The 114,459-nt window shown below is 68.0% G+C and carries 111 protein-coding genes, 1 tRNA gene and 1 pseudogene (1 of these 113 only partly in view); 34 read left to right on the top strand and 79 right to left on the bottom strand.

Annotation, left to right across the window (positions count from 1 at the left end):
* The 9 genes from KF745_13455 to KF745_13415 form a co-directional block, all read right to left on the bottom strand.
* Positions 1-1,152, bottom strand: partial view of a S8 family serine peptidase gene (locus KF745_13455; protein ID MBX3359420.1) — the 5' portion only. 771 nt of this gene lie to the left of the window's left edge; 1,152 of the gene's 1,923 nt are visible here — the first part of the coding sequence; its start codon is at positions 1,150-1,152; its stop codon lies off the left edge, out of view.
* Between the two features lie 90 nt (positions 1,153-1,242).
* Positions 1,243-1,602 carry a hypothetical protein gene (locus KF745_13450; protein ID MBX3359419.1) on the bottom strand — a complete coding sequence of 120 codons (360 nt, stop codon included), beginning with the start codon at positions 1,600-1,602 and terminating at the stop codon, positions 1,243-1,245.
* A 55-nt stretch (positions 1,603-1,657) separates the two neighbouring features.
* The gene (locus tag KF745_13445; protein MBX3359418.1) at positions 1,658-2,230 is read right to left on the bottom strand and encodes an RNA polymerase sigma factor; all 573 of its coding nucleotides are present in this window, start codon (positions 2,228-2,230) and stop codon (positions 1,658-1,660) included.
* Positions 2,231-2,301: 71 nt separating this feature from the next.
* Positions 2,302-2,961 carry a CoA transferase subunit B gene (locus tag KF745_13440; protein MBX3359417.1) on the bottom strand — a complete coding sequence of 220 codons (660 nt, stop codon included), beginning with the start codon at positions 2,959-2,961 and terminating at the stop codon, positions 2,302-2,304.
* 53 nt (positions 2,962-3,014) lie between these two features.
* Positions 3,015-4,796, bottom strand: coding sequence for a hypothetical protein (locus KF745_13435; GenBank protein MBX3359416.1), 1,782 nt, complete (start codon positions 4,794-4,796; stop codon positions 3,015-3,017).
* 150 nt (positions 4,797-4,946) lie between these two features.
* Positions 4,947-5,717 carry a CoA transferase subunit A gene (locus KF745_13430; GenBank protein ID MBX3359415.1) on the bottom strand — a complete coding sequence of 257 codons (771 nt, stop codon included), beginning with the start codon at positions 5,715-5,717 and terminating at the stop codon, positions 4,947-4,949.
* A gap of 84 nt (positions 5,718-5,801) precedes the next feature.
* Entirely contained in the window at positions 5,802-6,242 is a 441-nt protein-coding gene (locus KF745_13425; GenBank protein ID MBX3359414.1) for a hypothetical protein, read from the bottom strand.
* 23 nt (positions 6,243-6,265) lie between these two features.
* Complete coding sequence (gene nrdR / locus KF745_13420) at positions 6,266-6,754, bottom strand: transcriptional regulator NrdR (protein MBX3359413.1); 489 nt, start codon at positions 6,752-6,754, stop codon at positions 6,266-6,268.
* A gap of 118 nt (positions 6,755-6,872) precedes the next feature.
* Positions 6,873-7,922, bottom strand: coding sequence for a trypsin-like peptidase domain-containing protein (locus KF745_13415; GenBank protein MBX3359412.1), 1,050 nt, complete (start codon positions 7,920-7,922; stop codon positions 6,873-6,875).
* 269 nt (positions 7,923-8,191) lie between these two features.
* Between KF745_13415 and thrS the strand changes: the two genes are divergently transcribed.
* Positions 8,192-10,261: a threonine--tRNA ligase gene (gene thrS, locus KF745_13410; GenBank protein ID MBX3359411.1), complete on the top strand. Its 2,070-nt coding sequence runs from the start codon at positions 8,192-8,194 to the stop codon at positions 10,259-10,261.
* Positions 10,262-10,370: 109 nt separating this feature from the next.
* Here the strand turns inward: thrS and KF745_13405 are convergent, their stop codons facing one another.
* The 33 genes from KF745_13405 to rpsJ form a co-directional block, all read right to left on the bottom strand.
* Entirely contained in the window at positions 10,371-11,081 is a 711-nt protein-coding gene (locus KF745_13405) for a hypothetical protein (protein ID MBX3359410.1), read from the bottom strand.
* Between the two features lie 184 nt (positions 11,082-11,265).
* The gene (locus tag KF745_13400) at positions 11,266-11,859 is read right to left on the bottom strand and encodes a hypothetical protein (protein ID MBX3359409.1); all 594 of its coding nucleotides are present in this window, start codon (positions 11,857-11,859) and stop codon (positions 11,266-11,268) included.
* A gap of 94 nt (positions 11,860-11,953) precedes the next feature.
* Complete coding sequence (locus KF745_13395; protein ID MBX3359408.1) at positions 11,954-12,556, bottom strand: hypothetical protein; 603 nt, start codon at positions 12,554-12,556, stop codon at positions 11,954-11,956.
* Between the two features lie 129 nt (positions 12,557-12,685).
* Entirely contained in the window at positions 12,686-13,249 is a 564-nt protein-coding gene (locus tag KF745_13390) for a hypothetical protein (protein ID MBX3359407.1), read from the bottom strand.
* A 51-nt stretch (positions 13,250-13,300) separates the two neighbouring features.
* A complete protein-coding gene (locus tag KF745_13385) occupies positions 13,301-14,422 on the bottom strand; it encodes a phenylalanine--tRNA ligase subunit alpha (GenBank protein MBX3359406.1) in 1,122 nt (373 codons plus the stop codon).
* Positions 14,423-14,541: 119 nt separating this feature from the next.
* Positions 14,542-14,745 (bottom strand): hypothetical protein, encoded by a 204-nt coding sequence (locus tag KF745_13380; protein MBX3359405.1) that lies wholly within the window; start codon positions 14,743-14,745, stop codon positions 14,542-14,544.
* Positions 14,746-14,879: 134 nt separating this feature from the next.
* The gene (gene rplQ, locus KF745_13375; GenBank protein MBX3359404.1) at positions 14,880-15,503 is read right to left on the bottom strand and encodes a 50S ribosomal protein L17; all 624 of its coding nucleotides are present in this window, start codon (positions 15,501-15,503) and stop codon (positions 14,880-14,882) included.
* A 120-nt stretch (positions 15,504-15,623) separates the two neighbouring features.
* On the bottom strand, positions 15,624-16,634 hold the full coding sequence (locus KF745_13370) for a DNA-directed RNA polymerase subunit alpha (protein ID MBX3359403.1): 1,011 nt from the start codon (positions 16,632-16,634) through the stop codon (positions 15,624-15,626).
* 177 nt (positions 16,635-16,811) lie between these two features.
* Positions 16,812-17,189 carry a 30S ribosomal protein S11 gene (gene rpsK / locus KF745_13365; GenBank protein ID MBX3359402.1) on the bottom strand — a complete coding sequence of 126 codons (378 nt, stop codon included), beginning with the start codon at positions 17,187-17,189 and terminating at the stop codon, positions 16,812-16,814.
* A 96-nt stretch (positions 17,190-17,285) separates the two neighbouring features.
* Complete coding sequence (rpsM, locus tag KF745_13360) at positions 17,286-17,666, bottom strand: 30S ribosomal protein S13 (protein ID MBX3359401.1); 381 nt, start codon at positions 17,664-17,666, stop codon at positions 17,286-17,288.
* A 58-nt stretch (positions 17,667-17,724) separates the two neighbouring features.
* Complete coding sequence (rpmJ, locus tag KF745_13355; protein ID MBX3359400.1) at positions 17,725-17,841, bottom strand: 50S ribosomal protein L36; 117 nt, start codon at positions 17,839-17,841, stop codon at positions 17,725-17,727.
* A 127-nt stretch (positions 17,842-17,968) separates the two neighbouring features.
* The gene (infA, locus tag KF745_13350; GenBank protein ID MBX3359399.1) at positions 17,969-18,187 is read right to left on the bottom strand and encodes a translation initiation factor IF-1; all 219 of its coding nucleotides are present in this window, start codon (positions 18,185-18,187) and stop codon (positions 17,969-17,971) included.
* A gap of 49 nt (positions 18,188-18,236) precedes the next feature.
* On the bottom strand, positions 18,237-19,640 hold the full coding sequence (gene secY / locus KF745_13345; protein ID MBX3359398.1) for a preprotein translocase subunit SecY: 1,404 nt from the start codon (positions 19,638-19,640) through the stop codon (positions 18,237-18,239).
* A 67-nt stretch (positions 19,641-19,707) separates the two neighbouring features.
* Entirely contained in the window at positions 19,708-20,295 is a 588-nt protein-coding gene (rplO, locus tag KF745_13340; protein MBX3359397.1) for a 50S ribosomal protein L15, read from the bottom strand.
* 98 nt (positions 20,296-20,393) lie between these two features.
* Positions 20,394-21,128 (bottom strand): 30S ribosomal protein S5, encoded by a 735-nt coding sequence (rpsE, locus tag KF745_13335; protein MBX3359396.1) that lies wholly within the window; start codon positions 21,126-21,128, stop codon positions 20,394-20,396.
* 62 nt (positions 21,129-21,190) lie between these two features.
* Positions 21,191-21,556, bottom strand: a complete 366-nt coding sequence (gene rplR / locus KF745_13330; protein ID MBX3359395.1) for a 50S ribosomal protein L18 — start codon at positions 21,554-21,556, stop codon at positions 21,191-21,193.
* Between the two features lie 53 nt (positions 21,557-21,609).
* Complete coding sequence (gene rplF, locus KF745_13325) at positions 21,610-22,161, bottom strand: 50S ribosomal protein L6 (GenBank protein MBX3359394.1); 552 nt, start codon at positions 22,159-22,161, stop codon at positions 21,610-21,612.
* Positions 22,162-22,225: 64 nt separating this feature from the next.
* On the bottom strand, positions 22,226-22,624 hold the full coding sequence (gene rpsH / locus KF745_13320; protein MBX3359393.1) for a 30S ribosomal protein S8: 399 nt from the start codon (positions 22,622-22,624) through the stop codon (positions 22,226-22,228).
* Positions 22,625-22,679: 55 nt separating this feature from the next.
* A complete protein-coding gene (locus KF745_13315) occupies positions 22,680-22,865 on the bottom strand; it encodes a type Z 30S ribosomal protein S14 (protein MBX3359392.1) in 186 nt (61 codons plus the stop codon).
* A 65-nt stretch (positions 22,866-22,930) separates the two neighbouring features.
* Positions 22,931-23,575: a 50S ribosomal protein L5 gene (gene rplE / locus KF745_13310; GenBank protein ID MBX3359391.1), complete on the bottom strand. Its 645-nt coding sequence runs from the start codon at positions 23,573-23,575 to the stop codon at positions 22,931-22,933.
* Positions 23,576-23,592: 17 nt separating this feature from the next.
* Entirely contained in the window at positions 23,593-23,928 is a 336-nt protein-coding gene (rplX, locus tag KF745_13305) for a 50S ribosomal protein L24 (GenBank protein MBX3359390.1), read from the bottom strand.
* 2 nt (positions 23,929-23,930) lie between these two features.
* Entirely contained in the window at positions 23,931-24,317 is a 387-nt protein-coding gene (gene rplN, locus KF745_13300; GenBank protein MBX3359389.1) for a 50S ribosomal protein L14, read from the bottom strand.
* Positions 24,318-24,360: 43 nt separating this feature from the next.
* Entirely contained in the window at positions 24,361-24,687 is a 327-nt protein-coding gene (gene rpsQ / locus KF745_13295; protein ID MBX3359388.1) for a 30S ribosomal protein S17, read from the bottom strand.
* 27 nt (positions 24,688-24,714) lie between these two features.
* Positions 24,715-24,927, bottom strand: coding sequence for a 50S ribosomal protein L29 (gene rpmC / locus KF745_13290; GenBank protein MBX3359387.1), 213 nt, complete (start codon positions 24,925-24,927; stop codon positions 24,715-24,717).
* A 59-nt stretch (positions 24,928-24,986) separates the two neighbouring features.
* The gene (rplP, locus tag KF745_13285; protein ID MBX3359386.1) at positions 24,987-25,406 is read right to left on the bottom strand and encodes a 50S ribosomal protein L16; all 420 of its coding nucleotides are present in this window, start codon (positions 25,404-25,406) and stop codon (positions 24,987-24,989) included.
* Positions 25,407-25,460: 54 nt separating this feature from the next.
* Positions 25,461-26,165, bottom strand: a complete 705-nt coding sequence (rpsC, locus tag KF745_13280) for a 30S ribosomal protein S3 (protein MBX3359385.1) — start codon at positions 26,163-26,165, stop codon at positions 25,461-25,463.
* Complete coding sequence (rplV, locus tag KF745_13275; GenBank protein MBX3359384.1) at positions 26,165-26,710, bottom strand: 50S ribosomal protein L22; 546 nt, start codon at positions 26,708-26,710, stop codon at positions 26,165-26,167. Before rplV ends, rpsC begins: the two co-directional genes overlap by 1 nt.
* A 61-nt stretch (positions 26,711-26,771) precedes the next feature.
* A complete protein-coding gene (gene rpsS, locus KF745_13270; GenBank protein ID MBX3359383.1) occupies positions 26,772-27,068 on the bottom strand; it encodes a 30S ribosomal protein S19 in 297 nt (98 codons plus the stop codon).
* Positions 27,069-27,125: 57 nt separating this feature from the next.
* Entirely contained in the window at positions 27,126-27,983 is an 858-nt protein-coding gene (gene rplB / locus KF745_13265) for a 50S ribosomal protein L2 (GenBank protein MBX3359382.1), read from the bottom strand.
* 36 nt (positions 27,984-28,019) lie between these two features.
* Positions 28,020-28,298 carry a 50S ribosomal protein L23 gene (gene rplW, locus KF745_13260; protein ID MBX3359381.1) on the bottom strand — a complete coding sequence of 93 codons (279 nt, stop codon included), beginning with the start codon at positions 28,296-28,298 and terminating at the stop codon, positions 28,020-28,022.
* Positions 28,298-29,026 carry a 50S ribosomal protein L4 gene (gene rplD / locus KF745_13255; GenBank protein ID MBX3359380.1) on the bottom strand — a complete coding sequence of 243 codons (729 nt, stop codon included), beginning with the start codon at positions 29,024-29,026 and terminating at the stop codon, positions 28,298-28,300. Before rplD ends, rplW begins: the two co-directional genes overlap by 1 nt.
* Positions 29,027-29,332: 306 nt before the next feature.
* A complete protein-coding gene (gene rplC, locus KF745_13250) occupies positions 29,333-30,025 on the bottom strand; it encodes a 50S ribosomal protein L3 (GenBank protein ID MBX3359379.1) in 693 nt (230 codons plus the stop codon).
* Between the two features lie 172 nt (positions 30,026-30,197).
* Entirely contained in the window at positions 30,198-30,506 is a 309-nt protein-coding gene (gene rpsJ / locus KF745_13245) for a 30S ribosomal protein S10 (protein MBX3359378.1), read from the bottom strand.
* A gap of 471 nt (positions 30,507-30,977) precedes the next feature.
* Here rpsJ and KF745_13240 point away from each other — a divergent pair, with 471 nt between their 5' ends.
* The 3 genes from KF745_13240 to ruvB all read left to right on the top strand — a co-directional run bounded on the left by KF745_13240 (position 30,978) and on the right by ruvB (position 35,519).
* The gene (locus KF745_13240) at positions 30,978-32,513 is read left to right on the top strand and encodes a hypothetical protein (GenBank protein ID MBX3359377.1); all 1,536 of its coding nucleotides are present in this window, start codon (positions 30,978-30,980) and stop codon (positions 32,511-32,513) included.
* Positions 32,514-32,616: 103 nt separating this feature from the next.
* Positions 32,617-34,440 carry a M20/M25/M40 family metallo-hydrolase gene (locus tag KF745_13235; GenBank protein MBX3359376.1) on the top strand — a complete coding sequence of 608 codons (1,824 nt, stop codon included), beginning with the start codon at positions 32,617-32,619 and terminating at the stop codon, positions 34,438-34,440.
* Between the two features lie 41 nt (positions 34,441-34,481).
* Positions 34,482-35,519 (top strand): Holliday junction branch migration DNA helicase RuvB, encoded by a 1,038-nt coding sequence (ruvB, locus tag KF745_13230; protein MBX3359375.1) that lies wholly within the window; start codon positions 34,482-34,484, stop codon positions 35,517-35,519.
* 37 nt (positions 35,520-35,556) lie between these two features.
* Here the strand turns inward: ruvB and KF745_13225 are convergent, their stop codons facing one another.
* From KF745_13225 to KF745_13210, 4 genes are all read right to left on the bottom strand, one after another.
* Positions 35,557-36,309: a hypothetical protein gene (locus tag KF745_13225; protein MBX3359374.1), complete on the bottom strand. Its 753-nt coding sequence runs from the start codon at positions 36,307-36,309 to the stop codon at positions 35,557-35,559.
* A 63-nt stretch (positions 36,310-36,372) separates the two neighbouring features.
* On the bottom strand, positions 36,373-37,281 hold the full coding sequence (locus KF745_13220; protein ID MBX3359373.1) for a phosphatidate cytidylyltransferase: 909 nt from the start codon (positions 37,279-37,281) through the stop codon (positions 36,373-36,375).
* An 18-nt stretch (positions 37,282-37,299) separates the two neighbouring features.
* On the bottom strand, positions 37,300-38,169 hold the full coding sequence (locus KF745_13215) for an isoprenyl transferase (protein ID MBX3359372.1): 870 nt from the start codon (positions 38,167-38,169) through the stop codon (positions 37,300-37,302).
* Positions 38,170-38,259: 90 nt separating this feature from the next.
* Positions 38,260-39,600 (bottom strand): adenylosuccinate synthase, encoded by a 1,341-nt coding sequence (locus tag KF745_13210; GenBank protein MBX3359371.1) that lies wholly within the window; start codon positions 39,598-39,600, stop codon positions 38,260-38,262.
* Positions 39,601-39,750: 150 nt separating this feature from the next.
* Here KF745_13210 and KF745_13205 point away from each other — a divergent pair, with 150 nt between their 5' ends.
* Complete coding sequence (locus tag KF745_13205) at positions 39,751-39,957, top strand: hypothetical protein (GenBank protein MBX3359370.1); 207 nt, start codon at positions 39,751-39,753, stop codon at positions 39,955-39,957.
* Between the two features lie 6 nt (positions 39,958-39,963).
* Here the strand turns inward: KF745_13205 and KF745_13200 are convergent, their stop codons facing one another.
* The 5 genes from KF745_13200 to KF745_13180 are packed head-to-tail and all read right to left on the bottom strand — an operon-like array spanning position 39,964 to position 46,439.
* Positions 39,964-42,327 (bottom strand): DUF255 domain-containing protein, encoded by a 2,364-nt coding sequence (locus KF745_13200; protein MBX3359369.1) that lies wholly within the window; start codon positions 42,325-42,327, stop codon positions 39,964-39,966.
* The gene (locus tag KF745_13195) at positions 42,324-43,403 is read right to left on the bottom strand and encodes a hypothetical protein (GenBank protein ID MBX3359368.1); all 1,080 of its coding nucleotides are present in this window, start codon (positions 43,401-43,403) and stop codon (positions 42,324-42,326) included. Before KF745_13195 ends, KF745_13200 begins: the two co-directional genes overlap by 4 nt.
* 4 nt (positions 43,404-43,407) lie before the next feature.
* Complete coding sequence (gene galE / locus KF745_13190) at positions 43,408-44,448, bottom strand: UDP-glucose 4-epimerase GalE (GenBank protein ID MBX3359367.1); 1,041 nt, start codon at positions 44,446-44,448, stop codon at positions 43,408-43,410.
* A 32-nt stretch (positions 44,449-44,480) separates the two neighbouring features.
* Positions 44,481-45,572, bottom strand: a complete 1,092-nt coding sequence (gene lgt, locus KF745_13185) for a prolipoprotein diacylglyceryl transferase (GenBank protein MBX3359366.1) — start codon at positions 45,570-45,572, stop codon at positions 44,481-44,483.
* A gap of 42 nt (positions 45,573-45,614) precedes the next feature.
* Positions 45,615-46,439, bottom strand: coding sequence for a TatD family hydrolase (locus KF745_13180; protein MBX3359365.1), 825 nt, complete (start codon positions 46,437-46,439; stop codon positions 45,615-45,617).
* 75 nt (positions 46,440-46,514) lie between these two features.
* Between KF745_13180 and KF745_13175 the strand changes: the two genes are divergently transcribed.
* Positions 46,515-47,999 carry a transglutaminase domain-containing protein gene (locus tag KF745_13175; protein MBX3359364.1) on the top strand — a complete coding sequence of 495 codons (1,485 nt, stop codon included), beginning with the start codon at positions 46,515-46,517 and terminating at the stop codon, positions 47,997-47,999.
* Between the two features lie 16 nt (positions 48,000-48,015).
* A complete protein-coding gene (locus KF745_13170) occupies positions 48,016-48,972 on the top strand; it encodes an NAD(P)H-hydrate dehydratase (GenBank protein MBX3359363.1) in 957 nt (318 codons plus the stop codon).
* Positions 48,973-49,000: 28 nt separating this feature from the next.
* Here the strand turns inward: KF745_13170 and KF745_13165 are convergent, their stop codons facing one another.
* The 6 genes from KF745_13165 to rnhA form a co-directional block, all read right to left on the bottom strand.
* Positions 49,001-49,636 carry a prepilin-type N-terminal cleavage/methylation domain-containing protein gene (locus KF745_13165; protein MBX3359362.1) on the bottom strand — a complete coding sequence of 212 codons (636 nt, stop codon included), beginning with the start codon at positions 49,634-49,636 and terminating at the stop codon, positions 49,001-49,003.
* Positions 49,633-52,494: a hypothetical protein gene (locus KF745_13160; protein ID MBX3359361.1), complete on the bottom strand. Its 2,862-nt coding sequence runs from the start codon at positions 52,492-52,494 to the stop codon at positions 49,633-49,635. Before KF745_13160 ends, KF745_13165 begins: the two co-directional genes overlap by 4 nt.
* A 65-nt stretch (positions 52,495-52,559) precedes the next feature.
* Positions 52,560-53,297, bottom strand: coding sequence for a prepilin-type N-terminal cleavage/methylation domain-containing protein (locus KF745_13155; GenBank protein ID MBX3359360.1), 738 nt, complete (start codon positions 53,295-53,297; stop codon positions 52,560-52,562).
* A gap of 68 nt (positions 53,298-53,365) precedes the next feature.
* Entirely contained in the window at positions 53,366-54,592 is a 1,227-nt protein-coding gene (locus tag KF745_13150) for a type II secretion system F family protein (protein MBX3359359.1), read from the bottom strand.
* A gap of 77 nt (positions 54,593-54,669) precedes the next feature.
* Positions 54,670-55,725 (bottom strand): type IV pilus twitching motility protein PilT, encoded by a 1,056-nt coding sequence (locus tag KF745_13145; GenBank protein MBX3359358.1) that lies wholly within the window; start codon positions 55,723-55,725, stop codon positions 54,670-54,672.
* 213 nt (positions 55,726-55,938) lie between these two features.
* On the bottom strand, positions 55,939-56,427 hold the full coding sequence (gene rnhA / locus KF745_13140; protein ID MBX3359357.1) for a ribonuclease HI: 489 nt from the start codon (positions 56,425-56,427) through the stop codon (positions 55,939-55,941).
* Between the two features lie 80 nt (positions 56,428-56,507).
* Between rnhA and KF745_13135 the strand changes: the two genes are divergently transcribed.
* On the top strand, positions 56,508-59,900 hold the full coding sequence (locus KF745_13135; protein MBX3359356.1) for a phosphoribosylformylglycinamidine synthase subunit PurS: 3,393 nt from the start codon (positions 56,508-56,510) through the stop codon (positions 59,898-59,900).
* Positions 59,901-59,915: 15 nt separating this feature from the next.
* On the opposite strand, the gene KF745_13130 is transcribed toward KF745_13135, so the two are convergent.
* From KF745_13130 to KF745_13120, 3 genes are all read right to left on the bottom strand, one after another.
* Positions 59,916-60,284 (bottom strand): hypothetical protein, encoded by a 369-nt coding sequence (locus KF745_13130; protein ID MBX3359355.1) that lies wholly within the window; start codon positions 60,282-60,284, stop codon positions 59,916-59,918.
* A 175-nt stretch (positions 60,285-60,459) separates the two neighbouring features.
* On the bottom strand, positions 60,460-60,822 hold the full coding sequence (locus KF745_13125) for an RNA-binding protein (GenBank protein MBX3359354.1): 363 nt from the start codon (positions 60,820-60,822) through the stop codon (positions 60,460-60,462).
* A gap of 210 nt (positions 60,823-61,032) precedes the next feature.
* Positions 61,033-61,545, bottom strand: a complete 513-nt coding sequence (locus KF745_13120) for a DinB family protein (GenBank protein MBX3359353.1) — start codon at positions 61,543-61,545, stop codon at positions 61,033-61,035.
* A gap of 144 nt (positions 61,546-61,689) precedes the next feature.
* On the opposite strand from KF745_13120, the gene KF745_13115 reads away from it, so the two are divergent.
* Positions 61,690-63,435 (top strand): hypothetical protein, encoded by a 1,746-nt coding sequence (locus KF745_13115; GenBank protein ID MBX3359352.1) that lies wholly within the window; start codon positions 61,690-61,692, stop codon positions 63,433-63,435.
* A gap of 559 nt (positions 63,436-63,994) precedes the next feature.
* Here the strand turns inward: KF745_13115 and KF745_13110 are convergent.
* Complete coding sequence (locus KF745_13110; GenBank protein MBX3359351.1) at positions 63,995-65,257, bottom strand: TCR/Tet family MFS transporter; 1,263 nt, start codon at positions 65,255-65,257, stop codon at positions 63,995-63,997.
* A gap of 132 nt (positions 65,258-65,389) precedes the next feature.
* Between KF745_13110 and hflX the strand changes: the two genes are divergently transcribed.
* The 4 genes from hflX to KF745_13090 all read left to right on the top strand — a co-directional run bounded on the left by hflX (position 65,390) and on the right by KF745_13090 (position 71,175).
* Positions 65,390-66,829 (top strand): GTPase HflX, encoded by a 1,440-nt coding sequence (gene hflX, locus KF745_13105; protein ID MBX3359350.1) that lies wholly within the window; start codon positions 65,390-65,392, stop codon positions 66,827-66,829.
* A 59-nt stretch (positions 66,830-66,888) separates the two neighbouring features.
* Entirely contained in the window at positions 66,889-68,235 is a 1,347-nt protein-coding gene (locus tag KF745_13100) for a beta-propeller fold lactonase family protein (GenBank protein ID MBX3359349.1), read from the top strand.
* A gap of 56 nt (positions 68,236-68,291) precedes the next feature.
* Positions 68,292-68,364 (top strand) — tRNA-Thr (locus KF745_13095).
* An 87-nt stretch (positions 68,365-68,451) separates the two neighbouring features.
* A complete protein-coding gene (locus KF745_13090; GenBank protein ID MBX3359348.1) occupies positions 68,452-71,175 on the top strand; it encodes an insulinase family protein in 2,724 nt (907 codons plus the stop codon).
* A gap of 11 nt (positions 71,176-71,186) precedes the next feature.
* On the opposite strand, the gene pdeM is transcribed toward KF745_13090, so the two are convergent.
* The 5 genes and pseudogenes from pdeM to KF745_13065 all read right to left on the bottom strand — a co-directional run bounded on the left by pdeM (position 71,187) and on the right by KF745_13065 (position 77,588).
* Positions 71,187-71,855 carry a ligase-associated DNA damage response endonuclease PdeM gene (gene pdeM / locus KF745_13085; protein MBX3359347.1) on the bottom strand — a complete coding sequence of 223 codons (669 nt, stop codon included), beginning with the start codon at positions 71,853-71,855 and terminating at the stop codon, positions 71,187-71,189.
* A complete protein-coding gene (locus tag KF745_13080; protein ID MBX3359346.1) occupies positions 71,833-74,511 on the bottom strand; it encodes a ligase-associated DNA damage response DEXH box helicase in 2,679 nt (892 codons plus the stop codon). Before KF745_13080 ends, pdeM begins: the two co-directional genes overlap by 23 nt.
* A 21-nt stretch (positions 74,512-74,532) precedes the next feature.
* Positions 74,533-75,405, bottom strand: a complete 873-nt coding sequence (locus KF745_13075; GenBank protein ID MBX3359345.1) for a phosphatidylcholine/phosphatidylserine synthase — start codon at positions 75,403-75,405, stop codon at positions 74,533-74,535.
* Entirely contained in the window at positions 75,402-76,259 is an 858-nt protein-coding gene (locus KF745_13070) for a phosphatidylserine decarboxylase (protein ID MBX3359344.1), read from the bottom strand. The genes KF745_13075 and KF745_13070 overlap by 4 nt, the downstream gene beginning before the upstream one ends.
* 1,200 nt (positions 76,260-77,459) lie before the next feature.
* Positions 77,460-77,588: pseudogene (locus tag KF745_13065) on the bottom strand (prepilin-type N-terminal cleavage/methylation domain-containing protein).
* A gap of 131 nt (positions 77,589-77,719) precedes the next feature.
* Between KF745_13065 and KF745_13060 the strand changes: the two are divergent.
* Positions 77,720-78,409 carry a metal-dependent transcriptional regulator gene (locus tag KF745_13060; GenBank protein MBX3359343.1) on the top strand — a complete coding sequence of 230 codons (690 nt, stop codon included), beginning with the start codon at positions 77,720-77,722 and terminating at the stop codon, positions 78,407-78,409.
* A gap of 101 nt (positions 78,410-78,510) precedes the next feature.
* Here the strand turns inward: KF745_13060 and KF745_13055 are convergent, their stop codons facing one another.
* Positions 78,511-79,215 carry a hypothetical protein gene (locus KF745_13055; protein MBX3359342.1) on the bottom strand — a complete coding sequence of 235 codons (705 nt, stop codon included), beginning with the start codon at positions 79,213-79,215 and terminating at the stop codon, positions 78,511-78,513.
* A 22-nt stretch (positions 79,216-79,237) separates the two neighbouring features.
* Between KF745_13055 and KF745_13050 the strand changes: the two genes are divergently transcribed.
* Positions 79,238-79,471, top strand: a complete 234-nt coding sequence (locus tag KF745_13050) for a hypothetical protein (GenBank protein ID MBX3359341.1) — start codon at positions 79,238-79,240, stop codon at positions 79,469-79,471.
* Positions 79,472-79,520: 49 nt separating this feature from the next.
* On the opposite strand, the gene prfB is transcribed toward KF745_13050, so the two are convergent.
* Entirely contained in the window at positions 79,521-80,558 is a 1,038-nt protein-coding gene (gene prfB, locus KF745_13045) for a peptide chain release factor 2 (protein MBX3359340.1), read from the bottom strand.
* A gap of 299 nt (positions 80,559-80,857) precedes the next feature.
* Here prfB and KF745_13040 point away from each other — a divergent pair, with 299 nt between their 5' ends.
* Genes KF745_13040 through KF745_13020 form a run of 5 tightly spaced genes read left to right on the top strand, consistent with a single transcriptional unit; the run spans position 80,858 to position 84,585 of the window.
* Positions 80,858-82,159, top strand: coding sequence for a hypothetical protein (locus KF745_13040; GenBank protein MBX3359339.1), 1,302 nt, complete (start codon positions 80,858-80,860; stop codon positions 82,157-82,159).
* A gap of 53 nt (positions 82,160-82,212) precedes the next feature.
* Positions 82,213-82,887, top strand: coding sequence for a sigma-70 family RNA polymerase sigma factor (locus KF745_13035; protein ID MBX3359338.1), 675 nt, complete (start codon positions 82,213-82,215; stop codon positions 82,885-82,887).
* On the top strand, positions 82,884-83,438 hold the full coding sequence (locus KF745_13030; GenBank protein ID MBX3359337.1) for a hypothetical protein: 555 nt from the start codon (positions 82,884-82,886) through the stop codon (positions 83,436-83,438). The genes KF745_13035 and KF745_13030 overlap by 4 nt, the downstream gene beginning before the upstream one ends.
* Positions 83,439-83,473: 35 nt before the next feature.
* Positions 83,474-83,818, top strand: coding sequence for a hypothetical protein (locus KF745_13025; protein MBX3359336.1), 345 nt, complete (start codon positions 83,474-83,476; stop codon positions 83,816-83,818).
* Entirely contained in the window at positions 83,815-84,585 is a 771-nt protein-coding gene (locus KF745_13020) for an SDR family oxidoreductase (GenBank protein ID MBX3359335.1), read from the top strand. Before KF745_13025 ends, KF745_13020 begins: the two co-directional genes overlap by 4 nt.
* Positions 84,586-84,600: 15 nt before the next feature.
* Here KF745_13020 and KF745_13015 read toward each other — a convergent pair whose 3' ends face one another.
* On the bottom strand, positions 84,601-85,668 hold the full coding sequence (locus KF745_13015) for a tetratricopeptide repeat protein (GenBank protein ID MBX3359334.1): 1,068 nt from the start codon (positions 85,666-85,668) through the stop codon (positions 84,601-84,603).
* Positions 85,669-86,031: 363 nt separating this feature from the next.
* On the opposite strand from KF745_13015, the gene KF745_13010 reads away from it, so the two are divergent.
* The 6 genes from KF745_13010 (at position 86,032) to KF745_12985 (ending at position 96,104) form a co-directional block, all read left to right on the top strand.
* Entirely contained in the window at positions 86,032-89,340 is a 3,309-nt protein-coding gene (locus KF745_13010) for a valine--tRNA ligase (protein ID MBX3359333.1), read from the top strand.
* Positions 89,337-90,401, top strand: coding sequence for a DUF1570 domain-containing protein (locus KF745_13005; protein ID MBX3359332.1), 1,065 nt, complete (start codon positions 89,337-89,339; stop codon positions 90,399-90,401). Before KF745_13010 ends, KF745_13005 begins: the two co-directional genes overlap by 4 nt.
* 25 nt (positions 90,402-90,426) lie before the next feature.
* Positions 90,427-91,434 carry an MBL fold metallo-hydrolase gene (locus KF745_13000; protein ID MBX3359331.1) on the top strand — a complete coding sequence of 336 codons (1,008 nt, stop codon included), beginning with the start codon at positions 90,427-90,429 and terminating at the stop codon, positions 91,432-91,434.
* A gap of 89 nt (positions 91,435-91,523) precedes the next feature.
* Positions 91,524-92,240, top strand: a complete 717-nt coding sequence (locus KF745_12995) for a hypothetical protein (protein ID MBX3359330.1) — start codon at positions 91,524-91,526, stop codon at positions 92,238-92,240.
* Positions 92,241-92,353: 113 nt separating this feature from the next.
* Entirely contained in the window at positions 92,354-93,487 is a 1,134-nt protein-coding gene (locus KF745_12990; protein MBX3359329.1) for a hypothetical protein, read from the top strand.
* A gap of 436 nt (positions 93,488-93,923) precedes the next feature.
* The gene (locus tag KF745_12985; protein ID MBX3359328.1) at positions 93,924-96,104 is read left to right on the top strand and encodes a hypothetical protein; all 2,181 of its coding nucleotides are present in this window, start codon (positions 93,924-93,926) and stop codon (positions 96,102-96,104) included.
* A 108-nt stretch (positions 96,105-96,212) separates the two neighbouring features.
* On the opposite strand, the gene queG is transcribed toward KF745_12985, so the two are convergent.
* Together queG and KF745_12975 are read right to left on the bottom strand one after the other, a co-directional pair.
* Positions 96,213-97,286 carry a tRNA epoxyqueuosine(34) reductase QueG gene (queG, locus tag KF745_12980; protein ID MBX3359327.1) on the bottom strand — a complete coding sequence of 358 codons (1,074 nt, stop codon included), beginning with the start codon at positions 97,284-97,286 and terminating at the stop codon, positions 96,213-96,215.
* 21 nt (positions 97,287-97,307) lie between these two features.
* Positions 97,308-98,183, bottom strand: coding sequence for a sugar phosphate isomerase/epimerase (locus KF745_12975; protein ID MBX3359326.1), 876 nt, complete (start codon positions 98,181-98,183; stop codon positions 97,308-97,310).
* Between the two features lie 259 nt (positions 98,184-98,442).
* Here KF745_12975 and KF745_12970 point away from each other — a divergent pair, with 259 nt between their 5' ends.
* Complete coding sequence (locus KF745_12970; protein MBX3359325.1) at positions 98,443-98,670, top strand: hypothetical protein; 228 nt, start codon at positions 98,443-98,445, stop codon at positions 98,668-98,670.
* Positions 98,671-98,677: 7 nt separating this feature from the next.
* Here the strand turns inward: KF745_12970 and KF745_12965 are convergent, their stop codons facing one another.
* The 4 genes from KF745_12965 to rpsO form a co-directional block, all read right to left on the bottom strand.
* The gene (locus KF745_12965) at positions 98,678-99,544 is read right to left on the bottom strand and encodes a hypothetical protein (GenBank protein MBX3359324.1); all 867 of its coding nucleotides are present in this window, start codon (positions 99,542-99,544) and stop codon (positions 98,678-98,680) included.
* A 100-nt stretch (positions 99,545-99,644) separates the two neighbouring features.
* The gene (locus KF745_12960) at positions 99,645-99,932 is read right to left on the bottom strand and encodes a cold shock domain-containing protein (GenBank protein ID MBX3359323.1); all 288 of its coding nucleotides are present in this window, start codon (positions 99,930-99,932) and stop codon (positions 99,645-99,647) included.
* 269 nt (positions 99,933-100,201) lie between these two features.
* The gene (gene pnp / locus KF745_12955) at positions 100,202-102,343 is read right to left on the bottom strand and encodes a polyribonucleotide nucleotidyltransferase (protein MBX3359322.1); all 2,142 of its coding nucleotides are present in this window, start codon (positions 102,341-102,343) and stop codon (positions 100,202-100,204) included.
* Between the two features lie 276 nt (positions 102,344-102,619).
* Positions 102,620-102,889, bottom strand: a complete 270-nt coding sequence (rpsO, locus tag KF745_12950; GenBank protein ID MBX3359321.1) for a 30S ribosomal protein S15 — start codon at positions 102,887-102,889, stop codon at positions 102,620-102,622.
* Between the two features lie 143 nt (positions 102,890-103,032).
* On the opposite strand from rpsO, the gene KF745_12945 reads away from it, so the two are divergent.
* Positions 103,033-104,283 carry a pyridoxal phosphate-dependent aminotransferase gene (locus tag KF745_12945; protein ID MBX3359320.1) on the top strand — a complete coding sequence of 417 codons (1,251 nt, stop codon included), beginning with the start codon at positions 103,033-103,035 and terminating at the stop codon, positions 104,281-104,283.
* A gap of 3 nt (positions 104,284-104,286) precedes the next feature.
* Here the strand turns inward: KF745_12945 and KF745_12940 are convergent, their stop codons facing one another.
* A complete protein-coding gene (locus KF745_12940; protein MBX3359319.1) occupies positions 104,287-105,147 on the bottom strand; it encodes a segregation/condensation protein A in 861 nt (286 codons plus the stop codon).
* Between the two features lie 78 nt (positions 105,148-105,225).
* On the opposite strand from KF745_12940, the gene KF745_12935 reads away from it, so the two are divergent.
* From KF745_12935 to KF745_12920, 4 genes are read left to right on the top strand one after another with little or no spacing between them, the layout of a single operon-like run.
* On the top strand, positions 105,226-106,311 hold the full coding sequence (locus tag KF745_12935) for a KpsF/GutQ family sugar-phosphate isomerase (protein ID MBX3359318.1): 1,086 nt from the start codon (positions 105,226-105,228) through the stop codon (positions 106,309-106,311).
* On the top strand, positions 106,308-106,841 hold the full coding sequence (locus KF745_12930) for an HAD hydrolase family protein (GenBank protein MBX3359317.1): 534 nt from the start codon (positions 106,308-106,310) through the stop codon (positions 106,839-106,841). The genes KF745_12935 and KF745_12930 overlap by 4 nt, the downstream gene beginning before the upstream one ends.
* Positions 106,842-106,884: 43 nt before the next feature.
* Complete coding sequence (locus KF745_12925) at positions 106,885-109,953, top strand: hypothetical protein (GenBank protein ID MBX3359316.1); 3,069 nt, start codon at positions 106,885-106,887, stop codon at positions 109,951-109,953.
* 29 nt (positions 109,954-109,982) lie between these two features.
* The gene (locus KF745_12920; protein ID MBX3359315.1) at positions 109,983-110,993 is read left to right on the top strand and encodes an NAD(P)-dependent alcohol dehydrogenase; all 1,011 of its coding nucleotides are present in this window, start codon (positions 109,983-109,985) and stop codon (positions 110,991-110,993) included.
* Here the strand turns inward: KF745_12920 and KF745_12915 are convergent.
* On the bottom strand, positions 110,990-111,235 hold the full coding sequence (locus KF745_12915) for a ribosomal protein L7/L12 (GenBank protein MBX3359314.1): 246 nt from the start codon (positions 111,233-111,235) through the stop codon (positions 110,990-110,992). The genes KF745_12920 and KF745_12915 overlap by 4 nt on opposite strands.
* Before the next feature lie 87 nt (positions 111,236-111,322).
* Here KF745_12915 and KF745_12910 point away from each other — a divergent pair, with 87 nt between their 5' ends.
* Positions 111,323-111,928 (top strand): hypothetical protein, encoded by a 606-nt coding sequence (locus KF745_12910; protein MBX3359313.1) that lies wholly within the window; start codon positions 111,323-111,325, stop codon positions 111,926-111,928.
* Between the two features lie 120 nt (positions 111,929-112,048).
* The gene (locus KF745_12905; protein ID MBX3359312.1) at positions 112,049-113,362 is read left to right on the top strand and encodes a hypothetical protein; all 1,314 of its coding nucleotides are present in this window, start codon (positions 112,049-112,051) and stop codon (positions 113,360-113,362) included.
* A 12-nt stretch (positions 113,363-113,374) separates the two neighbouring features.
* Here the strand turns inward: KF745_12905 and KF745_12900 are convergent, their stop codons facing one another.
* The gene (locus KF745_12900) at positions 113,375-113,764 is read right to left on the bottom strand and encodes a type II toxin-antitoxin system death-on-curing family toxin (protein ID MBX3359311.1); all 390 of its coding nucleotides are present in this window, start codon (positions 113,762-113,764) and stop codon (positions 113,375-113,377) included.
* Between the two features lie 6 nt (positions 113,765-113,770).
* Positions 113,771-113,998 (bottom strand): AbrB/MazE/SpoVT family DNA-binding domain-containing protein, encoded by a 228-nt coding sequence (locus KF745_12895; protein MBX3359310.1) that lies wholly within the window; start codon positions 113,996-113,998, stop codon positions 113,771-113,773.
* Positions 113,999-114,459: the final 461 nt, after the last annotated feature.

Below are 114,459 nucleotides of genomic sequence, written 5' to 3'. Positions count from 1 at the left end.
GTCCTCGAGGAAGGCGTTAACCTCCTCGGGCTTCAGGGATCGGAGGTACTTCTTGAGCGCCGAAGCCTCCGGGCTGTCAATATTCGCTCGGATGTCGCCGAGTCCCTTGGTATTGGTGGTGACGAGCGACTTCTCCGAGCGCAGCTCGTCGAGCGGACGGAGGAGTTCGACGACCGGCTTGGCATCGAGGTCGTACGCGATGCCGTGGACGTCGTCGACATAGCCGTTGCCGTCGTCGTCCTTACCGTTGACGGTCTCCGCGGAGTTGGTCCAGGTCTGCTTGGGGAACAGGTCGACATCGACTCCCGAGTCCCAAACGGCGACCACCACCGGAGTGGCCTTGTCGGACTCGGCCAGGGCGACATTACGGTCGCCCCAGATGTCGACGACGGCGGTCTTGTGGCTGTCGATGATCTGTGAATAGACGTCGGCCGCCGCGGGGAGCACGGGCAGAATGACGGCGAGGGTCATCCGGGCGCTGACGAGGTTCTTGGCCAGATCGTTGCTGAGTTCACCGCCGGCGTTGGCCACCACCGGATCGAGTTGGCCCTTAATGCTCCCAAGCACCAGTGATTCGGAGATGATCTCGGCGCGGCCCTTGGCAGAGAGGATCTCCTCGCGAACAACGTCCCACGGCAGCGCCCCGAGCCTCTTGTTCAGGGCAGCCCGGAAGTTGCCGTCGAATGCGGCGTGGTTGTCGCCAGAGGCCTTCTCCGCGGCGACAATCGCCGACAGGAGCAGACCGGTCATCAGCTTCTTGGACTCCTTCTGCTCCAGGGCCCGGATCTGGTTGGTGAACGCCAGGGCGTCTTCCGTCCGGTGCTGCAGCATCGCGATCTGCTGGAGCAGTTGGTAGTAGCCCTGGAGCGTGGTCGGGTCCTTGATGTCGTACGCCGCCAGGTCCGACTCCGCATCGGCGCGAACCTTGGCGAGGAACTGATCGAATGCCTCTCCGCCGTTGGCCACGAGGGAGGAGGGCGTCCCTTCGATCTGATAAACGTGGCGAGGAAGATCGTCTGAGGAGGCAACCGGGAGTTTCCCGCCAGCGGGCTGTGAGGGTGGCGTCGATGACGGGGCGTCCTGCGCGATCGCCAGGTTCGACATGGAGATGCTCAGGCCGGCGCACAGGCTCAGGATCAGCGAGCGGGTCATGTGGCTCTACTCCGAAAGAGGTGAAGGAATGGTCTTCGCGAGGGTAGGGCTTCCGCCGGGCCGGCGTGCGCTCTCCTGTTCCGCCTGCGGCTACGCGGAGGCCCCACGATCCGACGCGGCAAGCCGCAACTCGAGTCGCTTGACCTCTCGAAGGATGGTGTTGCGGTTGATGATCATCAGGAACCACATCTTGAGCAGGCTGACGGCGCCGGTGCACAGAAGCACGCCTACCCCCCAGCGAACCACGAGCACCAGGTCGTCCGTGCCGAAGAACCGCACGGCGCAGTAGACACCCAGGACCAGGAAGACCACGGTCCAGAGCATGCTCAAGATGTTGAGCCAGTGCGTTCGTCGGCCGATCACGTCACCGATCATGTCGCGCAGGTCCGGCTCGACCATGGCGTCGGATTCCAGTGCCTTGCGGATGCGTTCGTCGATCGAGGTGGTCATGGGTTGCTCCTTCGTGGTGGGTTGCGGTGGGCGGGTGCGCCGCGGATCAAGGCCCTCACTCATGTGGGTCGGGCCGGGAGCCCGTTGGTTCGAGAATCGTCCGAAGTTCCTCGCGGGCGGTGTGGAGGCGAGACTTGACCGTGCCGGCTGGGATCGCGAGTGCCCGCGAGATCTCGGAAACGTCCAGGCCGCCGGCATAGAAGAGCGAAACGATCTGGCGAAGGTGCGAGGGAAGCCCGGAAACGGCCCGGCGCACAGCGTCGGCATCCTCGTGATCCAGATGTGAATGCTGATCGGCGGCGCCTTTGTCAGCCGGCGCCAGTACGGAGCGCCGGCCGTGTGGCGTACCGGACCGGGTCCGGATCGTGTCGGCGCACTTGTTGGTCAGAATCCGGTAGGCCCAGGCACGGAACCTCGCCGGGTCGTCAAGCCGCGGGAGCGATCGAACGATCGCGAGCCACGATTCCTGGAGGGCGTCGGCCGCGTGGCCGCGGGCCGCCAGCGCATCGGCGCAGCGTCGGAACGCGGACTGGTGGATCGACACGAGCGTGTCGAGGGCAGAACGATCGCCGGCCTGGGCTCGCAGGACGAGCAATTCGACCAGAACCCGTGACGGGTCGGTGTTCACACGGTGCAGGTCGGCCCAGAGGGGATTGGGTTCGCGAAACTGGACCGGAAAACTCGGCCCCAGCCCGGTCGCTACTGGATCACGGCCACGCTCTCGGCCACGAGAAACTCGGCCTCCGTCTTGGCCTTGACCTCCTCGACCGTGACACCGGGGGCGATCTCGATAAGGCGAAAGCGGCTGGCCTTGTCGTCAAAAGTGAAGACCGCCAGATCGGTGATCAGCATGTGAACGCAGCGTTGGCCGGTCAGCGGGAGCGAGCACTCCTTGACGAACTTCATGCCGCCGTCCTTCGCGTTGTGCTCCATCGCTACGACCACCCGCTTGACGCCGGCAACCAGGTCCATCGCGCCCCCCATTCCCTTGACCATCTTGCCTGGGATCATCCAGTTGGCGATGTCGCCGCCCTGTGAGACCTGCATGGCGCCCAGGATGCACATGTCGACCCCGCCGCCGCGGATCATCGCGAAGGAGTCGCTGGATGAGAAGTAGGACGCTCCCTTCCGAGCGGTGATGGTCTGCTTGCCCGCGTTGATCAAGTCGGGATCGACCTCCGCATCGGTCGGAAACGGACCGATGCCGAGGAGGCCGTTCTCGGATTGCAGCCAAACGTCCATCCCCTGCGGGATGTGATTCGCGACGAGTGTCGGCATCCCGATGCCGAGGTTGACGACGAAGCCGTCGCGGAGTTCCTTGCTGGCACGGACGGTAATCTGATCTCGGGTCAGGGGCATGACGGAAGGATACCGCGGGCGCCGGGGCGACGCCCGCGGGTTCGTATGCGAACTCAGCAGCCGTTGGCCACGGCGGCGACCCAGGCCTGGACAAACGCAGCGACGTCGACCGGCTCGACGGCGCCGTTATGGTCAAAGTCGGCGACGAGGTCCGGCGCGGCGATGCTGGCGACCCATGAGTTCACGAACAGGGCGATGTCCGCCACGTCGACGACGCCGCTCTGGTTCCAGTCCGCTGCGCACGCGGCGGTCGGGACGGGAATGCCCGGGACCGTGACCGAGTCCGGCGTTCCGGGGCGGAACAGACCGAGCGTCGCGGACCCCATGACCGGGGCGACCGACGAGGTGAACCGGACGTTGTAGAGCGTACCCCAGCGGGCGGCGTTGGCGTTCTCGTCGGTCGCGAACGGGGTGCACCCCATGGAAAACGTGGCGCCAACGCGAGAGGACGTCCACGCCGCGTTGGAGTACGGCTCGCCCGAGTGGGACGTCGGTGCGTGGAAGCCGATGCCGGTCACGCTCGCACTGACGGGCATGCCGACGCTGAACGAACCGACACTGCGGTGCGAGTTGAGGTTCTGGAAGGCGTACTCATAGGTCCACGTGCCGTCGCCGTTGCTTGTGGACTTGGCTCCGACCCAGATTCGGGCAAGGACCGTACCCTCCAGGTAGTCAACAGGGACGAGTGTGACAGACGGATCTTCGGCCTGCCAGGCAACGATCGCCGGCAGTTGCCGGAACGTGGCGCCGATAAACGCCGGGTTCGCCGTGGCGCTGGCGACGGAGATCTTCCGGTAGGAGGCGTTGTTGCGGCCGTTGTTCGCCATGGCATCGTCGGAGGTGACATAGTGGCCCTCGACGAAGTACACCGCGCCGGGATTCATCGCCGGTGTCACATCTGTCGTGGGAACCTGGATGCGGCGGCCGATGGTTCCCTGCGCGGCGGGCGGCGTGATGTAGCCCGGACCCGGGCTGGTGAACGGGTAAGGGTACTGCCCGGTGGTGGCATTGACGTGGGAACGCGGGCCGAGGTTCGACTGCGAGCCGTTAAGCCCCGAGCCGTACGGGTCGGAGCAGTTGATCCCGAGCTGCGAGCCGCCGTTGGGCGGGCTGATGCACGATCCGCAGAGGCTGCCATTCACGGACAGGAACGCGTGCTTGAGCCAGGACTGGCCGATCTGCTCGAAGCGGCCGTTCATCAGGCGGTACATGTTCTGTGCGATCAGCGGGTGACGGTTCGTGCCGGAGATCCACTCAACCGGCACATCGCCGGCGTTGCAGGAAGTGGTGCCGACCGCATAGGCCGTAAACCCGCCGACGGCCCCGTAGTTCGCCACATCGATCAGGTCACCGACGATCACGTCGGGGCCGGTCGACGGGGGCGGGGGCGGGTCCTGCAGGTCCAGCGTCATCGAAAAGGCGCCGACGCTGGTGGTGTATCCGCCGACGCGGATCACCACCGTGATGCCCGGATCGACCGTGGCCTGGGTCACCGATCTGGTCCCGCATGAATCGTCGTTGCACGCGATCTGATTCTCCACGGTCCCCGGGCAGCCGGTGTGGATGGAGAGGTAGGTGTCGTACGAACTCCCGCACAGCGAGACGACGAGCAGACGCGGTTCGGACTGGGTATTCGTAAATGAGTACCACACATCCGGGCTGCTCGACGAGCCCGAGCACTGCGCGGCCCCATCTCGCGTGGCGCCGACCGTGGTCCCGGTGTAGGTCTGTCCCGGCACCGCAGCGGTAGCGCCGCCGCAGGCATCGGACTGGGCCATCGCCGAGCCAACACAGGCGAGAACTAATGTGATCGCAGCGGGCACGTGGAGCTTCATAAGGCCTCCTCGTCTGGGGGTTTCGTGGAATCTCGCACGCACCGAGCGGGGTGCAGAGAATTGACGCCCTGAATGGGCTCACCCACACTACCCCAGCCGAACGGATTCCGCAAGGGCGAATCCCCGAGGTTCGCGGTCTTAGCGCAGAACCTAGGCCTTTCGCGTCGTTCGCTGCTCGATCCGCTTCAGCGGCTGGGTCTGCACCACGCGATCGATGTAGGAACCGGGGGTGTGCACGCAGTCGGCATCAATCTCGCCAAGCGGAACGATGCGCTCCACCTCGGCGATCACGAATGCAGCGGCCGTGGCCATCATCGGATTGAAGTTTCTCGCGGTCTTGTGATAGACGAGATTGCCGAACGGGTCGGCGGTGTGCGCCTTGACGAGGGAGAGATCAGCGAAGAGGCCGGTTTCCATCACGTAGTCCCGCTGGCGAGCCGCGTTCGCCCCCTTGACGCGGTTGTGGTTCTTCGTGTCGTCGGACGGGCGGAGGAAAGGACGCGTCTCCTTCCCTTCGGCGACCGGCGTGCCGACGCCCGTGGCGGTGAAGAACGCCGGGATGCCCGCGCCGCCCGCGCGGATCCGCTCGGCGAGCGTCCCTTGCGGGTTGAACTCGACCTCCAGTTCGCCCTTGAGAAACTGGCTCTCGAAGGTGGCGTTCTCGCCGACGTACGACGAGATCATCTTGCGGATCTGGCGGGTCTGCAGCAACAGCCCGAGCCCGAAATCGTCGACGCCGGCATTGTTGGAGATGCACGTGAGATCGCGGACGCCCGAATCCCGGAGCGCGGCGATCAGGTGCTCGGGGATGCCGCACAGACCGAATCCCCCCACCATCACCGTCATGCCGTCGCGCAGCACGCCCTTGGACTTGAGGTCGGCCAGAGCGTCGGCGGCGTTGGCAAACACCTTGTTCGGCATAGCGAGACTCCAGGGTCCAGGGGCCCAACAGATCAGAGCCTGGTCATTCTAACGGCTGAGCAGGCGGGAAATGCTGAACCGGGATCACTTGACAGCGGCCGTCGACCGCACGAACGCCCGGTAGCGACCGTCCGGCAGCCGCAGTGTGTCCGATTTCGTGCTGACCGAATCGGGGTCGCTCCCGAGCCGGTCCTTGAGTTGGACCGCCGCGGAATCGACGGCCGCCCGCAGCGCGGCGGAAAGGCTGGAATCGTCGGCCATCGCGGCGACCGAGAGGGTGCCCTCGCCCGCCACCGGCTGATCGATCCACCAGGAGGGTCGCTGGTCCCACACCGATTGAACCGCGGGGGCAACGGGCGCCGGGGGCTCGGCCGCGGCGGGAGTCCACGTCGGCCCGGATGGTGCGGTCGGCGGCGCAGCCTGTGCAGCGGGTTGTGGCGCTGCCTGATGCCGGTTGACGCAGCCCGACAACGCTCCAGCCCCGATCGCTCCAGCGATCGTCCAACTCATCCACACACCGGTCATCACGCCTCCTGCTGCCCCGCCCCTTACTCGAACAACTTCGCCTGATCCTTTACATCCTTGGGCTGCAGGTCGAGTTGCTGCAACTCCTTGATCATCTCGCCCTTCTCAAACTGGTAGTACTCGCTCGCGAATCGCACGTAGGCGATCTCATCGGTCGCCTTGAGCTTCTGCACCACCTTCTCGCCGATCGCCCGTGACGGCACCTCCCGCTCGTACTCGCGGTGCAGTTCTTCCTCGATCTCGTCCACGAGGGCGGCCTTGCGCTCCTCGGCGACCGGTCGCTTTCCGCACGCGGCAACGATGCCGCGGAGAATGTTGTCGCGGTTGAAGGGAACGTGGGTCCCGTCCTGCTTGATGACGATCAGCCGGGCAGTCTCCTCGACACGCTCGTAGGTCGTGAATCGCTTGCGGCAGGCCACGCACTCCCGACGGCGGCGGATCACCTTCCCGGCGTCTGACGCCCGGCTGTCGATCACCTTGTCGTCGTTCTTGCCGCAGTAGGGACAGATCACGCCGTGCTCCGGGCCGCTCGCCCGGCCGGCTTGAACTCGAACCGGCAGCGGGGACAGGACACATCATGACACGCCGCGGGATCGGCGTCAAAGCCGGTCCGCAGGCGTTCCAGGTCGGCTACGGAGCGGCCGTCGGCACCACGCGAACCTCCATCAACCGGCCCTCCCGGACCACCGCCAGGCTCACCGCGGACCCGATCTCGAGCCGCGACAGGGACCGGTGCAGCGCATCAACCGAATCGACCAACCTCCCCGCAAGCGACGCGATGACATCGCCCTCGCGAAGACCCGCCCGCGCGGCCGGGCTGCCGGGCTGCAGCACGGCAACCTCGACGGCAAACTCGCTCAGGAGGTCCAGGTCTCGCACCAGCGCCCGCGGCAAGCGGCAGGGGCCGGCGGCGATGCCGAGGTACGCCCTCCGCACCCGTCCCTGGGTGAGCAACTCGGAAACAACCCATTTCGCAGTACTCGCTGGCACGGCGAATCCCAGCCCCTGACCCGAGGCGACGACTGCGGTGTTGATACCCATGGCATAGCCGCGGGAGTCGACAAGAGGGCCGCCCGAGTTGCCCGGGTTCAGCGGGGCCGAGTGCTGGATGACACCCTCGATCAGCCGACCCTGCGGCCCGCGGAGCGATCGCCCCGTTGCGGATACGACGCCGGTCGAAACAGTCGACTCAAGGCCGAACGGATTGCCGACCGCGATCACCAACTGGCCGACTCGGAGCCCGCCGGAATCGCCCAGCCGGGCATAGGGCAGGCCCGAAGCTGGCAGCCGAACGAGCGCCAGGTCCGTGGCGGAATCATCCCCGATCAGCGTGGCATCGAGTCGGTCCCCGTCCGCGGTCGTGGCGGTCAGGCGGGCCCGTCCCGCCGCGACATGGCTGTTGGTCAGCGCAAAGCCGTCCGGACTGATCAGGATCCCGGAACCGGAACCCGCCCGCATTCTCGAGCCGTCAGGTTCGGCTTCGGCTGAGCGAGGACCCGACAGGCCGATGACGGCCGGGCCGATCGACTCGACGACCCCGATGACGGCACGGGAATAGGCATCAAGCAGATCAATATCCGCCGGCGGTGGAGCCGGCCTGGGTGACCGGTCAGCCGGATTGGGTTGGTTGGTCGTCTCGTCCGAGAGGAGCCTGAGAAGCCGATCTATTGAGCGTTTCATTCAGCCTTCCCGTATGCCCTGGCATGACGTCCCGCTGCCGTATTGGCAGCCCCGGTTGCCCGGTAGCGGGCCCCCGCGCTACGCTTGGCCGATATGTTCAACCGGCGTGCCACCCCGAGGACGACTGCGACGACCGACTCTGGACGCGGGTAGCGGCCGGCCCGCGATTCTCCGGAAGATGTGACCAAGCCCGGCCCGCAACGAGCCGGGCGGTTTTGTTGATGGATGCTACTGACCCCGGGGCGTGCGCCCCGTTGACGAGGTGATCGATGCCGAACATCAAGCTCCCGGATGGATCCGTGAAGTCATTCGAACAGCCGGTGACGGCTCGCCAGGTGGCGGAGAGCATCGGACCGCGCCTGGCGATGGCCGCGCTGGGCTGCAAGATCGATGGCAGGCTTTCGGACCTGAGCACACTCATCACCTCCGACTGCTCGCTGCAGATCGTGACGCCGCAGAACCGGGACAAGACGGCGGACCCTGATGCGCTCATGCTGATCCGCCACTCGGCCGCGCACGTGATGGCCGAGGCGATCCAGCGGATCGTGCCGGGGGTGCGGCTGGTCTACGGCCCCCCGCTGCCGACCGGCTTCTACTACGACATGGCGGTGCCGCCCGAGCGGCCGCTCTCCTCAAGCGACTTCGCGGCCATCGAGGCCGAGATGAAGAAGATCGTCGCCGAGGACCGGCCGTTTACCCGCTACGAGTGCAACTCCGCGGAGGGGATGGCCAAACTCAAGAAGGAAGGCAGCAAGTACAAGCTCGACAACGCTGAGCGGGCTCTGAAGGAAGACGCGAACGCGTCGCTGTCGTTCTACGCCACTGGAGTCCCCGGGAAGGACTGGGAGGACCTCTGCCGCGGACCGCACGTGCCGAGCACGGGCCGCATCGGGGCGGTCAAGGTCACGAGCCTCGCCTCCTCGTACTGGCACGGCGATGAGAACTCGGACCGGCTTACGCGCGTCTACGGCACGGCCTTCGCAACGCAGGCGGAACTCGATGCGCACCTCAACCAGCTCGACGAAGCGAAGAAGCGCGACCACCGCGTAATCGGAAAGCAGCTCCGCCTGTTCCACATCGACGACATGGTCGGCCAGGGGCTGATCCTCTGGACGCCCAAGGGCTCAATCATCCGCAACGAGCTGCAGAACTTCATCTCCAGCGAACTGCGCAAGCAAGGGTACTTCCAGGTCTACACGCCCAACATCGGCAAGCTCGACCTGTACCGCACCAGCGGGCACTTCCCGTATTACAAGGACAGCCAGTACCCGCCGCTCATGGAGCAAGAGTCCCTCGAGATGCTCGCGAAGGAGGGATGCTCCTGCGCCGACCTGGCCGCGAGGCTCGACAAGGGAGAGGTCGACGGTTACCTGCTCAAGCCGATGAACTGCCCTCACCACATCCGCATCTTCGCGAGCCAGCCGCACAGCTACCGCGATATGCCCGTGCGCCTTGCCGAGTTCGGCACCGTCTACCGGTGGGAGCAGTCGGGCGAGCTCAACGGCATGACCAGGGTCCGCGGATTCACGCAGGATGACGCCCACCTGTTCTGCACGCCCGAGCAGGTGCCGGCGGAACTCATCGGCTGCCTCTCGCTGGTCAAGATCATCTTCAAGACCCTCGGGATGTCGGACTACCGCGTCCGCGTCGGGCTTCGCGACCCGGACAACAAGAAGTACATCGGCAATCCCGACAACTGGGACCGGGCCGAGCGCGCCTGCCGCGACGCGGCGAAGTCGCTCGGCGTTCCATTCACCGAAGAGCCGGGCGAGGCTGCGTTCTACGGACCGAAGATCGACTTTGTCGTCAAGGACGTGATCGGACGAGAGTGGCAGCTCGGCACGGTGCAGGTGGACTACAACCTCCCCGAGCGATTCGACCTGTCGTACATCGGGCCGGACAACCAGCCGCACCGTCCCGTGATGATCCACCGTGCCCCGTTCGGCTCGATGGAACGGTTCGTCGGCGTGCTGATCGAGCACTTCGCCGGAGCGTTCCCGACGTGGCTCAGCCCGGAGCAGGTCCGGGTGCTGCCAATCAGCGACAAATCGCTGGGGTACGGCGAGCGGGTGCTCGGCGCCCTCAAGACGGCCGGCGTTCGCGCCACCCTCGACACCTCCAGCGACCGGATCCAGGGGAAGATCAAGGTCGCCGCGGACGAGAAGATTCCCTACCTGCTCGTCGTCGGGCCTCGCGATGAGGAGCACGGAACCGTCTCTCCCCGCGTCAGGGGAGTCCAGAAGGACCTGCCGGGAATGCCGCTCGAAGCCTTCGTCGGCGCCGTGACCGAGGAAATCTCGCAGCGACACAGCGACCTGCGCGCGGCGACAATCGGCTGAGCGAACCGGCCACGTCTCTCCGCGTGAGAGCCACGATCACGAGTGTGAGCGTAACCCGACTCAACTGCTGATCGAAGAGACCTCGGTCTATTCGCTCGAATAGGCGACTTCAGCACCCATCGTTGATGTCATCGAGCCACATGTTGACGTACTCCGTCAGGTCCGCCGGTGTGATCACGAGGTCGTGGTCCACGTCAGCGACGAGGTGCCCCTCGGCCATCGATCGCACCCAGTCCTGCACGAACGCGGCGATGTCCCTTGGCTCAACCACTCCGTCACCGTCCCAATCCGAACCGCAGTTCACGCCGCGGGCGCTGAACTCCACGACAAACCCCGGCTCGATGGAAGAGATGGGTGTGTCGTTCCACCGCCCGAGAACCCCGCCGTCGGTCCAGAACTGCAGGTAGTCTTCGTTGCCACGGAGGTCGTTCGGCTCACCGACGTCCCAGTTAGTGAACTCCCATGGCTCGCCGGTGATCCATCTCCAGCCGTCCGCCGGGCTCACGCCATCGCGGGCGCGGTAGCCGCCGAGCCAGTAGTTCTCGTTCATCGCATCGCCCAGATCGGGCAGGTTGTCGAGGAAGAACTGCAGTTCCTCTGCCGAGGTGATCGTCGCCAGATGACCGCGCCGGCCCTGATAGGTCATCGACTCCGCGGCCGCTCTTGCTTCGTTCCAGGCAATCCCTCCCTTAGCCGGGATCGCGAGGTAGTCGTGCCCATTCAGGGGGTTGTGGATTTGGGCCTGGACCGATCTCCCCGCCAGCGGGACCACGGTGCACACAAGAACCGCCGACACCCAGACGCGCCGCTGACGTCGCATGTGTTCATCCCATCGCCTCCAGCATTCAGATGAAAGGTGCAATCCGCGCACGGATTGACAAGCAGGACGCGAGCCGACGGCCGGCGTTCCCTGCGACGTATGCCGCGCGTGACGGCGTCATATCCGGCCGGTGATGGGCCCGGATTCCGCTCGGCTCCTTGATGCCTTGCCCGAGGGCGAACGATCAGCGTCGGCGGCGGCGCGAAGTCGCCACTGCGGCTACCGCCGCGAACGCGACGCCGGTCGACGGGGACGGAATCGAAAACTCAACGACGTAGCCCGGGGTTGGCGCATCGTTGATGTCGTCATTCCATTTGCCGAGAATGCCGTGCCCGGTCCAGAACTTGAGGTAGTCCTCGGTGCCGCCAGCGAGCCCGTTCGGCTCGCCCTCGTCCCAGTTCGTGTACGACCAGGCCTCGCCGGTGATCCAGGTCCAACCGACATTCGGGTCCGGATCGCTGCCGAGTCGGCGACCGCCGATCCAGTAGTCCTCGTTCATCGCGTCTCCCAGTTCCGGGAGATGCGAGAGGAAAAAGTCCATTTCGTTTTGGGATGTGATGGTCGCCAAATGACCCGTCCGGCCCTGGTAGAACATCGAACCAGCCGCGGCAAACGCATCGGTCCAGTTGATGGTGGTCGCGGTCGGCACCGCGAGGTAGTAGCTGCCGTTCTGTGGGTTGAAGACATACCCGCCGCCGCCAGCCGTTGCTGACGCGGTCGCCAAGAGGATCGGGGAAAGTACAAAAACCGACCGCCGGAGCCGCAAGTTATTGGGCATCTCTCTCTCCACAACTGGGTGTCGAGAGTCAGCATAACACCCGCATCTGGCGGGTCAAGGCGATCAAGAAAACTGCTCAATAACCCGCTACCGCCTACCGGCGCCGGCGCATCGCGATTCCACCGCCGAGAAGCATGAGCGCCACGGGACCAGGCGACGGGACGAGGTTGCCGCTCGAATACTCGACGACGAATCCCATCGCAGGCGCTTCGCCCGGGTCATCGTTCCAACGACCGAGCGTTCCATCCCAGGTCCAGAAGACCAAGGAGTCTTCGTGGCCGCCCATGTTGTTCGGCTCGTTCGCGGACCAGTTTGTGTAGGTAAACGGCTCTCCGGTCACCCACGCCCAGCCCTGCGCAGGGTCGGGACCGGGCGTCGCCTTGTAACCGCCGATCCAGTAGTGGTCGTTCATCGCGTCGCCGAGGAAGGGACGGTTCTCGTACGAGGCGAACCAGTTCATCTCCTGCTCGGTCGTGAACGTTACGAGGTAGCCGTTCATCCCGGAGTAGGTGAGCGTCTCGGCGAGAACACGGGCGGATTCCCACGAGATGCCCTCGGGAACCGTGATCGCCTGGTAGTAGTGACCGTTGTTCGGGTTGAGCACCTGCGCGGAGGCGCCCGAGACAGCCGCGAATGAGCCAAGGCCCGCCGCGAGTGTGACCAGTCGACGTTGTTGCTTCGATGTCCGATATCGCATGATGTGGCTTCTCCCGCTGCAGCTTGAAGCTACACCGTGGCCACGCAAATGCGAGTTCGGAGCAGGGGATAACGACGAAAGAGACGTCGCGCATCCGGCGCCAACGCCCGCTAACTGAAGACGGTCTGTTCAGGCGACCTGCTGGGGGATGCCGGCCGCAATATCGGCGGCCCGCTTCTTGATGAGGCCGAACCAGATCAGGCAGAACACAGGCCATGAGAGACCCAAAACAATGCCCACCACGACACCGATCCATCCGTACACGGGCGGAGACTGCTGGATCCACTTGTTGCCCGGGTTCTGGTTCGCGAACTCGAGGATGGCGAGTTGATGCTGAACCTGCACGGCGATACCGGCGATACCGAGGATGAGCCCGCCGATGGCGTACACGAGGTGCAGGGGTCGCCCCGCCGGCTTTCTCATGACCGTGGCAATTCCCGCGGCGAGGAGGACAAACGCCCACGCTGTGCCGATCGCCATCTGGCCCATCATGAGGGGTGAGACCCGCATCACGTCGGGCATGGGCCCCAACTGCTCCTCCATCTGAGGGGCAAACATGGACTGGGCTGCGAGTCCAGCCACTCCGCAGCCGGCGCAGGTCAGGCCGATTCCGGCCCAGACGATGCTGATGATGCCAACCACCTTCGGCCACGTGGGCACCTCGTGATCAAGGAACTGATCCATCGGGGCCATGGGCGGAGTCGAATCAGACATGAGTTGCCCCTGTCGAGTAGGGAGTCTGCCTCAGACCTGCCGGAGGAACCGCAGGTCGTTCTCGTAGAGCATACGGATATCCGGGATGCCGTACTTGCCCATTGCGAGTCGCTCGATCCCGAAGCCAAACGCGAATCCGGTCCACTCCTCCGGGTCGATTCCGCACAGCTCGAGCACGGCCGGATCGACCATCCCGCAGCCGCCCAGCTCCATCCACTTCAGCGGCTGCTCCGGCCGCAGGCGGATGCGCATGTCGATCTCGGCGCTCGGCTCGGTAAAGGGGAAGTAAGACGGACGGAGCCGCACCTGTGCTTCGGCACCGAAGTACGCCTTCGCGAACTGGAGCAGACAGGACTTGAGGTCCGACATCGTGAGGCCGCGGTCGATCGCCAGCCCCTCGATCTGATGGAACATGAACGAGTGGGTCGCATCGACGGTGTCCGGGCGATACACGCGGCCGGGAGCGACAATCCGGATCGGACCGCCGAGCCCCCCCACTCTTCCTGCGCGGCCCGGAGCGCCGAGCCCAAGGGCTTCGGCCGATTCATCCTCGCCTTCCGCCGCGGCGGCCTGCCTCGCGACGGCCACTGCGGCCTCCATGACGCGGATCTGCACCGTGCTCGTCTGGCTCCGCAGCATCCTGGGACGCGGGGTGCGGGCCGGATCGTCCACGTAGAAGTTGTCCGCGGGGTCTCGGGCCGGATGGTCCGGCGGGATGTTGAGCTTGATGAAGTTGTGCTCGTCGTCCTCCAGCTCGGGTCCCTGGGCGACCTCGAAACCCATGCGGGCGAAGACCTCGACCAGCTCCTCGCGAACGCGCGAGATGATGTGACGGCGGCCGAGTTCACCGCTGGAAATCACACCCGGCTCGGTGGGGTCAAGGATCGGCCCAGTGGCACGGGGCGACTGTGCGCCGACACGCTCCTTGACCGAGGCGAACCGCTCCTCCAACTGGGCCTTGACCTGGTTGAACTTCGCGCCGACCGCCGGCTTCTCCGCCGGCGGCACGGCCTTGAATCGCCCCTGCGCTTCGCGGAGCCTGCCCTTCGGACCCAAATAGGCCAGTCGCCACGCCTCGAGCGCAGCGGGGTCACCGGCGGAGTCGAGTTCGGCGATGGCATTCGATTCCAGAGCGCGGAGTTCTTCGAGCATGCCCCCAGTGTAAGCCCCGACGCACCGGGCTTCACACGAACGATCAGCGCGTCGTCGAACGAAAAAGACCCGCCGAATGGCGGGCCTCTCGTCAAACCTGTCATGGTGACGGCGCGGGGTTAGTTGGCCGGCGTCTCGGACTTGGTGCAGGCCTTCGCGGCGCTGCTGGAGCAGCAGGACTTGGCCTGGGTCTCGCAGGTGGCCGAGGTATCGGTGCAGGCCTTGTCGCCCTCGCACGAGCCCGCAGCCTTGTTGTTGGTGCAACCAGCGAAAAGGGCGGTCACGGCCACGGCGATCAGGGTTCCGGCAGCAAACTTCTTCATTCGTCGATCTCCTGGAACGTATCGCCGGGGCAGGTCGCGCTCGTGGTCCCGGCGGATCGATGCGTCAGTGGGGCCGGCGGCGCGACTCGCCGGTACTGGTGACTGATACCGCGAAAGGCCGCGGTCGGTTCTCGTTACGAGGCTTTTGCGGGCTCGGCTTTGCGAATCTTGGCCGCGTAGGCGGTCCGGCGATCGGCCTTGCGGCGGCGGATGCTGGGCTGACCTCCGATTTCCGGACCCTCTTCGGCGCCGACAAACTGGATCACGCACAGTTCGCCGCCGTCACCGATCCGGGCCTTGCCCAGCTTGACAATACGGGTGTAGCCGCCGGCACGGTCCCGGAAGCGCGGGGCGACGTTCTCGAAGATGTGCTTGACGAGGCGCGGGGCCTTGCGGAGTTCGCCGTAGCGGTTGCGCTCGACCGTTGACGCCTCGGGGATCGGGAAGAACGCCGACGCACGGTCGCGCTGACGCCCAACCGCGGCCTTCTCCTCATCGGTCGCGTTCTTGGGGATGTAGGACCAATCAAAGGCCATCCGGTCGCGGCCGAGCTTGGCGATCACAAGGCGGCGGGCGTGGAGGTCGCCCCGCTTGGCCAGCGTGATGATCTTCTCGACCATCGGCTGGACGGCCTTGGCGCGGGGGATGGTCGTGGTGATCTGGCCGTGCTCGAACAACGCCGCCGCGATATTGCGGAGCGTGGAGGCCCGGTGGGCGGTGGTTCGGCCGAGGCGGTAGCCGGCTCGCATGTGACGCATGGCTGGGAACTCCGAAAGGACGTGCTGCCGGGCGTTCGAACGGCCGGGCGATGGGCGGGAAGTCTAGGCAAATCGCGTGCCCGGGGACCAACGCCCCCGGGCCGCGGGAATGTGGCTTGGTTACGACACCGGCGCCGAAACGCTGACCCCCTCGGGGAGCTGCATCCCCAGGGTGAGGGAGATGTCCTCGAGCTTTCGCTTGACCTCGCGGAGGCTGGTGCGGCCGAAGGACCGGAGCTTGAGCAGGTCGGACTCGGTCCGGGTCACCAAATCGGCGACCGTCGCGATGCGGGCGGACTCGAGACAGTTGCTCGCCCGGACCGAGAGGTCCAGCGACGCGATGGGCATATTGAGCTTGCGGATCAGGTCTTCGTCGACGCTCGCAGCGGCGGCGGCCTCGTCCGAGACTCGTTCCTGGCCCATGTCGAAGTACTGCACGAACGGGTTGAGGTGCTTGCGGAGGATCTTGCCGGCCTCGACGAGCGCCATCTCCGGGGTCACCGTGCCGTTGGTCCAGACGTCCATGACGAGCTTGTCGTAGTTGGTCTTCTGGCCGACGCGGGTCTCCTCGACCTTGTAGCGGACGCGCTGGACGGGGGAGTAGATGGCGTCGATCGGGATCAGGCCGATCTCCTGCTCCTCGGCGTCGTTGTACTGCTCGGAAGCGGGGACGTAGCCGCGGCCCTTGCCGACGCGCAGCTCCATCTCGAAGTCAACCTTGTCGGTGAGCGTGCAGATGACGAGGTTCTTGTTCAGGATGTTGATGGCGGTGTCGGCCTCGATGAGTTCGGCCGTGACGGCGCCGGGGCCCTTGGCCCGCAGGTGCATCACGCGGGGCTCGTCGGTCTCCATCTTGACGATCAGGCTCTTGATGTTGAGCACGATGTCGGTGACGTCCTCGGTCACGCCCGGGAGGGACGTGAACTCGTGCGACGCACCCTTGATCTTCACGGCCGTGACGGCCGCACCCTCGAGGAACGAGAGCAGGACGCGCCGGATGGAGTTGCCGACGGTGGTGCCGAAGCCGCGCTCGAACGGCTCGACCGTGAACCGGCCGAACGTGTCGCTGCGGAACTTCGAATCAGAGAGGACCCGGGACGGGAGTTCAAGACCTCGCCAGCGGATTCGCATGGCTCTACCTCATGTGTGCGGCATTCCTTGAAGGAACACGCCGGCCGGTCATCGGATCGTCTCGCCCGCCGCGAGGCGTGACGTCCTTCTCTCCGGGGCGTGGAACAGTCGTATACCGGCGGGCATCGTCGCTCCCACCCGGTGGTGGAGCCGGCAACGCCGCGGGCTGGCGCGAAATCAGACGCGGCGGCGCTTGGAGGGGCGGCAGCCGTTGTGGGGGACGGGGGTGTGGTCCTCGACCGCGGTCACCCGCAGGCCGGTGGAGACCAGGCCGTTCACGGCCGATTCGCGCCCAGAGCCGACGCCCTTGACGTGAACCTCGATCTCCGACATCCCGATCTTGCGGGCCTTCTGGCCAGCGGACTCGCCCGCCCGGGTCGCCGCGAACGGGGTGCTCTTGCGGGCGCCCTTGAAGCCGATGGTGCCGGCGGAGTCCCAGCAGATCGTCTCGCCGTCCATATCGGTGATAGTGACGATCGTGTTGTTCTGCGTCGCCTTGACGTGGGCGATACCGCGGACGACGTTCTTTCGCTGCTTCTTTGCCTTCTTCGCCATGATTCCTCGCTGCGGATCGTCTGACCCATCGGGTCATACCCGCGGTGAGCGGTGTTTCCGGGCCGCGCGACCCGGATCGGTGCGGACGTTTGATCGTTACTTGGCCTTGACGCCCTTCTTGCCGGCGACCGTCTTCTTCTTGCCCTTGCGGGTGCGGGCGTTGGAACGGGTGCGCTGGCCGCGGGTCGGCAGGCCCTTGCGGTGCCGGTCGCCGCGGTAGGACCGGATGTCCTTCAGACGCTGGATGTTCTGGCTGACCTGGCGGCGCAGGGCACCCTCGACGATGTAGTTGCTGTCGATGATCGAGTTGATCTGGGCGAGCTGCTGCTCGTTCACCTCGTTGGACCGCAGTTCAGGATTGACTGCGGCTTCCTCGAGGATCGCCTTCGCGAACTTCGGGCCGATGCCGTGGATGTACTGCAGCGCGAAGTAGATCTTCTTCTTGTCGGGGACGTCGATACCGGCGATACGTGGCACTGGAACGCTCCTGAGGATCGGGTTGCGACGGCCGATGCCGCCGCTCCGAAGGGCTGGTTCAGCCCTGGACCTGTTTGTGCTTGGGGTCGGCCTTGCAGATGACCCGAACTTTGCCCTTGCGGCGCACGACCTGGCAGTGGCCGCACATCTTCTTCACGCTGCTCTTGACCTTCACGATCCACTTCCTTTCGCGCCGCCGCCCGGACTCAAGGTCGCCGGATAGGGGCGGAGATTCTAGACCTGTTTTTTCCGTCCGTCCGTCTCGGAACGACCCGCCCGGCGGGGCCGATACGCCGGTTCGGTCAGTGACGGAATGTAATCCTCGCCTTGGTCAGGTCGTACGGGCTGAGTTCGACCGTGACACGGTCACCCGGGAGGATGCGGATGTAGTTCATCCGCATCTTGCCCGAGACATAAGCCAGCACCTTGTGTTCGTTGGGCAGCTTCACCATGAACATCGCGTTCGGGAGCGCCTCGACCACTTCGGCTTCGAGCGTCAGCTTGTCGTCCTGCTTGGCCATTCGGGTACGGTTGTTCCTTCGGCCCCACCTGGGGCTGTTGAGGGTAGACCTATCGGGGGCCACGCATGGCGCGGCCGCGACCGGTCTCGGCGCTGCTGCCGAGGAAGCCGGCGTAGTTCCGCATCAGCAGGTTGGCCTCGACACGCTGGATGAAGTCCAGGATGACGGCGACCACGATCAGGAGGCCCGTTCCGCCGAGGAACTGGGTGACCTCCTGGTTGATGTTGAGCCCCCTGCTGACGATGTTGGGGGTGGTCGCCAGCACGCAGAGGAATGCGGCGCCGACGAAGGTGAGACGCTCCATGACTGTTTCGAGGTACTCGGCCGTCCGCGGCCCGGGGCGAAGGCCGGGGATGAACGAGCCGTGCTCCTTGAGCTGCTTGGAGATGTCCTCGGGGTTGAACTGGACCGTGATCCAGAAGTAGGAGAAGAAGTAGATCAGGACGACCTCGAGGATCACGTAAAGGAACGAGCCGAAGCCGAGGCTGTCGCTGAACCACCGCGTGATCACCGTCCACGTCGAATCGGAGCCGCCGATGGTGCGGGCCTGCTGGTAGAGCATGCCGGCGACGACGGACGGGAAGATCATGAGCGAGGAAGCGAAGATGATCGGCATGACGCCGCCGTGGTTCACCCGCAGCGGGAGGTAGGACTTCTGCCCGCCGAAAACCTTCCGGCCGCGCGTGTGCTTGGCCTGCTGGATCGGGATGCGCCGTTGGGCCACGGTGAGCAGCACGGATCCTGCGACGACGATGACAAAGCAGGCGATCAGGAAGAAGACCGCCGGGAAGCCGAGCTTGCCCGGGGTGCCGGGCTGGAAGTTCTGGGCCACCCAGGTGATCGCCGCGGGCATGCGGGTGAGGATCCCCGCGGTGATGATCATGGACACGCCGTTGCCGATGCCGTACTTGTCGATCTGCTCGCCGAGCCACATCAGGAAGACGGTGCCGGCGGTGAGGGCCGCGGTGGCGGTGATCCACCACATCGGGTTGCGGGCGGCGTCCTCGTAGACCAGCTGTGAGCCGACGATGTACTTGAGCCAGAAGGCGCCCTGGACCAGGCACAGCCCGACGGTCGCGAGTCGCGTCCACTCGGTGATCTTCTGCCGGCCCGTGGGGCCCTCTTCCTGGAGCTTCTTGAGTCGCGGGATCACGGTCCCGAAGAGCTGGAAGATGATCGACGCCGAGATGTACGGCATGATGCCAAGGCCGAAGACCGTCGAGTGACCGAAGGCGCCGCCCGAGAAGACCGAGACGAAGCTGGCCAAACGGGCCGCCGCGGAGCCGCCCTCCTGGCTCATCGCCTGCTCGAAGTGCTTGACGAGCTGCGTTTGGTCGACGCCGGGCACCGGGATCCAGTACCCGATGCGGTAGACCGCCAACATCCCGATGGTGAACAGGATCTTGGTCCGCAGTTCCGGGATTCTGAAGACGCTGATCAGGGCCTGGAGCATTCGTTCGTCCGTGTGTCCGGTCTCCCGACCGGGCCGGGCCGATCCGGGCCCGGGACAGGTTCGGGCCTCAGGCCTCGTCGGTGATGACGGGCTTGGACCCCGATGCGCGGGAGCGGGTCAGCTTCTTGGTGAGGTTCTTGGGGGTACGGTCGTCGGCATTGCGATCCACGCCGCGGTGGTGATCACGGCGTGTACCAGACTCGGTGACGCTGCCGCCGGCGGCGGTGACCAGCTGGCGGACCTTGTCCGAGACCCGGGCCGCGGTGATCACCAGCTTGGTCGTGATCTTGCGGTCGCCGACGTCGCCGAGGATCTTCAGGTCGCGGCTGGTATCGCGGATGAGGCCCGCGGCGATCAGGGTCTGGGCGTTCACCTCGCCGCCAGACTTGAAGCTGGGGTGATCCATGATGTCGCGGAGGTTGACGATCCAGAATCGCGAAGCGAACTGGAAGTTGGAGAAGCCCACCTTCCGGATGCGGCGGAAGTAAGGCATCTGACCGCCCTCGAAGGCGGGCTTGCGGGCGTAGCCCGACCGGGCCTTGGCGCCCTTGGCGCCACGGGCGGAGGTCTTGCCGCTGCCGGAACCGAGTCCGCGGCCGACTCGCTTCTTCGCCTTGTACTTGCCGGCCTTGGCGGTGATGTCGTGGATCATCATGGCGGGATACTCCCGTGTGCTGTGCTTCGTAGAGAGGGACGCCCGGGTGGGACGCCGCGTCTCTCACCGATTGGTTCAAGAGGGAACGAGAACAGAGATCAGGCGGTCGTCTGGGAAGCGGGATCGGGACCGGCGGTCGCGGGGCCGGAGCCCGGGGAATCCGGACCGGTTCCGCCCCCACCACCACCGCCGCTGTCGCGACGACGACGGCCGCCACCGCCACCGCGGCCGCCGCGGCCCTTGCGGTCCTGGCCGATGGTGTTCACGGGTCCGCGGGCCTTCTCGCCCGTACGAGCGGCGGGCATGGCGGCCTTGCCGCGCTCGATCTTCTCGGCGACCGTGGTCTTGTCGAGCGTCACGCCGCGGAGGGCCATGACCTGCTCGGGCGTGCGGAGCTGCTCAAGCCCGGCGAAGACGGCCTTGACAACGTTCCGTGCGTTGGTCGAGCCGTAGCACTTGGTGAGGCAGTCGGAGATGCCGGCCATCTCGAGGATGTGGCGGACGGTGCCACCGGCGACAACCCCGGTACCGGGCGAAGCCGGGATGAGCCGGACCTTCGATGCGGAGAACCGGCCCTCGACCTCGTGGTTGAGCGTGGTGCCGATGCGGGTGACGCTCACGAGCTTCCGGCGGGCGTACTTCTGCGCCTTCTCGATGGCCTGGGGAACCTCGTTGGCCTTGGCGTACCCCATGCCGACCTGGCCGTTGCGGTTGCCGACCACCACGAGCGCACCGAAGGAGAACCGGCGGCCGCCCGCAACGGTCGAGGCCGTGCGGTACACGCCCACGGTGTGGGACTCGAGTTGTGTTGATTCGTCAAGGATCTCAGGCATGGCGTGGTCTCGTGATCGGTCGGCGGACAGGAGGATCGATTGGATCGGTCGTGGTGGTTGGGTCAGAACTTCAGGCCGGCCTCGCGCGCCGCATCGGCCAGGGCCTTGACGCGGCCGTGGAACCGGAAGCCGCCGCGATCAAACGCGACCGTGGCAACACCGGCCTTGATCGCTCGCTCGGCGACCAGCCGCCCAACAGCGGCGGCGCCGCTGCGGTTGCTGGTGCGAGCCCCGGCGAGGGCCGCGGCCTCCTGCGAGGAGGCGCTGGCGAGCGTGCGACCGGCGAGGTCGTCGATGATCTGGGCGTAGATGTGCTTGAGCGAGCGGTACACCGCCAGACGGGGACGGTCCGGCGCGCCCTGGACGCGCTTGCGGATGCCGTGGTGCCGGCGCTCTCGCCGCATCGCCTTGTGCTTGTTCTTGTCCATCGTGTGAACCTTTGCTCTGCGTGTGGCTTCCGGCAAATCGGGGCGTCCGGGCGTCAGGCGCCGAACGACTTGCCGGCCTTCTTCTTGATGACCTCGGTGGTGTACTTGATGCCCTTGCCGTTGTACGGCTCGGGCTTACGGAGGGCCCGCATGCTGGAGGCGAACTGCCCGACCAGTCGCTTATCGAAGCCGCTGATCTTCACGATCGCCTTCTCGACGGTGACCTTGAGCCCCTGGGGGATGTCCATCATCAGCGGGTTGGCGTACCCCACGACGAGCTTGAGCTTGTTGCCCTGCACCGCCGCGGTCCAGCCGACGCCGACGACTTCCATCGACTTCTCGTACCCCTTGGTGACGCCCTCGATCATGTTCCGCAGCAGGGCGCGGGTCGTTCCCCAGCAGGCGTTGACCACGCGGTTCTCCGCGTCCTTGTCGTCGATCGAAACCGTGATGGCCTTCTCGCCCTCGTCCCACTTCACCTTCACATCCTGGCGGTGGGTCAGCGACAGCGTCCCGAGGGGACCCTGGATGCTCACGCTGCAGTCCTTGATCAGGACCTTCACGTTGGCCGGGACTTCGATTTTCTGCCTTCCGATCCTCGACATGGCTCACCTCAACACGGGTCGCGTTCTTCGTTCCAGAAGGAAGCGTTGGTAGTTCGGTTCCGAATCAGGTCACGGTGCACAGCAGCTCGCCGCCGATCTTGTCGACCCGGCACTTGCGGTCGGACATCACGCCCCGCGACGTCGAGACCACCGCGATGCCCAGGCCCTGCAGCGGGCGGGGCAGCTCCTCGACCTTGCTGTACACCCGGCGCCCGGGCTTGGACTCCCGCTTGAGCTCGTGCAGGATCACCTCCCCGCGAGGGCCGTACTTGAGCTTGATGCGGATCTTGCCCTGGCGGCCGTCCTCCAGGGTGTCGAAGGCGTCGATGAAGCCCTCGTCCTTGAGAACCGAGGCGATGCCGCGGCAGACCTTGTTGTTGAGGCACAACACGGTCTTGGACTTGTTCCGGGCCGCGTTGCGGATCCGGGTCAGCATGTCGGCGATGGGGTCGTTGACTGACATCGTGAGGTCCTAGAGGTCGGTAAGCAGGTAACGGGTCACTTCGACGGCCGGCAGATCACCATGACGCCTTGCGCATCCCGGGGATCTTCCCTTCGAGCGCGAGCTTGCGGAGCATGATGCGGCTCACTCGGAACTTGCGGTACACGCCGCGAGCCCGCCCGGTGAGCTGGCACCGCCGCACGAGGCGGGTCGAGAACTTCGGGGGCTTCATGCTCTTGGCCATCTGCGCCTTGGTCGTCATCGGTCACTCCGGTTCGACGGGTCGGATCGGGACGGGGTCGGAAACTGTGGTTGGCGAAGACGGCCTCAGGCCGCCCCCTCCTTCTTGGCGAAGGGCATGCCGAGCCCCTCGAGGATGTACCGGCTCCATTCCGGCTTGGAGCCACGGAACTTGAAGTTGATGTTCATGCCGTGGGTGAAGGTCACCTGGGCCATGTCGATTTCCGGGAACACGCCCTGCTCGGAGAGGCCGACGGCGTAGTTGCCCTGGCGATCGAACGCGTCGTTCTTCAGCCCGCGGAAGTCCTTGATACGGGGCGTCGCGAGGTTGATGAACCGGTCGAGGAAGTGCCACATCTGGTGGCGGCGGAGCGTCACCATCGCGGCGGTCTCGACCCCGGCGCGGACCTTGAAGTTCGACACGCTCTTCTTGGCCTTGATGACCACCGGCCGCTGACCGCTGATCGTCGTGATCGTGTCGAGCACGGTCTGCTTCACATTCGGCGGGATCTTGGTCCCCTCGATGTGGCGGCCCATGTTGACGTTGATCACGATCGCATCCAGGCGGGGACGCGCCATCGGGTTCTTGAGCCCGAACTTCTCGCCCATCGAAGGGGCAACGGTCTGCTCGAAGAGACCCTGCAGGCGCGGCTTGGGCAGCGGGCCCTTCGGGGCGCTCTGCTCGGCCTCTGCGGCCTGATCCTTCTTGCTCTTGGACTTTTCCTTCGCCATGACTGTCAGACTCCCGGTCAGCTGCCCTTGGGCCCGCGCACCACACCCAGTTCACGCCCGCCGCGGGCCGCGACACGCACCTTGCTCCCGTCCGGCTTGGTGACAAACCGCACCCGGGTCGGCTTCCCGTCGACGACGGGGCTGACCTTCGAGATATGGATCGGCGCCTCGCGCGTCACGATGCCGCCTTGGGGCGCCACTCGCGTCGGCTTGACGTGCTTGGTCTTGACGTTGATTCCCTTGACGACAACCTGATCGTCGTCGGGGATGACGCGGAGCACCTCGCCCTGCTGTCCCTTGTAGAACCCGCTGGTGACGATGACTCGGTCACCCTTGCGCACATGCCTTGCCATGATCAGATCACCTCCGGCGCGAGCGACACAATCTTCATGTAGTTCTTCTCACGCAGCTCGCGGGCCACCGGGCCGAAGATGCGGGTGCCCTTCGGGTTCCCGTCGTCCTGGATCAGCACCACGGCGTTCGCATCGAACTTGACGTACGAGCCGTCCGCCCGTCTCGTGGCCTTGGTCGTGCGTACTACGACGGCCTTCGACTTGTCGCCCGCCTTGATCTCCGCGCCCGGGAGCGCTTTCTTGATCGAGACCAGCACGCGGTCGCCGATCCCGGCTGTGCGGCGCGTGAAGCGACCCGTCGCGGTCGAACCGCCGTACACGCGGATGATGTACGCGATCTTCGCGCCCGAGTTGTCCGCGACCTCGCACCGTGTTTCCTGCTGAAGCATCGTTCACTCCGGCTCGTACCGTCCGACTACCGACCCGACTCCACTACCGTCCCTGCTGGTCTTCGTTGTGCAGCAGGGCGCCCGTGCCACGCTTGAGAACCCGCACCAGCGAGTACCGCTTCGTCGCGCTCCGCGGCCGGCAGGGCGTCACCTCGACCGTGTCGCCGAGCTTCGACTCGTTGGCCTCGTCGTGCACGTACAGCACCGTCTTCCTGCGGACGTACTTGCCGTACTTCGGATGCTTGAGCATCCATCGAACGACGACCGTCCGGGTCTTGTCGCACTTGTCCGATTCCACCACGCCGGTCTGCGTGTGGGCCGGAACGGCGTCGGGGCTCTTGGCGGCTTTGCTGGTCGTGCTGCTGGGCATGTCTGCTTTCTCTGTCTTTCGCCCGGATCAGGCCCGGGTGCTCTTTTTGATCTGACGGGCGCGCCGCTCGGTGAGCAGGCGGGCGACTTCCTTCCGGTTCTTCGCGAGCTGGGAGTTGTCCTCGACCTTCTCCGTCACGGCCTGGGTCCGCAGCTTCACCAGCTGGGCCCTCGCCTGCTCGACGGCGATGCCGATCTCCTCGTCCTTCATCGCGTGAATGTCGGTCTTGATCTTGGCCATGAGTCCTGCTCCGATCCATCCGGCTCCGATTCGCTCGCAGCCTCCCTTGCCAGCCAGCGTCAGACGGTGACGCGCCGCTTCACGAACCGGCACCGCACCGGCATCTTCGCCGCCACACGGACGAGCGCCTGCCGCGCGGTCGCCTCGGTCACGCCGGCGATCTCGAACAGGATCGTCCCGGCCCGCACCCGCGCCGCCCAGTAATCTACCTCGGCCTTGCCCGTACCCATTCGCGTCTCCAAGGGCTTCTTGGAGATGGGCTTGTCCGGGAAGACCCGCGTGAACAGCTTGCCCTCGCGCTTGAGCAGGTGCTGCGCCGCAACGCGACCGGCCTCCAGCACCCGACCGGGCACCCACGTGCCCTCGAGGGCCTGCAGCCCGTAGTCGCCGTAGGCGACGTAGTTGCCCTTGGTCGCCTTGCGGTCCCGGACTCGCCGGAACTCCTTGCGGAACTTCACTCTTTTGGGCATCAAAGCCATGCGTCGGCTCCAACTCGCTTACCTAGTCCGTGTTCTGGTTCGTCCACTCTGCCATTACCGGCGGCCGCGGGCCCGCGCCCGTCCACCCGCGGCGTTCGAGGCCGCCTCGTCCTCAACCTTCGCGTCGTAGAGACCCTTGTAGATCCACACCTTGCAGCCGATCGCGCCGTAGGTGGTGAAGGCCTCGCCGAACCCGTAGTCAATGTTGGCCTGCAGCGTGCTCAGCGGGAGCGAGCCCAGGCGGACGTCGACCGACCGGCTCATCTCGGCGCCGCCCAGGCGGCCCGAGATCTGGATCTTCACGCCCTTCGCGCCGGCCTGCATCGCGGCCTCGGCCTTCATCTTGATCACGCGGCGGAAACTCGCCCGCTTGCGGATCTGCTCGGCGACGCCCTCCGAGACCAGCTGGGCGTCCAGGTCGGGGTTCTTGATCTCGAGGATCGAGATCGCGACCTTGCGCCCCGTCATGTACTGCAGTTCCTCGGTGATCCGCTCGACCTCGGCGCCCTTGGGGCCGATGACCAGCCCGGGGCGGGCGGTCTTGACGATCACCTTCAGTTCCTCGCGGGTGCGCTCGATGTGGATGTCCGACAGGCCCGCGTGGGGCGGCTGGCGGTTGAGCCGCTGATCGAGGAACCGGCGGATCTTGTAGTCCTCGACAAGCAGCTCGCCGTAGAGGGCCTTGGGGGCGTACCAGCGGCTCTTGTGAGCCTCGGTGATGCCGACCCGAAACCCGAATGGATGCGTCTTCTGTCCCATCAGTTCCGCTCCTCCACACCGATCGTGATGTGGCTCATCCGCTTGAGAATGTTGTGGGCCCGGCCGCGGTCCTTGGGCTGGAACCGCTTCATCACGGGTCCGCTGTCCACGCGGCTGTCAACGACGATCAGCGACGTCACATCCGCCTCGGCACGCTCGGCATCGGCCTGGGCCGCCAGCAGCGCCTTCTTGACGTCGATCGCCGCCCGCTTGGTGGTGAACGTCAGGTTGTTGATGGCCTCATCGATCTTCTTGCCGCGGATCAGGTCCGTGAGCAGCTTCACCTTCCGCGGGCTGCCGCGGTGGTACTTGTACACGCTCGTGAAGCGGACGATCGACGGGACCGTCGCGCCAAGTTCGCGGGCGAGGACGGAGGCATCCTCCATCTTGCAGCGCGGGTGGTCGCAGCCCTTGATCCAGTTGTTGAGCGCCGAGAGCGCCCGGCCCTGGCTCAGGCCTTTGCGCGCCAGCGCGGCGGCGAGCTGCTCGGTCGTGACCTGCTTCTGCTCAATCAACTCTCTGACTTTTTCGCCTCGGATCTTCACGGGCTGTGCCCCTGTCTAATGCGTACCTGCGCCCGGCTCAACCGGGCCCTGCCTGAACGGATCACCCTGCGGACTTCTGGCCCTCGACGATGCCTTCCTTCTTGTTCGTGTGGCCGCGGAAGGTCCGCGTCGCACTGAACTCGCCGAGCTTGTGCCCGACCATGTCCTCCGTGATGTACACGTCCAGGAACATCCGGCCGTTGTGCACCTTGAAGGTGTGCCCGACAAACTCGGGGACGATCGTGCAGCGGCGAGCCCACGTCTTGATGGGCTCGCGCTTGCCCTGCTGAGACAGCTTCTCGATCTTCCGATAGAGCTTCTCGTCGACGTACGGACCTTTCTTCAGACTGCGGCCCATCGGTGTTCCTTCTCCGGTCGGGGGTTGATTCGCCTGTCGGCGACCCTGGACTCGTTCTTACTTCAACTGCCCGTAACGCTTGCTCACCCGACGACGGATGATCAGGTCGCTGCTGTGCTTCTTGCGGTTCCTGGTGCCGCCGCCCTTGGCGTGCACGCCCGACGGGCCGCACGGCGGACGGTTGCCCTTGCTGCGGCCCGAGCCGCCGCCCAGCGGGTGGGCGTTGTGGCTCTTCGCCACGCCGCGGGTGATCGGCCGGAAGCCCAGGTGCCGCATCAGGCCGGCCTTGCCGAGCCTCCGGTTCTGGTGGTCCGCGTTGCCGACCTGCCCGATGGTCGCCCGGCAATCCACCGGGACCATCCGCTGTTCGCCCGACGGCAGAACCAGCGTCGCGTACCCGCCCTCGCGGTTGGTCAGCCTGGCGTACATGCCCGCCGACCGGCACATCTGGGCGCCGCGCCCGGGGGCCAGCTCGACACAGTGCACGTCGAGACCCGTCGGGACATCACGCAGCCGCATGTTGTTGCCGACCTTTGGCTCCACCGGACCGGTGCCCGAGGAGACGATCGTGTCGCCGTCCTTGATGCCCATCGGGGAGGGGATGTACCGCTTCACGCCGTCGGCGTACCGGATCAGGGCAATGTGGCACGACCGGTTGGGGTCGTACTCGACGCCGACCACCGTGCCCACGATCCCGTCCCGGTCGTGCCGGCGGAAGTCGATCATGCGGTAGTTCCGCTTCGCGCCGCCGCCGCGTCCCCGAACGGTGATCTTGCCCGAGTGGTTGCGGCCGCCCGACTTGGTCTTGGGGCGCAGCAGCGACTTCTCGGGGGTCTTCTTCGTGACCTCGGCGTGCGCGTTCACCGATGCGAATCGGCGTCCGGCGCTCGTTGGTTTGTAGGTCTTGATCGGCATCGCGTGTCTCGTGTGCTAATGGCCGTAGGGGCCGGATCAGAACAACTCGATGGTGTCCTCTGGGTGAAGCCGGACAATCGCCTTCTTCGTGTCGGACTCGTGCACCAGCCCGTAGCGGAGCCGGCGCTGCTTGCCCTTGCGGACCTGCGTGTTCACGCCGACGACCCGGACCTTGTACAGCGACTCGACGGCCTGCTTGATCTCGGTCTTGGTCGCGCGCCGGTCAACCTCGAAGGCGAACCGCTTGAGCTCGTTCATCTCGAACGTGCTCTTCTCGGTGACCAGCGGACGCTTGACGACGTACGTCGCGTTCATCAGGCCTTCTCCTTCCTGCGTGGATCACGGCGATTGGCCGCGGGGGCCGCCGGAGCGGCCTCTCGCCCCATGGGCGAGACCTTCGCCACCTTCGTCGTCTGGGAGCTCGGCCCACCAAGCCACGCCTCCAGATCCTGCTTGGCGATAACCAGGTAACGGTGGTTGAGCAGGTCGAAGCAGTTGAGCGACCCGGCGTTGCAGACCTTCACGTCCTGCACGTTCTTCGCCGAGCGGCGGGCGTTGTCGTTCGTGGCGTTGATCGCGACCAGCGCCGAGCGGTCGACCTTGATCGCGCTCAGGAAGTCGACGAACGCGCGGGTCTTCGGCTCCGCGAAGCTCATCGAATCGATGACCCGCACCTCGTTGTCCACCAGCTTGGCCAGCAACGCGTTGCGGTTGGCCTTGCGGCGCATCTTCTTGGGCATGTCCAGCCGGAAGTCCTCACGGACCTTCTTCTTGGAGTGCCCGTGGCCGCCGCCGCGGAAGATATTGGCCTTGCGGTCGCCGTGCCGGGCGCTGCCGGTCCCCTTCTGCTTGTACAGCTTCCGGGTAGAGCCCTCGACTTCGTGACGGTTCTTGGTCTTAGACGAGCCCTGGCGCGTGTTCGCGTGGTAGCGCACGTACGCCTGCTTGATCAGCGATGCGTTGATCTGGCCGCCCAGATCCTGCTCGTTGATGGTCAGCTTCCCGACCTCCGAGCCCTTCATGTTGATGACGGGGACAATCATCTGTCTTACCTCGCCCGACGCCTTCGATCACCGCGTGGCACGCGCCACCCGGGTCCTCGCCTATCCGCCGCACCCGCGTCACACATGCGGGAGGAAGGAATCGACTCGGCAGTCCTGTCCATCCCGGCGGTCAGCCGGTGATGGTGCACGCTGCATGTCTGCGTCCGGCGGTTTCGATCGCGTCGCCCCGCGGCTCCGCGTTGACCTTCCGGACCCGCCAACCCGGCACGCTGCCGAGTGGCGGAAACTCCGCTGACCGTTCCCACTCACACGCGGGCCCGGCCTCCCCACCCCCCAGACTCAGGATCACTTCTTCGCCGCGTCGGCCACCTTCTTCGCCTTGCTGCGATTCAGGCGGACCGCCGTGCGGACCGTAACAATACCCCGGTTGGGACCCGGAATCGGCCCCTTCACCAAAATCAATCCGTTTTCCGCATCCACCCTCACCACATCGAGGGATCGGGTGGTCACCCGCTCGGCCCCCATGTGGCCGGACATGCGCTTGCCCTTCTTCAGACCGCCGCCGAAGCCGCGGTTCGAGGCGTGGCTGCCGATCGAGCCCGGCGCCCGGTGCTTTCGCTCGGTGCCGTGGCTGGCAAACATGCCCTTGAAGTTGTGCCGCTTCATCGTCCCCTGGAACCCCTTGCCCTTGCTGGTCCCGATGACGTCGACGTACGGCAGGCCCTCGAACTCCTTGACCGTCAGCGTCTGGCCGAGCGTGTACTTGGAGGCCTCCTCGGCAGGCACCCGGAACTCCTGGTGCGTCCGCTTGGGATCCGTGCCCGCCTTGGCGTCGTGCCCGATCTCCGGGATCGTCGAGTTCCGTGCCTTGATCTCGCCGAATCCGATCTGCACCGCGGAATAACCGTCGGCATCGGCGGTGCGGATCTGCGTCACCACGCACGGCCCGGCCTGGATCACCGTCACGGGGACCGAGTTGCCGGCCTCGTCAAAGACCCGCGTCATGCCAACCTTGGTGCCAAGCAGTGAAATGCCCATCGCGTAACCGCCATCCGACATTCCCGTTCACCCTTGGACCGCCGCGGCCGAGGGCTGGGGACGCTTCGTGCCGTTCGTGCGGGCCATTCCGGGCCGCCGGCAGAGGAAGTCTTGTGTGAACTCAACTCCGTAAAACACAACCGGCCGCCCGTTGGGGCAGCCGGAACTCGAATCAGGCCTTGATCTTGACGAAAACGCCCGCGGGGACGACGAGGCGGTTGAGGGCTTCGACAGTGCGGGCGTTTGGCTCGATGATGTCGATGATGCGCTTGTGGGTGCGGATCTCGAACTGCTCGCGGGATTTCTTGTCGATGAACGGCGAACGCAGCACGGTGTACCGCTCGATCCGGGTCGGGAGCGGGATCGGGCCCGCCACCTTCGCGTTCGTGCGTTTGGCGTGATCCACGATTTCCTTCGCCGAAAGATCCAGGGCGAGGTGGTCGTAGGCTTCCATTCGAATTCGGATTCGTCCGCCGGTCATAACGCCCGTCCTTGCTCGACGCTCCCCCCGCGGGGGCCCGATGTGCTGTTCTCAAAGAACCCGACGACACCACAACCGGCACACTTTCCCGGGCTTCTTTGGCCGGGCACGCACGCCGGACGGGCGAATCGTTCGCCCTCAACAATCGCCTGACTCCTCAGGCTCCGCCGGGCGATCCGTTCGATCCGCGATGCGAATCTTCAGGAACCTTCCGTGCGGATGCTCGCTCTCCTCAGGCCCGAAACGGCCGAGCGGGAACAAGCCGGTAAGGGTACAGCCCTCCCTCGCCGAGTCAACTCCCTCCCGCACGCCATCTTGCGCACTCCCGTGAGAAGGGCCGACGGGGTGTTGGTCGATGGAAGCAGTGTCGAGTGACCGAATCCCCGGCCGCCAACAATGTACGGTGCGCGGGCCAACCCGAGACCTCCCAGGGACGCCCCCAGCACACCACACCTGTGGAGGGATCCACCGATGAACACCCACCAGAATACGCTCCGTCGAGTTCCCGCAGCCCTGCTTGCCGCGTTCGCCCTTGGGGTTGCCGGCGCCCAGGCTCGTGCCCAGCAAGGGGTCACCGTTCCCAACCGGCCCGCCGCCGCACCGACCCGCACAACCCCCCAGCCGGTTACCACCGCCGATCCAAGCCCAATCGAGTTGGCCGATGACCCCTTCCGCCTCGAATCGGTCGGGCTGACCATGTATCTGCCCGCCGGGACCACGGTCCAATCTGACCGCATCGGTGATCGCCAGTCCGTCCAAGTCCTCCCCGAGGAGAAGAGCCGAACCTGGATCCTCAATATCCAGACACCCAAGACCAGCAACCCCAAGGCGACCATCAAGGAATCCGCCGACCAGACAATCGCCCTTCTTCAAGGCTCAGTCGGTGTAACGGATCCACAGCAGACCAGGGTTCTCTCAACCGAGGCCGAGATCCTCGACCGGGCTGAGAACCTCACCCTCGACGCCGGGCCGTGCGAGCGGTTCTACATCGCAACCCCCCCACCTCCGGGGAGCACCAACGCCCCTCGCATCGTCAAGGGCTACACCATCTTCAAGCCCTCGGACACCCAGTTTGTCGTCTTCGAACTCATCACGACCGAGCCCGCTTTCCGCAAGGCCAGGCAGGCGTACGAGACCTGCCTTGCCACGGCGAAGTTCACCGACCCCGCCCAGCTCGCCGCCTCCCGTTCCGCGGCGGTTAAGACCGGCGCCGCCTTCCTGGCCGGCCTGACCCCCGAGGACTACCGCGCGGTCTGTGACGGCAAGGAGCGCTGGTACCGCCTCTTCCGTCCCTCTGCCGGCGGCTCTCCCCGAGATGCCGAAGAAATCGGCTACCGCGGCGTGCGCTTCTGGGCCGGGAAACGGGGCGAACTCGACATCCGAAAGAACCCGGGCAGTTTCTCCCGCGAGGATCAGCAGGAGGGGTTCTTGGCCCGCCTCAAGATCCGGATCATCGACGGCGAGCGGTTCATTGACACCTACGCGACCTACTTCATGAGTCCGGACCGGAAGGAGGAGGCATGGTCCCTCCAGATGACACAGCGGGACCGCAACGGCAAGGACCTCGCCAAGTGGACCGAAATCGGGGCTCGGAACAACAACGACATGACCGTCTCTGTCGAACAGTCCGGGCAGCCCGCCCGCATCGTCAAGCCCTTCTTGCAGGGTGAGGCCTACCTCAGTCAGTTCGAGGCCTACTCGCTTCCGCAACTGCTGATCCGGTCCAAGGCCTCGGCCGATTTCGGTTTCTACACCTATCGAAGCGCCACCGAGACGATCTCCCTGAGGCGCGACACGCTCGCCCGGTCCCCGGCGAACGCGGGGGCGTGGGCGATCACCACGGAGTTCCGCGATGACGCGATGCCGCTGGAGACGGTCTACACCGAGCAGGGTGAGATGATCCGCTCAAGCCTCGGCGAAGGCCGGATCGCCAAACCGATCAACCCGGAGGAGCTCTTTGAACTCTGGCGATCCAAGGGTCTCCCCACGGACACCAGCGGCCGATAGCAGCCGGATCCGCATCAGAACATGCCGGAATGCGGTATCCTGTCTTGGGCTTTCCGCCGCGCTGATTGTTCGGCCGGCGGGCCCGGCCCGCAGGATTCCGCGCATGCCCGGCTTCCGTCCAACCCACACCCTGCACCCATCCGGCCTCCGCGTCGCCGCGGTGATCGCCCTGGCGATTCCCGCAGGCTGCCGCAGCCACGACTCATCGGCGGCACCGACGGCGGCGACCGAGGCAACCGCGACCCCGGCACTCTCGCTCCTGCCTGTAGCGAAGAGCTACACCGCTTATGTCGATGGCAAGCCCCAGTCCGCCCCCGAAATCCCGATGGGCGACCCCGCAACCGTTGCGAGGATTATCGACGAGGGCGTGAACCGCAACGAGGTCATGGATCACCTGACCTACCTGTGCACCCAGATCGGACCGAGGCTCACCGGATCGACCAACGCGGAAAAGGCCAACCTGTGGGCCAGGGACCAGTTCGCCTCCTGGGGACTGACCAACTGTCAGATCGAGGACTGGGGGGAGATCGCCGTCCGCTTCGACCGCGGACCCTCCACCGGAAAACTGCTCGCCGAAACGCGACGCACCCGCAACGGCGAGGAAACCACCGAGATCCGCACGCTCCGTGACCTTGAGTTCACCACGCTCGCCTGGGCCGCCGGCACGAACGGCCCGGCACGCGGACCCGTGCTGTGGATGCCCGAGACCGAAGAGGACTACGCGTCCATCGCCGACCGCCTGCCGGGCGCATGGCTGCTCCTCCGCTCCGCCCCGATCACCTCCGCCGGCGGCATCCGCGCCGGTCGCCCGGCGATGGACGCCCGTTACCGCCACCGCGACGAGGTCCGTAAGAAGGTCGCCGAAGAGAAGATCGACCCCGCCACTCTCCCGCCCGACGACCGTGTGCTCTTCGCCGGGATCAGCGGCTTCATCTCCACATCGCGCGATGAACGTGTGTGGACCTCGGCCGCGCCGAACTGGCGGAGCCTCGATGCCGCCAACATCCCGCCGGATGTCGAGGTAATCGTCCGCCTGAGCGATTACGACTACATGAACTCCCGCCTCGCCGACGGCGAGGACATCCTCGCCGAGTTCAACTGTCCGAACACCTTCACCGCCGGGCCGATCCCGGTCTACAACACCATCGCCGAGATCCCGGGAACCGAGCGTCCAGACGAAGTCGTGATCGTGTCGGCTCACCTGGATTCGTGGAACGGCCCCGGCTCCCAGGGCACCACCGACAACGGCACCGGGTCCTCCGTCACGCTCGAGGCCGCCCGCCTGCTCATGGCCGCAGGCGCCAAGCCCAAGCGCACGATCCGCTTCATCCTCTGGACCGGCGAGGAGCAGGGCCTCCTCGGCTCCCGGGGCTACATCAAGAAGCACGAGGACGAACTCGAGCGAATCTCCGCCGTCTTCGTTGATGACGGCGGGACGAACTACGAGGGCGGCCTTGCCGCCACCGAATCGATGATCCCCATGCTCGCCGCAGCTACCGCGCCCATCAACGGCGTGTTCATCGATAGCTCGGACGACAAGCCGATGACCGTGAACGTCCGCACCATCGCGAGGATGTCCACCCGCGCCGGAGGCGGATCATCCGACCATGCCTCGTTCATCGCCGCGGGCGTCCCCGGCTTCTTCTGGGATGAAGTCGGCCGCGCCGATTACGGGTTCGGCTGGCACACGCAGAACGACACGATGGCCCGTGCCATCCCCGAGTACCTGCGTCAGTCCTCGACGTGTGCCGCCGTGACGGCGTACAACCTCGCCTGCGCCCCGACGCTGCTGCCCCGTCCACCAAAGGACCCTCCGAAGGAGGAGGCCAAGCCCGTTCCCCCCACCACCGCCGCGAGCGAGTCCAAGCCCGCGGAGGTCGCCCCGCCGACGCCCCCGGCCGCTGCATCTCCCGGCACCTCCAACTGACCGGCGCTCCCGCCGCGGCATCACACCATAGACTCCCACCCATGGCGACGGAACGCTTGGTCTCGGCCCACGCACGCACGGAGGAGGAAATCCACGCACGCTCCCTCCGCCCGGACACAATGGCCGAGTACGTTGGCCAGACGGATCTCATCGAGCGCCTTTCGATCGCGATCCGCGCGGCACGCGACCGGAGCGAGGCGATGGAGCACGTTCTGCTTCACGGCCCTCCCGGCTTGGGCAAGACGACGCTCGCCCATGTCATCGCCCGGGAAATGGGCACCCGCGTCCACGTCACCGGTGGCCCGGTCCTCTCCAAGGCCACGGACCTGGTCTCTGCCCTAACGCGCCTCGAGGCCGGCGATGTCCTCTTCATCGATGAGATCCACCGGATGCCCGCGGCGGTCGAGGAGTTCATCTATCCCGCAATGGAGGACTTCCGGATCGACGTCCCGGTTGACTCGGGCCTTTCCGCCCGCACGGTGCAGATCTCCCTCAAGCCTTTCACGCTCATCGGCGCCACCACCCGCGCGGGCATGGTCAGCGCCCCGCTGCGATCCCGCTTCGGAATTACGCACCACCTGAAGTTCTACGAGCCCGGCGAGTTGCTCACCATCCTGCGGCGGTCCTGCTCGCTCCTGGGCGTCGCGGCGGACCAGGACGCGACGCTGGAGACCATCGCCCGGCGCTCCCGCGGCACCCCCCGGATCACCAACCGCCTTCTCCGACGCGTAAGGGACTTCGCCCAGGTCAAGGGCGGCGGCCGCATCACCGGGCTCATCGTGGAGGACTCGTTGCGGCTCGAAGGGGTCGACAACCTCGGCCTGGACGACCTCGACCGTGCCTACCTCCGCACAATTGCGTCGACCTACGAGGGTGGGCCGGTCGGGCTTGAGGCCGTTGCCGCCACCATGAACGAGGACGCCGGCACGCTGGAGGATGTTGTCGAACCCTACCTGCTCCAGATGGGTTTCCTCGCCCGGACCCGCCGCGGCCGCGCACTGACTCGCGCCGGCGCATCGCACCTGGGCGTAACGCTCCGACCCGACGCGGGCCGGTCGGAACTCTTTGAAGACGCCTGATCTGGTGAAACCCGCCCAACCTGCCGCCACCGACGCATCAACCCTTCGCGGCTGACTTCGGTCGCACGATCTCCTCTTCCGTATAGAGGATGCAGTGGCACGAGACGCACCGGGTGAGCTTCCCGGACACGATCGAGGAAACTGTCTCGACCGGCAGGGTCATGAAGCAGGCCGCACAGGAGTACTCGTACGCACGCCGATCGATCACCTCGACGGAGGCCATCGCCTCGTCGCCGCGGGACTTGACCAGTTGCTCAAAGGCCACCAGCGCTTCGGCAGGGATCGCCTTCGCGAGGGTTGCCCGCTGCTTCGTCAGTTCCGCCAGCCGCTCCCGGATCTCCGCCTCCTTCGCATCACGGTCGGTCTTGGCCTGCGCCGCGATTGCCTGGCGTTCCGTGATCTGGGTGCGGATGGTCGCGAGTTCCTTGTCCTGCTCTTCGATCCGCGACATCGCGGCGAGGGCATCTGACTCATGCACGTCCTTCTGATCCTTGAACGTTCCCAACTCAGTCAGGAACGCGTTGTACTCCTTCGCGGTCTTGGCCGAGTTCATCTGCTCACGCAGGCCGGCGATCTTCGCGTCGAGCCGCTTCGCCTCCCCTTCGGCGTTGGCCGCCTCGGCCCGCAGGTGCTTGGCCTGCGACTCGATGGCCGCCGCGCGAGTGCTCATCCCGTCAAGCAGCGATGTCTGCTGGGTGAGGAACGACTCCGCAACGTCGAGGCGGCTGCGGAGACCACGGACTTGTTTATCGACGCGAAAGAGTTCAAGGAGTTGCGACGTAACCGTCATCAACCGCTCCGGCTGGCCCCCGACTTACCCGCAAGGTAACCGCTCGATTCTAGCGGGCTCAACTCAGTTGGCTATCGTCGAACCCCGCAACAGCCAGAAAGCCACGGGCGCGACAAACAAAACCGAGTCGATCACGTCCAGAACGCCGCCGAAGCCCGGGATCGACCCGCCAGAATCCTTCAGCCCTGCGTCCCGCTTGAACATGCTCTCGATCAGGTCTCCCGCCTGTCCGACGACCGCGAATGTCGCTCCCGCAATGGCCCCGAACCACACGCTCTGGACGTGAACGCCGGCCAGCGTGTGCAGCAACCACATCCCCAGCGCCCCAATCCCGGCGGCCATCAGCACCCCGCCGGCCAGCCCCTCCCAGGTTTTCCCCGGGCTCAGCCAGGGAATCAGCTTGTTCCGCCCGACGGTCATCCCCGCCGCGAACGCCCCGATGTCGCTCGACTTGGTGGTCAGCACCACCCACAGCAGCACCCAGGCCGAGTGCTGGCGACGGATGGCCAGCAGAAACCCGAACATCAGCCCCAGGTAGACGAATGCCAGCATCACCCCGCCGGTCGCGGCGACGACACCCTGCGTCGACTTGTGCCGTGAGTAGAAGGCAACCGACAGGACCAGCAACGCAACCGCCGTTGTGCTGACGATCGCGACGGCCGTCATCCCGTCGGTGCCCGAAGGCACCACGCACGACACCAGCAGCCCCGCGATCGCCGCGGTCGTGATGATCCGCTTGCTTCCCGCGATCCCCTTGTCCCGCAGGATCCTCGCCATTTCGCGCGATGAGAAAAAACTCACGGCCAGCATGACAAGGAAGACCACCGTCCCCGGGGGCCAGTTCCCACCGTCTTGCAGGAACGGCCGCAGCGCCGCGGGCGCGGCGAGCGTTGTCAGGCGATCGTCAAGCCACAACCCCATGATCGCCAGCGCGATCAGGAGCGGTCCCATCATCAGTCGGTGCTTAAGCACGGGCCAGAATGTAGCCGATCACGCGCCGCCCGTGTGGCCGCCCGCCGTCTGATCCAGACCGCCGAATCGCCGACGCCGGGAGGCAAAATCCCGGATCGCGGCGTGCAGCTCCGCCACGCCGAAGTCGGGCCAGAGAGTCTGGGTCACGTGCAGTTCGGCGTACGAGATCTGCCACAGCAGGTAGTTGCTCACCCGCATCTCGCCCGCCGTCCGGATCAGGAGGTCCGGATCCGGCAGCCCTGCCGTGTACAGGTGCCCTGAAACGGTCGATTCATCGACGCTCTCCGCGGCCAACTCGCCGCGCCGGACCTTCTCCGCGATCGCTCGCGCAGCGTCGGCAATCTCCGCCCTCGCGCCGTAGTTCACCGCCACGCACAAGGTCGGCCCCGTGTTGGCCGCGGTCGCCTCGGTCAGGCGGTCCACCGCTCCCAGTACCTCCGCGGGGAGCCCCTCGCGCCGCCCGATCTGCCTGAACTTCACGTTCGCCTTGACCAGCGCCTCCCGTTCACCGTCGAGGTACATCTCATACAACTGCATCAGCGAGCCGATCTCGTCCGCGGGTCGCTTCCAGTTCTCCAGCGAGAATGAATACAGCGTCAGGACCTCCACCCCGAGTCGCCGGCACTCGTTGATCACAGTCCGAACTGCCGCGGCCCCGTTCCGGTGTCCGAACACCCGCGGGAAGCCCCTCGCCTCGGCCCACCGGCCGTTCCCATCCATGATGATCGCGATGTGGCGGGGGATCCGGCCCGGGTGGACATCACCGATACACGCCAGCGGATCCGCCACCGGATCGCGTCGCCGCATGGCGTCCACGATCTTCAGGGCGTCACGGTCCGCCGCAAACGGGCTGGTCGGTGGACTGTCTGCGACCGCGCTGGCGTTCATGCTCGCTTTCTTCCAATCAGACTGAGCCGGATTTCACACCTACGCCGCGGCAACGCCCAGGTTCACCACGAGGGCGATCATACGGCCCGGCTAGCCCCGGATCGTCTGCGACCGCTCGGGCCCGACCCCGACCATGGCGACCCGGACTCCGACCATCCGCTCGATCAGGTCCAGGTAGACCTTCGCCGCGGGCGGCAGGTCTCGACGCGACCGGACGCCCCCGATGTCCTCCTCGAACCCCGCGACATCGGTGTACACCGGTTCGGCGCCCTCCAGCAGGTCGCCGTCCGGCAGGAACCGGTCCGTCGTCCGCCCGCCAACGCGGTACTCGGTGCAGACCCGAAGCGTCGGCAGCCCCGCGAGCACATCCAGCAGCGTCACCGCCAGACCCGAAGCCCCGGACAGCATCGCCGAGTACTTCACCGCCACCAGGTCCAGCCACCCCACGCGCCGCGGCCGCCCCGTCGTCGTTCCGAACTCCCGCCCGCGCTCGCGGATCCGGTTGCCGGTCTCGTCGAACAACTCGGTCACGAGGGGGCCGTTCCCCACCCGCGTCGAGTAGGCCTTGACCACGCCAAGCACACTGGAGATCTCGGATCCCGGCACACCGGTCCCCGCCGGAATCCCCCCGGCCGTGCACGAGGAACTCGTCACGTAGGGATAGGTCCCGTGGTCCACGTCCAGCATCGCCGCGTTAGCCCCCTCGAAGAGCACCCGCTTCCCCTGCGACCGCAGGTCGTGCAGCAGGTAGGTCGTGTCCTTGATATTCCGCTCCAGGCGTTTCCCCAGCCCCGACGCCCAGGCGATCAGTTCCGCTGGCTTGAACTCGGGCGCCTCATCGTCCGCGGCGAGGCCTCGCAGCATGGCGTTCTTGATCGCGCACGCCAGTTCCACCTTTCGGCGCAGCACCTCCGGCCTCAGCAGGTCACCGGCACGGATCGCGGTGGCCCGCTGCGCCTTGTCCGCGTAGCAGGGGCCGATACCCCGCTTGGTTGTCCCGATCGACCGCCCGGTCGTCTGTTCCTTTGTCGCGTACTGCGCGGAGGAGAGAACCCGTTCCCGGAGCTCGTCCTCGGCCTTGTGGTAGGGCATGACAACGTGGGCGCGGTCCGAGAGCACAAGTCCCGACACGTCGACTCCCCGCTGAGCCAGGCCATCCAGTTCCCGGAGCAGCACCTCCGGGTCCACCACGACCCCGTTGCCGATCACCGCGAGCTTGTCGGGGTACAGGATCCCGGAAGGAACCAGGTGCAGCGCGTACCGCTCCCCGCCCACGACCACGGAGTGCCCCGCGTTGGCGCCGCCGTTGTACCGGACGACGGCCGCGTAGTCGGGCGCGAGCAGGTCGACCAGCTTCCCCTTCCCCTCGTCGCCCCATTGCAGCCCGATAACCGCCGCGCACTCGCCGGTCGTGTTGGTTCGATGTTCCACGATCGCTCCCGCGCCGCCGGCGCTCCCGCCCGCCCCATAACCAGCCGCACGGACGATAGTCCTGCGCCACCCGACCTTCCGCCGCCCTCCATCGTGCCCATCGATGAAGACCCGCCCTCGCCCTGCCGATGCCTCACTGGAGGTCATCCCATGGACGAGAATGTCCGCATCATGTGCCCGAACCTGACGTGCCGGCGCGTCCTCATTGTGCCCCACTCCTCCCGCGGCAAGACGGTCCGTTGCCGCAACTGCACCACGACGATCAGGGTCCCCGCCGGCAAGGGCGCCGGCCCGGCCCCGACCGCACCCACCGACCAGGCGGCCCAGCCCGCGGCATCGCCCCCGGCAAAAGCCTGACCGCCGTCACTGGCGATCGATCGCGATATCCAACTCCACCGCTACCGGCACCAGGCATTCTGTCTCCGTGCACGCCTGGTACCGCACCGCGATCAACGGCCGCCCCGTCACCTCGCCGGTTCGTTCGATCACGATCGGCAGCGTGACCTCGCCCCTGTACACCCGCAGATCCCCATTCGGCCCGTAGGGTGCTCCCTCCGGATAGTCGGCGTAGACCGCGTACCCGCTCCCACCCACCATGAACACACGCAGCGGGATCAGGTCCTTTCCACCAGGCCCGGGATCCGCCGCAGTCACGTGGTACCCCTCCGCAACCCGCAGCTTGAGGACAGTCCCCGCCGCTCCCTCGTGACCCTCACCAACCGCGAGACGCTCGACCGCCGCGAGCACCTCCACCGCGCCATCGGGGGCGCCGCCCGCCGCCGCCTTGGCCGTTTCGGCCCCGTTCAGCGCCGCCTGAAGGGCGGCCGCGGTCCCCGGCGCCGTCAGCATCCTCAGCAGCGCCCGCGTTGAGTTCACGCTCCCCACCGACGACTGGGCCGCCGCCGCGCTCACCGATGCCATGCACCCCGCGGCGGCATCCAGGTATTCCGTACCCCCCAGAATCTCGTGCAGGTCGAGCAGGTTGTGCAGCATCACCGAGACGCCGCTCGGAACCGCCCCGTCGTACGTCGACCTCGCCCGCACGAACAGGTCCCCCTGCCCGGCCCGGGTGTCGAAGTATCCGCCCCGATCCGAATCACCAAACAGCTCTCCCGCTCGCTTCGTCAGGGCGACCGCCTCGCGCAGGTATCGCTCACGTTCATCATGCCCCGCCCGGTGCAGTTCAATCAGCCCGTGGATCACGTACGCGTAGTCGTCGAGGAACGCCGGGATCTTGGCCGTCCCCGCGCGATAGGACCGCATCAGCGTCGGCTCCCCATCCATCTCCACCACGAGCAGCCGCAACACTGCATCCGCCGCCCTGGCGCCGGCATCAATGTACCGGCGATCCTCCAGCACCGAGCCCCCGACCGCCATCCCCGCGATCATCAGCCCGTTCCACCCCGCCAGAACCTTGTCGTCCCGCGACGGCTGATCGCGCCGGGCCCGCGCCGCGTACAGGCGTCCATTCACGGCGTCCAGCCGCTCGAGCAGCGCCGCCTCGGTCATCCCCAGCGACTCCGCGACCCGCTCCGGACGATCAACCAGGTACAGCACGCTCGAGGCCGGCTCGTCCTGGTGGTGCGGATCCTTGAAGTTCGCACCCCGCGACACCCCGTATACCCGTGCTGCGAACGCCGCGTCCTCTTCACCGAGCACCGCGGCCATCTGCTCCATGGTCCACAGGTAGTTCTGTCCCTCCCTGTGATTCACCTCGGCGTCCTGCGCGCTGCAGAACGCTCCATCGGGCGAGGTCATCTCCCGCAGCACGTAGTCGAGGGTTCGCCGCACGATGCGCCGGTAGAAGCCGTCGCCGTACTCTCTCGCCGCGCGGGCATACACCTCCGCGAGCTGGCCGTTGTCGTACAGCATCTTCTCGAAGTGCGGCACGATCCAGCGTCCGTCCACGCTATACCGGTGGAACCCACCCCCCACCTGGTCGTTCATCCCCCCGATCGCCATCTTGTCCAGCGTGAGCCGCACCGCCGCATCCACCGCATTCCGCGTCGCCTCATCCCCCGCAAACCCGCGGAACGCCAGCAGAAACTCCGGGTACGACGGCTGCGGGAACTTCGGCCCCCCCCCGCCGTCGCCCCCTCCCCCAAACCCGCCGTTCACCGGATCGTGCATCCGCAGCAGCATCGACACGCCCTGCGCCACCTGTTCGCGACCGATCTGGCGCGGCGCCGCCGCGGCCGCGAGGTTCTCTCGAACGGCCCGAGCCACGCTCTCGGCCTGCTCGATCACCTCTCCCCGCTTCTGCTTCCACGCATCCGACATCCCCACGAGCACCCGTCGAAAACTCGGCAGACCGTGCCGATCCTCCGGCGGGAAGTACGTGCCGGCAAAGAACGGCCGCAGCGATCCCGGCTCAAGGAACACGCTCATCGGCCACCCGCCGCGCCCGGTCAGCACCTGCACCGCGTTCATGTAGATGTCGTCGACATCGGGCCGCTCCTCCCGGTCGACCTTTACGCACACGAACCGCTCGTTCATCACCGCCGCCGTCGCTTCGTCTTCGAACGACTCCCGCTCCATCACGTGGCACCAGTAGCACGTGGAGTACCCGACACTCAGAAAAATGGGCACCCCTCGCTCCCGCGCCGCCGCGATCGCCCCGTCCCCCCACGGGTACCAGTCGACCGGATTGCGCGCGTGCTGCAGCAGGTACGGACTCGTCTCCTTCGCGAGACGGTTCTCCCGTGGCTGTGCGGCACGACCGCTCATCGCACCGCTCCCCTCCCGGCCGCGGCGCCCCCGCCGTGCGGCGGCTCAGGCCGGATGTTCATCTTCCGCACCACCATCGCGAGAAACCCCTCTCCCCGCTCCTCGCCTGTCGGGCCAGCCTCAAGCGCCGCCCCCCGCTGACGCCCCGCCAGGGCTCTCGCCGCGGTCAGGCACGACCGCACCGCCGCCTCCAATGGAAGGTGCACGAGCGACAGGCTTACGAACCCATCAAGCACCCGCTCGCCGTCATCATCGTCACCAATGAACTGCGCCCTCACCCGCTCAAAAGCACGCGCGTACTCCGCCGCGGCGTCCGCCAGCCCCGCGACAGCGCCGGGATCCCCCGCCACTCCCGCCGCAATCGCCCCCCGCAACGCGGCCAGTTCCCCCGCCAGCACCCGCCTTGCCCGGAGCACCATCGCACCACTTGCTCTGAGCAACACCGGAACGGCCACCGCCGCCCTTCGCCTGGCCATCAGCGCCTCGGCCCGCTGCGTTACCGACCCGCACCCGGTCTCGAAGCCCGCCCGCGCAACGATCGCTCCGTGCCTTGCGGCAAACCGGTCCAGCCCCGCCGTCAGCAGCAGCCCGATCCCCGGGTCCGGCCCGCCCTTGAGCAGATCCCCGCACAGCATGTCCAGGTGCAACTCAGGGTTCTCGAACAGCGTCGGCCGGATGAGCGCCCTCACCGGCCCCCACCGCTCGTCCCCCGACAACTCGTCCCACACCTCCCGCGGCTCATCCGCGGTGTCCTCTACCCCAACCGTCGACGCAAGCACGCCCGCCCGCCACAGCGGCATCGTCCAGCGCCACGACTCCATCAGCCGCAGGAACCGCGGCGAGTGCTCCACCGCCTCCCGGATCTGCCCACGGCCCGGACCCTCCATCCCGCCCACAAACCCCTCCGGAACCGGCAGCAGTGTGACCGCCCGATCCGCCAGCAGCAGCGCGGCCATCGCCGGCTCCTCACGCGTCGTGAGGTGGTAGGGACTGATCGCGATGGTGAGGCCGTTGTGCTCGATGGGTCTGCTCCCGCCACAACGATAGTGGCGGGCCACGCCCCCGTCCCTCTTCACCACCCTATTCCCTCCCGTAGCCGCGGGGGTGCTTCTCGAACCACCGCCACGCCGAGCCGACGATCTCGTCCAGATCCGTGATCGACGCCCGCCACGACAAGTCCCTCTGGATCTTCCTCGGGTCCGCGTACAGCGCCGGCGGATCCCCCGCGCGCCGGTCGCCCTCCACCACCGCGATCCGCTTCCCTGTCACCCGCTCGCACGCCCCGATGATCTCCCGCACCGAGTACCCCCGCCCGATTCCCAGGTTGTACACCCGCCCGCTCTCGTCCTTCGCCGGATCCAGCGATCCCATCACCGCCACGTGCGCATCGACCAGGTCCTCCACGTGCACATAGTCCCGGATGCACGTGCCGTCGGGCGTCGGATAATCCGTTCCGAAGATCGTCACCTTCTCGCGCTGCCCGAGCGCCACCTGCAGGACCACCGGGATCAGGTGCGTCTCCGGCTCGTGGTGCTCCCCGATCAACCCGGTCCGGTCGCTCCCGGCCACGTTGAAGTACCGCAGGGCCGCGTACGCAAACGCACGCCCCTGCCGCCGCGCCTGCGCGTGCACATCCCGCAGCATGTGCTCCACGTGCAGTTTCGACCAGCCGTACGGATTGATCGGCGACTGCGGGCACGTCTCCGCGATCGGGATCCGATCCGCCGCGGGCTCGCCGTACGTCGCGCACGTGCTGGAAAACACCACCCGTCCCACGCCCGCGCCGGCACACGCCTCCAGAAGCACCAGCGACGCCGCCGCGTTGTTCCTGTAGTACCGCAGAGGCTCGTTCACGCTCTCGCCGACGTACGCCAGCGCCGCAAAGTGCATCACCGTCTCGATGCCGTGCTCCCTCAGCACCCGGTCCACCAGCCCCCGGTCACCCACGTCACCCTGCACGAACGTCAGCCTCCCTCCCGCCCCGCTCGCGATCAGGTTGATCGCCTCGCGGTGCCCGCGGAAAAGGTTGTCCAGCGCCACCACCCGGTGCCCATCGCGCACCAGCCGCTGCACCGCGTGCGACCCGATGTACCCCGCACCGCCGGTCACCAGAATGTTCATGGATCTTGCATCTCCTGGCCGTGACGCACACCTTAGGCCGCCGCCCGTTCCTTCCCGCGCCACCACCCGCCCACCGCCGCGTTCGCCCGCGTCAGGCTGTACCACAGCAGCCCCAGCCCCCCCACCACCATCACCACGCTGAGCCACTGCCCGCGGCTGAGCCCGTACGGCCTAGCATCCGCCCCGACAAACTGCGGGTCCGGCAGTCGCCAAATCTCCGTCACCACCCGCAACACCCCATACGCCGCCAGCCAGACTCCCGCGACAACCCCCGGCTTGCGCGGCTTGTACCACACCATCCACACCACCGCACCGAGCACCAGCCCCTCCGCCGCCCCCTGCAGCAACTGCGACGGCACCCGCGAGGCCAGCAGCGGCTTGAGTTCCGCCGCGTGCCGCCCCGCCGTTTCGATCAGGTGATTCACCGCCTGACCGAACGTCTGGTTCGGCAACGCGCTCTTTCGCACCAGGGCCCACAACTCCGCCTGCTGCTCAACCGACAACACCGGCGTGTGCCCCTCCGGCGGCAGACCCGGGGCCACCCACCCGCTCAACTCCTGCGGATACTGCACCGTCCACCACGGCCCCTCGACGCCCGGCTTCGACATGATCCGCCCCAGCAACTCGCCGTTGACAAAGTTCGCCAACCGCCCGAACAGCAGCCCGAACGGCGAGACAAGCCCGATCACGTCCAGCAGGTGCAGCATCGTGCAGCGGCCGTGCACCTGCCCATCGGCTCCCTTCCACCCGCGCGAGATCCGCCACGACGCAAGGATCGCCCCCACGATCCCCCCGTGGCTCGCCATCCCGCCGTGGTTGATCGCCAGCAGCCCCCACCACGGCGGCGAACTCGAGAACTCCACGAACAGCGACCGCTGATACACCAGCGCATACCCCAGCCGGCCGCCCACCAGCACCCCCGCGATCAGCCACATCAACGCATCCCCCACTCGCTCGTAGGGAATGAGGATCAACCCCCGCTTCGCCAGCCCCCGCATGATCAGGTACGCCACCACGAACCCGGCAAGGTACGCCAGGCCATACCACCGGATCCCGAAGGAATCCGTGAACCTCACGAGAAACGGGTCGAGCGTGTGCAGCCATGCGGCGAGCGTGATCAGCATCGGTCCGCAGCATAGCAGCGGCGGCCAATCCGCCGCGCCCACCTACCTCGCATCCACCCCGAAGAACGCCCGTGTGTTCCGGTTCACCTGCTCGTGGAACGCGTCGAATCCCTCCCCCCTCGTCGCCGCCAGCGACTCCGCCACGTACCGCGTCCACGCCGGCCGGCACGGCCGCCTCCCCCTCATCGGATCGGGCGCCAGGAATGGCGCATCGGTTTCCACCATCACCCGGTCCGCCGGGACCAGCCGAGCCGCCTCCTTCACCTCCGCCGCGTTGCGATACGTCGCCACCCCCGTGAACGACACGCTCGCCCCGAAGTCCAGCACCTTCCGCACATCCGCCGGCGTCCCCGTGAAACAGTGGAAGACAAACCGCTCCGGCGGCAGCGACGTTCCCCGCAGCACCGGGATCAGGTCGTCGAACGCCTCGCGGCAGTGCACCACGACCGGCTTCCGGATCGCCACGCCCCCCTGCCTGCTCCGCCACTCACCGCGCGAACACTTCTGGATGAACTCCAGTTGCTCCTCCAGCACCGCCCGCTGCACACGCGCTTCGGGCTCCTTGTAGTGGTTGTCCAGCCCGAGTTCCCCCCACGCCACGCACCGCGCATCGCTCGCCACCGCGTACATCGCGTCCCAGTCGTGCCCCACCGATGGCCCCGCCTGGTCCGCGTACAGCGGGTGCACCCCCGCCGCGCACCACACCCGCTCGTGCATCCTCGCCACCGCCAGCGCCCGCGCCGCATCCTCCACCGTCGTCGAGATGGTGATCATCCCCGTCACGCCAAGGCGCGAGGCCTCCTCCAACTCTTCTTCCACCCTCCCCTCAAAATCCGGAAACGTCAGATGGCAATGCGTATCGATCACGCCCGACGGTATCCGTCCACCCGGGCCACCGGCCAACCCGGCCCCCCCTCGATTAGTCGCCACCTACTCTTTCCGATGCGACTCCTCCTCACCATCCTCCTCGCGATCTTCCCGGCCTCCGTCCTCTCCGCGGCGCCGCCGGACAGCGATCTCTGGTACGTCATCGACATGGACGGCCAGCGCAGCGGCTACATGCACACCGTCCAGAAAACTGACGGCGACCGCATCACCTCGACCACAGACACCCGCTTCAAGATCAAGCGCGGCGCCACCGTCATGTCCCTGCGCTTTTCCACCGAGTTCGTCGAGACCATCGATGGCAAGCCCGTCTCCATGAAGTCCGTCCAGGCCTTCGGCACCAAGCCGACCACCACCACGTGGACCTACAACGCCGACGACCTCACCGTCGTCACCACCATCCCCGGCGGCAAGCCCACCACGACGACCGTCCCTCTCCCCGATGGCATCTGGCTTACCCCCGCCGCCGCGGCGGAGTTCACCGCCAAGCGCCTCGAGGCCGGCGCCGAGACGATCGAACTCCGCACCATCGACCCCTCCACCGGCCCCGAACCCTTCATCCTCACCGCCAAGGTCCTCGAGCGCACCACCGTTGAGGCCCTCGGGAAGACCGTCCCCGCGATCAAACTCTCCCAGACCATCAGCACCGTCCCCAACATCGCCACCACCGCCTTCGTCGACGAGCGGGGCGTCGCTGTTCGCTCCACCACCGACATCGGCGGCATCACCATGACCATCCTCGCCGCCGACAAGGACCTTGCCCTCGCCAAGCTCGATCCCCCGGAACTGATGCAGCGCACGTTCGTCAAGCCGGACCGACCGATCGAGAAGCCCCGCTCCATCCGCAACGCCCGCTTCGTCCTTTCGATCCCCGAAGGCGAGTTCCCGGCCCTCCCGGACACCGGCGCGCAGAAGGTCGAGCCCATCGACGCCCGCTCCGCCCGCGTGAGTGTCTCCACCTCCGGCCCGGGCACGCCCGCCGACCCCGTCGATTCCGCCAACGCCGCCTACACCACCGCCAGCAGCGCCCTGGACAGCAACGATCCCGAGGTGATCCGCCTCAAGGACGAGGCCCTCGCCAAGGCCGCACCCGGCGATGCCCTCGCCCGTGCCACAACGCTCCGCGACTTTGTGCACACCTATATCTCCAAGAAGGATCTGGGCGTCGGATTCGCCAGCGCCTCCGAAGTCGCCCGCTCCAAGCAGGGCGATTGCTCCGAGCACGGCTGCCTCCTCGCCGCGATGCTCCGCGCCGACGGCATCCCCGCACGCGTGGCTTCCGGCCTGATCTACGCAGACGCGTTCGCCGGCTCCAAGGCGATCTTCGGCTACCACATGTGGGCGCAGGCCCTCATCGAGGTCGACGGCAAACCCACCTGGGTCGATCTCGACGCCACGCTCCCTCCCTCGTTCCACTTCGACGCCACCCACATCACCCTCTCCGTCTCACCGCTCGCCGACACCGGCGGCATGAACCCCCTCGTCGCACTCGCCCCGCTGCTGGGCCGGCTCGAGGTCAAGGTCGAGCAGGCAAACCCGTAACCCGCAGGCCCCTCTCATGCCCCAGCCCGAAGCGATCCTCATTCCTCGCCTCCCACAACGCGCCCCCGACGCCCACAAGGGCACCTTCGGCACTGTCGCCGTCGTCGGCGGCTGCGCCGGGGCCGACCTCCGCATGATCGGCGCCCCAGCGCTCGCCGCTCTCGCGGCGCTCCGCGCCGGGTCGGGTCTCGCCAAGATCGTCGCCCCCGCTCCCATCCTCGACGCCACCCTTCAGATCGCCCCGGTGGCCACCGGCATCCCTATCCCCGTTGATCCCCGCGGCATGATCCTCCCACACGAGGCCGCCGCCGCCATCGACCGCGCCGCCTCCGAGTGCACCTGCCTCGCCGTCGGCCCCGGCATGGGCCGCGGCGACGGCCCCCGCGCTGCGGCCCTCCGCGCTGTCCAGCAGGACCGCGTTCCCGTCGTCGTCGATGCCGATGCGCTCAACGCCCTCTCCGAGATCCCCCAACTCACCCGCGATCTCACCGCCCCCACCGTCATCACCCCTCACCCGGGCGAGTTCCGCCGCCTCGCCAAGGGCATGGGCATGAACGACGCCATGGGCCTCGATACCTCCCGCGAACGCGCGGCGGAACAGATGGCCCAACGCCTCGCCTGCGTCGTCGTCCTCAAGGGCCACCACACCGTCGTTTCCGACGGCGCCCGTACCTGGATCAACTCCACCGGCAACCCAGCCCTCGCCACCGGCGGCTCGGGCGATGTCCTGACAGGCCTGCTCGCCGCGATGATCGCCCAGTTTGTCCCCGCGCCGGCATCCCTACCGACCCGCGTCCCCACCCCTCGCCCGCCTGACCGCCCCCTCGACCTCTTCCAGGCCGCCGCCCTCGCCGTCCACATCCACGGCGACGCCGCCGACCTCTGGCGCACCGACAGCAACGCCTCCGGCGGCATGCTCGCCACCGACCTGCTCACCCACCTCCCCGCGGCGGTGCAGCGGCAGCGTTCGTAGCCAGATTCGAAAGGCCCAGCGAGCCGCCTTACTCCTGCACTTCCAGTTGCCGCGGCGTCGCCGAGGCCACCAGGCGGATCGTCGGCGTGTCCAACTGCCCGCCCGTTGCGATCGACTCATCGTCGTTTGGTTCGATCGTCAGGTCGAGCGTCGCCTTCACCAGCCGCGGGCCCGGCTCGTACTCCAGCAGGAACAGCGCCTCCCGCACACCCCTGAGCAGCGGCCGCTCCGATTCCACGGCCGCCGGGAGCGTCTCTGAGTTCAGCCGCACGTACCACAGTTCGTACTCCCCAGGCCGCCCCGCCACATCCCGGCGCTCGATGCGCGTAATCCGATCCACCCCCGCCAGCCGGTCCTCCTCCGACACAAACTCGATGAAGTTCGACGTCACGGGATTCTGCGCCGAATCAAAGAAATCCGCCGGGTACGGCCCGAACTCGCTCCCCGTCCGGATCAGCGACAGCATCCGGTGGATCACGATCCGCGACACCACGTGCGTCGACGCCGACTCCGTCGTGTGCTTGTACGACTTCCACGCCGCGTCCAGCGCCCCAAGCGTCGCCGTCAGCAGCAGCGCACTGATCGACAGCGCGATCAGCAACTCCACGATGCTGAACCCCGCGCGCCCTCGACGCCCCGTCGCTCCCTTCAGGTTCGTGCTCATCGGCGCCCCTCCCGGTAACTGTTCGACACGGGCACCGCCGACACCGGCAGCATGATCCCATCGGGCATCGGAAGGTTCGGATTCCAGTTCAGCGTCACCCGGCCATACCCGTAGAACGGCACCGCGGTCGACCCCGGCGGCTGGGCCTGGTCGCCCGGGACGTCGATCACCCCGTCCCCATCCGTGTCCCACCCCGCGATCCGCACCCCGCCGACCACCGGCAGCAGCGACGGATCGATGCTCTCGCCGTCACCGTCCGCCTGACCGAAGTACCCGATCGTCGCATTGAACCCCGCGGTGTTGCCCACCGGGTTCCCCAGCGGATCCTGCAGCGGTCCCTGCCCCGCCACGGGCGCGAAGGTCAGCAGCAGCGTCCCATCCACCGACGCCGTGCCGCGGATGTCCAGCACCCCGGCCACGATCGTCCCCGTCAGCCGGACGTCCTGCCCCGTCGGCCCGCCCACGAACGTGTCCGTCGGGCTGTTGAACTGCCCGATGTCCACCGAGTAGTTCGGCAGCATCATCGAACTCTTCTTGATCTCGCCCAGGTCGTCCGAGTTCGGGTTCAGGTCCGGGTTCGCCGGCTCGTCCGGGTGCTCGTCCGTGAACCGCGTGGACCCGGTGAACTGCATCTTGTTCCGAACGTGCGTGTACGCCTCCGGCGTGTCGCTCACCAGCGAGCCCACGAAGAGGCAGTTGTGGAACCGGATGTTGTTCGAATACAGCTTCGTGTTCCGCGCCGCCCCCGTCACCGTGTTCCCGTTGATCACCGGCGGATTGGGGAACTGGTCGTAGTTGCTCGGCCCGTCGCCGATCTGCCCGGTCGTGTACCGCAGGAAGTCGCTCTTGTCCAGCGGCTGCGTGTTCGCCACCGGGCGCCCCGCGGTCTCGTTCCAGTCCATCTTGCCATACAGCGACCAGTTCGGGTGCGTGTTCTGCGTCGCCGTCCTGACGTACGTCGCCCCGGCGAACGTGCAGTTGATGAACAGCCCGTTGTTGCCCGCAGGGATCTGCACGTTCTTGAAGTGCATGTTCTCGTACCGCGCCCGGTAGTAGTAGTCCGAGTACGCGGGCGCGTTGAACGGCACGTGCTCGTACAGGTGCCGCCCCGTCTGCGCGTACACCGCCGCATCGTCCAGGTCGCTCCGGAAGTACCGCGGCGCCGTCGGGTCCGTGCTCGCCTCGGTATACCCCGGCAGGTCCGCCGCGCCCACGCCCAGCTGCGCCGCCACCTGGTCCGCGAACGACGCCCCGTCCGCGGCCGCCCGCAGCGGCGTCTGCGAGTTCGTGAAACTCGCCGCCGACAGCGCCGGCGCCTCCCGGTCAGGAGCGTCATACCGCGTCGCCGACTGCCCGTCGGTCGGCACGATCGGCCCGCGCAGGTGCTGGTGCACGTCCCCCTGCGCCGTCTGCCACGCGCTCTGCGTCGCCGTGAACACCAGCCGGCCCTTCACCTTTGCGTACGCATCCTTCTTGTCGATCACCCCGTCCCGCCACCCCAGCACGCGATCCGGGTAAACCCCGTTGCGCGCATCAAAGTCCAGCAGCCGCTCCCCCGCGTCCCACCGCCCGTTGCGGTTGTCGTCCTCGAAGCCGAACACGCCGTTGCGGTTCCGGTCCGGCATGGCCGAGTCCAGCAGCAGCGCCAGGTCGTCGTCCGCCGTGAACTCCGGGCTCGAGCCCTCCGCCGGCGTCCCCGTCGTCAGGCGAGACGACAGCACCACCCGCCCGTCCCCGTTCGTGTCGTAGTGACTGATGAACACGTCGAACTCATCGACGTACCCATCCCCGGTCACGTCCGCGAACGCGTTGTCGGGCGCACCGTCACCGTCGAAGTCCTCCGGCTCGGGCATCCCCTGCCCCTCGATCGGATGCCCCACCCGCAGCCGGTTGTCCCCGTCAACGTCGTAGTCCGCCAGCTTGTCGAGCAGCCGCTGCAGCTTCGTGTCCAGGACCGGCGACATCCCCTTGAAGTCCGACCTCATCTCGATCGGATGCCCGTTGTTCTGCGTCACGTCGGTGTACCGCGCCCCCAACTTTCCGTTCACCAGCACGTTCTTCCCGATCATGATGCGGCTGGGGCTCAGCATCGCGTGCCGGTGCCGCTTCTCGATCCGGAAGTCCTGCTCCAGCACGCGCGACAGCGGCCGGTACCGGTTGTTCAGCCGGTCGTACGACCCCGTGTACGACGAGCCCAGGTCCGTCACGCTCGAGTACCCCGTCACGATCACCCGCACCCCGGTCCCCGTCGCGAGCGGCGCATACGTGATCTGGAACGCCGCCGGCCCGGACCCCTCGTCCGTCGCCGAGCCGTCCACCGCGATCGCCGGCGTCACCACCCAGTTGCTCCCCGAGTACACCGTGGTGTCCGTCCCCGACGGCGCCGTCGTCACCACCGGAGTGCTCACCACCCCAGGGATCGTCACCACGTTCCCGTCGGCCCCGTGGACGCTTACCAGCGCATCGGCGATGCCCCGCGGCGTCGCCCCCTCGCTGTGCCCGTCCTGCGGACCGAGCACCACGACCTGACCGTCCCCGCTCCCCAGCGTCCCGGCCCACAGCCGCGTGCCGTAGTCCTGGTCGATCGCGCCCTTCTCGATCACGAACCGCGCCGCCGCATCCGACAGCCGCTTCTTCGCGAGTTCCAGCCCCGTCTCCGCCGCGCCCATCGCGCGGATCACGTGCAGGTGCGTCTGCGCCGTGCGCAGGTTCCCCTTGCTCACGATCGCCATCGCCACCGCCAGCGAGCCGAAGAGCACGACGAACATCATCGCCAGCACGCTCGCCACGCCGCGCCTGGACCGCAGCCACGCCCTCTGCCGTCCCGTCGTCCGATTCCCTTGGCTTCGAACCTTCATCGCCTGGCCCCTGTCCGCCTCCGCGCCCAAACCCGCCACACCGACGACGCCGCTCCGCCGCGCCCTTATGGCACCACCCACACCACCGTCGCCACCGTCTGGGGCGCCGCGTCAAACGGCCCCTGGTACTGCACGATCACCGTCACCTGCAGAGGGAACTGATCCACCCGCAGACCCTCGAAGTCCGGCAGGTTCGGCGCCACCTCATACCCATGCGGCCTCACCGTCGAGAAGTTGAACGGATCGACCTTCTCCACCCGCACGATCTGCGACCACCCCTGCAGCGGCGCCGGGTTCCCCTCCCCGTCCAGCACCACCGTCCCATCGTTTAGAATCTGCGGGATCACGTTCCCAAACGCATCCACCGGCCCGGGCAGGTCCCCGTCGCTGACCAGCAGAGTCCCGCCCGGCCTGAACGTCATCCCGTCAAAGTCGTCGATGTCGTCAAAGTCCTGCACCCGGACCTCGCCCGGCTCCGGCCCCCACCCCACCACCACCGAGTTCCCCCCCGATGTCTGGATCGTCAGCCCCGTCACCGGGTCGTGCTTGGGCAGCTTCCGCGTCATCTCGCGGATCTCGTTCGCCAGGTACGCCGCCGTCGCCGCGTGCGTCGACCAGTCGTTGCTCTTCATGAACGCCTGCTGCGACTCGATCAGCGCCAGCACGCCGACGCCCACGATCACCGTCGTCAGCGCCGTCTCGATCAGCGTAAAACCGCGCCGGCCGCGCACCCGCCGCGCCGCCCGCCCCGCCCGCCTCGGGTTCTGATACTCACGCGCACCCAACGTGCCGCTCCTCGACATGGCCGTCCCCCTTCCGCGTCGGACGGCGCCTCCGCCCGCCCGATCCGCGCACATACCCCCTCTTTCGGTCACTTCACGATCGAACTCATCTTGAAGATGGGCAGGATGATCGCCATCGCGATAAACCCGACCACCGAGCCCATAAGAATGATCATGATGGGCTCGATCATCGACGTCACCGCCTTGATCCGGTCCTTCAGCAGCTTCGCGTAGTAGACCGATATCTCGTCGAGCACCTCGCCGAGCTTACCGGACTCCTCTCCCGCCGCGATCATCTGCACCACCGCGCGCGGCAGCAGCCGGCTCTTGGTCAGCGGCTGCGCGATCTTCTTGCCCTGCTTCACCGACGTGTACACGCTCCGCCACAAGTCCTTGTACAGCCGGTTCCCCGAGATGTCGCCCGTGATCGCGATCGTGTCCAGCATCGGCACGCCCGCGTTGATGAGCTGCCCCATCGTCTGCAGCGAGCGGCTGATGTACAGCGCCCGGAACATGCTCTTCACCACCGGCACGCTCAGCCGCATCCGGTCGAACCAGAACGCTCCCACGTCCGTCCGCGAGAACGCCCAGATCCCCGCCACCGCCGCCACCATCGCCCCCACCACGTAGTACCAGTGGTTCACCATGAACTCGCTCAGCCCCATCAGGAACTTCGTCGCCCACGGCAGCACGTCCTCCTTGCCCTGGAACACCGCCGCGAACTTCGGCAGCACGAACGTCAGCAGGAAGATCGTCACCGCCACCGCCATCGTCGCGATCACGCCCGGGTAGATCGCGGCGCCGATCACCATCTTCCGCGTCTCGATCTGCTGCCCGATGTACCCCGCGATCCGATCCAGCATCTCCGCGAACGAGCCCGACATCTCCGACGCCCGCACCATGTTCACGTACAGCGGCCCGAACAGCTTCGGGTGCCGCGCGATCGCCTCGGAGAACTGCTTGCCCGCCTCGACGTCCGTCTTCAGTCCCTGGATCACCTTCTTGAACGACGGGTGCTCCGTCTGCTCCGCGATCCCGTCCAGCGCCGCGCGGATGTTGATGCCCGCGCGGATCATCACCGCCAGCTGCGTCGTGAAGTCCAGAACATGCTTCTGCTTCGGCTTCCCCGCGTTCACACGCCCCAGCCACTCGGCCCAGCTCCCGTCAACCGCCCCGGCCTGCACCGGGTTCACCGCCAGCACGTGCGACCCCTGCGCCCGCAGGATCGCGGCGGCCGCCGCCGCGCTGTCCGCGGCCATCACGCCGATCTGCACCTCGCCGCGAGGGTTCCTGACCTGGAATCGATAGTTCGCCATGTCGTCTCACCAGCTCCCGGCCCCCGCGAGCACTCGATCCACACGCCACGACCCCCGGCGCTACCGGGGACGCCGACTCACGCCACCAGCGTCCGGTCCAGCTTGTCCGGGTACGCCGCCTGCGCGATCGCATCCTCGCGGCTGATCATCCCGTTGAAGTACAACTCCGCGATCGCCGTGTCCAGGCTCTTCATCCCGATCGCGCGGTTCGTCTCGATCACGTTCGGGATCTCGAACGTCCTCGCCTCGCGGATCAGGTTCCGCACCGCCGGCGTGCACAGCAGCACCTCGACCGCCGGGCACATCCCCGGCTTGTCGATCCGGCTGAACAGCGTCTGGCTCACCACCGCCTGCAGCGTGTTCGCCATCATCGAGCGGATCTGGTTCTGCTGTCCCGCGGGGTACATGTCGATGATGCGTTCCACCGTCTGCGACGCGTTGCACGTGTGCAGCGTGCTGAGCACCAGGTGGCCCGTCTCGGCGGCCGAGATCGCCAGCGCCGTCGTCTCCAGGTCGCGCATTTCGCCGACCAGGATGATGTCCGGGTCCTGACGCAGCGCGTGCTTCAGGCCCGACGCGAACGACGGCATGTCCTGCCCCAGCTCACGCTGCTCGATCACGCACCGGTTGCTCACGAACGAGTACTCGACGGGGTCTTCGAGCGTGATGATGTGCTTGCGGTACCGCTCGTTCATCGCCTGGATCATCGCCGCCAGCGTCGTCGACTTGCCCGAGCCCGTGTCCCCTGTCACCAGCACCAGCCCGCGCGGCAGGTACGTCAGCCGCGCGATGACCTCCGGCAGGTTCAGGTTCGCCAGCGGCGGAACCTTCGTCTTGATCATGCGCATCGCCAGCGCCGCCGAGCCGCGCTGCATGTGCGCGTTCACGCGGTACCGGGCCAGCCCCGGCATCTCGTACGAGAAGTCCGAGTCCTTCTGGCGGTCGAACGTCGCGATCGCCTCCTTCGGCGCCATCTCCTCGAACATCTTCCGCGTGTTCTCGGGGCTCAGCGCGGGGAAATCCATCGGCGTCATCACCGTGTGCACACGCACCATCGGCGGGTGGTTCGCGATCAGGTGCACGTCCGATGCATCGTTCTCGAACGCCGCCTTCAGGATGTCGCTCAGCTTCACCACGGTTCCGCCTCCTGCCCGCCCCACCCGACCAGCCGCCGCCCGGGCGGCCCGCGCCACCACGCCCCCTCGCAATCGGACTTCCGGACCCACCCCTTGACCGCTCCTTCCGCGCAAGCGGCGACAACCCTGCCGACTGGGCGGCCGAGCCCGTCACGTCCTTCCCTAATCCCTACAACCCCACCCCCCGGCCGCCCCTCGCACCCGCCGCACTCACCCTCCCCGCGCCCTCATCTTCTGGATCTCCGCCACCGCCAACTCGTCGCACCGCTCGTTCTCCGGGTGCCCCGAGTGCCCCTCCACCCAGTGAAAACTCACCTCGTGCCGCGTCCTCAGCCCATCCAGTTCCTGCCACAACTCCACGTTCTTCACCGGCTTCTTCGCCGCCGTCTTCCACCCACGCGCTTTCCACCCCGCCATCCATTCCGACAGCCCGTCCAGCACGTACTTGGAATCCGAGTACAACTCCACCCGTGCCGGCTTCTTGATCCACGCCAGCCCCTCGATCACCGCCCGCAACTCCATCCGGTTGTTCGTCGTGTCCGGCTCCCCTCCGGACTGCTCCACCACCTTCCCGCTCGCCGGATGCTTCAGCACGAACGCCCACCCGCCCGGACCGGGGTTCCCCGAGCACGCCCCGTCTGTGTACAACTCCACCCGCGGCTGTTCTGCCGCTCCGTCCTTGTTCGCGCTCGACGCCATGGCCGCCACTGTACCAGTGCCCCGCCCCTCCGGCCTCCTCCCCCTCCGTCCGCCCGCCTTCCTCTATAGGATGCCGCGCCATGCCATCCTCTCCCCCAGCGCCCGTCCACCGAATCGAAGTCTCGCCCCGCCCCACCCACGCCGACCCCATCGCCGACGCCCTCAAGCGCGACGCCGCGGCCCTTGGCATCGCCCTTTCCTCCGTCCGCTCCGCCCACGTCTACCTCGTCCAGGCCGCGCTCTCCGCCGCGCAGCTCGAGACCCTCCGCACGCGGCTGCTCGCCGACCCCGTCACCGAGATCGCCATCCTCGGCTCCTCCCCCGACCTCTGCGTCCCCGGCGCCCAACTCATCGAGGTCCACCCGCTCCCCGGCGTGATGGACCCAGTCGCGCAGTCCGTGCAGGACGCGATCCGCGACCTTTCCGGCGTCGACGCCAGGGTCTCCACCGGCTGGCGCTACGACCTCGCCGGAGACGGCCTCACTACCGATTCCGCCCGCCGCCTCGCCGCTCGCCTCCTCGCCAACCCCGTCATCCACCGCATCCACACCGAGCCATACCACCCCGAGACCTTCCCCCAGGGCCGCTCCCACGAGCACGCCGTCCGCAGCATCCCGCTCCTCAACCTCTCCGACGAGCAGCTCACCCGCCTCTCCCGCGACGCCCACCTCTTCCTCTCCCTCGATGAGATGCGCGCCATCCAGGCCCACTACACCTCCCTCTCGCGAGACCCCACCGACATCGAACTCGAAACCCTCGCCCAGACCTGGTCCGAGCACTGCGTCCACAAGACCCTCAAGAGTTCCATCCACTACCGCGCCGCCCCGGCCACCGACGATCCGATCACCTGGATCAACCGCCCCGGTCACGCCGTCGCCGCCGACGGCACCGTCACCATCAGCAACCTCCTCAAGTCCACCGTCGCCGCCGCGACCCACGAGCTCATTGCCCCAAAGGGCGGAGTCGACTGGACCCTCTCCGTCTTCGTCGACAACGCCGGCGTCATCGCCTTCGACGACACCACCGCCGTCTGCGTCAAGATCGAGACCCACAACCACCCCTCCGCCATCGAGCCCTACGGCGGCGCCGCCACCGGCGCCGGCGGCTGCATCCGCGACGTCATCGGCACCGGCCTCGCCGCCCGCCCCGTCGCCAACACCGACGTCTTCTGCGTCGCTTTCCCCGATCACTGGTCAGAGGCCGCCGCCGTCTCATCCCCAAGCCCGCAACCTTCCACCGCCCGGCCCGCGCTTCCTCTCCCTCCCAACACCCTCCACCCCCGCCGCGTCCTCTCCCAGGTCGTCGCCGGTGTCCGTGACTACGGAAACCGCATGGGGATCCCCACCGTCTCCGGCGCCGTCTCCTTCGACGACCGCTACATCGGCAACCCACTCGTCTTCTGCGGCTGCATCGGCGTCATGCCCCGGAGCCTCATCAAGGGCGCAGTCGGCGCCGGCGACCTGATCGTCGCCCTCGGCGGCCGCACCGGGCGCGACGGCATCCACGGCGCCACCTTCTCCTCCGCCGAACTCGAGCACACCTCCGCCGATGAGTTCGCCCACGCCGTGCAGATCGGCAACGCCATCGAAGAAAAGCGACTGCTTGATGCAATCATGCGGGCCAGGGACTACGCCCAGCCTCTTTCTACGAAGCAAACCGAACTCGATGACGTCGTCGCGCGACAGATGCGCGATCTTGGAATCCGTACCTATGCACGGCTCGGAATGGAGCATTTAAACCCAGGCGGCTACCACGAGATCATCGGCGCCGACGACGGACGCTTGTTCAGCATCAGCGCTGCGGGAACAACACCCCCGACAGACATCTCGAAGTTCATTGACCTCTATTCTCGCAGGCTCAAGCCCGTTGCCCGCTGGAACCGTAGCGGAGTCGCTGCGAGTGCCGAGCCAACCCCGCTCTTCACCGCTCTCACCGACTGCGGCGCCGGCGGCTTCTCTTCAGCCATCGGCGAGATGGCCAAGGACACCGGCGCCATTGTCCACCTCGACCGCGCCCCCCTCAAGTACGACGGCCTCTCCTACACCGAGATCTGGATCTCCGAGGCCCAGGAGCGCATGGTCCTCGCCGTCCCCCCCGCCAACCTCGAAGCCCTCAAGCAGATCTGCGCCGAGGAATCCGTCGAACTCGCCGTCCTCGGCGAGTTCCGCTCCCCGGCCCCCGCCCCAAACGCCCCCGCCTCCGCCGGCCCCGACCTCCAACTGCTCTTCCACGGCCAGGAAGTCGGCCGCCTCTCCATGCACTTCCTCCACGACGGCATCCCCACCCCGCACCGCGACGCCACCTGGCCCCCGCCCCACTCCCCGGCCCCCACGCCTCCCCGCACCTCCCACCCCCGCCCCCTCTCCGCCTCGCTCCTCGACCTCCTCGCCCACCCCTCCATCGCCTCCAAGCACTGGATCATCCGCCAATACGACCACGAGGTCCGCGGCAACACCCTCGTCAAGCCCCTCGTCGGCCCCGACTCCCGCGGCCCCTCCGACGCCTCCATCATCCAGCCCGTCCCCGGCTCCACACGCGCCCTCGCCATCTCCCAGGGACTCCAGACCGGCATCGGCGACCCCTCGCTCCGCGGCGACCCCTACCTCATGGTCCTCGCCGCCGTCGATGAGTGCGTCCGCAACCTCGTCTGCGTCGGCGCCGATCCCACACGCATCGCCATCCTCGACAACTTCTGCTGGCCCAGTTGCCAGAAGCCCCACCACCTCGGCGCCCTCGTCCGCGCCGCCGAGGGGTGCTACGACGCCGCCAAGGCCTACCGCACCCCCTTCGTCTCCGGCAAGGACTCCCTCAACAACCAACTCACCTACACCGACCCCGAGACCGGCCGCTCCCACACCGTCGAGATCCCCTACACTCTGCTCATCACCGGCATCGCCACCGTCCCCGATGTTGCCCGCTGCATCACCATGGACGCCAAGCGCCCCGGCAACCTCCTCCTCCTCGTCGGCGCAACCGCCCCGCACATGGGCGGCTCGCACTACCAGCACCTCTTCGGCCTCCCCGCCGCCCCGGGCCTCTCCGCCGCCGTCCCCGCCACCGACCTCACCCTCGGCCCACGCGCCGCCCTCGCCGTGCACGCCCTCATCCGCGCCAACCTCGTCCGCTCCGCCCACGATGTCTCCGACGGCGGCCTCCTCGCCGCGCTCGCCGAGATGCTCATCGCCGGTCACACCGATGCCGCCCCCATCGGCGCCTCAATCGACCTCGCCAAGGCCACCGTCACGGCCGCCCCACTCAACCCGATCGCCGTCGCCTTCGCTGAATCCCCCAGCCGCTACCTCATCGAGATCGCCGCGGCCGACCTCCCGGCCGCCGCGAAGATCCTCCACGACATCCCCCACGCCGTCATCGGCGAACTCGACGACTCCGGCTCCCTGATCGTCCGCGGCGAGCCCGCCCCGATCCCCGTCACCCGCCTCCGCGAAGCCTGGACTGGCACGCTCGATTGGTAGCGACCGTCGCCAGTCTCACGGCCTCGTCGTCGTCACCATCTGCGACCGCAACTCGAGGATCTCCTTCGCCTGCGTCTTGTACCCCTGCCGCTCGGCGTCTTTCGCCATCGTCGAGAACATCTCCGTCAGATACCCCTCCACGTCGAACCGCCCCGACGACCGCCTCCCGCCCATCGTGTAGTGGTGATCGAACGAATCCTTGTGGTGCTCCTCCACAAGCTGCAGGTACAGCCCCTCGTGGGTCTTGTAGTCCGGCAGCGACTGCAGCGCCGTCAGCACGTTCTCATGCATGATCTTCGACTGGTCGTCCTTGCGACCCAACTTCATCCAGATCACGCCGATCGCCACGGCCACCACAACCACGATCCCGATAATCCGTCCCATGCATCCGCTCCTGCCCCACCCACCCAACGCATTCTCCGAACATCTTCAGCCCAATTTGCGGCGACAACCTAACAAAACTCCGGCCACCACGCAACCCTCCTCCTTCAAAGAAAAGACCCCGCATCCTGCAATGCGGGGCCTTCACTTTCATGAAACCTTGCTTAACACAAGCCGCTTACCACCCCCCGCGACCCCCGCCTCCCCCACCACCATACCCACCCCGCCCGCCACCACCACCGCCCCCGTACCCGCCGCGTCCGCCGCCACCTCCGCCGAACCCACCCGATCGTGGCTCACGCGGCCTCGCCTCGTTCACCGTCAGGTCCCGCCCATCCACGTTCTTCCCATTCATTTCGTTGATCGCGTTCTCCGCGTCGCCGTCGTTCGTCATCTCGACAAACCCGAACCCGCGGCTGCGACCCGTCTCGCGGTCCATCACCACCGACGCCGACGACACCTCGCCAAACGGCTCAAACAGTGATCGCAGCGCCGAGTCATTCGTTCCGAACGAGAGGTTCCCAACGTAGAGCTTCTTCATAGTCCGACCTGATCCAATCCTGCCCGAGCACAATGAGAGTCTGAACCGCTGCCGCACCTCGGGCCTGATTGAGCGTCGGTCGAGCACGCCCCGGTCACGGGTCCACCCCGCACCGGCCGCGCGTGCATTCCCAACGAATATACCACACCCCCTCGTTCCGCCAATCCCCCAGTTCCCGGGTCGCCCCCTCACCGCCCGCCCCCTCCGCCCCTACGCCGGCTCCCGAACCCACATCATGTAGTCCACCTCCGGCGCCTCCCCGCCCACCTGCCGCAGCATGTTCACCGCCTGCGCCCGGTGATGGTGCGAATGCAGACACGCCTGCAGCACCATGTCCGACAACGTTGCCCTGAACACCCCGCCCTTGGAATCCCGGTACGCCTGCACCCGCCCCAGATCCCCCTCCGCCAGCGACCCGAGAAACCCGTCCCTCGACGCCCACGTCGCCGTGAACCGCTCCCGCAATGCCCCGATCCCCACCCGCTCCGATTCTGCCGGCCACTTCGGTTCCGCCACGCCCCCTTCTCGCCCATCCATCCACCGCCTCAGCCACGTCGCCTCGCCCGCATGGATGTGCAGCAGCGTCCGCCGCAGCGACCCCGGCCCCATCCCGATCACCCGATCCAACCCCTCGTCCACAACCCCCTGCGAACACTCCAGCACCCGCGTGTCGGCCCAATCCGAGTATCGAAACAGCGTCCACATCACCTCACCATTCAACATCGCCAGCCTCCAAGCCCCGCCCCACGCCAGCCTACGGCCTTCCCGACCCGGGGTTCTGACCTCACTCCCGACATTCCGGCAACCCCGGACCTTTTCATGACATAAACCCCTTAGGTCCAGCGTTCGTACTCAGGAGGGACCGCCATGAACCACCGCACCCCCGCCTTCCTCGCCGCGGCATCCGCTGTCGTCATCGGCCTCGGAGCCTGCGCCGCCAACGCTCTTCAATCCATCTCCGATTCTTCCGCCGCACAGCCGCCCGCGCAGCCCCTCTCCGAACCCCTCATCGAATCGATCGCCTCCGCCCAGGATCCCTCCGCCGCGATCCAGGCCTTCGCCGCGGCTGCCGCCGCCCTTCCCGGCTCCACCGCCGTCGCCTCCGCCTACGTCCAGCGCATGGTCGATTTCGGCCTCCCGGAGATGGCCGAGTCCCAGGCCCGCGAACTCACCCAGACCGACCCGACGAACCCGCTCCCTTGGTCCGTCAGCGCCTACATGTCCGCACGCCGCGGCCAACTCGGCCCCGCCTACACCGAGATCGCCGCCGCCGTCGACCGCGGCGGCTCCGATCCCTTCACCGTCCGCACCGCCGCACAACTCCTCGCGTGGTACGACAAAAACGCCGATCAGTCCACCATCCCCGATCCCACGCGCGCCGCCCTCGTCTCCGTCCGCCAGTCCCTCTCCACCAACCCCGAGTTCACCAGCGCCTACGACGCCGCCGTCGAGTCCTTCGCCGCCAGCCCCGCCCAGCCCGAGCCGCCCGCGCCCGAGCAACCCGCGCCCAGCGCGCCGGCCGCGCCCGCGTCAGAACCCATCGTGGTCCCCAACTCCACGCCCGCCCCCGCGCCGACGCAGCAGATCGTCTACGCCGACACCCTCCCCGTCTACGACACCGCCTACGTCGGCACCACCTACGTCTACGCCTCCCCCGTGATCTACCCCTACTACACCTACACCAACCCCTTCTACTACTGCAGCCCCTGGTGGTACTCGTCCTACCCCGTCTGGTGCCCCCCGCGCTACAGCGGCTCGTACTGCTGGAACGGCGGCTACGCCTGGAGCGGCGGCAACCGCTACTACGGCGGCAAGCCCCACGGCGGCGGAAACTGGAATGGCGGCAACTGGAATGGCGGAAACTGGAACGGTGGCGGCGGTCGCCCCCCGCAGGGCGCGCCCGGCGCTCCGCGCGGTATCGTGAGCGCCAGCGCCGCGACGCCCCCTGCGCCCACCTTCGCCCGGCCCGACCGCGGCGGCCCGCGCCTCACCGGTTCCCCCGTCGGCGCCGGCTCGCTCGCCGCCGCGCCGACCGGCTCGTCCCTCTCCACAGGCCGCACCGGCGCCGACCTCGTCGCCGCGCCCCGCGCCCCCTCTCGCCTCGGCAACGCCGTTCCCCCCACCGGCGGAGCACGCCCATCGGGCGTCGTGGCTCCCTCGGGCAACCGCGGCGCCGCCCCCCGCAGGACCCTGATCAGCGACAGCGCCGCCGTCGCCCCGATGCCCGGCTCCGCGCCGCGCTCCGGTCCCACCGGCGTCGCCCCCTCATCATCCCGCGGCGCCCGGTCGATCAGCATGCCCCCAGCCCGCGCCGCCTCGCCTGCCGCGTCGTCGAGCGCCCCGGTCACCATCCCGCGCCTCACCGGCTCGCCGTCCCGCCCCACGCGCTCGGCGGCCACACCCTCCGCGGTGCCGCGCAGCGCGATCCGCATGCCCACCGGCGGCGCCCGCCCCACCGCCACCTCCTCGTCGGCTCCGCAGGCGATCCGCAGCGCGGCCCCATCACGCGGCATCGGCCCCTCTCGCAGCGCCGCCCCGTCGCGGAGCGCCGGCCCATCGCGCGCCGCCGTCCCGCGCACCATCCGCATGCCCACCGGCGGCGCCCGCCGCTGACGCCGCTCCACCGCGGAGTCCTCGCACACAACTCCGGTCCTGTGCGCCAAATCGCGTCACTGCGACGCATCCCTCTTGCATCCACGCCGCCGCGCCGTATGGTCACGCGAGAGTGGCGCAGGTTGGTTGCCAGGGCAAGGGGGTGGGTGTGAACGCCGAAGATCGCCAGACACTGCTCGATTTCGTCAACGAGACCCTCGCCCTCCCCGAGGTCGCCTTCCGCTCCGAGTTCAAGCTCGAGGAACTCCTCGACTGGGCCCGCAACCCCGAGGTCGCAGCCACGCTCGATTCCCTCGAGTCGCTCGCCCTCCGCCGTGCCCGCCTCCTCGCCTCCCACGCCGCCGCCGACGCCGTCGCCCTGATGCACCGGCTCCTCGAGCAGTCTTCCAACGAGACCTCCCGCAAGTGCGCCGGCGCCCTGCTGCGCCTCGCCATGCCCGCCGCCCGCTCCCTCGCCCCCACCCCGGCCCCGCCTTCCATCGCCGAACCCCGCGACCCGCGCGACCGCCCCGAGCCCGAGCCCCGCCAGCCCTCTGCCGACGATCTCGCCCGCGAGGAACTACTCCGCCGCCGCCGCGCCAACCGCCTCCTCGGCTCCCTCCCCGCCGCCACGCCGCACGGCCCACCCCGCGATGATCCATCCGATTCCCGCCAGCCCGGCGCTGACGAAAAAACTCGCCCCGGGCATGTTGAACGCGGCGTGGCCGCCGATCGCGTAACCAAGCACCGTGCCGCCGACCGGCGGCCCCAGGATCCCGGCGATGCTCTGCAGGCTCGTCAGCGCGCCCTGGATCTCCCCCTGCTCGTCCGGCCTCACAGCCCGGGTGATGAGAGCCTGCCCGGCCGGCTGGCTGATCCCACCCAGCGACCCGATGGCGATCACCACGAAGATCATCCACCCCTCGGTCGCCATCCCGTATCCGATGTAACTCAGCACCCCCAGCGCCAGCCCGAGCATCAGCGACCGCCGCTCCCCCAGCGCCGGGATGATCTTCCGCGCCAGCCCGCCCTGCACGACAGCGGCCCCGATCCCGACGGCGAACAGCGACAACCCGACCTTCTCCGACTCCCACCCGTAGCGATGCCCGGTGTACAGGACCCACGTGGCATGCAGCGCGAACTGCGCCATGTTCAGCATGAACATCGCAATCGCGAGCCCGGTCACCAACGGGTACCGCCCGACCGCGTGCAGCGCGCCGACGGGGTTCGCCCGCGCGAGGCTGAACCGCCGACGCCGATCCTCCGGCAGCGACTCGGGCAGCACCCACAACCCGTACAGCCAGTTCAACAGCGTCAGCCCCCCGGCCACGAAGAACGGCAACCGGATGTTCACTCCTCCCAGCACCCCGCCCAGCAGCGGCCCGATCACGAACCCCAGCCCGAACGCGGCCCCGACCATGCCGTAGGCTGCGGCCCGCTTCTGCGGCGGGGTGACATCGGCGATGTACGCGTTGGCGACGGTCAGGCTCGCCCCGGACAGCCCGTTGATCGCCCGTGTGATGAACAGCCACGTGAGGGTTGGCGAGAGCGCCTGCGCGAAGAAGTCGATCCCCGAACCCAGCAGCGAGACCAGCAGCACCCGCCGCCGTCCGAAGTGGTCCGACAGGCACCCCAATGTTGGCGCCAGCAGGAACGACATTGTGTACCACGTGGTCATCAGCAGCGCGACCTTCGGCGCGGCCTCGGCCTCGGTCCCCCCGAGCCCGCCGTGCAGCAGCGACTCCACGAGTTTGGGCCCGACCGGAATCAGCAGCCCGAACCCCAGCACATCCAGGGCGATCGTCACCAGGATGAACCCCAGCCCGGGCTTGCGCGACCGCATCAACCGCTCCCGACGCCCCACCCGCCCAAACCGGATCGCAGCCTAGCACCCGCGAACCCCGCGCCTCCAACACCTCAGCGCATAACGTGTAGCCCCGCCTCCCACCACGCCACCGCCCCGCAACCCCCACCCGTGCCGCAACCCAAAGACCCCACCATCAAGGTCCAATCCGAACGCGCCGTCCTCGCGGCCGTCCGGCTCCCCACCTCCCGCTACGACCTCCGCGACCCTTTCGGCGAACTCCGCTCCCTCGCCGAGCAGGCCGGCGCCATCGTCGTCGGCGAACTCGAACAGCGCGCCCAAAAGCCCGTCTCCGCCACCTTCATGGGCTCGGGCAAGGTCGACGAACTCAAGGCCTTATGCGAGTCCCTCAACGCCTCCACCGTCATCTTCGACCACGAACTCTCCCCATCCCAGATCGCCAACATCGAGGAGACCGTCGGCAAGAAGGTCATCGACCGCTCCGAACTCATCCTCGACATCTTCGCCTCCCGCGCCACCACCCACGAGGCCAAGCTCCAGGTCGAACTCGCCCAGCTCGAATACACCTACCCCCGCCTCCGCGCCATGTGGGACCACCTCGAACGCATCGTCGGCCACGGCGGAATCGGCGGCATCGGAACCCGCGGCCCCGGCGAACAACAGCTCGAGATCGACCGCCGGCTCGTCCAGAAACGCCGCCTCGCCCTCGAAGGCGAACTCGCCGAGATCCACGCCCGCAAACGCCGCATGGTCCGCGACCGCCGCGCCGACAACTTCACCGTCTGCATCGTCGGCTACACCAACGCCGGCAAGTCCACCCTCTTCAACACCCTCACCACCGGCGGCGCCTACGCCGACGACCGCCTTTTCGCCACCCTCGTCACCCGCACCCGCAACTGGGACCTCACCCCGCCCGCCGCCGCCGACAACGCCGAGGCGCCGGGCGGCGGTCTCAAGGTCATGCTCTCGGACACCGTCGGCTTCGTCCGCGACCTCCCGCACGACCTCGTCGCCTCCTTCCGCGCCACCCTCGAGGAAGCCACCCACGCCGACCTGCTCATCATCGTCCTCGACGCCTCCGATCCCGCGGCGGAAATGCAGTACCAGACCGTCACCGAGACCCTCGACCACCTCCTCGATGACGCCCGCGAGGACGACCTCAGGTCCCGCCGCTCCGATCCCGACGCCCGGCTCGATGCCTGGAAGCCCCCCGAGCGTCTCCTGCTCCTCAACAAGGTCGACCGCCTCGACGACAACCGCAACCTCCTCGTCTGGGAACGCCAGGTCCCCGGCTCGATCGCCATCTGCGCCCGCGACGCCGCCGACCCCGGCCTCGAAGCCCTCCGCGCCCGCGTCCGCGCCCTGGCCCAGGGCGGCGTCGCCGAGGTCGAGATCACACTCCCGCTCGAAGCTGGCCGCGCCGTCCAACTCATCGAGACCCTCGCCACCGTCCTCAGCCGCGACTACGAGAACGGCGCCGCCGTCATCCGCTGCCGCATCGGCCACCGCCAACTCGACCAGGTCCGCTCGGTCGCCGGCCGCGCCGTCGCCATCCGCACCCTCCGCGGCGCCACCGAACCGGGCGGGTAACATCTCTGATTACGTGGGGCGTCGTCGTGACCTCGTTACGCCATACCAGGAGCAGTCCCATGACCACCGGACTCCCCGCCCCCCGTCCCCTCACCCTCCTCCTCGCCGCCGCCGCGCTCGCCGCGGCCCCCCTCTCCACCGCCTCCGCCCAGGCCACCTTCCGCGCCGTCTTCGTCGGCCATTACTACTTCAACTCCCAGACCGGCGCCGGCGGCACCGTCGCCTCCCTCCGCGTCAACCCCGACGGCACGCTCACGCTGCTCGGCAACGCCGACTCCGGACCGTGGACCCAATCCCTCGCCCTCTCCCCCTCCGGCCGCTGGCTCGCCGCCGCGGCGGGCACCTCCGCCACGCAGTTCGAGGAGGTCCGCCTCTTCCGCGTCAACGCCGATGCCTCCCTCACCCTCCACCACCAGGCCCTCGTCCCCGACAGCCCCCTCGCGATGGTCTGGATCACCGACGACCTCATCGCCATCACCGCCACCCAGCTCGGCGGCTCGTCCGTCGGCATCTACCGCTGGAACCCCGACGCCCCGTCGCTGCTCCAGCGCGACCGCAAGAGCACCGGCTCGTTCAACTCCGCCCTCGCCTACCACCCGAGCCGCCCCTACCTCTACACCCAGAACTCCCAGACCAGCCTCGAAGTCCGCCAGTGGCTCATCAGTTTCGACGACGCCACCTACGGCATGCTCACCGACGCCGGCGCCACCCCGCTCGCGCACTACCCGCTGAACATCATCACCACCGGCACCGGCGAGTTCATGTACGCCGGCGGCGGCATCAGCGGCGACCGCCACGCCATCCTCGGCTTCGGCCTCGATACCGACGGCCAGCCACCGGTCGCGATCCCCGGCTCCCCCTTCACCAGCCCCGGCAACTCCCCCGCCTACCTCGCGAGCAACGGCGACGACCGCTTCGTCCTCGTCGGCCACGGCACCGACGCCACGCTCCGCTCGTTCGAGGCCAGTTCCACCGGCGTGCTCACCTCCACCGGCAACTCGTTCCTCGTCCAGAACCTCCAGGGCGCCATCGGTGAGGTCGCCTCGCTCCGCGACCTGGTCTTCGTCACCGACGACACCTCGGCCCTCGACGGCGTCCAGGGCATCTACTCACTGCGTCTGGGCCCCACCGGCACGCTCTCACCCATCGGCGGGCTCGTCTACACCGGCACCCCCCGCCCCGAAGGAGGCATCGCCGTCTGGAACCCCACCACCGTCTGCCCCGGCGACTACAACGGCAATGGCGAGATCGACCCCGTCGACCTGGCCGACTTCATCAACGCCTGGACCACCGGCCTCACCGACGGCTCGCTGTACGCCGACGCCGACGGCGACCGCACCCACGGCCCAACCGATATCGCAGTCTTCGTGCAGCAATGGCTCTCAGCCGTCCAGAACGGCTGCTGACGCAGCCAGAGGGGGTGGACTTCCGCAACCCACGGGCCGATACTCATGGGCCTTTCGCCACCCTAGCTCAGCTGGTAGAGCGATGCTTTCGTAAAGCATAGGTCGTCGGTTCAAATCCGATGGGTGGCTTTCAGGGGAACAGGGGGGCTGGGGATGGGGCATCAACTCACATATCAACCGCCCGCGCGCCGGGCGCTGAGCCTGTACGATCAGGCCATGCGATACCTCATTGCCGCCTGCCTCCTCCTGCTCACCGCCGCCCTGGCGCCCGCGCAGCACATCAAGTACGAGAAGTACACCCTCCCCAACGGCCTGACGGTGATCCTCCACGAGGACCACTCCCTCCCGGTCGCCAGCGTGAACCTCTGGTACCGCGTCGGCGCCAAGGAAGAGCCCCCCGGCCGCTCCGGCTTCGCCCACCTCTACGAGCACCTGATGTTCATGGGCACCCGCCGCGTGCCGGGCAGCGACTTCGACATCGTCATGGAGAGCGGCGGCGGCTCCAACAACGCCTCCACCTCGCTCGACCGCACCAACTACTACTCCTCCGGCCCCTCGTCGCTCCTCCCGACGCTGCTGTGGCTCGACGCCGACCGGCTCGAGGACCTCGGCAAGACCATGGACCAGGCCAAGCTCGACAAGCAGCGGGACGTGGTCCGCAACGAGATCCGCCAGCAGGTGGAGAACACCCCCTACGGCAAGGCCGGCGAGTTCATCTACCGGCTGCTGTACCCGCAGGGCCACCCGTACCACAACGCCGTCTACGGCACGCACGAGGACCTCGAGGCCGCCACCGTCGCCGACGTCCAGGACTTCTTTGCCACCTACTACGTGCCGCGCAACGCGTCGCTGGTCGTCGCGGGCGACTTTGACTCCGCGGCGATCAAGCCGCTGATCCACGACCTGTTCGCGACCATCCCCGCCGGGCAGGAGCCGCCGCAGCGCACCGCGCCCCCCGCCACGCTCGCCGGCGTGGCCCGCACCACCATGCTCGACAAGTGCCAGCAGCCCAAGATCCTGATGGCGTGGCACGCGCCCGCCGCGTACGCCCCCGGCTCCGCGGAGATGGACCTCGCGGCGGAGATCCTCGCCGAGGGCAAGGCCTCGCGCCTGTACAAGCGGCTGGTGATCGACGACGCCACCTGCGTGGACGTCAGCGCGTTTGTCGACTCCAACGTGCTCGGGTCGCAGTTCTTCGTGGAGGTCTACGCCAAGCCCGGCGCCGATCTGGGAGCGGTCGAGAGCGCGGTCGACGAGGAGATCGCCCGGCTGTGCGCCGGCGGCCCCACGCCCGAGGAGCTCACGGAGCGACAGGCCACCACCGAGATGGCGATGCTCGCCAGGCTGCAATCGGTGCAGGCCAAGGCGGACCAGCTCAACGCGTACCAGTACTACCTCGGCGAGCCCGACTCGTTCGCCCGCGATCTGCAGCGCTTCCGCGATGCGACTCCGGCGACGGTCAAGGACTGGGCGGCCCGCACGCTCACGCCCAGCGCCCGGGCCATCATCTGGGTGCTCCCGGAGGAATCCGAGCAGCCGCCCTCCGCACGCGACACTCGCCCGGCGGACCTCGCCGCGAAGCCGTTTGCCCCGCCGTCGCCGGCTCGGTTCACGCTGGCCAGCGGCGTCCCGGTCATGCTCTGGCAGCGCGACGACCTGCCGCTGGTCGCGATGGATGTGCTCTTCGCGGGGGCCCCGGTGCGCCTGCCGGTCGATCGCGCCGGGCTGGCCTCGCTCACCGCGTCCATGCTCGGCGAGGGGGCGGGCGACCTCGATTCGGTCGCGTTCAGCAAGGCCATCCAGTCCCTCGGCGCCAGCTTCGCCTCGGGCGCCGACCGCGACGACGCCGCGGTTTCGATCACCGTGCTGCGCCGCAACTTCCCGCAGGCGGCCCGGCTCGTTGCCGACGCGATCCTGCGGCCGCGGATGAACGCCAAGGACTTCGACCGCGTCAAGGGGCTGCAGCTCGAGGGCCTCCGGCAAGAGGACGACGAGCCCACGGTGGTCGCCTCTCGCGTCGGCCTGCGCACGCTCTTTGGCGATGCCAACCGGTACGGCTGGTCCTCCGAGGGAACCCCGGCCAGCGTGGAACCGCTCACGCTCGCCGATGTGAAGTCGGCGTACCGCGAGATGTACACCCCGGACCTCGCCGCGATCCTCATCGCCGGCAACATCTCGGAGTCCGACGTCCGCGCGACGCTTGGCCCCCTCTTCGAATCCTTCCGGCCGACGGGAACACCGCCCTCCCGGCCCGCCACATCGCCGATCCCCATGGCGGATGCTCCGCGGGTGGTGCTCGTCGATCGCCCCGGCGCGGTGCAGACGGTGATCCGGTTCATCATGCCGGGGCCGAAGATGGGCGACCCTGAGCGTGTGCCCTACGAGGTGCTGTCGACGCTGCTGGGCGGGTCGTTCACCAGCCGGCTGAACCAGAATCTCCGCGAGGAACACGGCTACACCTACGGCGCCCGCGCCGGGTACACCATGGGCCCAACACAGGGGTACTTCGTCGCGACGTCGTCGGTCAAGGCCGATACCACAGGCCCGGCGCTCGCCGAGTTCCTGAAGGAGTTCGCGCGCCTCCGCGGCTCCGCGGCGATGGCCGCTGAACCGATCCCGGAGGACGAGGTCGAGAAGGCCCGGCAGACGGTCCGAACCAACACGATCAACGCGTTCGCCGGGCTTCGCGGGATCATCGCGCAGGCCGCGGAGCGGCGCTCGGCGGGGCTGGAGTTCGACACGATCGCCGCGGACATGGCGGGGCTGGCCTCGGTGTCGGCGGGCGAACTCTCGGCGATCTCGCCCGGCGCGATCCCGCTGGAGAAGGGGGTGCTCGTGCTCGTCGGCGACAAGGAACTCATCATGGAGCAGATCAAGGGTTCGGGGTTGCCCGAGCCGGTGGAGGTGACGGCCGCGGGCGACCCGGTGAAGCCGCGGTAGCGCGGCGGCGATCATGCGAGCGAGGCGGCGAGGGGGTACGGGGCCTCGGTGACGCAGTCGGGGCCGATCAGGAGGGTCCGCTCGCCGGGACGGGGGGTGATGACCTTCCCGCCGGTGAACGCGCCGAAGGCGGGGAGGGTGAGCATGGCGGGGGTGAGGTGGAAGCAACGGACCCGCATCGAAGCGCGGCCGGAACCGCCGTGGAGCGTCACGACGGGGTGGACGTGGCCGCAGAGGACGAAGGCGTGGCCGGATGCGGGATGGTGGCGGAGTTCGAAGGGTCCCTCTCGCACACCCTCGTCGACGCAGGTGATGGCGAGATCGGCGGGCGGATCGCCGGCCCGCTGGTCGTGGTTGCCGCGGACGAGGGTGACTTTGACGCCGACGAGACGGGAGCGCCAGGCCGCGAGCGCCGAGAGCGTGGCGGCGGTGCGGCCGTCGCGGGCGTGGAGCATGTCGCCCAGGATGATGACGCGGCGGGCGGCGGCTGACTCGACGGCGATCGCGAGGCGGTCGAGGTCGGATGCGGTCGCCGCTTCGGGGACCGGCACTCCCGCGGCGCGGAACGAGGCGGGCTTTCCCAGGTGCAGGTCGGCGACGATGAGCGTGTGCTCGCGTGCCCACCAGAGCGCCCGGGAGGGGAGCGCTTCGAGGGTCTCACCGGCGGCTTGGAACAGCACGTCTCCCTCCCTTCGGGCGCGCGGGGCGCTTTCGCGGGCTCTTGGGCCCGATCATTGGTCGGGCGTCGCCGCGGGTTGCGGCGGCCTGCTCTTCGAGGCGGAGAGCCATCTTGGCGATGCGGGCGGTCCAGCTCTCGCTGGTGACGTGCGTGGCCCGGAGGCTCTCGGCCCAGAGCGGGAAGGAGAAGGGCGTCAGGTCGCGCGGGTGGACGATGACGAGCCGCTGGCGCGCGATGCGTTCGAGCGTCTCGCAGAGGCGGCGGATCTCGAGCTGGCTCTCCAGCACCTCGCGCCGGGCCTGGTCGAGGAGGAGGTTCGCCGGGTCGAACTCGCTGAGGACCTCGAAGAACATCTCGCTGGAGGCCTGGAGTTGGCGGGAGGGCCTTGGGCTTCCGGGCATTCCCTGGTTGACCAGGCCGGCGATACGGGCGATCTCGCGGAACTGGCGGCGTGCGAGCTCGGTCGAGTTGAGGCAGGCGAGGAGGTCGTCGAGCATGCCGTCGGTGGTGAGGATGTCGCGCCACTGGGCCTCGCCGAGATCCTCGCCATCGGGGGAGAGCAGCTCGATGCCGTAGTCGGTGCAGACGGCGGAGACGGATCGGGGCCGGAGCCGGGTGAGGCGGTACGAGAGGAGGGCGCCGAGGCCCTCGTGCACGAGGCGGCCCTCGAAGGGGAAGATGAACCAGTGGCGGCCATCGCGGGTGGTGATGTCCTCGATGAGCACGTCGTCGGGGCCGGGGATGACGCTCCAGCGGGACTGGAGTTCGAGCACGGGGCGGACGGCGAGCATGTCGTCGTCGGTGTATTCGCCGCGCCGGGCCTCGTCGAGCCGGCGGCGGACGCCCTCGGCGAGCTGGGTGGAGAGTGGCATGCGGCCGCCGTTCCAGCGGGGGACGGCGCCGCCGCGGGATCGGGCCGGTGTGGCGTAGGCGGTCATCTCGCGCACGCGCAGCAGTTCGAGGACGCGCCCCGCGAAGACGAAGCGGTCGCCGACCTGGAGACGCGTGATGAACGACTCCTCGATGGTTCCCAGCGTGCGACCGGAGCGGAACTTCACGAGCATGGACTGCTCGCCGACGATGGTGCCGATGTTGAGGCGGTGCCGGCGGGCGATGCGGTCGCCGGCGACGGCAAGCCGGGGGCCGAGGCCGCGCTCGGGGGCGATGCGGGCGTACTCGGGGTAGGCGTGGAGGGCGGCACCCCCGCCGCGGACAAAGTCCATGGCCCAGGTCCACTGCCCGTCGGAGAGGTCGGCGAAAGCGGCCGTGTCGCGGACCTCGCGTGCGAGGTCGGCCTCGAGGAAACCCCCGCCCGCGGCGATGGTGACCAGGTGCTGCACGAGCACGTCCATAGCCCTCGCCACCGGGATACGGGACTCGACGCGCGCGGCGGCGACGGCCTCTCTCGCGGCGGAGAACTCGACGAGTTCCATCGCGTTAGTCGGGACGCCGAGGATTCGGCTCGCGACGCCGGGTCGGTGGCCGCTTCGGCCGGCGCGCTGGATGAGGCGGGCGATGCCCTTGGGGCTGCCGACCTGGATGACCTGGGCGACGGGGGAGAAGTCAACCCCGAGATCGAGGCTGGAGGTGCAGACAACGCAGCGGAGGCCGGGACCGGCGCGGGCGGCCCCGCCGGTCTTGAGGAGGTCCTCGACCTTCGAGCGGAGTTTCTTGTCCAGCGAGCCGTGGTGGATGGCGACGGTGCCGAGCCAGTCGGGGCGGGCGCGGAAGATGGCGCCGAACCAGATCTCGGCCTGGGCGCGGGTGTTGGTGAACAGCAGCGTCGAACCGCCGCCGTCGGCGAAGGTTCGTTCGATGGCGTCGAGGACCTGATCGAGGGACTTGAGGCCCATGTGGCCGGACCAGGGGAAGCGGTCGATGTTGGCGGGCCGGATGGTGTCGACCTGAACCGCCTTGGGCACGATTCCGCGGACGATCCTGGGGGCGACCGCGGCGGGGCCGAGGAGGACGCGGGCGGCCTGCTCGGTGTTGCCCAGGGTCGCGGAGAGGCCCCAGGTGCGGAGCGGGTACGGATGGTCGGCGGACCAGGCGCGGAGGCGGGCGAGGGCGAGTTCGGTCTGGACGCCGCGCTTGGTGCCGATCAGTTCGTGCCACTCATCGACAACGACGCAGCGGAGGGAGCGCATGGCCTCGCGCGTCTCGGGGAACGAGAGGAGCAGGCTGAGGCTTTCGGGGGTGGTGACGAGGGCGGTGGGGAGCCGCTCTCGCTGCTTCTTCTTGAGGGTGGCGGGCGTGTCGCCGGTACGCTGCTCGATGGTCCAGTTGAGGCCGAGTTCGCGGCAGGGTTCGAGCAGCGAGGCCGTCGTGTCGCCCGCGAGGGCTCGCATCGGCGTGAGCCAGAGGAGGCGGAAGGGTTCGGCGGCCTGACGGGCAAGGGCGCGGCGCCGGGCGCTGGGGTTCGCGGGCGCGGCCCTGTGCGGCTCGCGGAGTGCCTCGGTGTGGAGCGCCTCGATCATGGGGCCGAGGCAGACCGAGAGGGTCTTGCCGACTCCGGTAGGAGCGTGGACAAGGCCGCTGGCGCCGTCGAGGTAGGCGCTCCAGCACTCGCGCTGGAAATCGAACGGGGTCCAGCCGCGACGGGAGAAGAAGTCGGCGACGGCCGTTGGGAGCGCGGGGGCCTCGGCGTGATGGGGCATCGCCACGGTCATGGGCGTTGGTCATTCGGCGCGGCGCAGCTCGAGGCCGCGGGGGGCGCTGTGCTGGGAGGTGTCGCCGGATGTGGTCGCGAGGGCGGAGGCGGCGGCGTGGTCGGCGCGGCGGTGCTCGCGGTAGCGCCAGACGCTCAGGGGAAGGGTGAGGAGGTAGCCGCCGCAGATGAGCGTGGCGGTGAGCCACGGATCGCGGGAGGCGAGGACGACGAGCAGGCCGATGACGACCATGAGGGGGACGACGAAGCGGCGCTCGATGCGGGCCTTCTTGAACGAGAACATGGGGAGACGGCTGATCATCAGCCCGGCGACCACGAAGGTGAAGACCACGACGGACCACTCGGGCCAGCGGGTGTTCTTCAGCAGGCGGGACTGCTCGACCAGCATCGGGAGCAGGACGCAGCCCGCCGCGGCGGGGGTGGGCATGCCGACGAAGAACTTGTTGGTCCACGCTGGGGCGTGCTCATCGGGATCGACCCGCGGCCGCTGGACGGCGGCGGTAAAGCGGGCGAGCCGGAGGGCGGCGCAGAGGGCGAAGGTCATGACGGCGGCGAGGCCGATCGCGTCGGTGCGGGCGAGCATCCACTGGTGGAGGAGCAGCGCGGGGGCGACGCCGAAGGCGAGGAAGTCGGAGAGCGAGTCGAGGACCGCGCCGAAGGGGCTGGTGGCCCGGAGCAGGCGGGCGGCGCGGCCGTCGAGGGCGTCGAAGATCGCGGCGACGGCGACGGCGGAGAGGGCGCGGTCCCAATCGGACTTGAGGGCGAAGTGGATCGCCGCGAGGCCGGAGCAGAGGGCGATGACGGTGAGGAGGTTGGGGATGAGGCGGCGGACGGGGATATCGCGCTTGCGGGAGGGGTAGCCGATGAAGACGTCGGTTTTCATCGAGCGGCCTCCTTGGGGGCGTCCGCGGCGGGGGCGTCGGTAAAGGGGGGCAGGGGCAGGACGGCGAAGATCGTCTCACCGGCGACCGAGGGGTCGCCCTTCTTGACCATCGGCAGGATCCCCTCGGGAAGGTAGACATCCACGCGGGAACCGAAGCGGATGAGGCCGAATCGTTGGCCGGCGGCGAGTGATTCGCCCTCCTTCACACGGCAGACGATCCGGCGGGCGATGAGCCCCGCAATCTGCACACACGCCACCCCCCCCTCCCCCCTTCCCCCCCCATGGCCAGCCTCGCCGGACCTCCCGCCGTTCCCCGCCGCGTCCGGGCGTGCGGAGAGGAACGAGGAGCGTGGCTCGATCCAGAGGGCGCAGCGCTCGTTGAACTCGCTGGCCTTGTCGAGGGAGGCGTTGAAGAACTTGCCGGGGCGGTAGGAGATCTTCCTGACGGTGCCGGCGATCGGGGCGCGGTTGACGTGGACGTTGAAGACGTTCATGAAGACGCTGATGCGCGTCATGCGCGTGGCGATGTGGGCGGGGACGCCGAGTTCGGGCGGGGGTGAGGCGGGGCCGACGGCGCAGATGACCCCGTCGGCGGGGGAGATGATGGCGCGAGGATCGGTGGGAAGTCGCCGCGGCGGGTCGCGGAAGAACCAGATGCACCAGACGGTGAGGGCGAGGGAAGCCGCGACGGGGATGGAGCCCCAAGGGCCGAGGAAGCGGACGGCGAGGATGTTGAGGATGATGGAGCCGATGGCGAAGGCGGCGACGATGGGCCAGCCCTCGCGGGCGATGATGGGGGCGGGAAGGTCGGCGAGGATGTCGGGAGAGGGAGGATTCGTGGATGGGGCGTGCATCAGGGAAGGATAGGGGAGGGGCGAGAAGAGGGGGACGGGGCGCGGGGTAGTGGCGGAATTCTGCGGCGCGGAGGCGTGAAAGGAGCCGCCACCCAGATTCTGAATGGCAGGGCGCGACCGAGCCGCGCGGGCTCTGGCGCGTGGCGGACGTGCCGAGGCTGTCGCCGCGAGCCATGACGGCGGCTCTTCACCGATGAGGCGTCGGTGTCGGGCGAGCCTGGGGACCGATCAGTCCGACTTCGCGTGCGGGGATTCGCCGTTGGGTCGCGAAGTAAGCGACGGCGCCGACTGTCCCCAGCACCAGCAGCGTGCAGGCGATGCAGCGGAACCGGGATCGTCCGGACACACTCCATCGCGTTTGCGGTGTGACGGGACGAGACGCACCCAGCCGCGGAGCGCCCGCGATGTCGATGCCATCCAGCAGCAACGGTTTGGCCGGCGAGGTTGACCTCCTCATCGGATGCTCCACATGTTGCTGTCCGGGCTCTTGTACGTGTCCTCGAACTGCATGAATGAGACGTGTGCGTCGCAGAACGAGTAGTACCCGCCCTTGCCGTAGCGACCTCGCCCGTTTTCGGCGATGTCCGGCTTGCGGCCCTCGATCTGCTGGGCCCACTCCGTCGCGCCCGGTTCGCCGGGGAAGAGCTCCGCCGGGGGCGCGGCCTTTCCCCGCCGCCAGTAGTACCGATCGGACGGGTCGGTGCTGTCAGACCATGGGTCGAAGCACATGTCGAAGAACTCGCTGGACCAGAAGGGATGGTCCGGACTGCCGAGGGGGAGCGGCTCGGGGACCGGCACTTGAACGACATCGCTCCAGCGGCTGTGGCGGAGCGCGGCGTAGACGCACGAACTGGGGCGCTGAATGTCCTGCTGCCTTGCTCCAATGCCGGTGATGAGACCGTTGTCGCTGAACGAGCCCCACATCGCCGGCACGGCGCGATCGGTATCGGCGGGGTCGTACCAGACGTTGCGCTTGCTGTGCTCGCGGCCCCCATCATCCACACCGCCCTGCATCCCGCCGATGTACTCGTTGAGCGCGTTCTGGTAGCCCTGGATGTCCCAGAAGTTGATGGTCTCGGGGATGCCTCCGGGGGGGGGCTCCATGGTGCGGGGGAAGCGTTCTTTGTTGTCGTCACAGTACATGACAGCGGCCATGGCGATCTGCCGCATGTTGCTCATGCAGACCGCGCCCTGGCCGGCCCGGCGCGCGGCCCCAAGGGATGGAAGCAGGGTGCCGATCAACAGGGCGATGATGGCGATGACCACCAGCAACTCGATGAGGGTAAAGCCGGAGCTGCGGCGGACGGCGAGCCGAAAGCGGGCGGGCATGGCGGAGTCTCCTCGTGGGCGGGGGAGCCCGGCAATGTTTGATTACTCAAACTATAGTGATTGACTGATCGAAGTCAAGCCGATTACTCTTTCAACCACGGCCCTACACTCGGAGCGGGAGCGACCCGCCCATGGCCACCGAGACCGTCGAGAACTACCTGAAAGCCATTTACACGCTCTGCCGCGAATCGCCCACCGGCGAGGCGGGTATGACGCGGGTGGCTGCGATCGTGGGGGTCACCACGGGCACCGCGACGACGATGATCAAGAGGCTGGCGGCGGCGAAGCTGGCCCGGTACGAGCGGTTCGGCGGCGTGAAACTGACGGCCAAGGGCGAGGTCGCAGCGCTCGACATCCTGCGGCGGCACCGGATCGTCGAGACCTTCCTTGTCGAGACGCTCAAGCTCGACTGGTCGCAGGTCCACGCGGAGGCGGAACGGCTCGAGCACGCCATCTCGCCCGTGGTGCTGGCGGCGCTCGATGCGCACCTCGGCCACCCCTCCGTGGACCCGCATGGCGATCCCATTCCCAGCGCCGAAGGCCAGGTCCCCGAGCCACGGGGCGCCTTGCTGTCGTCATTCGGCGAGGGAGCACGGGTTCGCGTGTCGCGCATTGCCGACCAGGAGGCTGCGTTCCTGAAGTTCATTGCCAGCCACGGGCTCCGTCCCGGCGCCACGGTGTCGGTGCTCTCGGTCGACGCGTCGGCGGAGACGATGACCATTCGTGCCGATACCAGGCCGGCGGTTGCCCTTGCGATGGCGGCGGCCACGAAGGTGGTGTGTCAAGCCGTGAGAAAACAGGCTGGACCGCGCGATATCTAGGGCACCCACGCGGTTGCCATGGTGACCAGGAAGCCGATCAGCATGACACTCGCAAAGAGGGCCACACTGGATTTGGCTCGTCGCACCATGAAGCAGCGCTGCTAGGAATGAGACTGCACATATTCCGGGCAGGGAGCGCCGCGGGAGAGGCCGGTGAGGTCGTAGCGGCAGGTCGGACAGCAACCGGCGCGGCGGCGATACCAGCGGTGCGCGGCCGCGGGGCTCCAGAGGAGGAGAGCGGCGAGCGTGGACCAGACGATCAGGTTGCCGATCAGGCCGGGCCAGATGGGGGAGAATGGGACGGTCCAGTGGGTGGTTCCATGGAGACGGAACACCCAGGCGCCCTGGTGTTCGAGGGTGTAGTCCCCTATCCAGAGACCAGCCGACTTAGCGCAGCGCCACGGCAGCCCTGTTGCATCGATCGTGTAGAACGGCGGGACTTGGCCGTCAACAGAACGCATCGGGGGCGTCGCGGCCCATCGAGGTAGATGGGTCATCGGGAGTTTGCGCGGCATGGCGGCGAGGAAGCCGACATGGTTCGATCCAACGTCAAACAGGGCAAAGGGAGGGAACTCGCTGTGGGCAGTCCACCAGCCTGAGTCGATGCTCCCGACGCAGATGCCGCGAGCATCGATGAACTCGGACTCCACGTCGGGCCACCACTGTCTCCGCGGCGTGGCCCGCAGACCGTCGATGATGCCGGGGGCCCACGCGGTGGTGAGGGTGGCGATGGCGCCGAGGAGGAGGGAGACGGCCGCGAGCGTCGCCTGCGAACGAGTCGGGCATCGCCTGCTTCCCTGGCGCATGAGAAGTTATGATACAGGCACCATGGACGACACGGAACGGCTGAAAGCGGCGATGACGGCCTTCAAGAAGAGGCTGAAACTGACGAGGCTCGATGATGAGTCGAAGCTCGGCGGGGGAAGGCCGACGACCGGGGGGAAGAAGTCGGGCGTGGTGGGGATCGTGCCGCCGCGGGAGTTTCCGAAGGAGGTGTGGGAGGAGTTGACGCGGCAGGGGAAGATCAAGGACATGGGGAGCGGGTTCTACGGGTTGCCGTAGGGGCAGCGCGGGGTGCGCCGGGGCTCGCTCCTGATCCTGCCGGGCGGACTTACTTTCGCGCGGTCATGGCGGCCTGGGCCTTCTCCTTGCGGCGGCGCTGGAGTTCGGCGTCGACAAAGCCCTCGATCTCGCCGCGGAGGACTCGCTCGTAGTCGGACATTTCGTAGCCGGTGCGGTGGTCCTTGACGCGGTTGTCGTAGAAGACGTAGGAGCGGATCTGGGTGCCCCAGCCGCGCTCGACGGCGCCGCCGGTGGCAGCGGCGATCTCGCGCTCGCGGCGCTCTTCCTCGATCTGCTCGAGCTTGGCGCGGAGGACGGACATGGCCTGCTTGCGGTTCTGGGGCTGGTCGCGGTAGGTGCTGGCGACGACCATGATGCCGGTGGGCTTGTGGACGAGGCGGATGGCGGTGGCGACCTTGTTGACGTTCTGGCCGCCGGGCCCGGAGGCGCGGACGAAGGGGGTGATCTCGAGGTCCTTCTCGGGGATTTCGAGGTCGGTCTCCTCGAACTCGGGGGTGACGTCGACGGTGGCGAAGGAGGTCTGCCGCTTGCCCTGGGCGTTGAAGGGGGAGACGCGGGCGAGGCGGTGGGTGCCGCGCTCGCAGGAGAGGTAGCCGAAGGCGAACTGGCCCTTGACGTGGAAGGTGACGGAATCGAGGCCGACCTCGGAGCCGAAGGACTTCTCGACCTCCTCGAGTTGCCAGCCCATCTTCTCGCAGTAGTAGATGTACATGCGGTGGAGCATCTCGCACCAGTCGTTGGCCTCGGTGCCGCCGTCGCCTGCGGAGATGGTGAGGAAGCAGTTGCGGAAGTCGTGCTTGCCGGAGAGGAGGGACTGGAGTTCGACCTTGGCCATCCGAGAGACGAGGGAGTGGAGCTGCTCGTCGGCTTCCTGGAGGAGGTCCTTGTCGCCGCCGGCCTCCCTGGACATCTGGTAGGCGACGCGGGCGTCCTCGAAATCGGCGATGACCTTGGTGAGGGGGTCGAGCTGGGCCTTGAGGCCCTTCATGTCGCCGACGACCTTGCGGGCGCGGTCGGGGGCGTCCCAGAAGTTGGGATCAGCCATCTGGCGTTCGAGTTCGGCGATCGTCTGCTTCTTGGTGTCGAAGTTAAAGAGAGTCGCGGATCGTCAAGATCCGCGCCTCGAGATCATCGATGACGGGCTGGTGGGCGTCGAAATGCATGGCGGTCAAGGCTCCGCGTTCCCCTCCCCAGCCGCGGGCTCTGGCCCGGGCTTTCTTCGCCCTCTCGCCAACGCGGCGGGGGCGCTTTGGTCGCAACTCTAGCCTGACGCGGCGAGCAAAACCGTGAGAATCGAGGCGGCGAGCGCCACACCGGCACGTCGGCGGCGTTGTCCTGGTATTCGGGGGCGGCCAAGGAGGCTTCATGATGGGCGGCACAGTGGCGGCGTTCGCGCGGTACGGGGTGATCGGGGTGGCGGCCGGGGTGCTGAGTGCGATGTGGCCTGCGCCGGCGGCGGCGCAGCAGGGTCAGCCGGCGCGGGGTGGGAACGCCAACCGGGTGGAGCCGGCGACTCGTGCGGCGGAGATGGTGATCTCGCTGAAGTTCCCCGGGGGGACGCTGTCGGAGTATGTGAAGGCGATCCAGGCGGCGGCACCGGGGAACGTGAACATCATGGTGTCGTCGGATGCGGCGAGCATGATGGTGCCGCCGACGGAGATGAAGGGAGTGGCGGTGTCGTCGGCGCTGGAGGTGCTGCCGATGATGGCGAGAGCGGAAGGACGAACCGCGTACGTGCAGACGGTCGGGGATGTGGTGGCGGGAACGGGGGTGTATTCGGTCGCATCGAAACCCAACTTCATTCCGCAGCCAATGCCGCAGAGCCCGTTCCCAGCGCCAGGGCCTGAGACGGCGGTCTTCTCGGTGCGGGAACTCACGAATCCGGTGATGGACCGGGGTGCCGGACCCGGTGTTCCGATCGAATCGGTGCTGACGGCGATCGATGCGGCGGCGCAGCTGGCCGGCGCCGAGGCCGAGCAGCCGCAAATCCGCTATCACAAGGACTCGGGCGTGCTGATCGTGCGGGCCCTCCCGCAGCAACTGACGACGATCAAGAGCATCCTCCAGACGATGCAGGGGGACATCGTGGATCGCCGGGTCGCGGCGATGACCGCGGCGGAGCGCCAGCGGGATCGGGCGAAGGCGGTGGCCGCGGCGCAGCGGGCGCTGGAGCGAGCAATGGACGACATCCGGCGGTCGGAAGGAGAGTTCGCGCGAGCACGCGAGGCCGCGAACGAGTTCGCCAAGCGGGTGGAGGCGGGCGTGGCCCCCACGGATGAACTGACGCAGGCCCGGGCGCTCGTGCAGCGCCGGCTCGACACGCTGGAGTCGGCTCGGCTGAAGATGCGGCAAGCGGAGGCGGAACTGGAGGATGTCACCGCGGTGGCCGCGGCGGAGCGGGAGAGCCTGGGGGTGCAGGTGATGGTTTATGATGTGGAGGACATGATGGCGGCGATGCCCGAGTTGGTCGCCGCGTGCCAGGCGGTGGTGGCTCACGGAGATGCCGTGAACGCCGAGCAACGGGAGATCATCGTGCGGGCGGCGCCGGGTGAGCAGGCGGCGGTGTCGCGGGTGCTGACGGCGATCCGGCGCGTGAAAGGGAACGACCCGAATCTCCCTGAGGTCAATGGGCGGGAGGTAACCAAGAAGGACCAGCAGCCCCAGTGACGTCGCTCGCCGAAAGGACGGCCACCGCACGAACGCTCCTGACCGGGAGTCGCATGCCGGGTCCGCACGCCGAGATGACCAACCGCGACGGCAAAGCCGTCCGAGCGCCGGGGGAGACACCGGGGCGGGCGGCGCCGTCGCGCGCGGTGGCCGCGGGCGGGAACGCCGGGACGGGCGCGGACGACGGATCGTGGCGGGGCGTCGCACGTGGGGAGGCGGAGGCGATCGAGCGTTTGTATGAGGAGTGGTTCGATCGGGCGTATGCGATGTCGCGGCGGCTGACGGGGAGAGACGAGGCGTTCTGCCTGGACGTGGTGCACGATGCGTTTGTCAGGGTGATCGGGGCCCGCAGGGTGATCGGGCGGATCGCATCAAAGGAGGAACTGGACCGGTGGATGTCGCGGGTGGTGCGGACGGCGGCGCTGGACCGGTTGCGGGGGGAATCGCGGAGGCGGGCGAGGGAGGCGGGGCGATCGGCGGCGGACCAGCCGCGGGTCGCGGCGGAGGACGAGTTGAACGAGTCGCGGGAGGCGTTGGAGCAGTGGATCAACGCGGTGTTTGGAGGACTTGATGAAGGGGATCGGGAGTTGCTGTCGCTGCGGTTCGGCCGAGGGCAGACGCTGGAGCGGGCGGCCGCGGTGCTGGGCGTGACGAAGGGAGCGGCGCACGGGCGGATCCGGCGGGTGTTGGCGCGGCTGAGGGTCGCTGCGCAGGAGTGGTGGTCATGAACGGGCACGACTGGATGAGGATCGGGGACGGTGGCGAGACGCTCTCGCGCGAAGGAGCGGCGCGGAAGCGGGAGATCCTGGCCGATGTGCAGCGGCGGGCGGCGCGGGCACAGGCAAGGACGAGGACGGTTCGACGAGCGGTGGGCATCGGGGCCGGGGTCGCGGTGCTTGGAGTCGTCGTCGGGGTTGCGTGGCGGGTGTGGCCGGACGGGGGAGTGGGGACAAGGGGGGCGCAGGTGAACGTCGCGGTGGAGAAGCCGGGCGGCACGAGGGTCGTTCGCGAAAACGAGACGGCGCCGGCCGAGCGACCACCGGGGGTGGCGGCGCTGTCGCACATCAATGTCGTGGTGGTCGAGACGGATCCGTCGATCGTGGCCCGCTACAGCGCGGCGGCGACGGAGCATTCCGCGGCGACCTGGATCGGTGATGACGAGTTGCTGGACCTGCTGGCGCGGGCGGGGCGGCCGGCGGGGATGATCAGGAGCGAAGGGCGGACGATGCTGGTGAGTTCGACGGCGATGGGGACACGCTCGCCCGGCACGGGTGGGTGACTTGGTGCGCCGCTGGCGTGTTGTATAGTGACCGCATGGCCGCGGGCGACTGGATACTGACGATCGTGGCGGCGGCGGACCCGGTCCGCCGGGACGCGAAACTGCTGGCAGGCACCCTGCTGGTGATCGTGGTGCTGCTGCTGGCGATCATCCTGCTGATCGTGCAGCGGGTGGTGCGGATGCGGATCATGCGGTCGAAGGGCGGCGGTCAGCCCGGGCCGCGGAGCGTGCACAACATCGATCCATGGTTCGAGGCCGGACGGAGGGCGAAGCCGATCGAGGTGCCGGGGGAGGACGAGGGGGAGCATGAACACGGGCTCGATGATGAGCCGGAGGATCCGCAGGGACCGCGCAACGGACGCGGCGGCGGTGTCGCATGAGCGGCGCTGATGGGACGGTGATGATCACGGGCGCTGCCCGCCGGGTGGGGCTCGCGACGGCGATGGCGTTCGCCTCGCGGGGGTGGCGGCTGGTGCTGACCTACCGGAGCAGCGGCGACGAGATCGACGAGGCGACGGCGCGACTGAAGGGGGCCGGGGCGGTCGGGATCGAGTGGCGCCGGCTGGACCTCGCGAGACCCGAGGAGGTAGAGCGATTCGCGGCGGGGTACGCCACGGACGACAGAGCGCCGCTGGATGTGCTGGTGCACAATGCGTCCGCGTACTCCCCCTCGCCGCTGGCGGAGATCACGCCGGCGCGGGCGGTGGAGGACTACACGGTCAACGCCCTCTCTCCGCTGCTGCTGACCAAGGGGCTCGCGGCAGCCCTGTCGAGGTCCGCCCGCGCGGGCGGGGGCGCGGTCGTGGCGATGTGCGATATCCATGCGCTCGGCGAGCACGGCCTGCCGCGGCGGGAGTTTGCGTCGTATGCGATGTCCAAGGCGGCGCTGGCGGAGATGGTGCGGTCGATGGCACGGGACCTGGCGCCTCGGGTGCGCGTCAACGGCGTCGCGCCGGGAGTGGTGGCGTTCCCGGAGAGCGGACACGAATCTGACAAGGCGATGCAGCAGGCGTACCTCAGCCGGGTGCCGCTGGGGAGAAGCGGGACGCCGGAGGATGCGGCGGAGGCGGTGCGGTGGCTGGCGATGGATGCGACGTACGTGACCGGGGAGATCCTGCGGCTCGACGGGGGGCGAAACCTGCTCTAGCCGCGGCGGCCGGGGCTACTCGAGATCGGCGAGGAGTTCCTTCGCATCGGCGTTGCCGAGGTCAGCGGCGGCCTGGGCGGATTCGCGGGCGTGCGGGAGGTCCTTGGCCCGCTGGAACCAGAGCGCGGCCTGGTAGTGCATCGCGCCGGCTTCGGGCCCGGTCGAGTCCGATGCGGCGGCGGAGAACATCCGGGCGGCCTCCGCGGGCTTGGAGAGCATGCCGTAGCACTCGGCGAGGAGGGCCATGACCTCGTCCTGGCGGCGCTGGGCGTCGTCGAGGGCGAGGAGGATCGTCGCGGCCTTCTGCGGGTCGTTCTGCCGCTTGATGATGCGGGCCTCGTTGAGGCGCCAGCGGAGGACTTCGGGCTGGAGTTCGCGGGCCTTCTGCGTGTTCTGCAGGGCGATGGTGAGCTTGTCGTCCTTCATGTAGATCTCGCCGAGCGTGCCCCACGCCTCGGCCCGGCCGGGCTGCATCTGGACGACCATGAGGAGGTTCTTCGCCGCGGCGGTGGGCTCTTCGCGCTTGAGCTGGATCATGGCGAGGTAGAGGGAGTAATCGGGGATGCGAGGATCGAGGCGCTGGGCCATCGAGTAGTGGTCCTCGGCGCGGTCGAGGCGGCCGGCCTTGTTGGCGATGGTGCCGGCGATGAAGTGGAGCTTGGCGTTGGGCTGGCCCATGCCGGTCGCGCGGTCGTACTGGGCAAAGGACTCGGAGAACTTGTTCTGGGCCATCAGCGCCTCGCCGTAGGCGACGCGGAGCTCCTGGTCGTTGGGGTTGGCCTCGACGGTGCGGGCGAGCAGGGCGGCGGCCTTGTCGTACTCGCGGGAGGACATGGCCTGGCGGGCGGCGGCGAGCGTCTCCTCGATCTGCTTGGCGCCGGCGGCGCCGGCGAGCCCGGAGCCGGCCGCGGCGGCCTCGGCGGGGGACTGGGGCGAGGCGAGGGTCTTGATGATGACGACCAGGCCCGCCGCGAGGGCGATGACCAGGACGACCATGAGCAGGCCGCCGAGTCGGCGCCCCCCGGGAGCGCGGCGGGAGGCTGAGGCCGAGGAGGCGGTCGAAGAGGCGGGATGGTCCGTCATCGATGGGGGTCTCCGAGGCGGGGATCGGGGTGCAGGGAGGGCCTTGGGCCGTGTCTTGCCGCGGGGGTCGCGCGGGCGAGAGTCCCTACACTTCGGATCTGGCCGGGTCCTTCCGGTCAGCGAACGAACTGTATCGGCCGGGCGGAGAGACGCAGCGCACTCCCGCCCGCCAAATCCCCCCTGTGCCCCGGCGGGCGAGGTGCGGCTTTCGCACTGCCAAACCCGCGAGATGTGAAGCCACCGATGCCCTCTTCACCCCCACCACCACCCACCCCTCCCCCCACCCACCATCCAGCGCCCCCACCGCACGTGGGGCGCCAATCCCGGCCCGCCGCGGCGGCGTCCGTTGACAACGGCGGCCCGGTGAGCGGGAACGAGGCGGGGGCCGGGCTGCCGAAGCAGTACCGGCCGGCGGAGACCGAGCCGCGAATCCGCGAGTTGTGGGAAGGGTCGGGCGCGTTCCATGCGGATCCGCAGCGCGTGGCGGGGGGCACGGCGAAGCCGTACAGCATCATCATCCCGCCGCCGAACGTGACGGCGGCGCTGCACCTCGGGCACGCGCTGAACAACACGATCCAGGACATCCTGGTGCGGGCGCACCGGATGATGGGGTTCGAGACGCTGTGGATGCCGGGGACGGACCACGCGGGCATCGCGACGCAGGCGGTGGTTGAGCGGCGGGTGTTCAAGGAGGAGGGAAAGCGGCGGACGGAGTTCTCCCGCGATGAGTTCGTCGCGAAGATCCAGGCGTTCAAGGACGAGTACGAGGCGGTCATCACCGGGCAACTCAAGGCGATGGGGTGCTCGTGCGACTGGGACCGGCAGCGGTTCACGATGGATGAGCAGTGCGCCCGGGCGGTGCGGGAGGCGTTCTTCCGGCTCTTCAAGGACGGGCTCATCTACCGCGGCAAGCGGCTGGTGAACTGGGACCCGGTGCTGCAGACGGCCGTGGCGGACGACGAGTGCTACGAGGAGGAGGTGCAGGGGGCGTTCTACTACCTGCGATACCCGCTCGTGCACGCGAGCGCGGTGAGGAATGAGAAGGAAGACCCGCAGCCGGTGACTTGGAATGAGCTGGCACGCCGGGGGTATCCGGGCGCGGACGAGCACCCGGGGGAGGAGCAGGCGTGGGTGACGGTCGCGACGACGCGGCCGGAGACGTACCTGGGGGACACCGCGGTGGGCGTGAACCCGCACGATCCGCGGGCGAAATCGCTGCGCGGGCTGTTCGTGGAGCTGCCGCTGGTGGGGCGGATCATCCCGATCATCGAAGATGATTACGTGGTGCTCCCCGAGTCGATGGCGCGGACGGATGAGGAGCGGAACGACCCGAAGGCGAAGATGGCGACGGGCTTCCTGAAGGTGACGCCGGCGCACGATCCCAACGACTACGAACTGGGGCAGCGGCACAAGGCGGAGATCGAAGCCGCGGGAATCGCGGTGATGATCAACGTGATGGCGCCCGATGGGTCGATCAGCGACAAGCACGGATGGTCGGATGTGGGCGATGCGCACATCTTCGTGGGGAAGACTCGCGAGCAGGCGCGGAAGGATGTGGTGCACGCGTTCTCGGATCGGGGGCTGCTGGAGGGCACCAGGCCGCACGCGCACAGCGTGAAGCACTCGGACCGGAGCAAGGCGATCGTCGAGCCGTACCTGAGCGACCAGTGGTACGTGCGGGTGACGCACCCGCGCATGGCGCAGGCCGCGAATGCGGCGCTGGTGAGCGAGCAGCGGACGGCTCACCCCGGCAGGGGTGCCCCCGGTGGGCCGGAGAGCCGGCCCACCGCAGAGGCCGGCCCTGGTGCGGACGGCGATGAGGCGATGCGGTTCTACCCGGCTCGGTATGCCAAGACATACGAGAACTGGCACGACAACATCCGGGATTGGTGCATCTCGCGGCAGTTGTGGTGGGGGCACAGGATTCCGGTGTGGCGCATTAGGCTGAGTACCGCCGGATTCGAATCCCCTTTGGATCCGGCATCTCACGTGACCGAATTGACCCAGCGGGCTTCGGCATGGGCAGGGACGCTTGATCAGATTGCTGCAACCGTCGGCTTGGCTGGTCATTTCTGCACTCGCAGCGAAGCGTCCGTTTGCGGACTTCAGACTATTGAGGGTGATCCACCAGAGCAGATGTTCGTGGCAGCCCTTTCTACCGAGGCTAGCGACCTCCTTAGTTTTATAATCAAGTATTCAGTATCCAATCACGATCAGAAGTCGCTTGCACTACTCCGTGACAATTACGGGGAGGACGCGTCCAGCCTAGCGAGCGGACTGGATTCCTCCATCGTGATCGGTGCAGAGCAAGACCCCGACGTCCTCGACACCTGGTTCTCCTCCGCCCTCTGGCCGCTCTCCACCATGGGCTGGCCGGAGGAGACGCCGCTGCTCAGCGCGTACAACCCCTCCAGCGTCCTCTGCACCGCCCGCGAGATCATCACCCTCTGGGTCTCGCGCATGGTGATGTTCAACCGCTACTTCCGCGGCGGCGCTGTGCCGTTCAACGACGTCTTCATCCACGCCATGATCCAGGACGGCGACGGCCGCAAGATGTCCAAGTCGCTGGGCAACGGCGTCGATCCGCTCGACATCATCGAGTCCCACGGCGCCGATGCGATGCGCTTCACGCTCTGCCACATGACCACGCAGACGCAGGACGTCCGCATGCCCGTGTCGAAGGACCCGGCGACCGGCAAGAACACCTCCCCGAAGTTCGACCTCGGCCGCAACTTCGCCAACAAACTGTGGAACGCCGCGCGCTTCGCGATGGGAATGCTCGGGAGCGGCGGAGCCGCGGCCGCCGACCACAGCGCTGGCGTCGCGCCCGCTTCGCTCTCGCTTGCCGACCGCTGGATCCTCTCCCGCCTGGCGACCGCCACCCGCGACATCGAGTCGGCCCTCCGCAACTACCAGTTCAGCGACTACGCGCAGAGTGTCTACGACCTGCTGTGGCGCGACTTCTGCGACTGGTACCTGGAGGCGATCAAGCCCACCATCGCCGCCGATGCCGGGCAACGGGCCGCACTCCGGGCGACGCTCGATTCGATCATCCGCCTCCTGCACCCGGTGATGCCCTTCATCACCGAGGCGATCCACGAACGGCTCCGGGAGGTCCCGCGATCGCCTGTCGCCGGCGTGACGCTCGAATCCGCCGACCTGCTCTGCTCCAGTTCCTGGCCGGTGGTCGACGCCTCTCTGATCGACGATAAAGCCGTCCAGCGATTCGAACGCGTGCGGGCGCTGGTCGAAGAGATCAACAAGATCCGCGCCCAGCACAAGGTGCACGAGAAGCGGAAGATCTCCCTGCACCCCCCCCAAGCCCTGCTCGCCGAACTCGCGGCGGACATCGACCTGGTCCGGACCCTCGGCAAGGTCGACCTCGTGACGGCGGAGACGCCCGCCGGGCCCGCCGTCGCGTTCCGCTTCGAGGCCTTTGAGATCCAGGCCAGCAGCCTCGCGGAGGCCGTCGACGCCTCGGCGGAGAAGGAACGCCTCGAGCGGATCATCGCGGACTCCACGAAGAAGATCGCCACTTTCGACGGCCGGCTCAACAACCCCGGCTACCTCGCCAAGGCGCCGCCGAAACTCGTCGACGAGACCAAGGCCCAGCGGGCCGCGGCGGTGGAGGAGTTGGAGGCCGCGAGGGCGGCCCTGGGGCGGCTTGGGTGAAACTGGCAGCGGCGGGCATCATCGTGGCTCTGGTCGCCGCCGCGGGGTGCGCCCCGCGCTCTGATTCGGCGGACCGGGTCGCCGCCGCGGAAGCCCCCGCGACGCCGGCACGCCGTGGCCCGGTCGTCGAGAACGTCGAGGCGTGGTCGTACGCGGGCAAGCCCGGGCGCGTCGTGACCACGCAGAACTACCGCCTGTACAGCACGATGACGGATCAGGCGACGCTCTCACGCCTGCCCGAGTTCCTCGAAGCGGCGCTGGAGCAGTACCGCCTCGGGATCGCCCGCCTGCCCGCGCCGCCGCTCGTGGGCCCGCAGCGGCTCGAGACGTTCGTGCTCGCGACGCGTTCGCAGTGGGAAACGCTCACGCGGCAACTGCTGGGCGACGGCTCGGGCGTCTACCTCTCCATTCCACGCGGGGGCTACGCCTGGGGCGGCAAGTCGGTGTTGTACGACATCGGCGCCGGCGGCACGTTCACGATCGCCGCGCACGAGGGCTGGCACCAGTACACCCAGCGGACGTTCAAGGACCCGCTGCCCGCCTGGCTGGAGGAGGGGGTCGCGACGTTCATGGAGGGCCACCGCTGGAGCGGGGCCACCCCGGTCTTCCTCGGCTGGGCGAACCTCGAGCGATTCGACCAGCTCCGCGACGCCGCCGCGACGGGCTCGCTCCTCTCGCTCGAAGACCTGCTGGCCGGGACTCCGCAAGGGATGATCATGGGCGCGAGCACCGCTTCGGACGGCGCGCTGACGTGGTACGCCCAGGCCTGGGCGCTCGTGCACTACCTGCGCGAGGGCGACAGGGGGACCCACGCCCCGGCGCTGAACCGCCTGCTGAGCGATGCGGCGGAGGGGCGGCTGCGTCCACGTCTGGCGATGGAGTTGGGACCGGAGGCGGCGGGGCGGGTGCTCTCCGCCCGTCGGGGCCGGGGGATCTTCGAGGTCTACTTCGGGCGCGACCTCGAACGGGTCTCCCAGGGGTACGACCAGTTCGTTGCGGATGTGGTGCGGACCGGCTCGCGCCAGGCCGTCGCGGAGGGCCGGAACCCCCTGTCTCCGTGATCAAACGCCCTACGCTCTCTCCCGCATGACGACCACCTATTCCTGGCGGCTGCTGCGGGCAGGGGCGTTCCGCCTCGATGGCGGTTCCATGTTCGGCCTGATCCCCCGCACGGTCTGGTCCCGCGATGTCCCGACCGACGACCGCGGCCGCATCTCGGTGCAGCACAACTGCCTGCTTCTGGAGCGGGCCGGCCCGGCGCCCGCACCCGCCAAGGGGAGCCCCCCCCTCCCCTCCCCTCCCTCCTCCCCCCGCCTGATCGTGATCGAGTGCGGAACCGGCGACAAGCTCGACGCCAAGTCCCGCGACCTCTTCGCGATGGAAGAGCGATCCGTGATCGATGCCCTGCACGAGGCCGACTGCCGGTGCGAGGACGTCGAGGCCGTCGTCGTCAGCCACCTGCATTTCGACCACGCCGGGGGCCTGACGCGGCTCTGCCGCGGGGGTGAATCCCCGGATTGGACCGGCCCCGCCTCCACCTTCACCGGGGCCCGCGGCGACCACGGCGTCAAGGTCACGTTTCCCAACGCGACGGTCCATGTCCAGCGGCGCGAATGGGAGGATGCGATCGCCAACCGGAGCGTCATGACCCGGACCTACTTCCCCGACCACCTCCAGCCCATCCGCGAGCGACTCTCCCTGACCGACTCGCCACGCCCGTTCTCACCGGGGGTCACACCCGGGCGCGACGAGGCCCCCGCCGCCCCGGTTGCCCTGCGGGAAACCGAGATCTTCCCCGGCGTCAGCGTCTTCCTGACCCCGGGGCACACCTGGGGCCAGCAGGCCGTGAAGTTCACGGACACCGACGGTCAAACCATCGTCTTCACGCCGGACGTCATGCCGACTGTGAACCACGTTGGGGCCGCGTACAGCCTCGCGTACGACGTCGAGCCCTACACCAGCATGGTCACGCGCCGCTGGTTCCTGGAGGAGGCCGCCGCCGCGGGCTGGACGCTGGTGCTCGACCACGAGCCGGGCGACGCGGTCCGTCGCGTGGCCGCGAACGGCAAGGGGTGGTTCACCCTGCAGGCGTAGCCCGCCTGGGTGTTCCGTCCCGGCGCACGGATCGACGAGCGGATATGATCGAGTTTCGACCGGAACCCATTTGCTTGAACGCCACCGCCGTGAGAACCGCCGAACACTCCGAGCAAGGACCGCCGCTGGGGACCGCGCCCGCGGAAGGCGCCGGCGCGGGGCTGAACGGGTCGGCTGCCAAGGCGGGTGTGTCGGCGCCCCATCCGGCCCTGCACGACCACGATGACGAGCAGTTCGAGCCGGCCCCGGCGATGAGTTCCGCGGCGATCCCCCCCAAGAAGAGCTTCTTCGACAAGCTCGAGGCCTACATCAGCCGCCTCTCCACCCGCAACAACTTCTGGCACCGCGTCTGCTCCATCATCTGGCTCCCCCTGGCGGCCAAGAGCGGCATCCGCATGAAGCGGGTGGATGCCACGACCTTCGCGGCGGTCCTCCCCTTCCGCCGCTTCAACCGCAACTGGTACAACGCGATGGCCGGGGCGGCCCTGCTCGCCAACTCGGAGATCGCCGGCGGGATGTACGTCTTCGGCGTCTGCGGTGGTGATTACACGGTCGTATGCAAGCACCTGCAGTACCGCTTCCTCCGGCCCTGCTTCGGACCGGCGATCTACCGCCTCAAGCCGCGGGAGGCCATCGAGCCCCTGATCGCGACCGGGCGGGAGTTCAACCTGACAGTCGAGATGGACATCATCCAGCAGATCAAGAAGTTGGGCGGGAAGGACCGGCGCGTCGGGCGGTGCGAGGCGACGTTCCACGTGACGCCCAAGGCCCACCACAAGCAACGACGCCTGCGGGACTCGGCCTGATTCACGCCATCCACTCAAGCCACACGCCGGGGGGATCAGGGGCATCGGGCGGGCGCCCCGCGGTCCTCGCCTGGGCGGCCTACCTCGCCACATCATGGACCTGGTGCATCGGGATGTTCCTCCCCGTGCTGCTGATCCGCGACTTCGGCCCTCTCGGGTTCGTTGTGTTTGCGGTGCCCAACGTCGTCGGCGCCGCGGCGATGGCGTGGGTCCTGTCCAGGCAGGGCGCCAGCGAATCACTGGTCGCGCGACACCGCACTTCGATGCGGTGGTTCTCGATCGCGACCATCGCGTTCCAGTTCTTTGTCACCGGTGTGGTCGTCGCGACCACGGACGCCGTCTTCGGCTGGGGCCTCGGCGCCGCGGCGGTGTTCGCGATCGCGGTCCTTGCGGGATGGGCACTTCGACCGCCGTGTGTCGGCGTGGCAGCACTGTGCATCAGCGCGGTCCTCGCCGGGGTGTACCTGCTCCGGGGTGGCCCTGGCGGCCTGTTTGCCGGAGACCTCCCCGCGCCCGAGCTGCCGCGGAGCCACCTGCTCGGCCTCGCCGCGGCGTGCGGGTTCGGGTTCCTGCTCTGCCCCTACCTGGACCTCACCTTCCATCGCGCGAGGCAGTCGCTCACCGCGCCGGCGGCCAAGGCCGCCTTCGCCATTGGGTTCGGCGTGCTGTTCCTTGGCGCCATCCTCTTGACCGCGGCCTATGCAGGGATGTGGCTCGGGCAGTCGTGGTCGCGCGCGGCACTCGCCGTCGTGCTGGCGCACCTGCTCGTCCAGACCGGGGCGACGACCGGCTTCCATACGAGAGAGACGGCGGCGGCTGGCAAGGTGGGTGGAGTGGGAGAGATGGCAGCCCTTGCCGCGGTTCTCGCCGCGGGTGCCGGGTGGATCAGCACCTGCCCGATCTCCATCGCACCGGGGGCAGCGGACCTGAACGCCCGGTTTGAACTTGTCTACCGGCTGTTCATGAGTTTCTACGGCCTGGTGTTCCCAGCGTACGTCTGGATCTGCATGGCCGGCTCTTCAGCGGCCACAAAACCGCTGCGCCGGCGTCTGGCATGGTGGGTAACCGGTGTGGCCATCGCCGCACCGGCATTCTGGATCGGTTTCGTAGAGCGGGGCACGATGTGGACCCTGGTTGGAGTGGCGGTTGCGATTCTTGCGGGAATCTTCGGGAATCTTCGGGAAAAGGCCCAAATTGGAGGCCACCAATTCCGGTGCAACCGTGTGAAGATGGGGTGCGAAGAGTGAGGATCGATACCGGCCGTTCGGTACGGGTATCGGACTTGGGACTCGCTCAGCCGTGGGTTCCTCCCCAGCGACGCAACGCTGGGCCGGCGGGGCGATAACCCTGTCCGCCAAGGCGCGGAAAGATCGGGAAAACGTGGTCTGAGTGCAGTTTCAGCAAGGCCAAGGGTTCTGGGTGCGATATATGTGATGCCCTTGGCGCAGGGCGAATCTCGGTTAGACTAAGGTGAAGGCTGCCCTGGTTGGGCTCTAGGAGGTTCTCGTCATTTCGTGTGTGTAGAGGAGTCGTGCGGGGTGGGTTCCCTCTCGTGGGAGCCCTTGTGGTCGTTCCGCCGCGCCGCGGCTGAATGAACCGTTCGCGTTATGGTGTGGCAACAGGTGCCGGTCACGTTGACCGGCATGAGGTTGGCCCAACCTCACTATTTCGGAGGAAACTCGAATGAAAACGTGTCTCATCGCAGCGCTCTGCGCATCCGTCGGCTTGGCGACGAATGCAATGGCGCAAGTGAGCGTCCGCAAGACGGTCGCTCAATCGGCGAACCAGGTCCGCAAGGACATGCAGAAGGTCAAGTACCAGGCCGTCCAGCCTGATGTGGTCAACATCATGGCGTACCCGGACGGGTACGTCCCGCCGGCCAGCGACCTCCGCGCGGTCCAGGTGGTGTACGACAACACGAACACCGGCACCGTCTACGCCTACTCAGCGCAGCAGGTCCCCGCCCTGTTCAACCCGGCCCTCGAAGCCGTGACGATGCAGGGCTGGACAGCCGGCTCTCCGATTACGACGCTGAGCATCGGCGTACGCAAGATGATCCCCGCCTCTCGCACGTTCAAGATCTTTGTCCGCATCTGGGACAACGTGAACGCTGCGGCAGCGCCGGGCACCGACGTCAAGAGCGTGCAGCTCGGCCCGGATATGTTCTTCACCAACGGTGGAGCCGGGTTCACCGTCAGCGGCCAGTACACGGTCGGCTTCAATCTCGCGATGCCAGCGGGGATCATCCCGGCGGACAGCAACATCGGCGTCGAGATCCGCATGATCAACAACTCCGTGACGACCACGGCGGATGCGGCGCTCCTTGCCAACCTCGATACGAGCATGGGTTGCGACATCATGAGCACCCAGAGCGCCCTCGGCGGCACGTTCCCGCCGCCGAATGCCCCGTCCATCGGCACGCCGTATCCGGCGGACGGTGTCGGCCACTACTGGTTTGACAACAACGTGGCCGCGGCTGCGGGCCAGGCTCAGACGTTCCAGGATGGCCAGTTCTGGGCCGGTGATACGAACATCACCTTCTACGAAGACGTCTACGACACCGATGCGGGCGGTCAGAACTGGGGCAATGTCTACCTCAGGGTTTCTGCCGACATCGCTGGCATTCCGCCGCCAGTAAACAATAACTGCACAAGTGCGACTGTTGTGACGATGCCCGGTGGCGCCCCGTCCACCGTGACGATCGCCAATCAGACGACTCTCGGCGCGACGACCGACGCGCCGGTTCCCCCGGCCTGCGGCGTCGGCATCCCTGCGACCCAGCAGGGCGTCTGGTACTCCTTCACCGGCCGCGGCAAGGTTACGACCGCGTCGACCTGCGGCCCCGGCGCCTTCGACTCCGTCGTCGCTGTCTACTCCGGCGGCTGTGCCGCCCCTGTGTGCGTGGCCGGCGCGGACGATGCCGGACTCGGCTGCTCGACCAACCTTGACGCCGGAACGGCGACGTTCTGCGCGGCCAATGGTGTGCCTTACCTCATTTACGTCCGTCCCTTTGACGGCGTCACCGGCGGCAACTTCAGCCTCGTCGTGACGGAGGAGTCCACGAACTGCCCCGCCGCGGCGTGCACCCTTAACGCGACCGGCGCGACCGACCTGACCGGCCTCAACCCCACCTGCGGTGTTCCGTCCAGCCCCTTTGGCACCTGCGCCACCTCACAGACTGGTGCAGACTGCACGACCTACTTTGACAGCATCACACGCGGCGACGATGGCCTCGGCGGCAACGTCCGCGGCGTCGATGCGTTCCTCTACACGGCCGTGGACACCTCGTTCACCGTTGCTGTGAACTCCGAGTTCGCCGGCATCCTGTTCATGCTCGAGTCCGGCGACCCCTTCAACCCGTGCGCCGCGTTCCTGGTGGCCTCCCCTGGCCAGGCCAACTTCGTGACCTGCGTCCCCTACAGCCGGACCGTCTCCGGCGTGACCCCCGGCGATACGTTCCTGGTGCAGATCGCTCCGATGACCTTCGGCCCCGCCGGCGCCCCCGCCTGCGGCGCTCAGGGCACACACTACCGCATCAAGTTCTCATCGCCCCTGTGCCCGCCCGAGGGCCCGGACTGCTTCAACCGGACCGCTCCGCAGCAGGGCGGCTTCTTCGTGGCCGGCGGCGCGGACGGCACGGCGGACAACACCCAGTGCGTCGGCGACTGGGACCGCAACAACGTCGTCGAGCCCGCTGACATCGCGCAGTTCATCCAGACCTGGAACTTCGCGGTCAGCAACCCCGGTACGCCCGCGATCTATGCGGACGTCGATTGCAACGGCCTCGTTGAGCCGTCTGACATCGCCGTCTTCATCCAGTACTGGGTCGGCGGCACGACCCCGGGCAACCTGGGCTGCCCATAAGTTGATCCAGCTCCCGGTCCCTGACCGGGTCGTCTGAATCGAATCATCCGACGCCCGCGTGGAGACACGCGGGCGTCGCTTCTTTTGGGCCCGCCCGGACGCTTGCCCCTACCCCGTCTTCAGCGCCGCCGCGGCCGCCGAACGGACCATCTCCGCCTCGCCGGGATCCGACGCCGCTCGCTCCAGTTGCGAGCGCAGGGCCGGATCGTCCCGGGTCCGCAGCGCGTTGCCCGCGGCAATCGCCGCGTTGCGCCGCATCATCGGAAGGCTGATGCGCTTGAGCGCGCTGGATGCGAACGCCGCCCGCCGGCGTGACTCGGTCCACTCGAGGAGTTCGACCAGGTCAAAGCCGGTCGCCGCCGCGGAGTACTCCGGATTCGGGCCCGGGGATCCCGCGTGGCCGCCCGCCGGTCGCGCCGAGTTGTGCGGACACACCTCCTGGCAGACGTCGCACCCGGCCACCCATGATCCCATCGCCGCGTGCAGCAACCGATCGATCGGCGCCTCGTGCTCGATCGTCAGGTACGAGATGCAGCGTGACGCATCGACCGCGTAGGGCGCGATCGCCCCCGTGGGGCAGGCATCAATGCAGCGGGTGCACGCCCCGCACCGGTCGGGAATCGCTTCCTGGTCCGGCGGAACCGCGAGTTCGAGCGTGGTGGCGAGCCCGCCCAGCAGCAGGTAGCTCCCCAGCCGCGGATGGATCAGCAGCGTGTGCTTGCCGATCCACCCGAGCCCCGCGCGAAGAGCGTGCTCCCGCTCCATCACCGGTGCGGTGTCGACAAAGGACCGGAACGTGTGCTCTGGAAAGCGACCGCGGAGATCATCGGCCAAGATGTGCAGCCGTCGCTTGATCACGCGGTGGTAGTCCCGCCCGTGGGCGTAGCGGGCCACCCGGCCCCGCCCCTCCGGCGCGACCGGCGCTGCGCCGTCACGGGCGGCATAGAGGTCCCCCACCATCACCACGCTGCGAGCGCCGGGGATCAGCGCCCGGATATCGAGCCGCTCCGGAAGAAACTCCGTCAACCAGTCCATCTCTCCATGACGGCCCGCGGCGAGCCAGGCGAGCATCTCATCGGGCCGCGAAGCCGGGGCCGCGGGGGCGATCCCGGCGAGGGAAAATCCCAGGCGGCGGCAGCGATCCAGAACCTCGCCGGCGAGTTGTTCGGGCGTGGCGGGCACGGATCAATCGTAGAGTGGGGCTCAGGCCCTCACGGGCGAATCGACCGGGCGAGAGCCTGTCGGACCGCCGGCCTCCGCGATCCACGCAACCAGCGACCGCGCCGCCGCGGGGAGCACCTCGGCGGCGGCCGCGAGGTCCGGGAACCACAGCCGGTCCCACTCGTAGACCAGCGGGCCGTCGAATCCGGATTGGGCCAGCGCCGAGACGAACTCGCGTGCGGGCAGGTCGCCCGCGCCCAGGGCGCACGGCCTGCCGTTGCGAAGATCCTTGATCCGGGCCAGCCACAGCCGCGGCGCGAGCGTGGCGATACCGCGCCGGGGCTCCTCGCCCGCCTCGCGTGCCGCCGCGATGGAGTAACTCGCCCCCAGGAGCGGGCTGCCGACCGCATCGAGCACCTGCGCGACCTGCGCCGCGGTGGCGAACGAGCCGCCGTTCTCCAGGGCGACGCGGACGCCGGTGCGGTGGGCGTGGTCGACGACCGAGCCGAGCCGCTTCGCGATACGCCGCACCGCGGAGGCCCGGCCTTCCCTCGCGGGAATCTGAAAGCCGAAGACGCGGACCAGCGGCGCTTCGATGGCCACCGCGAGATCGACGGCCCGTCGAGCCTCCCGCACAGAGGCCTCCGTGTCCGAGATGACCAGCCCCAGGACGGGCGGCAGGATCGGCTCGTCGAACCGGCACGAGGTCGCGACGGAGAGGATCTCGACGCCGCGGGAGCTGAACAGGCCGCGGGTCTTGGCCTCGTCGGTCATCGCGGGGTCGCAGGCGATGGTGGTGGAGGCCGAGCCGAAGGTCCGCAGTTCGACGCCGGAAAAGCCGGTGTCCGCCGCGAGCTGCGCCGCGTTGGCGAGCGTCAACTCCGGGCAGGCGATCGTGCTGAATGCTGGTTTGATCATGCTGTCCTTGGGCTCCGGCCGGCGGGGGCGCTGTCGTCCGATACCCCGGATGGTACTGGGGGCGGGATCGTGGTCAACCCGAGATGGGACGTGCGGGTTTGACCATCATGCCGGGAGCACCGGCAGAACCGCCCGCCGGGCGGCCGGGGGCCCGACACGGGCTGCAGCCGCGCCAGGCGGGGTTCGATGCAAGGGAAAGGCCGTCGGTCCGGGGTTGCGTTTCCGCCCCGGGTCGGCAGCCGTCCCAGCGAGCCCCAACATGTCGATGCGTGCCGGGTGTGTTCGATCCCTGCGAGAGGCGCTGCCGGCGATCCTCTTCGCGGCAGCGGCGGCGGCGCTTATCGCCGGGTGCGAGGCTTCTGCACGAGACCGCCACTACGACGCCCACAGCCGCGTGCTGGTCCCAAACGAGGGCGCTGGCACCACCCTGGCCCTTCCCATAGCGCCGCCTTCGCGCGCTGTGGCCGGGGTGCCGTCGGGGGATTGACGGTCGGTCACACCGCGGGACTGGGCCTGGGCTGCGCGCCGCGCAGCCGGGGCAGGGTCACCGTAAAGACCGTGCCCTTCCCGACCTCTGAGACGACGTCGATCCGGCCGCCGTGCTCATCGACGAGCCGCCTCGATGTCGGCAACCCGAGCCCCGAGCCGCCCGACTTGGTCGTGAAGTACGGCGTAAAAACAGATTCGATCGACTCGGGCGGGATGCCCGGCCCGGTGTCCACGACGTGGATGCGCACCACGTCGCTGCGGTCGGTGTCGCGCGCGGCCCGCGTGCGCAGGATCACCTCGCCGATCGGCGATGCGGCCCGCGCGGCGTCGCTCGCGGGGCCAGGGTTGGTGCGTCCGGAGACGGCCTGCGTGGCGTTGATGAGCAGGTTCAGCAGCGCCTGCTTGACCGCCCGGGCGTCGATGTCCGCGACGATATCCTCCTTCGCCAGATCCGCGGTGAGCCGGATGCCCAGGCGGTTGGCCTCGGGCAGGTAGAAGTCGACAAGCTCCGAGACCAGCGCGTTGACATCCGTGGGCGCCCTGTCAAGGCGGACACTCCCGGCGAACGCCAGGAAGTCCGCGAGGATGTCGCGGAGCCGTTCGACCTCGCGCCGGAGCGTGCCGATCCGCATCAGCAGCCGCGAGCGGATATCCCCGGGGATCGGCATCTCTTCGATCTGCTCACCCAGGAGCTGCGCGTTGAGGCCGATGGTCGAGAGCGGATTCTTGATCTCGTGCGCAAGCCCCCCGGTCATGGCGCCGATGGCGGCCATCCGCTCCGCAGTCCGCGCACGCCGCTCGGCGGCCCGGGCCCGCTTGAGCCTCCGGCGCGTGACCAGCCACGCGCCGAACGCGGCGGCGGCAGCACCCACGGCAAATGCAAGAACCAGTTGCAGCAGCGGTGGATCTCCCCGGGACCGGCGAGTGTAGAGGCTCGCGGGTCAAGGGGCCGAGCACACACGACGGCGAAAATCAGCGGCGGGGCGAGCGCGCGTGCCCTCGCTTGGGCGGGATGGTCACCTCCGGGGAATCTACCCGGCGGACCTTCGTCGCGTGCCACCCCTTGTCCGTGAGGTTGGCGTCGTAGACCACCATCGAGCCGTCCTTGAGGACACGGAAGCCCTCGCCCTCGATCTTGGTGTAGTGGACAAAGATGTCCTGCCCCTCGGGACCGACGATGAAGCCGTACCCCTTCTTGGGGTCGAACCACTTCACCGCCCCGGTCACCTCGGTTATCGTGCGAACCTGTTCGTCACTCATCGTGTACCCCGCTTCGACGCACCGGCCCACGAGCAAGGGCGCGAGCGATCACGAACCCGACGACCTGAGGCTTCAGAGCCCCAGCAACCACGACGATGCCTCACCCAGGAGCACCTTCAATCTGTCCAAGCGCGACCGGGCAAAAGCTACTGGGAAAGTCTACCCAGATTATCAACAGATCGCTGGTGTGCCAAGGGCCAAGAACGAAACAAAGCACCCCCGCGTTTGCGGGGGTGCGGGGGATTCTGGAGAGGCTGGTAGTTAGGACCTCAGGCGGGCTGCTGCTCGGCCATCGCCGCCTTGCGGGACAGCTTGATCCGGCCCTGGTCATCCACATTGATGACCTTGACCTTCACCACGTCGCCCACCTTCACCACGTCGTGCACACTCTTCACGTACCCATCGGCCAGTTCTGAGATGTGGCACATGCCGTCAGTGCCCGGGGCCAGCTCGATGAACGCGCCGAAGTCCTTCGTAGAGACCACCTTGCCGGTGTAGACCGTCCCGACCTTGATCTCCTCCGCGAGGGCCTCGATCTCGGAACGGGCCATGTCGATCGCCTCGCCGTTCGGGGCGGCGAGGAAGACCGTGCCGTCGTCCTCGACGTCGATGGTGACGCCGTACTTGTCCTGCAGGCCACGGATGGTCTTGCCGCCCGGGCCGATCAGCTTGCCGATCTTCTCTGGGTTGATCTTGAGCGTAACCAGCCGCGGGGCCAGCACCGAGATCTCCGGGCGGGGCGCGGCGATGCACTGCTCCATCTTCTCGATGATCTCGAGCCGCCCGGTGCGGGCCTGCTCGAAGATCCGCTCGATCTGGGAGACGACCAGGCCGCGGGCCTTGAGGTCGAGCTGGATGCCAGTAATCCCGTCGCGGGTGCCGGCGACCTTGAAGTCCATATCGCCAAAAAAGTCCTCCTCGCCGATGATGTCGGTGACGAAGATCTCGTTCTGGTCGTTGTCATCCGAGAACCGGCCGACGGAGATGCCGGCGCACGTCGCCTTGATCGGCACGCCGGCGTCCATCAGCGCGAGACAGCCGCCGCAGACCGAGGCCATGGACGACGACCCGTTGGACTCGGTGATGTCCGAGACGATGCGGATGGTGTAGGGGAAGTCCTCGGGAGAAGGGAGGATGCCCATCAGCGACCGCTCGGCGAGGGCGCCGTGCCCGATCTCGCGACGGCCCGGGCCAGTGATCCGCTTGGCCTCGCCCGTGGCGAAGGGGGGGAAGTTGTAGTGGAGCATGAACTTCTTCGAGTACTCGGGGATCAGGCCGTCGACGATCTGCTCGTCCTTGCCGGTTCCGAGCGTGCACGAGACCAGCGACTGCGTCTCGCCTCGCTGGAAGAAGGCCGAGCCGTGCGTGCGGGCGAAGAGGCCCACGGCGGACTCGATCGGGCGGATCTCGGTGGGCTTGCGACCGTCGGCGCGGACGCCGGACTGAACGATCAGCCGGCGGGTGATCTTCTCCTCGAGCCGGCGGAACGCCTCCTTGGCCTGTGAGCGCCGCTTCACCGAGTCGGCGTACACCTCGTAGGTGCCGGTGGGGTTCAGCTTGAAGTGGGTATCAAGCAGGCGGTCGCGGAGCTGCTCGACCTTCTCCCCCCGCTCCTTCTTGGACTTGATCTGGCGGGCGGTGGTGAGTTCCGTCTCGATGGTCTTGCGGACAAACTCGGTGATCTCCTCGGTCGGCAGCGTCAGTTCACCGATCCGCTTCTCAACACCCGCCTTGCGAACCAACTCGTCGATGAGGCCCAACGTGTCCTTGACCGCCTCGTACCCGAACTCCACCGCACCCAGCACGCCCGCCTCGTCGACCTCGGCGGCCCCGACCTCGATCATGTTGATGCCGTCCTTGTGACCGGCCAGGACCATGTCGAGATCCGAGAACTCAAGCTGCGTGAGCGTGGGGTTGACAACGTACTTGGGGCCCTCCTCCGTGTGGATCCGGCCGACGCGGACCGTCGCCGTGGGGCCCTCGAAGGGGCAGTCGCTGATCGCGAGCGCGGCCGAGGCCGCGGTGCCCGCGAGCACGTCCGAGTCGTTCTCGCCATCGTGCGACATCACGAAGACCTGCACCTGCACCTCGTCGATGAACCCATCCGGGAACAGCGGGCGGATCGGGCGGTCGATCAGACGCATCGTCAGGATTTCGCGCTCGTTGGGCGCTCCCTCTCGCTTGCGGAACCCGCCGGGGAACTTGCCCGCGGCGGAGGTCTTCTCGCGATAATCAATCGTCAGCGGGAAGAAGTCCAGACCCTCGCGCGGCTTGGCCCGGACGACGGTCGCCAGCACGGTGGTCCCGCCGTAGGTCGCAACCACCGCGCCGTTGCACAGCTTGGCGACCTTGCCGGTTTCAAGGATGAGGGGACGGCCCGCGATTTCGCGCTCAACTCGGACGTACGCCATGTGGAATCTGCCTTCGCACCGTAATGGGTGCGGCTGTGGCCGGCGGGAGGGCCTCTCGCGCGATCTGGGCGGATAGGCCCGGGCTGGCCGGGGTGAGGTTGACCCGAACGGTCGCCTCAGGGGCAGAAGGCATGGGGCAGACGATCCCGATTACTCGGCCTGCTGAGCCGAGAAACCGGCGGCTGCCCGGTGCCCACTGCCGCCTCCGCGTCCGACGGGTGGTTCCGATTGACACAAGCGGCCCGCGGCTCTTTCGAGACGCGGGCCGAAGAAGAACTACTTTCGCAGGCCGAGCCGGGAGATGAGCCCCAGGTACCGTTCGCGATCGGCTCGTGCCAGGTACCGCAGCAGCCGGTTGCGCCGGCTCACCATCCGGATCAGGCCCCGGCGGCTGTGGTTGTCCTTCGCATGGCCGTCGAGGTGCTCGGCCAGTTCGTTGATCCGCGTCGTCAGGACGGCCACCTGGACTTCGGGAGATCCCGAGTCGGTGCCGTGGATGCGGTACTCAGAGACAACCTTGGACTTGCGTTCCGGGGCGATCGGCATAGTCAATCAATCCTGCGTTCAAGCGTGCGGTATGTTGCCGGCGATGGTAGGCTGATGCCCGTAGCCGATCAACGGTTTGGTGTCCGGACGGCCACTCTGGACAGCCGCTCTGGGGGGCGCCGCGACGGTGTAGGCTGTCCCCGATGCAACTGTCACGCCGAGTTCGTGCCCTCAAGCCCTCCGCCACGCTGGCGGTCGCCAACAAGGCCAAGGCGCTGGCCGCCCAGGGGGTAGAGGTCCTCTCCTTCGCTGCCGGCGAGCCGGACTTCGATACCCCACCCCCGATTGTCGCGGCGGCCATCGAGTCCCTGCGGGCCGGGCACACCAAGTACATGCCCACCGCAGGCGACCCCGCCACCAGGCGTGCCATCGCCGAGAAACTCTCGCAGGAGAACGCCATCCCGGGCGTGACCCCCGAGCATGTCGTGATCACGACCGGCGGCAAGCACGCGATCTACCTCGTCTTCCAGGCCCTCCTCGACCCGCCGCTCCCCGGCGAGGAGCCCTGGGATGTGCTGCTCCCCGTGCCCGCGTGGGTGAGTTACGACCCGATCGCCCGCCTCTCGGGCGGGCGGGTTGTGGAACTACCGACCAGCGCCAAGACAGACTTCAAGATCACGCCCGAGCAACTCGAGCAGGCGATCACCCCCAGGTCGCGGCTGCTGGTGATCAACTCGCCGAGCAACCCGTGCGGCACGATGTACACGCCCGAAGAACTAACCCTGATCGCCGCCGTCGTGGAGCGGGCCGCGGCATCGAAGGCCCCCGACCTTGTGGTGGTCAGCGACGAGATCTACGAGAAGATCACCTTCGGCGGCATCCCCCACTTCTCGATCGGTGCGTCGCCCGCCATCGCGGACCGCGTCGTCACCATCAACGGGATGAGCAAGGCCTACTCGATGACCGGCTGGCGCGTCGGCTACCTCGCCGGAAGCGGCGAAGCAGGGCTCCAGGTGGCCAAGGCGTGCGAGAAGCTGCAGGGGCAGACGACGACCAACGTCACGTCGTTCGTCTACTCCGCGGCGACCGTCGCCATCACGGCCTGCGGTGGCGAGGTGGAGCAGATGCGGCGCGCGTTCGCGCAGCGAGCCTCGATGATCTACGACCTCGCTCGGTCCATCACGGGCCTGTCGTGCGTGAAGCCGACCGGCGCGTTCTATCTGTTTATTGATGTGTCGGCGCTCTTCGGACGCACCTCCGCCGCCGGGCGGCGGATCGGGTCCGCGATGGACTTCGCCGAGGCGCTCCTCGACGAGCACCGCGTGGCCGTCGTCCCCGGCGAGGACTTCGGCGGCTGCGGCGCAAACCACGTGCGGATGTCCTTCGCCTGCTCCGAGGAGCAGATCGCCGAGGGGATGAACCGAATCGCCATCTTCGTTCGCGCCCTGACCTGAGGCTTACCCGGCGTGCGTCGCCGGCTCGGCCCCCGCCTCGGCCAGGTCCGGCTCACGCAGCGACAGGGTGATCTGCGCGTGCACGCGATCCTGCCGAACCTGGATCCGCCGCTGCCGCACCAGCTCGAGCATCGCCAGGAAGAGCCCGATCAGTTCCGTTCGCGTGCGTCCTGCGAAGATGCTGGCGAACGGGACCTCCCCCCGCCCGGCGGCGACACCCACGAGTCCGCCCTCCGGCTCGCGCCGCAGGTGCTCCAGGATGTCCTCTGCGTGCAACTCGATCGGCGTCTCATCGACAAGCACGTGGTGCTCGCCGACGCGGGTGAAGTCCACCGAGACCAGGATCTTCGAGAACGCATCGACCAGGTCGGCCAGCGTGACATCCTCGATATCGGTCGCGGCCTCGTCGGCCTGCTGCTCCACGATCGCCCTGATCGCCGCCGCGTCCGGGTGCGCCTTCGCGGCGGGGTACATCGCCTCCCAGCGGTCTCTCCGCTGCAGGAGCGCGTGGGCCGCATCGCGGTACCGCTTGTACTCCAGCAGTTGCCGCACCAACTCTGCGCGAGGGTCGATCGCGGCCTGCGCCGCCTGGGGCTGATCGGGGTTGTCGGGGTCCGCCTTCGCCGCCACCGGCGGCGCGAGCATGCGCGCCTTGATCTCCGTCAGCGTCGCGGCCATGACGAGGAACTCCCCCGCCGTGTCGATGTCGATGGTGTCGATGTCCCGCAGCGACTCGATGAACTGGTCGGCGATCACCGCGATCGGGATGTCCGTGACCTCCACCTCGGCCCGCCGGATCAGGAACAACAGCAGGTCGAGGGGGCCCTCGAAGGCGTCGAGACGGACCTGGTATTCGGTGGTCATAGGCTCTCTCTGCAACGGAGTTCCAGGGACTCTATCGCCCGGCCCGGCCGCGTGCGAGGGGTGCATAAACTAGGGACGATGGGCGAATCACCGAACGGGAAGCATCGGACAAAGAGCCCGGCACGCCGCAGCGGACGGCCGCCGGCGGGACGCCGGGGTGACCTGGCCTTCGCCGCGGAGGTCCTGCGGGCCGAGAGCCGGGCGGTCGGCGGGCTGGTGCGGCGCCTCGGGCCGGAGTTCCAGGCCGCGGTGGACGCTGTCGTGCGGTGCGCCGACGCCGATGGAACGGTGCTCGTCACCGGGCTGGGAAAGTCGGGGCATATCGCCCAGAAGATCTCGGCGACCCTCAAGTCGCTCGGCATCCCCTCCCACTTCGTCCACCCCACCGAGGCCGCCCACGGCGACCTGGGCAGCTTCCGCCGCCAGGACGTCTGCGTCGCCCTCTCCTACTCCGGCGAGACCGAAGAGGTCGTGGCCCTCGCCGCGATCCTCAAGCAGGACGGCATCCCGATCCTCGCGATCACCTCGGGACACCAGCGGGGCGCGAGGCGCGACGCCTCCGGCCTTGAGCGCGTCGCCACCCACGTGCTCGCGATCGGCGCGGTGGAGGAGACCGAGAAGATCTCCCCCGCCCCGGCCTGCTCCACCACGGCGATGCTCGCGCTCGGCGACGCCCTCGCCCTGGTCGCCTCCCGCCGCCGGAACTTCACCGTCGACGACTTCGCGAAGCGACACCCCGGCGGCTCGCTCGGCGGCCTCCTGCGGCCGGTGCTCGGCGCGCTGCGCTTCGAGGTTGGCAAGAACGTCGAGCCCGTGCCCGATGATGTGTCCGTCGCCGAGGCCCTCGAACTCGCCGACGGCGCGGTCCGGCGGCCCGGCGCCCTCCTGCTGGTCAACCGCAAGACCGGTGTGCTCACCGGCATCTTCACCGACGGCGACCTCCGCCGTCTCGTCCGCAACGACCCCGCCGACCTCCGCCGGCCCGTACGCGACCTGATGACCAGGTCGCCCCGCACCCTCCCCCACACCGCCCTGGTCAAGGACGCTGTCCGCCTGATGCGGGAGTTCCGCAGCGACGAGGTCCCCGTCGTCGACACCCGCGGCCGGCCCGTCGGCATCCTCGACGTCCAGGACCTGATGGCGATGAAAGTGGTCAGCGGATGACCCCGACCACCCGCATCTTCACCGATCCGGCGCACGTCAGGCTCCTGGCCCTCGACGTCGACGGCGTGCTCACCGACGGCTCCATCCTGCTCGACGACGACGGCCGCGAGATCAAGCGCTTTAACATCCGCGACGGCCTCGGCCTCCGAGTCTGGACCCGCCTCGGCTTCGGCGCCGCCGTGGTCACCGGTCGCTGCGGCCGCTCCGTGCAGCATCGCATGGCGGAACTCGGCGTAGGTGAGGTCATCCAGGGGTCGAAGGACAAGGCCGAGTCGCTCGCTCTGCTCGAGACCCGCACGAACATCCCCCGCGAACACATGGCCTTCCTCGGCGACGACTGGCCCGACCTCGCGATCATGTCCCGCGTCGGCTACCCGATGGCCGTCGGCGACGCGGATCGGCGCATCATCGAGAAGGCCGCGTTCGTCACCCGCAGCCTCGGCGGCCGCGGGGCCGTCCGCGAAGCCGTCGAGCACCTGCTCGCCGCCAAGGGAATGATGGACCGTGCCGTGGGCCTGTACGACGCCTGATGGACGACCGTGTGCACCACCCCGGGGTGGTTAGGATGGCGCGATGACCGATTCCGCACGGCGAAGACTGACCCCCAAGACCACGGGCCTCCTGCTCGCCGTCGCGTTCGCGCTCATCGGCGCCGGCGTCACCCTCTTCCTCTGGGCCCGCAGCGGATCGTCCCCGGAGCGCCGCGTCGGCGTCATCCCCACCCCGAAGGACATCGGCAAGCCCCCCGCCGCGGGCGAGACCGGCCCCAGCGGGTGGGGCAAGCTGACGTTCGTCCAGAAGGAGGATCCCACCCGTGCCGCCGGCGAACTCCAGTGGGAAGCCCTCGAACCCACCGAAGAGCGCGGCCGCTCCAACATCACCAAGCCCAGGGCGTGGATCTACCTGCGCGACGGCCGCACCCTGCACATCCAGGCCGAGAAGGGCCGCATCTACATGCCCGAGCAGGGCCAGCAACCCGAGAGCGGCCGCTTCGAGGGCGGCGTGCTCGCCCGCCTCTACGACCCGACCGAAGCCTCCCGCCCCGTCGACCTCGACCACGACCGCCCTGTCGGCATGTACTTCTCCCAGAGCGCCAACTTCGACATGCCCAAGGGCGAGTTCTCCACCCTCGATCCCGTCCTCGTCGCCACACCCAGCCTCGAGTTCCGCGGCTCCGACATGGTCATGGTCTTCAACCGCGTCCTCGAGCGCCTCGAGTTCTTCGAACTCCGAAAGGGCGACTCCCTCCGCTTCACCCGAAGCCCGGCGAGCGACGCGCCGCCGAAGACCGCAGCCGCCCCGCCCACCCCCGCCGCTCCATCCACCCAGCTCCCCGCCTCCGCCAACGCCACTCCAGCCCCCCCACCGACACCGCGTGAAACCATCTACCAGGCCGTCTTCGGTGAAGACGTCAAGGTCCGCCAGATGGGCCGCACCCTCGCGGCCGATGCCCTCGACGTCTGGGTACGCCTGATCGACAACCAGTTGCCCCCCGCCGCCCTCGGCCCCTCAACCACCAACGCCCCCGCGCCGGAGCACACGACAACGCCGGCCGCCCCACCCTCGTCCTCCGCTTCGGCCAACCCCGCCAGTTCGCCCCCTCCCAACGCTCCCACTGCCCCGTCCCCGCAACACGAGACCGCTGTCGCCGCCGCGGGCGATCCCGTCTCCCTCGCCGGCCAGCGAGACGACGACATCGTCCTCACCTGGGCGGGCCGCCTCACCATCACCCCGATCGAGACCGCCCCTTCCGAACTCGCCAGGAACAACCACATCGCCCTCCGCTTCACCGCGGACAAGGCCGGCAAGGTCACCCTCAGCGACACCGACGCCGGCGTCTCCGGCTCCTGCGTCTGGATCGGCTACCTCGCCACCATGAAGGACCTGATCCTCGCCGGCCGCGGCGCGAACGACGTCGTCCTCAAGACCGACGACGGCAAGCGAGCCACCGTCGGCCGCTTCGAGATCAACCTCGCCTCCGGCGTCAGCCACATCCCCGGCGGCGGCGTCCTTGAAGACAACCAGCGCCGCATCACCTGGTCCGACCAGGCCGACTACCAGTTCGCCACCGGCCCCGACCACTGGGTCACCGGCACACTCGAAGAGGCCGCGTTCACCGGCTCGGTCGTCGCCAAGGACAAGCGGTCCACGCTCAGCGGCGAGTTCCTCCACGTCGCCTTCATGCCCGTCGAAGGCGAGGCACTCGCCCCCAGCCACGTGAAGATCGAGGGCAACGCCAAGGGCGACGCCGGCGACGGCGGCCAACTCCGCGCCGACACGATCGATGTCCGCTTCCAGCGCTCCCCCGATGGCCGCCGCTCCGACCCCGAGCTGCTCACCGCCGTCGGCAGCGTCCAGGCCACCCGCCGGGGCGCCACCCTCAAGGCCGATTGGCTCGAAGCCGGCCTCACCCCCGAGAAGCCCGCCCCTTCCGCCGACGGCGCCGAGTCCCCCGACCGCGTCGCCGTCTCCAAGGTCTGGGCCAAGGGCTCCATCGAGTACACCGATCTCGATTCCGTCCGCGCCACCGCAGACGAACTCCACGCCGACGCCCCCGCCAAGACCGCCCTCCTCACCGGCCCCACCGCCAGCGTCGGCAAGGGCCGCTCAATCGCCACCGGCGAGCGCATCCTCCTCGACGGCGCCCGTCGCGACGTCCACATCACCACCCCCGGCCGATTCACCCACCGCCAGCGCGCCGCCCCCTCCCCCTCCGACGAGCAAGGCCTCGGCGAAACCCTCGAGGTCACCTGGGGCTCATCCATGCGCTTCGATGACCTCAACGGCCAGGTCGAGTGCGACGGCGAAGTCGTCGCCGCGACCGACCCCGACGGCCTCGTCGTCCGCGTGGTCCGCGGCGACCGCCTCACCCTCGCCCTCTCCCCCGCCCCCCCGCAACCCGCCGACGCTCCTGCCGCGAACCTCGCCGACAAACCCCTCGGCGATCGCCGCCTCCTCCACGCCGCCGTCTTCGGCTCCGAGGCCGCCCCTGCCACCGCCGAAGCCCGCTGGTACGAGGCCGACGCCGCGGCCGACAACGGCAAACGCCTCACCCGCTTCCTCAAGATCTACGGCGCCACCATCGACAGCGACCCAGACTCCGGCGTCATGTCCGTCCCCGGCGCCGGCCGCGCCGCGGCCTTCGATGGCCGCTCGCCCGACACCGCCCAGGGCCCCGGCTCCCAGTCCCTCCGCGGCGCCTCGCTCTTCACGTGGACCGGCGGCATGAACTACAACCAGGCCTCGGGAGCCCTCGACCTCCTCCGCGGCGTGACCCTCGTCCACCGCCCCCTCAACGGCGGCGAGCCGATCCGCCTCGAAAGCGAGAGCCTCCAGGCCACCATGCGCCCCCGCGCCGACTCAACGCCCGACTCCGACGCCGCCGCCCGCGGCACGCAACTGACCGCCATCGCCGCGCAGGACGCCGTCTACGTCGAATCCGGCCTCCGCAAACTCATCGCCGACACCCTCTCCTACGACGCGACCACGGATGTCATCGAAGCCGCCGCCGCGCCCGACAACCGCATCACGCTGTACGACGACTCGAAGGGCACCGTCCTCAACGCCAGGAAACTCCGCTGGGACCGCGCCCACGACCGCGTCGAAATCAAAGAGCCCTCGCCGATCACAGCGCCGCGATAGTCGCACGACCACCCCCCCGGAGCACTCCAATGAAATCCATCGATGCGTGGGTCGCCACCAACGCCAAAGAGCCGCTCGTCCACCAGAAGATCGACCTCGGCCCCCTCGCCCCCGAGGACGTCGAAGTCGCCGTCGACCACTGCGGCCTCTGCCACTCCGATCTCTCCGTCCGCAACAACGAGTGGGGCATCTCCCAGTTCCCGGCCGTCCTCGGCCACGAGGTCATCGGCCGCATCACCGCCGTCGGCTCCGCCGCCAAGGGCCTCCAGGTCGGCCAGCGCGTCGGCGTCGGATGGAACTCGGGCAGTTGCATGCACTGCCGCCAGTGCATGTCGGGCGACCAGCACCTCTGCCTCCAGGCCCAGCCCACCATCATCGGGCACCGCGGCGGGTTCGCCAGCCACGTCCGCTCCCACTGGGCCTGGGCCATCCCGCTCCCCGATCAACTCGATTTCGCCGAGGCCGGCCCCCTGCTCTGCGGCGGCATCACCGTCTTCAACCCCATCGCGATGTTCGCCAAGCCCACCAGCCGCGTCGGCATCGTCGGCATCGGCGGTCTCGGCCACATGGGTCTGAAGTTCGCCGCCGCCTACGGCTGCGACGTCACCGCCTTCACCTCCAGCGAAAGCAAGTTCGACGAGGCCCGCGGCTTCGGCGCCAACCACGTCGTCTCCAGCCGCGACTCCGCCGCGATCAAGAAACTCGCCGGCGCCTTCGACCTGCTCGTCGTGACCGTCAACGTCCCCCTCGACTGGGACGCCCTGATCGCGTCGCTCGCCCCCCGCGGCCGCCTGCACGTCGTCGGCGCGGTGCTGGAGCCGATCCCGGTCGCCGCCTTCCCCATCATCATGGGCCAGAAGAGCGTCTCCGGCTCCCCCACCGGCTCCCCCGTCGCGATGGAAACGATGCTCGATTTCGCCGCGCGCCACAGCATCACGCCGCAGACCGAGCACATGCCGATGAGCCGCATCAACGAAGCCTTCGAACGGCTCCAGGCCGGCAAGGCCCGCTACCGCATCGTCCTCGATGCGGACTTCTAGCCAGGCCGCTCACACCCCCGCTCGACCGCCTCCTTCGCCTCCGCCAGCCCGACGCCCGTGCGCTCCCGGTACGCCTTGATCGCGCCGATCTTGTTCCCGGCCGCGGCCATCGCGCGGATGTCCTCCATCCCGTCCACCGGCATCTCCACCTGGAGAAAATCCAGCAACGCATCCAGTTTCCGCTCGATCCGCGCGAGCTGGGCAGCACTCGCATGCCCACCCGAGTTGGAAAAGAGTCCCATGCTTGATCCTCCGCAAGTCGACCACGAGGGGGCTCAAAGGGGTTATCGACGCGCCGCCATTCTCACCCCAATCTGTACACTGAATCCATGGCGCGACCCCTCCGCACCACTGCAATCTGCCTCCTCCTCGGGGCCATCACCACCGTCCTCGTCGCGTGGAGCTGCCTGTGGTGGCCGAGAGTCAACATGTACGACTTTGGCTACGAGGGGTGGCCGATCGACCTTGGGCCCAACTGGCCGCCCGCCCCAGGATCTACTTCGGGCTTTGTCGAAATCGGCCATTGCGGCGAGTTCGCGGCTTCTTCGCCCGAATACAGCGGTCTTGCCATCGTCTTCTGCGACACGTGGGGCTTCCCATTCCCATGCCTTTCGATGGGACGTTGCATCGATTCCCGAAGCCTTGAAGTTGGCGGGGAATTCGGACAATGGCAACTCGCCCCGGCCAACTCGCATTGGCTGGCCATTCCCTACCTCCCCGTTCGCCCGAAGTGGCCGGCGCTGGCCTTCAACACTGCCTTCTACGCCGCCCTCTTCGCTTCGATCTGGATGGGCCCGAGCGCCATCCGCCGCACCCTCCGCTCCCGCCGCGGCCAATGCCTCTCCTGCGGCTACACGATCGGAACCGCCGACGCCTGCACCGAATGCGGCAGCCCCGTCTTGCACCCCCGAGCCCGAAGGGCTCCAAGTGCGTAGCCGGGGTCGCGGCGAGGAGTCCGCGACGAGCCACACCCCGGACCGCCCCCCCGTTCACCCATACCCCAAAGGGGTTATCAAAGCAACCGCCCCACTCGCACCAACCTGTACACTTCTCCCATGGCGCGTCCCCTACGCACCGCCACAATCTGCCTCCTCCTCGGCGCCATCACCACCATCCTCATCGCGTGGAGCCGCCCGTGGTGGCCCGCGCTGGAACGCTTCGAAGTCCCAAGGCCAAATCAGTGGCCGATCGATGTCGGGCCCGAGTGGCCAGCCGCCCCGGCCAGCATCTCAGCCACCGCCGAGATCGGCCTGCTTGCCGAGTTCGCCTCTTCCGAACCATTCCCATGGTCCGATCGCTCCGAGAGCCTCCTCAAACCAACCGATGCCGATCCCAAGCCCGGCACCACTCGGCCCAATCTCTTCGTCCGCAGTGTGACATACGGCTTCCCCTTCCCATGCCTCTCGATCGCGAGAATCAGCGTGCTCAGTCAGTCACCTGCCGCACCGGAGAGAATCGCCGGCGGCTGGCGGGTCGCCGCGCCCGGATCGCGGTGGGCCGCCAGGACCGATGGCATGCTGCCCGTGCATCCGCTCTGGTCCGCCCTCGCGCTCAACATCGCGTTCTACACCGCCCTCATCGCGGCAGTGTGGTTGGGCCCCGGAGTCGTCCGCCGCAAACTCCGGTCCCGCCGCGGCCTGTGCACCGCGTGCGGATACCCAATCGGCGCCGCCAAACGCTGCACGGAATGCGGAGAGCCCGTCCACTCCCGCGGCCATCCACCATGGACGAGCTCGCTCCGCGCCACGTTGATCTGTTTTCTCCTCGGCGCCGTCACCACCGTGCTCGTCGCGTGGAGCTGCCTGTGGTGGCCCCCGATGCGACGCAGTTACGCGAGTCACTACACGTGGCCGATCGATCCGGGGCCTGAATGGCCCACGGCCTCCGATCCCACGGAGGTTGAGACCACGATCGGCTCTCGCAACGAAACTGCCCTCGGATTCGGCGATGCCGGAGTACTCGTCGTCAGCCGTAAGACATGGGGCTTCCCGTTCCCATGCCTTTCGATGGCGTCAATCAGCATCACCAATCCCCAACGCAATCACCGTACCGGAACGGTGATCGGAGAATGGCACGTTGCCCCCGCCGGATGGATCCCACAAACTCGTGGAGTACTGCCCACGAGCCCGGCATGGCCCGCCTTCTTCATCAACACGGCTTTCTTTGCCACGTTCATCGCCGCACTCGCGATGGGCCCGGGCACGATCCGCCGCACCCGCCGCACCCGTCGCACCCTCCGCTCCCGCCGCGGCCTGTGCACCGCGTGCGGATACCCGATCGGAACCGCTAAAACCTGCACCGAATGCGGCAGCCCCGTGTCGCATGAAGCCCGAAGGACTCAAATGGGTAGCCAGGGGTCGCAGCGATAAGTCCGCGACAAGCTACAGCCCCGCCGCTCGCTCCCGCAAGAACCTCGCAATCCGATTCTTGTCGATCTCCCCACGCGCAACCGCCAACACCATCTCGGCCAACTCGTCATTGTCGGCGTCGATCTCTACCCCATTCACATCGAGAAACACGATCGCCGCGACCGTTCCAGTCCGCTTGTTGCCATCCACGAACGGATGGTTCTGAACAATGTGGAACAGGTACGCCGCAGCCATCCCAAAGAGATCGCCATGGAGTAGCGACCCGCCGTACATCGCTCGCGGAGTCTCCACGGCTGAAATCAACAGCCCCGGGTCTCGCAAGTCGGCGCTCCCGCCGTAGCGCTCGACCTGGTCCGCATGAATGCGAAGCACCTCATCAACGCGGAGAAACTGCGGCTCCACAAGGACCTACTCGGCGAGCCGCTTGAGAGCCTTGCCATACCGGCGATTCGCCTTCTCCAGCGACCGCGACACTCGCTCCTCACGATCTGTGTCGCGCTGCGGCGTGATCGTCAGCACCTTGCCGTCGGTGCTGACTTCGAGCGGCGAATCCGGCCGGATCTTGAGCAACTCGAGGATCGGCTTGTCGATCACGAGGGCGTAGCTGTTGCCGTGCTTGGTGAGCGTCTTGACCAATCAAAGCCTCCTTACCAAGGTGACACACCGTCAATACACAGTATATACATCGGCTGTTCGCTCGCCACCCTGAATGACGATCCGCGGCCAACTGGCAGGTGGCACCGATATCGTGCCACCGACTCAACCGGCTCTGCGGTTGAGTCGGTGCATCCTGCCCTCCGGCACCACCCCGCCACTCCCCGCCGGAGGGAGTAGCAGAGGGAACCAGCATGGTTCCCTTTGCACCCGCAACCCTCCGCCCCACCGCAAGACCCTCGCGCAACTCCTCACCAATTCACCACTTGGACGAATTGTACATATTCCTATCAAAACCCTATTGACATACCGTCAAAAACCCGTATCCTGCACGGGTCATGCTCAACCTCCCCTCCTCCTTCAACCCCTCCCCCGGCCTCGCGGCCAGAATCCTCGATTCCGTCACCGACCCCACCCTCACCCTCCGCGACGTCGCCGACCTT

It is taken from the genome of Phycisphaeraceae bacterium (genome assembly GCA_019636655.1).
Classification (GTDB): Bacteria; Planctomycetota; Phycisphaerae; order Phycisphaerales; family UBA1924; genus JAHBXB01.
The sequence above is the reverse complement of the archived record's forward strand: the minus strand, read 5'-3'. Positions and strand labels throughout refer to the sequence as shown.

Bases quoted from the DNA above. Each gene is read 5' to 3' on its own strand.
- KF745_13450 (MBX3359419.1), bottom strand. From the start codon at position 1,602: ATGACCACCTCGATCGACGAACGCATCCGCAAGGCACTGGAATCCGAC.
- KF745_13440 (MBX3359417.1), bottom strand. From the start codon at position 2,961: ATGCCCCTGACCCGAGATCAGATTACCGTCCGTGCCAGCAAGGAACTC.
- KF745_13435 (MBX3359416.1), bottom strand. From the start codon at position 4,796: ATGAAGCTCCACGTGCCCGCTGCGATCACATTAGTTCTCGCCTGTGTT.
- KF745_13430 (MBX3359415.1), bottom strand. From the start codon at position 5,717: ATGCCGAACAAGGTGTTTGCCAACGCCGCCGACGCTCTGGCCGACCTC.
- KF745_13425 (MBX3359414.1), bottom strand. From the start codon at position 6,242: ATGACCGGTGTGTGGATGAGTTGGACGATCGCTGGAGCGATCGGGGCT.
- KF745_13415 (MBX3359412.1), bottom strand. From the start codon at position 7,922: ATGAAACGCTCAATAGATCGGCTTCTCAGGCTCCTCTCGGACGAGACG.
- thrS (MBX3359411.1), top strand. From the start codon at position 8,192: ATGCCGAACATCAAGCTCCCGGATGGATCCGTGAAGTCATTCGAACAG.
- KF745_13405 (MBX3359410.1), bottom strand. From the start codon at position 11,081: ATGCGACGTCAGCGGCGCGTCTGGGTGTCGGCGGTTCTTGTGTGCACC.
- KF745_13400 (MBX3359409.1), bottom strand. From the start codon at position 11,859: ATGCCCAATAACTTGCGGCTCCGGCGGTCGGTTTTTGTACTTTCCCCG.
- KF745_13395 (MBX3359408.1), bottom strand. From the start codon at position 12,556: ATGCGATATCGGACATCGAAGCAACAACGTCGACTGGTCACACTCGCG.
- KF745_13390 (MBX3359407.1), bottom strand. From the start codon at position 13,249: ATGGCCCCGATGGATCAGTTCCTTGATCACGAGGTGCCCACGTGGCCG.
- KF745_13385 (MBX3359406.1), bottom strand. From the start codon at position 14,422: ATGCTCGAAGAACTCCGCGCTCTGGAATCGAATGCCATCGCCGAACTC.
- KF745_13380 (MBX3359405.1), bottom strand. From the start codon at position 14,745: ATGAAGAAGTTTGCTGCCGGAACCCTGATCGCCGTGGCCGTGACCGCC.
- rplQ (MBX3359404.1), bottom strand. From the start codon at position 15,503: ATGCGTCACATGCGAGCCGGCTACCGCCTCGGCCGAACCACCGCCCAC.
- KF745_13370 (MBX3359403.1), bottom strand. From the start codon at position 16,634: ATGCGAATCCGCTGGCGAGGTCTTGAACTCCCGTCCCGGGTCCTCTCT.
- rpsK (MBX3359402.1), bottom strand. From the start codon at position 17,189: ATGGCGAAGAAGGCAAAGAAGCAGCGAAAGAACGTCGTCCGCGGTATC.
- infA (MBX3359399.1), bottom strand. From the start codon at position 18,187: ATGGCCAAGCAGGACGACAAGCTGACGCTCGAAGCCGAAGTGGTCGAG.
- secY (MBX3359398.1), bottom strand. From the start codon at position 19,640: ATGCTCCAGGCCCTGATCAGCGTCTTCAGAATCCCGGAACTGCGGACC.
- rplO (MBX3359397.1), bottom strand. From the start codon at position 20,295: ATGATGATCCACGACATCACCGCCAAGGCCGGCAAGTACAAGGCGAAG.
- rpsE (MBX3359396.1), bottom strand. From the start codon at position 21,128: ATGCCTGAGATCCTTGACGAATCAACACAACTCGAGTCCCACACCGTG.
- rplR (MBX3359395.1), bottom strand. From the start codon at position 21,556: ATGGACAAGAACAAGCACAAGGCGATGCGGCGAGAGCGCCGGCACCAC.
- rplF (MBX3359394.1), bottom strand. From the start codon at position 22,161: ATGTCGAGGATCGGAAGGCAGAAAATCGAAGTCCCGGCCAACGTGAAG.
- rpsH (MBX3359393.1), bottom strand. From the start codon at position 22,624: ATGTCAGTCAACGACCCCATCGCCGACATGCTGACCCGGATCCGCAAC.
- KF745_13315 (MBX3359392.1), bottom strand. From the start codon at position 22,865: ATGACGACCAAGGCGCAGATGGCCAAGAGCATGAAGCCCCCGAAGTTC.
- rplE (MBX3359391.1), bottom strand. From the start codon at position 23,575: ATGGCGAAGGAAAAGTCCAAGAGCAAGAAGGATCAGGCCGCAGAGGCC.
- rplX (MBX3359390.1), bottom strand. From the start codon at position 23,928: ATGGCAAGGCATGTGCGCAAGGGTGACCGAGTCATCGTCACCAGCGGG.
- rplN (MBX3359389.1), bottom strand. From the start codon at position 24,317: ATGCTTCAGCAGGAAACACGGTGCGAGGTCGCGGACAACTCGGGCGCG.
- rpsQ (MBX3359388.1), bottom strand. From the start codon at position 24,687: ATGCCCAGCAGCACGACCAGCAAAGCCGCCAAGAGCCCCGACGCCGTT.
- rpmC (MBX3359387.1), bottom strand. From the start codon at position 24,927: ATGGCCAAGATCAAGACCGACATTCACGCGATGAAGGACGAGGAGATC.
- rplP (MBX3359386.1), bottom strand. From the start codon at position 25,406: ATGGCTTTGATGCCCAAAAGAGTGAAGTTCCGCAAGGAGTTCCGGCGA.
- rpsC (MBX3359385.1), bottom strand. From the start codon at position 26,165: ATGGGACAGAAGACGCATCCATTCGGGTTTCGGGTCGGCATCACCGAG.
- rpsS (MBX3359383.1), bottom strand. From the start codon at position 27,068: ATGGGCCGCAGTCTGAAGAAAGGTCCGTACGTCGACGAGAAGCTCTAT.
- rplB (MBX3359382.1), bottom strand. From the start codon at position 27,983: ATGCCGATCAAGACCTACAAACCAACGAGCGCCGGACGCCGATTCGCA.
- rplW (MBX3359381.1), bottom strand. From the start codon at position 28,298: ATGAACGCGACGTACGTCGTCAAGCGTCCGCTGGTCACCGAGAAGAGC.
- rplD (MBX3359380.1), bottom strand. From the start codon at position 29,026: ATGATTGTCCCCGTCATCAACATGAAGGGCTCGGAGGTCGGGAAGCTG.
- rplC (MBX3359379.1), bottom strand. From the start codon at position 30,025: ATGGGCATTTCACTGCTTGGCACCAAGGTTGGCATGACGCGGGTCTTT.
- rpsJ (MBX3359378.1), bottom strand. From the start codon at position 30,506: ATGACCGGCGGACGAATCCGAATTCGAATGGAAGCCTACGACCACCTC.
- KF745_13240 (MBX3359377.1), top strand. From the start codon at position 30,978: ATGAACACCCACCAGAATACGCTCCGTCGAGTTCCCGCAGCCCTGCTT.
- KF745_13235 (MBX3359376.1), top strand. From the start codon at position 32,617: ATGCCCGGCTTCCGTCCAACCCACACCCTGCACCCATCCGGCCTCCGC.
- ruvB (MBX3359375.1), top strand. From the start codon at position 34,482: ATGGCGACGGAACGCTTGGTCTCGGCCCACGCACGCACGGAGGAGGAA.
- KF745_13225 (MBX3359374.1), bottom strand. From the start codon at position 36,309: ATGACGGTTACGTCGCAACTCCTTGAACTCTTTCGCGTCGATAAACAA.
- KF745_13215 (MBX3359372.1), bottom strand. From the start codon at position 38,169: ATGAACGCCAGCGCGGTCGCAGACAGTCCACCGACCAGCCCGTTTGCG.
- KF745_13205 (MBX3359370.1), top strand. From the start codon at position 39,751: ATGGACGAGAATGTCCGCATCATGTGCCCGAACCTGACGTGCCGGCGC.
- KF745_13200 (MBX3359369.1), bottom strand. From the start codon at position 42,327: ATGAGCGGTCGTGCCGCACAGCCACGGGAGAACCGTCTCGCGAAGGAG.
- galE (MBX3359367.1), bottom strand. From the start codon at position 44,448: ATGAACATTCTGGTGACCGGCGGTGCGGGGTACATCGGGTCGCACGCG.
- lgt (MBX3359366.1), bottom strand. From the start codon at position 45,572: ATGCTGATCACGCTCGCCGCATGGCTGCACACGCTCGACCCGTTTCTC.
- KF745_13175 (MBX3359364.1), top strand. From the start codon at position 46,515: ATGCGACTCCTCCTCACCATCCTCCTCGCGATCTTCCCGGCCTCCGTC.
- KF745_13170 (MBX3359363.1), top strand. From the start codon at position 48,016: ATGCCCCAGCCCGAAGCGATCCTCATTCCTCGCCTCCCACAACGCGCC.
- KF745_13165 (MBX3359362.1), bottom strand. From the start codon at position 49,636: ATGAGCACGAACCTGAAGGGAGCGACGGGGCGTCGAGGGCGCGCGGGG.
- KF745_13160 (MBX3359361.1), bottom strand. From the start codon at position 52,494: ATGAAGGTTCGAAGCCAAGGGAATCGGACGACGGGACGGCAGAGGGCG.
- KF745_13155 (MBX3359360.1), bottom strand. From the start codon at position 53,297: ATGTCGAGGAGCGGCACGTTGGGTGCGCGTGAGTATCAGAACCCGAGG.
- KF745_13150 (MBX3359359.1), bottom strand. From the start codon at position 54,592: ATGGCGAACTATCGATTCCAGGTCAGGAACCCTCGCGGCGAGGTGCAG.
- rnhA (MBX3359357.1), bottom strand. From the start codon at position 56,427: ATGGCGTCGAGCGCGAACAAGGACGGAGCGGCAGAACAGCCGCGGGTG.
- KF745_13135 (MBX3359356.1), top strand. From the start codon at position 56,508: ATGCCATCCTCTCCCCCAGCGCCCGTCCACCGAATCGAAGTCTCGCCC.
- KF745_13130 (MBX3359355.1), bottom strand. From the start codon at position 60,284: ATGGGACGGATTATCGGGATCGTGGTTGTGGTGGCCGTGGCGATCGGC.
- KF745_13125 (MBX3359354.1), bottom strand. From the start codon at position 60,822: ATGAAGAAGCTCTACGTTGGGAACCTCTCGTTCGGAACGAATGACTCG.
- KF745_13120 (MBX3359353.1), bottom strand. From the start codon at position 61,545: ATGTTGAATGGTGAGGTGATGTGGACGCTGTTTCGATACTCGGATTGG.
- KF745_13115 (MBX3359352.1), top strand. From the start codon at position 61,690: ATGAACCACCGCACCCCCGCCTTCCTCGCCGCGGCATCCGCTGTCGTC.
- KF745_13110 (MBX3359351.1), bottom strand. From the start codon at position 65,257: ATGCGGTCGCGCAAGCCCGGGCTGGGGTTCATCCTGGTGACGATCGCC.
- KF745_13100 (MBX3359349.1), top strand. From the start codon at position 66,889: ATGACCACCGGACTCCCCGCCCCCCGTCCCCTCACCCTCCTCCTCGCC.
- KF745_13090 (MBX3359348.1), top strand. From the start codon at position 68,452: ATGCGATACCTCATTGCCGCCTGCCTCCTCCTGCTCACCGCCGCCCTG.
- KF745_13080 (MBX3359346.1), bottom strand. From the start codon at position 74,511: ATGCCCCATCACGCCGAGGCCCCCGCGCTCCCAACGGCCGTCGCCGAC.
- KF745_13075 (MBX3359345.1), bottom strand. From the start codon at position 75,405: ATGAAAACCGACGTCTTCATCGGCTACCCCTCCCGCAAGCGCGATATC.
- KF745_13070 (MBX3359344.1), bottom strand. From the start codon at position 76,259: ATGCACGCCCCATCCACGAATCCTCCCTCTCCCGACATCCTCGCCGAC.
- KF745_13060 (MBX3359343.1), top strand. From the start codon at position 77,720: ATGGCCACCGAGACCGTCGAGAACTACCTGAAAGCCATTTACACGCTC.
- KF745_13055 (MBX3359342.1), bottom strand. From the start codon at position 79,215: ATGCGCCAGGGAAGCAGGCGATGCCCGACTCGTTCGCAGGCGACGCTC.
- KF745_13050 (MBX3359341.1), top strand. From the start codon at position 79,238: ATGGACGACACGGAACGGCTGAAAGCGGCGATGACGGCCTTCAAGAAG.
- KF745_13040 (MBX3359339.1), top strand. From the start codon at position 80,858: ATGATGGGCGGCACAGTGGCGGCGTTCGCGCGGTACGGGGTGATCGGG.
- KF745_13035 (MBX3359338.1), top strand. From the start codon at position 82,213: ATGCCGGGTCCGCACGCCGAGATGACCAACCGCGACGGCAAAGCCGTC.
- KF745_13030 (MBX3359337.1), top strand. From the start codon at position 82,884: ATGAACGGGCACGACTGGATGAGGATCGGGGACGGTGGCGAGACGCTC.
- KF745_13025 (MBX3359336.1), top strand. From the start codon at position 83,474: ATGGCCGCGGGCGACTGGATACTGACGATCGTGGCGGCGGCGGACCCG.
- KF745_13020 (MBX3359335.1), top strand. From the start codon at position 83,815: ATGAGCGGCGCTGATGGGACGGTGATGATCACGGGCGCTGCCCGCCGG.
- KF745_13015 (MBX3359334.1), bottom strand. From the start codon at position 85,668: ATGACGGACCATCCCGCCTCTTCGACCGCCTCCTCGGCCTCAGCCTCC.
- KF745_13000 (MBX3359331.1), top strand. From the start codon at position 90,427: ATGACGACCACCTATTCCTGGCGGCTGCTGCGGGCAGGGGCGTTCCGC.
- KF745_12990 (MBX3359329.1), top strand. From the start codon at position 92,354: ATGTTCCTCCCCGTGCTGCTGATCCGCGACTTCGGCCCTCTCGGGTTC.
- KF745_12985 (MBX3359328.1), top strand. From the start codon at position 93,924: ATGAAAACGTGTCTCATCGCAGCGCTCTGCGCATCCGTCGGCTTGGCG.
- KF745_12975 (MBX3359326.1), bottom strand. From the start codon at position 98,183: ATGATCAAACCAGCATTCAGCACGATCGCCTGCCCGGAGTTGACGCTC.
- KF745_12970 (MBX3359325.1), top strand. From the start codon at position 98,443: ATGTCGATGCGTGCCGGGTGTGTTCGATCCCTGCGAGAGGCGCTGCCG.
- KF745_12960 (MBX3359323.1), bottom strand. From the start codon at position 99,932: ATGAGTGACGAACAGGTTCGCACGATAACCGAGGTGACCGGGGCGGTG.
- pnp (MBX3359322.1), bottom strand. From the start codon at position 102,343: ATGGCGTACGTCCGAGTTGAGCGCGAAATCGCGGGCCGTCCCCTCATC.
- rpsO (MBX3359321.1), bottom strand. From the start codon at position 102,889: ATGCCGATCGCCCCGGAACGCAAGTCCAAGGTTGTCTCTGAGTACCGC.
- KF745_12945 (MBX3359320.1), top strand. From the start codon at position 103,033: ATGCAACTGTCACGCCGAGTTCGTGCCCTCAAGCCCTCCGCCACGCTG.
- KF745_12940 (MBX3359319.1), bottom strand. From the start codon at position 105,147: ATGACCACCGAATACCAGGTCCGTCTCGACGCCTTCGAGGGCCCCCTC.
- KF745_12935 (MBX3359318.1), top strand. From the start codon at position 105,226: ATGGGCGAATCACCGAACGGGAAGCATCGGACAAAGAGCCCGGCACGC.
- KF745_12930 (MBX3359317.1), top strand. From the start codon at position 106,308: ATGACCCCGACCACCCGCATCTTCACCGATCCGGCGCACGTCAGGCTC.
- KF745_12925 (MBX3359316.1), top strand. From the start codon at position 106,885: ATGACCGATTCCGCACGGCGAAGACTGACCCCCAAGACCACGGGCCTC.
- KF745_12920 (MBX3359315.1), top strand. From the start codon at position 109,983: ATGAAATCCATCGATGCGTGGGTCGCCACCAACGCCAAAGAGCCGCTC.
- KF745_12915 (MBX3359314.1), bottom strand. From the start codon at position 111,235: ATGGGACTCTTTTCCAACTCGGGTGGGCATGCGAGTGCTGCCCAGCTC.
- KF745_12910 (MBX3359313.1), top strand. From the start codon at position 111,323: ATGGCGCGACCCCTCCGCACCACTGCAATCTGCCTCCTCCTCGGGGCC.
- KF745_12905 (MBX3359312.1), top strand. From the start codon at position 112,049: ATGGCGCGTCCCCTACGCACCGCCACAATCTGCCTCCTCCTCGGCGCC.